The organism is Acutalibacter muris, assembly GCF_002201475.1.
In the GTDB taxonomy this organism is placed as follows: domain Bacteria; phylum Bacillota; class Clostridia; order Oscillospirales; family Acutalibacteraceae; genus Acutalibacter; species Acutalibacter muris.
Genome location: NZ_CP021422.1, coordinates 2,944,965 through 3,057,079, shown reverse-complemented (window position 1 = coordinate 3,057,079; position 112,115 = coordinate 2,944,965). Strand labels below are relative to the sequence as shown.

Genomic DNA, 112,115 nt, shown 5'->3' with positions numbered 1-112,115 from the left:
ATCCGGGCGCATGACGGAGCTTATGCTCACCGCCGTGGACGAGCTGAAAATGTGCGGCATCACCCCGGAGGACCTGACCGGCGCGGCCATGGGCCTTAAAAGTCGGGGGCTCGCCCAAAAGCTCCGGGAGCTCTCGGCTGTCTATGCCGCCTATGACGCGCTGGTGGCCGCCTCTTACCTGGACAGCCGGGACGACCTGACGAGGCTCTATGAGGCCCTCGAGGGCGCGGACAGCTTCTCCGGGTGCACCGTTGCCGTGGACTCCTTCGAGGGGTTTACACAGCAGGAACTGAAGGTGCTCTCAAGGCTCATGACCCAGGCGGACAGGGTGCTGGTCTCCCTCTGCACCGACGGGCTCTCAAAGGAGGACGCGGGTCTGTTCGCCCTGGTGGACCGCACCCGACGCCAGCTTACCGCCATAGCCGGGGAGCAGGGGGTGGAGGTTCTGCCCCCGGTGACCCTCATAAGGTCCCCGCGCTTTCACAACGAGAACCTGAAGCTTTTAGAGGCCCAGATCTTCTGCCCCGAGGAGGTCCTGACCTCCCCCGACCACGAGGGCCTGACCCTGTACCGGGCCCGGGACGTGTTCGACGAGAGCGAGTTCGTAGCCGCAAGCATACGGCGGCTGGTAATGGAGGGGCTTCGCTATAAGGATATCACCATCATCTGCCGCAATCCTTCGCAGTATTACGGCAGCCTGGACGTGGCCTTGAAAAAGCGGGATATCCCCTGCTTCATGTCCCAGCCGGTGCGGGTGGACGCGGAGCCGGTTACACGGTTCCTGCTGGGGGCCTTCGAGGCGGTGCAGAGCGGGCTTGCCACCGAGGAGCTGCTGGAGCTTTTAAAGACCGGGGTGTCGGGCTTTACGGCGGCGGAGATTTCGGACCTTGAGAACTATGCCTACCTGTGGAGGCTATCCGGCCCCGCCTGGAGGGAGAGCTTTGCGCGCCACCCCAGGGGCTTTGGCTGGGAGATGACAGAGGAGGACGGGTTGGAGCTTTCCCGGCTGAACGCCCTGCGCGCCCGGCTTGTCCCGCCACTGGAGGCCTTTGCCGCCGCCACTGCGGACTGCTCCGGGGCAGAGATGAGTCAGGCCTGCTATGACCTGCTTATAAGCTTCGGACTTGAGGAAACGCTCCCGGAATACTGCCGGCAGTTAGAGCTTGCCGGGGAGGACGCCATAGCCGCCCGGCAGCTCAGGGTATGGGACCTGTTGATGGAGACCCTGGACCAGCTGCACAGCATTTTGGGGGACAGGAGGACCACCCGGGAGCGGTACTACCGGCTTTTAAAGGAGGTGCTCTCGGCGGAGGACGTGTCCGATATCCCCGAGACCGCCGACCAGGTGATCTTCGGCACCGCCGAGCAGGTGCGGCAGACCGCGCCCCGGGTGGTGTTCCTGATGGGGGTCACCCAGGGGGATTTCCCCCAGAACCCCAAGGCTGCCGGGGTGTTTTCCGACGCGGAGCGCCGGGAACTGATAGAGCTTCGGCTGCCCCTGGGGGACCCCCTGGAGCAGAGGGCCATTGAGGAACGCTACCTTGCATATTCCGTGGCGTGCCTTGCAAGTGAAGGGCTTATACTGTCCTGGCCCATGAGCGCCGGGGGAGAGGACAAGGAGCCCAGCGAGCTTATCGTCGGGGTGCGGGGGGTGTTCCCCACCCTCCGGCCGGAGCAGGAGCTTCCGGAGAGTTTCTTCGCGAATTCCCGGGAGGCGGCCTTCTCCCGGATGGCTGCCCGCTGGCGGGAGCGGACCCCGGCGGCGGAGGCCCTGCGCAGGTTTGTCCGGGAGGACCCGGGCCAGGCCGGGCGGCTGGAGGCCCTGGAGCGGGCGGCGGGGCAGCGTCCCCAGCGGCTTCGGGACCCGGCTTTGGCTAAGAGGGTATACGGCGAGCGTATTTTTCTCTCGCCCACCCAGATAGAGACCTTCCATAGCTGTCCCTTCAAATACTTCTGCCGCTACGGCCTGAACGCCAGGGAGCGCCGCCCGGCGGAGGTGGACGTGCTGCAATACGGCACCCTTATGCACTACCTGCTGGAAAAGGTGTTTTCACAGCCCCGGGAGGTGCGCGGGGGCTGGACGGAGGACGAACTCCGGGATTTTATCGACCGGCGGATAGAGGAGTATGCCGGGGAGAACCTGGGCGGCATGGAGCAGCTCTCAAGCCGCCAGCGGTACAGGCTGGGGCGCATGGGGGCCTCTGCCCATAAGCTCATACGCCACTTAGAGCTGGAGCTGGCCCAGAGCCAATTTGTCCCGGAGCACACGGAGATGAAGCTGGGCCGGGACGCGCCCACCCTCAGGGTGGAGACCGGGGACGGAGATGTAGTCACCGTGGGCGGCACCATCGACCGGGTGGACGTCCTGCACTACCCCGGGGGGAGAAGCTATGTGAGGGTGATAGATTATAAGACCGGGGGCAAGGACTTTAGGCTTGGGGACGTGCTGTATGGGCTCAATATGCAGATGCTGATATACCTGGCGGCGCTGGTACAGGACGGGCGGCGTTTCCCGGCGGGCATACTTTATGTCCCGGCGGCGGAACCCAACGTAAGCGCCCAGCGGGGCGCGGCCCCCGAGGAGATAGAGAAGGCGGAGCTCAGGCAGCTGCGCATGAGCGGCCTGGTGCTCTCCGACAGCGAGATAATAACCGCAATGGAGGCGGGGGCCAAGGGGGTGTTCATACCGGCGGCGCTGAAAAAGGACGGCACGCCGGACAGCCACAGCTCAGTGCTCTCAGAGGGGGAGCTTATTAGGGTACTGGAGTATTCCAGGCGCTTGATAGCCACCATGGGCCGGGAGCTGCTCCGGGGGCAGGCCGCCGCAAAGCCCAACATGAAGAACCGCAGCGCCTGTGAGTATTGCCCCTATGCCGCCGTCTGCGGCCGGGAGCTCTCCGACAGGGACATAGAGAACGAACGCCTTAGTCAAAAGGAGGCCATGGCGGAGATAGAAAAGAGAATGGACAATAAGGAGGAGCCCATATGAAAAAGCGGAGGGGGGCCGGGCGCGGAAAGCCGGGAACCGGCCCAAAGCTGCTGCTGGCCATAGTGACCTGCGTAAATCTAATACTCACCCTTTTACTGGCGGTAATGCGCCGCCAGGACACTCTCAGGGCCATACAAGGGGAGGACAGGCTGAAGCTGCTTCTTGAGCGTACAGGCAAAAAGGAATAAAGAAACAGGCCCGGGAGGCGTTAACGCCGCCTGGGCCTGTGAACCTTTCGTGGGCTTATTCCCCGATGTCCTTCCCGGGTTCCTCCTCGGGCTCGGTCTCTTCCTCGTCCTCGTCGAAGTCAAATTCCAGAGTCTCGCCGCAGTTGGGGCAGACCATGCTGTCCTCGTCCAGCATCTCCTCGGTGAGCCCGATGGTCTCACCGCAGCTGGGGCAGATAACCTCGAACTCGGCGTGGTGGTGGCCGCAGCCGCAGCCCCCCTGGTGATGATGGCCGCCGCACCCGCAGCTGTCCTTGTCAATGCCGTAATACTCGCTCTCAAGGGTCCCCAGGTCCTCGTCCACCTCGTCCAGCTGATCGGCGATGCCGTCCACCTCGTCCTCAAGCTCGTCCACAGAGGTGCAGAGCTCCGAGAGCAGCTCCATGATGGCGTTAAATATTTTGGTCTCCTTGGCGTTCGGGTCCAGCTCCATGCCGTCCATAAGGCCGCGGATATACGATGCGCGTTCTGAATTACTCATGATTTTTCCTTTCTTGGGGCTCTGCCCCAAACCCTGCCACTTTTGAAAAAGTGGACAAAACTTTTTTCCTATCCTTCGGGGTTAGGCTCTTTCCATGTACTCGCCGGTGCGGGTGTCTATTCTTATCATCTCGCCCTCGTTTATAAATAAGGGCACACGGACCTCTGCCCCGGTCTCTACCGTGGCGGGCTTTAAGGTGTTGGTGGCCGTGTCGCCCTTCACGCCGGGCTCGGTCTTGGTGACCTCCAGCTCCACGAAGTTAGGGGGCTCCACGCCGAAAACGCTGCCCTTATAGGAGAGCACCTTGCACTCCATGTTCTCCTTGACAAACTTGAAGTTGTCCGTCAGCACAGAGCCGTTGATGGGCTCCTGCTCATAGGTCTCCGTGTCCATGAAGTAGTAGAGGTCCCCGTCGCTGTAGAGGTACTGCATGTCCTTCCTCTCGATGAAAGCGGTGGGGTACTTGTCGTTAGGGTTAAAGGTGCGCTCGGTTACCGCCCCGGAAATCACGTTGCGTATCTTGGTGCGCACAAAGGCCGCGCCCTTGCCGGGCTTCACGTGCTGGAACTCAATGATGGAGTACACGTTCCCGTCCATCTCAAAGGTCACGCCGTTTCTGAAATCGCCTGCCGTTACCATAGTTAAAAACCTCCCGGAATATTCTTGACAGTTTCTTATGCTCTTATTCTAATATATTTCGCCGTGAATTGCAAGAGTTTTTAAAAGATAAGCTTTGAAAAGGCGGCTCTCAAGAAGTTTACCTTCTGAAAGCTGCCTATCAAGGAGGGGTAATGTGAACTCTTCCGGAAAGGGAAGGAGCGCAGCCCAGAGAGAGGCTGGGCAATCCGCACAACTAAAAGACTACACTTTTGTAATTTTTTGCAATTTTTACTTGACAAGTCCTGGAGGGCGTGTTATAATCCTTGTCATAAGACACATCCCGTTCACATTTTAGGGCCTGTGTCAGTTATAAGGAGGGATTGCCCGATGGCTGCCAAACAAAACACCGCACCGGCGGTGGCGCTGGAGCTGACTGACAAGCAGAAAAAGCGCAAGGTCCGTATCAAGCTCATAAAGCAGAATTACCAGCTCTATTTCTTCCTGATACCTGCCGTGGTATTTATAGCGCTGTTCATGTACGGGCCTCTGTACGGCCTGGTGATAGCCTTTAAGAACTACAGGCCCGCTGAAGGTATCTGGGGCAGCCGCTGGGTGGGCTTCGACTGGTTCATAAGGTTCTTTTCCACCCCAAGGTGCTGGGACATAGTCAGGAACACCCTCACGGTGTCCATATACAGCCTTATCGCCGGGTTCCCCTTCCCCATCTGCCTTGCGATAATCCTGAACTATGTAAAAAACCTGCGCTTTAAGAAGTTCGCGCAGACCGTTACGTACATGCCCTACTTCATCTCCACCGTTGTTCTGGTGGCCATGATGAACCTGTTCTTCTCCCCCACTTCGGGCTTTGTGAACACGATAATCAAGTTCTTCGGGGGCGAGCCCGTCTACTTCATGGGCGTTTCCAGCCTGTTCCCCCATATGTACGTGTGGTCGGGCATATGGCAGAGCATGGGCTACAGCTCCATAATCTACATCGCGGCCCTTTCCGGGGTCAGCCCGGAGCTGCACGAGTCGGCGGTTATAGACGGGGCAAATATCCTTCAGAGGATATGGCATATAGACATACCCACCATAATGCCCACCATGGTGATACTGCTTATCATGAGCTGCGGCAACATCATGAACGTAGGCTATGAAAAAGTCTATCTTATGCAGAACGACCTTGTCATAGACACTGCGGAGGTCATCTCCACGTATGTGTACAAGATTGGCCTTATCAACAACCAGTTCAGCTTCTCCACGGCCATAGGGCTTATGAACAACGTGATAAACTTCATCGTCCTGGTGGCCGCAAACAAGCTGTCCAACAAGATCTTCGGCTCCGGCCTGTGGTAAGAGGGGGGTAATGAAAAATGGCTAAGAATCCCAATGTCATAAAGGAACCCGTTTTTGATCGTGTTTTCTATGCGGTGACCTTTGTAATCCTGCTGCTGCTGCTGGTAGTCATCATGTACCCGCTGTGGTTTGTGGTGATGGCCTCCCTGTCGGACGCCCAGTACGTCAATAACGGCACTATCCTGCTTTACCCCAAGGGCCTTACATGGCTGGGGTACGAGAGGACGTTCGCCAATACAAAGATCTGGACCGGCTATGGCAACACCATACTCTACACCGTGGGCGGCACCGTTATCGGCACCTTCTGCACGGTGGTGGCGGGATATGTGCTCAGCAGAGACGACCTGCCCGGCACCGGGTTCATCATGAAGGCTTTCGTATTCACCATGTACTTCCAGGGCGGCACGATACCCTTCTACATCCTGATAAACAACCTGGGGCTGATGAACACCAGGTTCCTGATGATAATCGTCAGCTGCATCACGGTCTACAACATCATTCTGGTGCGCTCCTTCTGCGCCAGCTCCCTGCCCAGAGACCTCTGGGAGGCGGCGTCCATAGACGGCTGCTCCAACATACGCTATGTTTTCCAGATGGTGTTCCCGCTGTCAAAGGCCATTATCGCCGTCATCGCGCTGTATATCGCCGTAGGCTACTGGAACAGCTACTTCTGGCCCATGATATTCCTGTCGGACACCAGCAAGCTGCCGCTGCAGAACGTGCTGCGTGAGATACTGCTGGTGGCAAACATGAACACCCAAGACACCGGCACCGACCCCGTGGCCGCTCAGAGGCTGCAGCAGATGGCCAGCGTCATTAAGTATTCAGCCATAGTCGTGTCCACCGTGCCCATCATCTGCGTGTACCCCTTCATCCAGAAGTATTTCGTACAGGGCGTTATGATCGGTTCACTCAAGGGATAAACCGGATTTTCCGGAGAATCCATATAAATTTCCATAATCCCATAAGGAGGAAAACCATGAAAAGAATTTTAGCACTGCTGCTGTGCCTGGCTATGATAGTTGGTATCATGGCCGCCTGCGGCGACAGCGGCAACAGCAGCTCCGCACCTGAGAGCAGCAGCCAGGAGAGCTCTGGCGGCGACTCCTCTGCGGCGGACGACAGCTCCAGCGAGGCCGGCGAGCCCAGCGGCGAGGTGGTAAACAGCACCAACCCGGGCACCGAGCTGCCCATCGTGACCGAGCCTGTGACCCTTAAGATCTGCAAGGAGCGCCACATGCTGGACACCACCCAGAGCTACAACGAGAAGGCTTCCTTTAAGAACATCACCGAGGAGACCGGCCTGACCCTGGAGTTCCAGGAGCTGGCGGCAGGCACTGCCGGCGAGCAGGTGCCCCTGCTGCTGGCGGGCGGCAATATGCCCGACGTGTTCTGGGCACTTCTCTCCGACACACAGATCCTGCAGAACGAGGGTTCCTTTGTGCCCCTTGAGGATATGCTGGAGACCTATGCCCCCAACAGCCTGAAGACCTATGACGAACTGACCTCCGTTGACTGGCGGCAGATCGCCACCACCCCCTCCGGCCACATCTACGGTATGCTGGGCCGCTATGAGGCTCTCTTCGAGAACTCCGGCGACGGCATCCAGATCATCAACAAGACTTGGCTGGACAAGGTGAAGAAGGACATCCCCACCACCCTTGAGGAGTACAAGGACGTTCTGATAGCCTTCCGCGACGGCGACCCCAACGGCAACGGCGAGAAGGATGAGATCCCCTACGGCTTCTGCGAGGACATGTGGTGCGCGTCCCTGACCAACGACATGGGCCAGTTCGGCATCGGCCACGGCGGAGCCACCGGCAACGCCGCCAGCACCATGTACACCATTATCGACGGCAAGGTGCAGGGCGCTGTTAACACCCCCGAGTACAGGGAGTATCTGGAGTTCTATCATGACCTGTACACCGAGGGCCTGATCGATCAGGAGGGCTTCTCCATGAAGAACGACGTTTTCGCCAACAAGGTCCGTAACTATCAGGTCGGCACCTACTATAGCTGGACTGCCCTTGAGTACCTCTCCACCGAGCAGGAGAAGGACTGGGTGGTTCTGCCCACCATGAAGGCCCACGAGGACACCGTGCCCGTGGCCAACGGCGAGATCGACCGCTCCACCGTTCAGAAGAACAAGTGGGTCATCACCAACACCTGCGAGCATCCCGAGGCCGCTCTGAGGCTGTGGGACTACCTGGCCCGCGACACCGAGAGCAAGCTGACGGTTGCTCTGGGCGAGAAGGGCAAACTGTGGGACGAGTACGAGGATCAGCCCGGCGTCTACTACTTCCTGGTCCCCGAAGGCGATCCCGAGTTCACCTTCGAGCACATGAAGTATACCTACGGCACCGTTAACGATCCTCCGCTGATGACCATCGCCGAGACTCCCAAGAACGACGGCGACGTGAGCCCTGCTGCCGCCCTGCGCGACAACATGGTCAAGGAAGTCAACAAGGACTTCGTCAAGAAGGAGAACCAGCTGCCCGCCATCTACGTGACCCCCGAGGCCACCGACGAGCGCAGCTTCCTGGACACCGACCTGTTTGCCGAGGTCAAGAAGTTCCGCTCCCAGGCTGTTATGGACGGCTTCAGCGACTCCGACTGGGAGGCTTACTGCAAGCGCCTGGAGGACCTGCGGTATGCCGACTGGCTGCAGTGGTACCAGGACTATATGGACGGCAACCTGTAAGATACCCCTTCAGTGTGAATTTTAAATCAAGCTGAAACGGCCCCCGCTGCCCTGACGGGCAAGCGGGGGCTTTGCAATTACTAACCCAAAAAACCATAGAAAGGTGAAATTACCATGAAAACCCCCTTCAGCCGCATACTGTACGGCGGCGACTACAACCCGAACCAGTGGCCCCGGGAAATATGGGCCCAGGACATGGAACTGTTTAAAAAGGCGGATATCAACTCCGCCACGGTCAATGTGTTCTCCTGGGCGAAGCTGCAGCCAGACGAGAACACCTACGACTTCTCGGAGCTGGACGATATAATCGCCCTGCTCAGCGAGAACGGTATAGACATCGTGCTGGCCACGGCCACCGGAGCCATGCCCGCCTGGATGGCGAAGAAATATCCCGAGGTGACCCGGGTGGACTTTGAGGGCCGCAGGCATAAGTTTGGCCAGCGGCACAACCACTGCCCCAACAGCCTTGTATGGCAGAAGTACGCCGCAAAACTTGCCGGGGAGCTGGCCAAAAGGTACGGCAGCAACCCCCATGTGGTGTGCTGGCACATAAATAACGAGTACAATACCGGCTGCTACTGCGAGAACTGCGAAAAGGCTTTCCGGGTTTGGCTGCGGAGGAAGTACGGCACCCTGGAGGCGGTGAACGCCGCCTGGAACACGGAGTTCTGGGGGCACACCTTCTACGACTGGGACGAGATAGTGGCCCCCAATGACCTCTCCGACGGCATGGGCTTCGGCTTCACCCGCAAGACCGCCTTCGCGGGCATCTCCATCGACTATGACAGGTTCCTCTCCGACTCCCTTCTGGAGAATTACAAAATGGAGCGGGACGCCATCAGGGAGTACGACAAGGAGACCCCCATTACCACCAACCTGATGGGCACCTATAAGGGCCTGGACTACTTCAAGTGGGCCAAGGAAATGGACATAGTCAGCTGGGACAACTACCCGGCCTATAATACCCCCTGGAGTCTCACCGCCATGAAGCACGACCTTATGCGGGGCCTTAAGGATGCGCCCTTTATGCTTATGGAGCAGACCCCCAGCCAGCAGAACTGGCAGCCCTATAACTCCTTGAAAAAACCCGGCCAAATGCGGGCCCAGTCCTACCAGACCGTGGCCCACGGGGCGGACACCATACAGTTCTTCCAGCTCAGACGCTCCAAAGGGGCCTGCGAGAAGTTCCACGGGGCAGTGATAGCCCACAGCGGCAGCGGGGACACCAGGGTATTCAAGGAGTGCGCCCAGCTGGGAACGGAGCTGAAGGGCCTTGGCGACGAGCTGCTGGGGGCCAAAAACCCGGCAGAGGTGGGCATCATCTTTGACTGGGACAACTACTGGGCGCTTGAGTACACCAGCGGGCCCAATATAGACCTGAAATACGTGGACCAGATACACCAGTATTACCGATATTTTTATGAGCGGCACCTCCCCGTGGACATGATACCCATAGACGGCGATTTCAGCCGATATAAGGTCATCTGCGCACCGGTGCTGTATATGGTCAAGGAGGGGGTCGCGGAGGCCTTGGAGCGCTTTGTGGAGGCCGGTGGGACCCTTGTAACGGGCATGATGAGCGGAATAGTGGACCAGAGCGACAATGTGCACCTGGGCGGCTATCCCGGGCCCCTGCGTAAAATGTGCGGCATATGGGCCGAGGAGATAGACGCTCTGGCCCCCGAACAGAGCAACACCCTGGTGTTTGGGGACGGCTCCCGGAGCAAATGCAGCCTTCTGTGCGACCTTATACGCCTGGAGGGCGCGGAGGTGGTCGCCTCCTATGGCGAGGACTTCTATAAGGGCACGCCGGCGGTAACGAGGAACAGCTTCGGCAGCGGAACAGTTTACTATGTGGGCACCCAGCCGGACAGCGAGGGGCTTGCAAGAATACTGGACGAGCTGAAGGTGGAGCCGCTGGTGCGGGACGAAACTCCGCTGGAGATAGACAAGCGCGTTATAGACGGCAGGGAGTACTGGTTCATCATCAACCTGACCGGGACCCCCCAGGCTATGCCCGAGAGCTTTAAGGGCGAAACGGATATGCTCACCGGCAGAGAGGTCGAGGAACTATCAGGCTTTGATACTGTGATAGTCAAAAGATAAGAAGACGGCAAAAAGGCAGCGTGTGAAAGCGCTGCCTTTTTGTCAGTTATAGCGGCCGTATGTCCTTACGGAATATCAGCATTTCTTGAACGCAGCCCGGATAAAAGCATCGGCCGTTTCCGGTGGAGTATAATTGTCACGATTATCCACATACCACTGATAAATGTCCAGACCACAACCATTACAGATTGACATTGGCCTTATATCTTTCACAAGAACCCAATCTTCTACATCTTCAGAAAAAACGTTAACCCGCTTAGTCTCCGTCGTCTCCCATACATGGTCACAGTCCAAGGGTCCATCAGGCTTATTGGCCTCCAGGTCGTCTTTAATCTCGATAAAGCGCTTGAAAATAGTAGCAATCTCGGCGCGGGTGGCGGAGTATCTGGGGCGCAGGGTGCCGTTTGCGTCGCCGCGCATCAGGGCCGCGCCGGTGGCCCACTTCATAGCCTCGAGGGCCCAGGAGCTGATGCTGGCCTTGTCAGGGGCCTTGTTCAAAAACTCGTCGCTTACCGTCAGCGTGTAGTCCCTCTTGAGATAGTTGAACAGAATAAGAGCGGCCTGCTCGCGGGTGACGTAGTTGTTGGGGCCGAATTTGTTGTCGCCAAGGCCGTTGACAAGCTTGTTCTCCGCGGCCCAGGCAATGTAAGGCTCGGCCCAGTCCTTCTTCACGTCGCGGAAGGTGCAGGTGTTCTTGTACTGGTTCTGGTCGACGCCCGCGATACGGCCCAGGACCGTGACGAACATGGCGCGGGTAGTGGTCTGGTGGGGGCTGAACTTACTGCCGCTGGTGCCGGACATGTAGCCGTTTTCGGCCATGTAGGTGATGGGCTTGTAGAACCAGGCGTTCTCAGGCACATCGGTGAAGCTGGAGTTTGCCGCGAGCGCGGACATAGGGAGGACGGACAGGACAGTGATGAGGGCTAAGAGAATAGCCATCAGGCGAAGGGATTTTTAATGGGGTAGTACCATTTCCCTTCATAAAATGATTTATTTTGTCAGCTTAATTGTAGCACTTTCGCGGCGGGAATGCAAGAGAGAAATGGGAAAAGGAGGGTCTGCGTTTGGCAAGGCCCAGAGTTCCTTGGTTTGGGATATGGCAAGCTTGCTGACATGGAGGCCATACCGCTCCTTGACCCATGCCTGGAGGTCCTTATAGGTGGCGCGTTTTGTCTGTAAACGCGTTTCGCCCTCATAGCCGTCTATCTCGACTATAAGGGCGAACACGTTACGATACACCGCCAACCTGATTCTTGACGTGGTGTTCGTATACTTGACGGTTGTGCGGTGGATACGAAAAAGATATTTTCGTCAAATCTGTGTGCGTATCCGAACTCTCACGCTTTTTCAATAGCCTGTTCAACCTCCAACCCTCCCGCAAAAATCACCTTAATTCTTTCTTTGGACTCCACTACCACACACTCCAGCACCTGCCGTACCAGTCTGTCATCATATTCCATGGGGTGGTTTTCCAGCCCATCCAGGATAGTAAAAATCTCGTCCAGCCGGGACTCTTCATTCTCCTTTTCCTGCTGGGCATTGTCAAGTTGAGCCAGCTGTTGCTCCAAGCTGTTTTTCTCAGACATAAGTGCTGTAGCCCTCTGCTCATCAAAATCTTCAACCGTATCGGTAGCTATGGCCTGCAGCATAGCCTTGAACTGGGCATCGATTTCTGCTATCCTGATTTGGATATCCAAGCTGTTGTCCTCACCACTATCATTTTTCAGGCCCATGCCGATGTGAAGTTTCAAGGTGCCCAGCACATCGGCACTCTGTTTAGCTGTGCGCATGATTGCCGCCATGACAGCCTCCTGCAGCACACTTTCTTCCATTGTGGGCGAATGGTGGCAGTATCTTTTGCCAAAATCCAGCCGGTTGATGCACCGCCAGACCGGTTTCTTTTCACCCTTGACCGTCCAGGTGCATCGGCGATATGGGGTACCGCATTCCCCACAGACAAGTAGTTCCGTCAGTGCATACTTGCTGGAGTACCGGCCCTGCTCGGTTTTCGTACCCTTTTGCTTAACCTTACGCTTACCGGTGCGCCGTGCCAGTTCCTCTTGCGCTCGACCAAAGGTGGCGGGGTCGATGATGGCGGGGTGATTGTTCTCCACAAAGTACATGGGCCGGGCCTTGCCGTCGTTGCGCCTGACTTTTTTACTGATACAGTCAACTACATAAGTTTTGTTGAGAACCGCATTTCCAGCATATTTTTCATTTGAGATAATTGACTGTATTGTCCCAGGCACCCATTTGCCGGAGCCGGTGGGGGTTGGGATGCCGTCAGCGGTCAAGTCATTCGCAATGGTGGTCATGCTGTCCCCGGCCAGGAACCGCTCATAAATTCGTTTTACCACTTCGGCCTGCTCCGGATCGATTTCCGGCTTTCCGTCTGGCCCGCGCCGATAACCCAGGAAACGTTTGTACTGGAACGGAACCTTGCCCTCTTTAGCACTCTGATTTTTGCCCCATATGACGTTGGCGCTGATATTCTCAGACTCGCTCTGAGCGATGGAGCCGTAAATAGTGATATAAAACTCGGCCCCAGGCTGGGTGCTGTGGATGTTCTGTTCCTCGAAGAAGATGTCCACACCTATTTCCTTAAGCATACGCACATATTTTAACACATCAGCAGTGTTCCTGGCAAACCGGCTGATGGATTTCGTAATAATCATATCGATTTTGCCGCGCCGACACATCTTGATCATCTTGTTGAACTCGTCTCGCTTTTTGGTGCTGGTGCCGGAAAGTCCTCTGTCCGCAAAGATGCCCACAAAGGCCCATTTTGGCTCACTGCGTATCTTTTCGGTGTAGTACCTTACCTGCACGTCATAGATGTTCAGTTGCTCCTCCTGGGCCGTTGAAACGCGGCAGTAAGCGGCTACCCGAAGTTGCCGGTGAGCTTGCTTGATCTCTTCAGCGATGTCAATCTTGGCGGGAATTTTTCGAACCACTTTTTGCGGAGCGGTCATTGTCGGCTGCATATTTTTCATCCTTTCTGATGGTCTGATTATTTATTAAAGTGATGGTCACTGTGCCATCCTTTTCGAGGTGGATGGTCTGAACCGTCCTTTTAAAAAGTGTCAGAGAAAAAGCTAAAAGCGGCTCTGCATTTGCAAAAGCCGCTTTCAACCTATGTGCTGTATATGGAGCGGAGTCAATGTCTGCATATTTCATGGAAACACATTCCAGCATTTTCTTTCTCAGGACGTTTTTATCATTATCGAGGGTATCCAATGTCCGGGCAATTTCGTTCTCTGTTTTTCGAAGCAGCACACTGGAACCGGAGTCTATCTCGGCAGGAATTTGCACCATTTCGGGATTGACAATTGCCTGATTCAGTAGTACAGTTATATCATTGAGCAGGTCGCCGTCTGCTTTATGAATCACTGTGCGGCAGTCCGCGTTGGAGCATATCCATCGCTGCTGGCACTTCTTGAACCTGCTATCGTGCCTGCGGCTCATTTCAGAACCGCACGCCGGGCATATTACCGGTGCGCCGATATGGAAAATTTCAGCGTTACGGTCAGTGGTGCATTGAGTATTCTTTCCAGCCTTGATTTGACACAGAGTATGATGTGTTTCTTTTTCAATGATGGCAGGAAAATCACCCATACCAGCATACCGCTCATCCTCAATCAGGCGCATAATGCGGGATTTATTCCAGCCGGTAACGCCGGGCTGATACTCCACATCTTCATCGTTCAGTCGGTTGGCGATGTCCAGCAAAGACACACCGTTTTGATATTCGCTGAAAATACGCTTTATTACAGCAACTTCCTGCGGATGGATGACTATCACGCCGTCCTGGTACTGATACCCGAACAGGATGTTTCTCTTTTTCATGCTGTCCTACACCTCGCATTCTCCGGGATCTGCTCGGTGAGGGCCAGCCCACCAATGAGGTGGAAGGTCAGTCGAGCATTGTCCACAACCGTGATACTCTGGACGATCTGCTCGAAGAGGTGTTGGTCAAACGATGCTCCTGACACATATTCTGCAAAGGTATCATCCAGCGATTTCAGCGTGTCTATCAGTTCATCGTCCTTATCCTCTGCCAGGGTCTTTTTGCGGTCCAGTCGCAGGGCGTTGATCTTATTGCTTATCACCGAGGACTGAGCGGCGAAGTCAGTGGCATTGAGAACGCCGTTGGTGTGGAGCCGGGCGATTACCAAATTTTGCGCACTCAGGTCGGCTATCTGCTTATCTATCTGCCGTATCTTTTCCTGGCTTTCGCCGCCACGATTCTGCATCATCTCTAGCTGGTGGATAAGGGTAACGAGTAGGTCTTGCCGATGGGCAGACAGCTTGTCGACCATCAAGCAAAAAGTGTCGTAGACAGCATTTTCTCGCACACGCCTGCTCTTGCAATCTGTTGCCCCAGCAGCCCCGCCGCTGCATAGCCAGTAGGCAGTACTGTTCAGGAGCAGCCTACGGAACGAGCGGCCACACTCTGGACAGCGGAGAATACCCGTCAGCGGATATCCACCCGCGCACTTATAGCTGATATTCCGTAATTTTTGCAGTTCTTGTGCAGCCATATAGACTTCTCGGCTGACGATGGGTGGGTTGCTGTTCTCCACATAAAACTGCGGCTTTTCACCACGATTCTTTTTCTTTCTGAAGGGCAGGGTGTCCGTGGTAAACTTCTTTTGCAGGAGCGCATCGCCCATATAGCGTTCGTTGTTTATCACATAGTTCACTGTGGAGTGGTACCACTTTTTTTGAGCATATCTGCGGGGAACTCTCTCTGCATTGAGGATATTGGCAATATTTTGCTTGCCAGTTCCTTGCAGGTATAGGTCAAAAATGCGGCGTATCACTGCGGCTTCGTCCACTTTGACCACAAGCTGGCCATCGACTAAATCGTACCCATACGCCGGAGCGCAGCAGTTGAACTCGCCGGACTCCATACGCATTTGATAACTCCTTCGAAGGTGGTCGGAAATATTCACGCTCTCCTGCTGGGCGGCCATACCGGGGAAGGTCACCAGCATTTCCATGTTCATTTTATCGCTGTCAATGCCTTGTTCCTCAAAGTAGATGCTCACGCCCATCTCTTTGAGGCTGCGCAGAGCCACCAGCAGTTCCTGGGTGTTCCGGGCGAACCGTGACACCGACTTAGTGATGATACGGTCGATTTTGCCCAGCTTGCAGTCACGGATCAACCGGTTCTGCTCGTCGCGTTTCTTCATATCCGTGCCGCTCAGTCCTTCATCGGCGTACACATCCACCAGCTTGTATTGTGGATTTTTACGCTCATAATCCTTATAGTAGCGAATCTGGGCGGCAAAAGAGTGTAGCTGGTCGGCGGACTTGCTGGACACCCGGTAGTAAGCCGCCAGCCGGATAATTGTGGGCTTTTGAGGCTCCCGGCTAATGTCTGTTACAGTCATTTTGACTCTCTCCTTTCCTTTGAAATATGCCTTTTGGCACTACCAACAATACCACAAGAGTTCAGATACATCCAGCGCAAACGGCCAGAGTTTTCATTTCAGACATATATTTTTTCGGTGCCATAGTGGGCAGCGCTTATCTGCAAAATGCGCTCGTATTCTTCCTGCGTGATGAGCTGCATTTTCAACAGCAATCTGAGCATATTCACGCTATAAACGAAAGCTGTATTGTTGATGTCAGTGTTCAAAGCAACCCCTCCATATATTTGATTCCAAAGCTGACGATGATGGCGTGGTCGACCCGGCCCATGGCGGTCTTATCGAGCCTGCCGCTATACCGAATCAGCCTGCGTTTATCAATCGTTCGAATCTGCTCCAGCAGGACAACAGACTCCGTGGCAAGCCCATCCGCGTGAACAATAACGTGGGTTGGTAACTTGGCCTTGTCCGGTTTGCTGGTGATAGCTGCCACGATAGTGGTGGGGCTAAATTTGTTGCCAGTGTCGTTCTGAATGACGAGAACAGGACGGGTACCATCCTGCTCACTGCCGACAACCGGTGATAGGTCGGCATAGTAAATTTCGCCGCGCTTAACTTTCTTCATGTTTTCCTTCCGTAAGTAATGGCGGCAGCCAAAGAACAGACCACCGCCTTGTATCAATCGTTTTGCTTGTCCATATTTGTTCTCAACATCCCTGGACAAGGGAACGCACCTTCCGGCCTATGCCTATGAGATGCTTCGCATCTCGGCCTCATTGGAATCTCACCACCCCCAGGATCTCTGGGGGGGCGCCCTCCTTTGCTGCGACGGGTCACGCTCGGCTTTAGGACTGGACGCAAGTATCATTATCCCTTCTGCCGGTCATCGCCGTCGGCAGGTGTGCATCCTGCCGTCTGAGCCTGGAGGCGTATAGCTAACGCTATTGCGTTAGCTAGTGGCGTCCGCTCATGTAGCTTGCCGCTCCCCACGGCGGCAGAAGGAAAGTAAAAGGCGCGCTGTATCTTCAGTTTTCAAAGAGCAAGGAGGGGAATAAGAAAGACCCCTCACTTTCTAAGCCGAAAAGTGAGGGGGTCTACAACCAACTTTTTTAAATTCTCATGAGATTTTTCAGCTTTGCAAGGATTTTACGGACTCGCTTGCTGACGGCCTGCTGGGAAATCTCATAAATATCGGACAATTCACACTCGGACATTCTCTCAGAATAATACTGCACAAGCAGTGTGCGTTCTTCTTCCGTAAGTTCAACCAGGGCGGTACACAGCTTGTCCAGCAGGAGATTCCTTTCTGCCTCTCCTGCCGTATCAGCTACTTCATCTACCAAGATATCCTCGCCGTTGAACTCATCTGTCGTGAGCATATCATAAGAGAAGTCGCCGTTGTCATCTGAACGCTCGTTCAAATATTTCTGACGGCGCTTGTCCTTATAGAACGCCTTATATGCATCCTCGGACACTTCCATAAGCATACCGTGCAGGAACAGGAAACGCCTGCCTTGGTATGTATCTTTCTGCTGGTGGAACTGAGCATAGCTGAGTTCCAGGTACGTTCCGTTTTCCAATACGAACACTTTCTTTGGTGCATATTTCACCATCTATTCCTCCAATCAATCTGTTTTGGGTTGCAAAACGATTGATTGGGGTGGACCGCGGCACCTTAAATTGTCAGGTGGTCCAATAGAATAATGGTTTCTTTTTTCTGGTAAGGTGTATTGGGATACATTTCCAGAAGTACACCACTCTATCTCTGAACATTGAAATACACTTTTGCAGTTCGCTCAGTATCAAGCAGCAGAGGGGTCATAAAGGCTATTTCACTCCTGATAGGTATTTCAATACACTGAATTGAGGAACTTCCGTGAATTTTGTCGAAACGGCGTGTATTGTAAAATACTCTTGAGGTGAAGCAGAATGCCAGAATATACACGCCCACTGGGAGATGCTGTAAAACGAGCCAGAGGTGAACTTGGAATCACACAGCGGCAGGTTGCGGAGGCTGCCGACGTGGATGTACGGACCGTGCTGAACATAGAGAACTATAAGGGAAATCCAAAACTAGAAGTTCTTTATCCCTTGATCCGTTCTCTCAAAATTGATTCACGGGAAGTTTTCTATCCCGAACTTCTCCGGGACAGCCCTGGCCTTCGCCGGATGCGGCTTTTGGTGGAGGACTGTAGTGAAGAGGAGGCGCTTTCATTGGCCCCCATCATTGAGTCCATTATCAAAGCCATCCGAACGAACTCCGCTATCAAAATTGAGTAGAACGGAAAAGAGCCTGTATCCTCAATAGAGGACGCAGGCTCTCCGCATAATACGACCGGCTCATCTTTTAACGATCATCTTGAATTGTACAACATCAATCAGTATTTCTTTTCTGCATTTTGGACAGAACAGTGGGAAGTTGACAAGGACAGTATCCTCATACACTTTGTTGCGTGTCTTACCGCCACAGGAAGGACAATGTATCCATCTCGATTTTTGCTGTTTCTTTTGCAAGTGTACATCCCCACTTTCTTTTTTGCGCAGCTCTGCGGCTCAGCGGCTGGCTTTTGCGCGGTTTTTATTGTGCGTTTGTTTGTATAGCTGCGGCAGATTTTGCCAGTTCTCGATGGAGTTGAGCAGCCATTAACACGGTGATTATGGCAGAAATCGCATCCGCAATGGGCTGTGCATAGAGTATCCCATTTAATCCCCATAATGCGGGGAGCAGCAGGATGACCGGTACAAAGCAGATTCCCTGCCTGCAAGCGCCCAGGAAAAATCCAGCACTTCCTTTCCCCAGGGCCAGGAAAAGAGATGAGTATACTGTGTAGAATCCGAATAGGATAAAAGACAGCCCATTGGCCCTTAAGGATTTTACACCTACGGAAATCATTTCGGTGTTTCCATCTGTAAAGGCCGAGATGATCTGCGTAGAGAAAATTGCCATAAGCAATCCCACAGCTACACAGAAAACGGTTGACCACATAGTGGATGTTCGGATTGCCTCTTTCAGCCGGTCAAACTTTTTTGCTCCGTAGCTGAATCCAGCGATAGGCTGGAACCCTTTTAGGAATCCGAACACCACAAGCGTCCCCATGGAGGTGACTCTCGTGACAGCCCCCATCCCGGCGATAACCGCATCGCCGTAACCGTTGGCGGCTCGATTGATGAGCGCAATGGAAAGGCTGGTAAGGAGTTGGAAGGTCAGGGTGGGGACACCGATTTTAAGGATCTCGGACATCATCTGTTTTGTGGGTGCAAATTCTCTGATACTGAATGTGAAGGCAGATTTCTTTCTGAACACATAGATCAAGTACACCAGTGTGGACACAAATTGGGATATTGCTGTGGCAATGGCTGCTCCGGCAACTCCCATGTCAAGAGCATAGATGAACATAGGATCGAGACCGATGTTAAGGACTGCCCCCAGGAGTAGGGCGCACATGGTAGTTTTCGCGGCCCCTTCGCTGGACACGATATTATTCATCGTGACGTTGAACACATTGAAAATCGAGGATAGCACATAAATCCGGGCGTATGTTACAGCATAGGACATGATGGTGTCGGTAGCTCCCAACATAGTCAGGATCGGTTCCAGGAAGATACTTGCTCCGATGATAACAACGGCCCCGATAAAAACGCTGCTATACAGGGCGGTGCTGGCGACTTTATTGGCGGTGTCTTTGGCTCCACTCCCCAGCAGGCGGGAGAGGTATGAGGCTGCGCCGTTGCCAAACATCAGGCCAAGTCCTACCACCACCTGTCCCAGGGGGAACACGATAGAAATCGCACCCATCTGGCTTTCGCCCAACCCACCTACAAAGTAGGCGTCTACCAGGTTGTATAGGGCGTTGATGAGCATCCCAATCATGATGGGGATACCCAAGGCCAGGAGCGCTTGAGGGATAGGTGCGCTGCCCAGCAGTTCCATTTTCTTGTTGCGTTCGTTCATTGTTTTACTCCTTTCAGGCAACCAGTGAGTTTGAGAGTGATAGAAATTAGAGTAGTTGCCGCGAAAGGGATTATACTACAATTTAGAGTAGTTGTCAAGATATCAATTCCCGCTCTAATCTTTTCTTGACACCTGCTCTAAAATAGAGTATCATAATTGCATAATGGTGAATTTGATTTGCAGAAAGGCGGCAGGCAATGGCTACGATCGATCTGATTGTCTTAGGGATGCTGAAAAAAGGCCCGATGGGTGCGTATGATATTCAAAAGCTGGTGGAGTATCGGAACATATCGAAGTGGGTAAAAATCAGCACCCAGTCGATTTATAAAAAGGCACTCCAGTTAGAGGAAAAAGGACTTATAACGGCTGAGATCGTGAAAGAGGGGAAGATGCCGGAGAAAGCTGTCTACACTCTGACTGAAAAAGGTGAGCAGGAGTTTGAACGGCTGATGATGGACATTTCCGCACAGCCGATCCGCTTGTTCTTGGATTTTAACGCTGTGATCGTAAATCTGGATAGCCTGCCGCCAGAAACACAGGTGACTTGCATTGCAGAGATAGAGAAAAACATTAACGAACTTACTAAAAATTTGAATGAGAATTACCGCCAGAAGGAGGATGCGCTTGAAGTCCCGGAGACCGGAATGGCTGTGCTGCGGCAGCAGATGGTACTGGCCCAGGCACTGGAGGGGTGGATCGCCGCTTTGAAGGAACATCTTTCTTCTCTGTAGTGTACCTTTTATATTGGTAGGTTCACTACACCTTCCATCATGACAGGTACCACCTTCCATCGAGAGCGTATAGTCTTCTCTTGGCGGAAAGTGTGCTTTATCAAAGCGACCCCAAATTTTGCCGATACTCCAACATCTCATCTTCATCGGTACTGTTGAGAATATCCTGCAACTCACCGATGACCTTATCTCGTTCATATGGCAGTCGAGCCACAAACGGAAAATAGTTAGACACCGAGTTGGCAAAGAGATGGGTACGGATATGCAAATTTTCTATCAGAGTTTGCAGTTCTTCAATGCGCTCTTTTTCATCAGCAGGTGTGAATATGCTCTGCTTTGCCATTTGGTATAATTGTGTGTCGGGGAAGAGAGTCAAAGAATTCACTGAGATAAAATAGGGATTAAGCTGGCTGAAAATCTTTGCGGAGTTGATGGCGTTGCGCTGCCCATTTCCCTTCCCAGCCAGTCCGGTCATGTAGACAAAGTAGTATTCGATACCGGCTTCATCCAGCTTGCGGCATTGCTCTAAAATATCAGCGGACGTATAGCCCTTATTTGCCAGCGCAAGGGTGGCGTCATCGCCGCTTTCTGTACCAATACTCAGGCCATTGATACCCATGGCCCGGAGCTTTTTGAGCTGCCAGACCTCTTTGTTCCTGATGTCCCGGATACTGGCAAACATGGCGATAGACTGGCATTTGATAAGGTATTCACGGACGGTGAGGGCGCGCAGCTTAAGGTTCTCATAACTCATGGAGAAAGGGTTTGCGCCTGTCAAGAAAATGCGTCGAGCATTGGGCTGGTAGCTTTTGATTTCCGCCAGATCTTCCTCAAATTCATCCATGGGAGACATACGGAATTTCTCGTCTTTGTAAAGACTGCAAAAGGTGCATTGGTTATGGGTGCAGCCGGAAGTGGCCTGTAAAATGACAGACTGTGACTCATACGGTGGCCGCCAGGTTCTTCCTGTAAAATGCATGAGAATCCCTCCTTTACAGGTGGCGAAGATTCATGCGGTAATCCCGCAGCTTTTCTTCGCCAACAGTCTCAATGATTTTGTCAATCGTGGCAGTCAGCGCATTCTTATCCTTTGGCAGAGAACCGTGGAGCTGGAATGCGTTGGAGGCTCCAAGAGCTGCAAACTGTGTGGGAATTTCCAAATTCTCTATCAGCACACGGATTTCACGGTACTTCTCAACCTCGCTTTCCTCCTGCCAGTTGCCACGCTGGATTTCCTGGTAAAGTTCGGAATCCGGGTAGATCGTCAGCATATTGGCACCAATAAGCTGTGGGTGGAGCTGATTACATACGGCAGCAGTAGCTTTCGCGCCAATTTCGCCACGGCTTGCGCCTGAAATACTGACCAGATAGAAGAAATTATAGCTAATACCAACCTTATCCAGTCTGCTGCACTGCTCCACAATATCAGCAGAAGTGTAGCCCTTATTCATAAAGTGCAAGGCTTCATCGTCACCAGTTTCCATGCCGATAGTCAAGCCATCATATCCAGCCTGGGCCAGTGCGCTCAATTCACTGTCTGGCTTCAGCGTAATGTCCGTCACACGAGCAAAGCAGCCTATGGTCTGGACAGTAGGGACATACTTGCGGATCAGGTCAGCGATAGCTAGTAGACGTTCTGCTTTCAGCACGAATGGATTCGCCCCTGTAAGAAAGGCGCGGTCAAATTGAAATCCATCCCATTGCTTCATTGTGTTTGCCACTTCCTGCAAATCGCATTCGATATCCTCCATCGGTGACATCTTGAACTTGAACGGCAGGTCATTGTAGAGCGTGCAAAATTTGCATTTGTGATGGGTGCAGCCTGCGGTGACTTCCAATAGCAGGGAAGAAGCCTCATAAGGTGGGCGCCAGATAGTTCCGGTAAATTTCATAGTAAAAACCTCCTTCGTTTGCACTAATTATAACTTAACGCGGCACAAATTCAAGTACTGTACTTTTTTGTAGTACCTTGATTCTCACGGCGCTTGGAGTTATAATACCGGCAAGGAGGTTTTGACCTATGCGAAAAACAGAACTGGCAGTGGAACGGTGCAAGACCATGTCCACGCTGCAAAAAATCCTGGGCGGTAAGTGGAAACTCGAAATTCTTTACTATATTTCTTTCCATGATATCCATCGCTTTGGCGCGCTGCGGCGGCAGTTGGGAGAGATCACGGAATCATCCCTGACGAAGCAGCTACGCGAGTTAGTAGCGGACGGATTTCTGATCCGTCATGACTTCCATGAAGTACCGCCGAGGGTGGAATACACATTGACCGATTTAGGTAAGAGTTTCATGGATGTCATCGACTATATGAAAACCTGGGGGGACAACCATTTATCAAATATGGAGTGACTCTATGGGTCTTGTGTCTACGTTAGCGTTACATACTTAGCCCTCTGAACGAGGCTTATTAGATAGTAAAATAAATTTGGACTATCTATTGGAGGAGAAATATGGTAAAATATAATTGACAGCTTTTGAGAACGATCCAAACATCTCATCTAAAAAGCGTGCTGATAGGAAGAAGTGATAAAGTGGTTAGATGGCTGCATATTTCCGATTTGCACATTGTGAAGAGAGCAGATTGGTGCAATTTTGAAAAGGAACTAATTCATAAGTGTCAAGATTATGACAGAATTGATTTAGTCATTGTTACAGGAGATTTTCATGATTTTGGCGATGAAAGCCATTTCCATCCGGCAATTGACTTTTTGCGAAGATTACTGGAAAGTCTGAATTTAGATGTTGAAAAGGATTTGTTCGTTATTCCAGGAAATCATGATACTGTAAGTGGCGGTCCAGAGAAGGAAATCTTTATAACGGCTGCGAAAACCAGGCCTTTTGATAACACAAAAAAATGGATAGATATCTTGCAAAACACTTTTCAAGAGTATGAGACATTTGTTAAGGAGTTGATTACTTCTTACGCTGTGGAACACCCTGCCAGCATACATAGTCGAAAATGGAGGAATACAATTAATTTTATACACTGCAATACTGCTCTAGCAGCAGATGGAAAGGAGAAAACGAACCAATTATTAGATGTGGATACCTTAGCTTCGATAGAATATGTACCCAATATGCCCAATATCATTTTGGCTCATAATAATTTTTTTGATTTACACCCGGAGCATCAGAAACGAGTGCAGGATGTCATTCGAGTTAATTCTATATGTGCTTATTTTTGCGGAGACCGGCATAGACAAAGTGTTGATGATATCCCTTTGGAAAAGGGGCAGGTGCCTTGCATCGTGAGTTATAAGACGGCACCTGATCCCAAGGATTGTTATTCATCTTTTGGAATCATTTTTGGAGAGTGGGAAGACGATTGGGCTGAGTTAACAGGTTGGTGTTGGGAAAGCGGAAAGGGCTTCTCCGAGGATCGCTCGATTACAGGAAAAAAATTCTCTATGCACATAAATCAACCTGCATTGTCTGTAGCTTCTCCAAATAAGCCCGATTGTAAGGGAAATATCGAGGAAGCTGATACTGGCAAGCAGTGTGTCAAGCAACAGATTGAAGAATATTCATTTGTTCGTCGTTTCATTTCTGCCTGCTACTCATTGTCATATCAGCAACGAGAGCAATTTAATCGAGAACATGTGGACATGCCATTACCATTAAACCTAAGCAATATAGAATTGAGCGATTATACAAAAAAAGCATTGGAAAAAGGTGTTCTTCCCGAGCTAATGATAGATCTAGAAATGATTCTTGGAAATGCATAATCAGATGAACCTCCAAAGTTAAATTATTATGAATAGGAGTGCTTTTATGAAGACTTTATTAAGGAAATGCTATCAAGAAGTAGGGATTGCAGGAGCAAATGCTACTACATTTGAGAATAGAATATCTGCTATAGAACACCTGTTGAGCGTAGATGATTTTTTTACAAATTATGAGTGGATGTCATTAACGAAATGGGCTATGGGCGTTGTGGAAGATGAGAATACAGAATCACTGCTTGTCAGATTAGAAGAGGAGTTCTGTCGAACAGATAATTCTTTTTCTTTAGCCAACACAAAAGAAATGCATATACTAGTTGAATTTCTTATTTTTCAATATTGTCAGAACTCAGAGAATACTCTTTTACTTTCAATGGTGATTTGTGGGCATTGCGTTGGTTGGAAAACAAGAAGCAAACTTCTATATCAAAAAATGATTGATTACATTAATAATGTGAGATTGAGTTTGCGCCAATTCAATTCTGATTTGTCTATCCGAACAATTGATATACAAATTCCGATTCAAACAATTATAACGTTATTGGAGCCAGAAAATGAGGATGATGAAGCTAGGGAAGAACAAATTGCTCAGTTAACTGGAGAACTAGAGAAGGATAATGTGCAACTCCATAAGCTCACAGAACAGATCCATGAATTAAATTCGGCTTTGCTTGTGCAACGAGAAGAGTCCGACATCTTATGGTGGATGCTCACAGAGTGGAGTGAAACTTGCCAAAAGTCTTATCGAGATATGAACCAAGTTGAAGCTGCTTTGTTCTCGGTTTATGAATTAAATTATCATGTTAAATTTGCTTTGGGGCCGTATGCAGCAAAGCAAATCTTAATAAAAATGGTCTCTCTTGCCAAGCCAGGAGGATCAGAGTCGCCCACTGTAGCATCCTTAATTGATAGTTTAGATGGTAGTACGCTGCCTGAATTTGAAGAATGTAATATTACAGAGTTCCAACCAATTCTCTCTGCTTTAAAAGCCAAAAAGGAGGTTTTCCATAAAGAAAGAAACTCTGAATGGATGAAACACTATGAAATGAGATGTAAAAAAGAGTTGGACAATCTTTCAATGACAGCAGTAGAATTCGGTCAACAGCTATATAGAGAAATAGAACTTGGAAGACAGCTTTTTACAGAAAACGGTGGTGAATAAAGTGAATGAAGAAAAGGAAACTGGCAAACCTAAGAATATTTTATCTGAAGGGTTAAGTAGCATTCTAGAAGAAGATGTTACTTTTTATGCTCCGGAAGAATCGCCAGTGCAAAAAGCGGAAGATTACGTCTGTGTATACCGTGGCGAGGCATTAAACGACGAAGAATTGTTTCAGCTCTCTGCACGAGAAAATATTAGGCAGGTATTAATAGCGGGGCCTTATTCCAGTGGTAAAACGACATTAATTGTTATGATGTACTTTCTCTTTTTGGAAGGACGCAACCGTGTACTTAAGTTTGGCGGTTCATTAACCATTAATGGATTTAAGCAGCGTTTACAAAATTTACTTTTATCTTCTGGGGAGGAAAAACCTATTGTTGAGAGAACACCTCGAACAGAACTAAACCGATATCTTCATTTAAATTTGGAAGATCATGATGGTAGAAAAGACAATTTAATCCTAACAGATGTTTCAGGAGAATTATTTTGTGCGGAGGATATGGAAAGTCTCAGTGATTTATATCTTGCTTGTGAGAATGTCATTTTGATTTTAGATGGAGAGAAAATTGCCCACCCAAGGCAACGTCAGAGGGAACGAATGACGTTCACAATGATGTTAAGAAATCTTTTGAAAAATGGAATAATTACTAAAAATTCCAAAGTGCAAATTGTTTGTACCAAAAAAGATCTTATTGATAAGGGAGATGATTCAAAAGAAACTTATGCTTTTTTAGAGGACAGTTGGAATTTTATACAATCAAACTACGAGGCGCTGGTTGATTCATTGGAGTTTTACACGGTTTCGGCTCTCACTATAGAAGATGAGGAAACGCAAAATGATTTTGAAACTATTATCTTGAGATGTTTAGAAATCGATCACTGCGAAGTCACCGTTCCACATAAGAAACCAAAACTACAACGCTTTTTTGACAAATATGAAGTAAGGGAGTGAAATGTGTGGAAGATTGTACTTGCTTAATGATTGGAATGCCAGCAAGCGGGAAAACTACTTATTTAGCATCCTTGGTACATATGCTCACTATGAATAAAACGAAAACAGCATTGCATCTTGATAATGCAGATCTTCCAACTGGAATAGAAAAAATACAGCAAGCGATTGACAATTTTACTTGTTTTCAACCTGTAGGTAGAACTATTGAAACGGCAGAAGATTGGCTAGAAATACGGCTATATAATAATTATGAACAGTCAATTAAATTGCACATACCAGATTTATCGGGAGAGATCTTTCGTGATCTCGTAAAGCAACGGCAGATTAAAAAAGATTTTGCAGATTCCATACAATTGGCAGATATGTTTTTGTTTTTTATAAATTGTGATACTATTTCCGAGGAACGTCGGATCTCATTAAAAGAAGAAAGTGCCCTCCAGATGATTGCTAAAGGGTATAGTAAGGAGATTATTCAAGAAAGCAAGGCATATTCAATCGAAGGGACGTTGGAGAAACAGGCACAGATAACTCAATCAGATTTGGTAGAGCTATTGCAATGTGTGATGTTTCTTGCTAAAAAACGAAGTAGGATCAATTTTGTTGTTTCAGCATGGGATTCTGTTGAAAAACGTTTGAGTCCGAGTGATCGAACACCAGTTAAGTGTTTGGAAAAAATTCTTCCATTATTCTCTCAGTTTCTTCAAACCAATTATGATAAAATTGATGGTAAAATCTGGGGAGTGAGCGCTCAAGGATTTGATTTCACAAACGAAGATGAATTAAAAAGATGGGAAAGAGACGATATTGGAAGTCGCGTAAGAGTAATAACTCCGGACAATAAAGAAATTCGAGACCTTTCATGCTTACTATTACTTAATTGATGATAGGATGACAATATGGGAAAGACTATCTATGCAGAACAAACCCTACACGGATATGCCAATGGGCACCAATTACTTGCTTCATCATGTGCTTTAGAATTACCAGATCGCAAGAGGATGGATGAATTAAGTGATCTCAGTGGACGACACAGCGGCGAGGGATTTGTTAATTATTATACAGGATATCCTATAGAAAATGGAAACAAATATGTGATTTCTAAGACTTGGTATGCTAGTGAAATGATACGGCCTGGGTGTGTCTGGACACATTCTTTGATTTTTAATACGAAAGATTTGGGCCAGATATCTGATCTTTCAAGATTAATATCTAGTTTTCAGCGTCCTGTAAGTTCGAGTTTCCAAGACTACTTATGTCGGATTTTATTGCCTGCTGAGGGCGTGAAACTGTTTCCTTCTTTTGACTTTCAGCGACTCCAGTATGCAATTTTCACGATATGTGCTTCAGCAACATCAAAATGTGTGATAGCGAATTCAAATTCTACTTGCTTTGAGAGTGAACTATTTATGGTGCTGTGTAGTTTGCCTCAGGAAATTTTGAGCACTTTTACATTTTGTACCATGTCTTATGATGTCAGAAAGTACGGAGACTCACTTTTTCAATATCAAATCATACCAAATGCAGTTAGGAATATACCGACAAGGAACTACTCCAATATAATGGTATGTGAAGAGTTTTCTTCTATCGAGAAATATCCATACTGGATTCAGTGTTATATGCAGGCACTATTGCAAGATACTCTGCAAGACTTATATTGCTTTATCCGTCAGTATGGAACAGAGTACATGACATTTACTTGCTATAATCATTTCGCTAGGCTCTATTTTGCACTGATTGGTGAGATGGAGATTTCCCTGACTGAATACATTGAATCTATCAGCATGTTGTTTAAATCAAGTCAACCGCTTTCGCAAAAAACTATGGAACTGTTGCTGGATAATACGTTCTTTCCAGAGGTCTTTATCAATCAGGAATATCAACTTTTGGAGATTATTGAAATGAAACATCTATGGCCTCAAAAGGATTGGATAAAAAAGCTAAAATGCAAAATCATACATAATACTCCCGAAAAATTATATCCGTATATGCAGCGATATATTGTCGGTTCACTTCCAGTACAGATTTGTGAATTAGTAGAGGATATTATTCATGAGCTTTCCCCCAACCATCTTCGAGTTGTGAGTCATATGGATAGCAATATATGTTTTGTATTAATCCGTAAGAATTATAACATGCTACTTTGTCCAGATATCTGGAAACAACCAAGAGATTTTCAGCAAGAAATTCTTTGCGCCATTGGTCGAACTTTAGAACCGGAGCTCATTAAGAAATTGCTAGTTCTTATCCTGCAGACAGATGTCGAGAATATTGCAGAAGATATGTACAGAGTTTTGGGCAATCCGTTGTTACCATTGCTATACGATGCCATATGTTTTGCCAGATTAATCGGCGAAGACCAACTGAGAAATTGGACACCAATTCTTCTTAAAGATCCAAATCTGCTGCTAGATAGAATTCTGAGTCTTCCGGAGTCAAACTGGCGACAGGAATTGTTCTTACAAATTGACATGAACGGTGAAGGGTTTGCGCAATGTGTAAAGAAAGAAAGATGGATAAGCTTATACCAAGAGTTTTTCAAGAAAGAAACTTCAATCTGTAGGCAAGTAGATATTGCAATTCAGTTTTTTCCAGCAGTTTTTTGTACAACTTACCATTTTGATGATGACTTTGTACGAGATGTTGTCGGGACTGTATATCGAGAGGCAAAGAATAATACTATGAATTCAGGTGTTTGGAGTCGTTTTCAGCATATTCTTCCTCAGGTTGAAGATTATCAAGCCTGGGATAGATGTTTGCGTATCCGCAGAGCATTAGATGAAAAAGGATATATAGTGGCGCTAATAGAGTCGGTCACTTAATTGAAAAACTAATTGTGATTTTAGCACTTTTGAATTTGCTTATTCCAATGTACTGTTGAGATAAACGAATTGATTCCCAATGCAGTAATAAAGTTATGACATTACGCAACGGCTGAATTAGCGATAGAGGTTTCCACATTTATTCTCTTATTCTAAATCGTGAATCTTCAATACCGTTTGACATAACGGATGGCATCTGCTTGCAAGAAAGCACGATTGTCCCTTGACGGCAGGTGCTTTCTATCATTTTTTTAGACGGAAAGGAGACTGCTCTTATCGCCCGTAGCGCGATACCGTTGCTTTGTTTCCAGCAACTCAGCTTTGCGCAAATCTTTTAGATAAGGTACAATAAGTTGCGCAAAAAATAGAGCAAAAAAAGAGACAGGGTTTGCAGGAGTTCTGGTAGAATGAAGTTACCACCCAGCATTCTGAAAGGAGACTACAAACCATGTCTGAGAAAATTGTACAGCTAAACGAGGAAGTAATCAAGGGCCAATTAAAGGAAATGGTTCGAGGCAGCGTGGAAGAAACGCTGAATGAGCTGTTGGAGCAGGAGGCGGAGAAACTGACCCAGGCAGCCCGCTACGAGCGAAACGAGGTCTGCCAGGGGTACCGTAGCGGGCACTTCGACCGAAACCTTACTACCCACATCCGGCAATGTCACACTCCATGTGCCCCGTCTCAAGGGCGTCTCTTTTGAAACTGCCATCATAGAGCAGTACCGCCGACGGGAGAGCAGCGTGGAAGAGGCCCTCATCGAGATGTACCTGGCAGGCGTCTCTGTGCGCCGTGTGGAGGATATTACCGAGGCTCTGTGGGGCAGCAAGGTATCTCCGGCCACCATCAGCGAGCTGAACAAGAAGGCTTACGTTCACATCGAAGATTGGCGGAACCGGCCTTTGCAGGGCGGCAAATATCCATATGTTTATGTGGACGGCATCTACCTGCGGCGCAATTGGGGCTGAGAGTATGAAAATGTGGCGATTTTGGTGGCGATTGCTGTGAATGAGGACGGATATCGGGAGGTTTCAGGCGCTGCAGAGGGCATGAAGGAGGACAAGGCCAGTTGGGTCAGTTTCTTTCAGTGGCTCCGTGGTCGTGGTCTGGGTGGCGTAAAGCTGGTGGTTGGAGACAAATGCCTTGGGATGCTGGGGGCCGTGGGAGAGGTGTTCCCTCAGGCCAAATACCAGCGCTGTACCGTCCATTTCTACCGCAATGTGTTCTCTGTAACGCCTCGTTCCAAGGTGAAACTGGTGGCGAAGATGTTGAAAGCTATCCACGCTCAGGAGAGCAAAAAAGCAGCTCGCGAGAAGGCCAAAGCAGTCGTGGAGGAGCTTCGTGCCATGAAACTGAAAGAGGCCGCAAGGAAAGTGGAGGATGGCATTGAGGAGACTCTGGCTTACTACGACTTTCCCAGCGAACACTGGACTCGTATCCGCACGAACAATGTCATTGAGCGGCTCAACCGGGAGATCCGCCGCCGCACCAGGGTGGTGGGCGCTTTTCCGGATGGCAATTCTGCTCTCATGCTCGTCTGCGCCAGACTCCGCCACGTGGCTGGTACTCAGTGGGGCAACAAGAAGTACATGAATATGAATCACTTAGAGACCGTTCTTGAAGACACCTCTATTGCGGACTGACTTCATTTTGTCCAGACTCTGCTAAACTTTTTGCGCATAACTCTTGACATTACCCCCGGATTTACGCTTCAAGCGTATTTTTGTGCCAGTTTTGGATCAAGTTTTTAAATGTTGTAGTTTATATAATCTAAAATCCATAGTTTTTCTCCACGATTGCCTGTAGCTTGAACTCGCTTGTTAAATGTAAGATATACCCAAAGAACATAGAAAAAAACAACGAGAAAAAATATTATAGTAAATGCTATGTTCTGGCAAAAAACGTACTTTGAACGCAAAAAAGTAAAGTACATTGCAAATGGTGCTAATGATAATATTGTGCAGCCCCAAATCATTTTATTAGTTAGTGCAGCAAACAAGCTATGCTTAGTTTTACTTCGACATTCAAACGAATCAATAAATTGATTAAACGATGAAAAGCTATCAATCAGAATATCCGATATAAACATACTGCCAACAAGCTGAATTGCGGTTGCATATTTAAGTTGCCATATGCGAAGCTGGATCATATTCAGAATCACAATTCATCCAACTACTATCACAAATATGTATATGAAATTAACAATTATGTCATCAAATATGGAAAGTGAATCTCTAAAACCAATAAAAAAGCTTATGAAAACAATGTAAAATGTAATAGTCTGGTTGTTCTGTTGGGTTTGGAATCTATGATGTTCGTTAATCTGCTGATACGCGCTAAGTAGATACGGCTCATATTTTTTTGAAACCATCTTGATTTTCCTTTCCCCACATCGATATTAGAAGATACCTAATGCTGAATAGTACAACTCAAATTTGCAGTTTTTGTCTGAACCTATAGTTCCTAAATAAGGACTTATTCTGGTCATTCTGCTAGTTTGAAATTGTTCTGTCATATAAAATTTTCCATTCTGTGACTCATGTGCCTGCAAAGCTTTTATTTTTTCTTTATAATACAAGTCAATATCTACTATGTAATTCCACTTAAAGGACGAGAAAAAAGGATACATTGGTTCAGCGTACAGAAACATTTCTAAATTAGTTGAATATCTTACAACTGCATTTGTCACAGCTTTACCTATTGCCGTATGATCTTGATGTTCGCATCCAAACGAATCCGGAAAATGGGTAATAACGACATTAGGCCTAATTTCGCAAATAATGTTACTCACTTTTTTTACTAAATTCAAATCAAATGATATAAACCCATCCATACAATCTAAAGTAACAAAGTGAACCGGAAGTGAAAAAAAGCTCTGCTTTGATTCTGATATCCTATCACAATTTTGGGAGCTACTATTTCCATTTATACCATTACTAGCAATTGATATATAACATTCATAGCCTTCATCAATATACTTTCTAATGGTTCCGTAACAAGACAATTCAGCATCGTCAGGATGTGCCATAATAACTAACAATTTTTTATTATTCATATGCAAATTCTTCATATTAGGTTGTATATACATTGGGAGTGTTGTCTTTAACAATCCTAGCAGGAACTCCGAAAACAGCCTTTCCTTCAGGAACATTTTTTGTCACAACACTTGCAATCCCGACAAAACTATTTCTTCCAATTATTAATCCATTATTAATTGTGCTATTTGGACCAATCCATGCATCTTCTTCAACAGTTACACTACCCGCTATCCCAACGCCACCTGTTATCATAACGCCCCGTTTTATTATGTCATTGTGAGCAATATGACATCTAGCATCTATTTTAACATGATCTTCAATAATGGTATTTGCAATTGTTCCTCTGGCTACTGTTGAATTGGCCCCAATATAGACGTCCTCACCTATTATAACCCCCCCTAAATGAGGGATTCTTCTGAAGACATTATTTGTATCTTTATAATGACCAAAGCCACACAGCCCAATAACAACACCACTTTCTATGGTACTTCTCGCGCCAATTTCTACTGAACCCTCCAAAATAACATTGTGTTCAATGACTACATCATCTCCTAATATCACATCTTTGCCGGTATAACAATGATGTCCAACGCTAACATTTTTACCTATACAGGATGATAATACCACGCTATCATTTTCTATATACTGACCCTTTTCTTGCCTTTTTGCGAAAAAACTATTAACTATTTCAAAAAAAGCAGAATGAGGATTTTCAACAAAAATGTATATATTGTGAATTGTATTCGGCAATTTTGTCCCTGGCAATATAACACACATATTATGGTATTGTTCTATTCCTGTAATTTTTTCCATATCTGGATTTCTAATCCATGTCAAGGATTCATTATGTAACTGATTAAGTGCGCATACACCATTAAGTGCGAAATTTCCCTTTCCCACTACTCTATATTCTAGGTGCAGCGATTTTAAAAAGTCAAAAATATCTTTTACATCCATATTTACTCTCCCTTAATTTCCGAAATCAATTTTCGCATTACTTGAATGTTCCTATATGTATATCTTGAAACCTGCCCCAGAATTTTTTCTCTAAGAAAATTTTCAGGTTCATTATATCCGGCCAAAGCTCTTATGGAGACACTTCCAGTAATTGTAGGATGAGCATCAAAGAGCAATAATTGTCGATTAACAACCATTCCTTGTATATTCAATGGACCACATGAATTTAAACATTGCGCAATGTTCTGTGCTTGAAGAGCAATATTTTCATCTTGCACTACTTCTCCTTGAGTAATGCCAGAAGATATGGCATAACTTTTATCGCCTATTCTAAATTTATTTTTGTACGAAATGGCCGAATAATATAGTCTGTGTATAACTATTGTACCTAAAATATTACTAGCATTATCGCTGGTAACACCTATAGTATATTCAGAATTCATGTCACCAACATATTCTTGAACGACTATATCCAACCCTCGTTTTAACATTACTGTGGTATAGCAAATTGCGTCTTCTACGTCAAAAGCAATATATACATGTTCAGAAGCACTAGCTAAAATGTTTGGCTTAATAACCACAGGAAAAAAAGAGATTTTATAGCAATCTTCAATTTTGTTTATTTTGAGAAATCTAGGAACAGAAATACCTTTTTCAGACAAATAAGAAAATAGATGATATTTGTTTTCACAAATCTCCTGTATATTTTCACTATTTAGAGGTATGCCTATTCCCCTATTTTCATATTTTTGTCGATTGCAAAGAAAAAACTTAATTTCTGCCCTCGAATTCGGGAAAATAGCGTGTATAGAATTTTCCGAAATAATTCTGTCTATGACCATTGAATAATCGGGATCAGTTGCTTTGGGGACTTTATAAAATTTATTCAGTTGCGGTATGCAAAAATTGGATATATCTGTTCCAACTATATTTAGTTCCAGATTTGAAAGTTTAAGCGCTTCTACTATTTGACTTCCAACTCCAGCATTGCCTACTGCAGTAACTAAAACATTTATTTTCACAATCGTATGCGACCTTTATTTTTGACTATTTTGATGTTATTTCAATTCTATTATACAACTTCTCGACATAAAAATCAATACATTTGCCAGATTTATTCCTTATTTTTTTGTAAATTCCAAATTATAATATCTCTACAACACACTACTCATAATCCCAATGATTTCTCAGCGATTCCAGTGACAGGTTCACCGAGAAACATGGTTGTAGCAACGCAACCGTGGATATTCTGATTCGCATTGTGGGTTCACTCTAAATCTATTTACGAGTATTCTGAGTCTTTTCCCAAATAGACGGAGATATTCTGTGAGAATTCCATCGGACACCGGGACTGCCTATACAGGGAGGTAGACCGTTACAGTTTTTCGAGAACATCGTCCATCTATGCAGGGTAATGGGCTGGAATCAAATGCTAGTAGACCCATCTCATATAAACATCGCATGTCTTCAAGATATTGAATACATCTGTGCAAACATGGCTGTCGGCACTCCACAGCGTGTTTCGGAAGCCTTTGGCTTGTCATTGATAGATTTCAATAACAGAGAAGGAAATACTGAGCACGGTGGGACGGCACAATGTCACAAACCACATTGACAGTAATGCCCCAAAAGGTGATTTAGATGAATTATGAGCCCTGTGGTCAAGTGAGTTTTTGGGTGAAAATAGTGAAAATCGGCCTGCATAACGTGGATAACAAGAGCACGGAATTCATTCTGAACGGCAGAGCCCTGGAAATCCCCGTGGGCAATGTGAAACCCAGGCAGTCCAAGGAAGTCACCTTTGAAGTGCGGGTGCTGGATATGGCCACAGGCACGACTGTGTATAACACGGTGATTGCGAACAGACCCGACGGCAACCCCACCGCCGCCGACCCCGGCGTGGAGATTCTGAATCCAGAAACCCCGCCCGGGCTGGATGTGTTCGGCGTGGTGACCGGCAAAAGACGGTGGACAAAACGTTCGTGTCCCCTGGTGAATCCGTGACCTATACCATCACGGCAACCAACAACACCTAGAAAACCTGGACGGGTGTGAAGTCCGTCGACACCCTGAGCGACTATGACGACCTCATGGTGCTACTGGACGATACCGTTTATATCAACAGCGTAAACTGCCCCCTGGGGAGCGCCAAGTGGGGTTTTAACGGAATGACCCTGACTATGGACATTGGTGATATTCGGCCCGGGACCTCTGCTACGGTTCAGTTCAAGGTGCAGTTCAAGAACGATGCAGGCGGCGGGACATTCACAAACTACGCCAACCTCAAGGGCGGCAACCTCAGTACCGTCAGGGGCCAGGTGCCCGAGGTGAAAGTGGAGGTACCAGATAAGCCTAACACTGAGATAGCCCACCCATTTTTCAGAGGAATGACAAAGGCCAATGGCTGCCCAACGAAGAGCTGACCATTGCCCAGGTGTGCGCGGTCAGTTACCGGCTGCTTTCGGATGAAATCAAAAATTACCCGGTAAAAGTTGGCAAAACGTTTGCTTCTTACACCTTTGCTGATGGCCACACGCTGTGCAAGAGCGATTCTGATACGGGCCTGTCCGTCCTGTTCCTGCTGGGCAATGGCTATGTAAGCGCGAATGAAATCAACGCACTGTATGATCTCGACGCCACGCATACGTCCGGACTTGAATGGTCGGTGCCGCAAGAGTTGGCCTTCCGTATCCTGGCGAACTGTACCGACTCCCCCAATGCCATTAAGTTAAGCATTTTGTAAAAAGATAAAGAAATCGGCAAAAAGCCCTTGACAAAATAAGAAAAATATGCGGCGAAGCCCCTTGAAAAATAAAAACTTCAAGGGGCTTATAAAATGAAACAAACCGCAAAAAACTTACGAAAAAAGCTGCTGTCTCAGGTAAGGAAAATGGGAAAGAATCCCCAAATTTACGCCAGCCGGCCAGGACGGGATTTCACCCGCCGCAGGGCGCTGGATTTTGAAAAAATCCTTCTCCTGCTGCTTACCATGAGCTGTGAAAGCGTGGGCAAAAATCTCATGAAAGCTTTCCGTTTTCAAGAAAAAACACCCTCTGCCTCCGCTTTTGTGCAGCAGCGGAAAAAGCTTTTGCCTAAAGCCTTGGAGGACTTATTTCACAGCTTTTCAAATTCACTTACCCCCGAAAAGAAGTACCGGGGATATCGGCTGCTGGCAGTGGATGGAATGTCCTTGAAATCATCAGCATACCCTGCAGATTTGCTTTCTTATCTGCCCGGAACAGACCGCCAGCACGGTTGGAACAAGCACCTGATAAACGCTCTTTTTGACTTGGAAAACGGCATTTATACAGACTTAATTGTCCAAAAGGAACACGAGAAAAATGAAGGCAAAGCTCTGTGTGAAATGACAGACCGTTCGCGGATTTCAGAGCCGGTTATCCTTTTAGCCGACCGGAACTATGCGTCCCTGAACAACTTGGCGCATCTGGAAAACCGGGGCTGGAAATATGTCCTCCGCCTGAAGGAAAGGGATTCGGTTTTTGGTGTAAAGCTTCCTTGTTTTCCCGAATTTGATATACCCGCAAGCCTCACTTTGGGGCGCCTCACAAAACGAAAACTGGAAACAAGAAATATCCCTGTTCCGGCAGATTTTTATAAGCTTACAAGTCAGCGTGTTTTCGATTTCCTGCCTGCAGAAAGCGTTGGCTTTTACCGGCTTTCTTTCCGTATCGTACGCGTAAATTTCTGCAATGGAAAAACGGAAACCTTCCTGACAAATCTGAATAAAAATCAATTTCCGCCCGAAACTTTGAAAGCTCTTTACGCCAAACGCTGGGGCATCGAAACATCTTTCCGCAGCCTGAAATATTCAGTGGCGCTCATTCATCTCCACTCCAAAATTCCAGAACTTATTTTACAGGAGGTTTTTGCTGCTTTCCTGATTTTTAACTTTGCACAGGCAGCAGCCTGGAACGTGGAGCTTTCCTGCCACAAGACAAAACAAAAGCAGCGCCTCAATTTTTCCGATGCTGTCTTTGCCTGCTGTGCTTTCTTACGGAAACCTTTTCGAGAACTGGAAGGGTTGCTTTACAGGAAACGCTTTCCAGTAAGGCGGGGACGGGCTTTCCAGAGACCTGTTTCCTCGGGTAATCGGATTTCTTGGTTTTATCTCCCGGCACGATAGCCGGGATCTTTGGCGGCGCTTAACTTAATGGCATTGACCGACTCCCCTGAATTCAATAATTGGGTAACCAGTCCCAGTGCCTTTGTTCAGCGGATTGATGTGGTCCGCGCAATTTGTGCTGTCCTGGACTGACAGGCCGACGCCGAACACAATGGGGTTTCCGTAAAATCCTGGCCTGATACAAGGATAGAAGTCAAGCGATGTAATAGGAGGGGCCATATCATTCTTCTCTGTTGTTCGCTCTTATAAAGTGGGTAGTTCCTTGCACCTGTCACCATGATAGGAGACACCTGCCACCATAAGTGCGCAAAGGCTCCTTGGCGGCAGGTGCTTTTCTATCACATCTTCTTGAGACGAAAAAGCAAACTGCTTTTCCCGCCTTTTGTCCTATAGCGCTGTTCAGTTTCTACCAACTCCACCTTGCGTAAATCCTTCAAGGCCCTACGAACCGTAGACTGTGATAGTTTCAACTCCCTACCAATAGTAGGGATGGCTGGCCAGCATTCGCCGTTCTTATTTGACCGATCCGCAAGGTAAATATAAACTGCCATGGCCCGGTGCTGCAAATCCATTTTGTATAGAAAATCATACCGTCCCATCTTGGATATCCTCTGTTTCTATATCCCGGTTATGGGGTGCAATTGTCTTGAAGGGTTTTCCCTTACCGGCATCGGGTTTCTTCTTTCGTGAAGGGTGCTTGTGTTGGTTTTCCGTGGATGATTTTTCTTCCTGGCCACTAGAAGAGGTATCTTCTGGAGACATATTATCGTCCTCTTTTAGCCAGTCGGGATGATACTTAAGGACAATGGCCTGGAGCAGTTCATTCTTCTCTGCATAAGCAACTTTGCGGTTGCCATTCTCGGGAACAGAGTAATCCTCGTTGAACTGAATGCCCCATTCAAAATATAATTTGAGTTTTACCTTCATAGGATGGAATCCGGTTTTCATTACCACAAACTGTCCCTTGGGCATGGACTTCAACTCATCTGCCGTCATGAGCGGGCGTTCAATCATTTGCAGAGATTGGCTGGGACCATTTTTGCTCCTGGACACTGAGCCGGACATGACCGTTCTGCTGCCCAGCGCCTTGGACAGCACCTCGGCAGAGCTGCTGTTGGGTGCAAAACCGCCGAAGATGATATCCTGCAAATTATCTACGATAATCTCTGCGCCCTCCTTGCCGTAGTTCTTCTCTAGCTGGGCGAAGGACTGGATGATGGGTACAATCTGCAAGCGGCGGGAGCGGGAGGCTGAGAACATCATTTCTGCTGATTCAATCTTTGGAAATAGCGATAGGTAATCATTTGAAATCATCTCCAGATTTTCCCCCGCTTCACACCGGACATGAGAGTTTCCGCTCATCCGGCGTTCCATCGTATTATGGAATTTCCATAAAGTATCGATTTTTCAACAACCAAGTTTTTAGATTGGGTCAAGATTCAGGCGCTTCCTTAATCGGTTCAGTTTGTCCTTTTGCTTAGCGTTCGGAGCCAACTTTTCCACATAGTGTTCTATGGTAGATTCCCACATTGCATGAAGCAGGATGTGCGCATCCCTGCAAATTAAAATGAGATTTGAGTAACTGTCATTGCCGCCTTCAGCCCTGCGGACTTTATGGTAGCAGTGAATATCGCCAATTTCAAGGGGCCTGCCCGTTATCGCGCACTTTCCTTGCTGGGCGCAATAGAGCGCCAGACGGTTATCATTGTACTCAATGCTCTCGTTCCTTATAGGATGTTCCATCAAATAATGCAAAATGGGAGTGTTTACTTTCTCCAACGCTTTATGGACTGCCGCCCGGCCCTCAGGCGTGTATACACACCAATCGCGAGATCTGTGTTTCGGCGGCCTTGTCTGGACATAGGATATCGGCAGGACGAATAGCCCCCTGATATAGCGGAGCTGCCTGCTCTTACCATACATTTGCTGACCAAACGAGGGCAAAGGATTTCCCTCACGCTTTAATCTCTGGCCTAATCTGCATTTCATAGTCCGTTTGACCGAAAAGCCAATTTCCGCAAAATCTTGACTTACATAGGTCGCTATGCGATAATAATTATGGACTCCCATCACATAGGAATTATAGTCCATAATGAATTTGTGTTCTTCAAACTTATCCGCAGGGAACTTGATTTTTTCCACCATCTCAGCGGCGCGCTTTTTGATTTTCTCTTTACGCTTGTCTGAAACATGAGAGACCACCGTATACTTGGGCTTACCGTTCTTTTCGCCTTTAACGCAGACCTTAATTTTGAAGCCGAGAAACTCCGAATAACGCCGTTTTAAGTTGACGATTTGGGATTTCTCCGGGCTGATATCCAGCCCCAGCCTCTCTTTAAGCCATTTCTGCGTGGCTATAAACAGCTTTTCCGCGTCCTGCCTTTTCCGGCAAAAGATACGGAAATCATCTGCATAGCGCAAGCCATAGCACTCCTTTAAATTTGACTTTTCCCGAAGGACTTTGTAGGCATACGTCTTTTCTTCTACGCCATTATCATTGCGGATACGGATATAGTTCTTGCGCATAGGTATGGTTTCCCACTGGCTGGAAATCCACCAATCCAATTCGTTTAGGACGATATTGGATAATAGCGGGGAAATGACTCCGCCTCGCGGTTCTGCCGGTCCGCTTGGCCAGGGGACGGCGCACCCGCAGCCTTCAGCCAGCTGCGCAGGGTATCGACGCAGATCCCCAGTTCAGACGCCACCTCCCGGCTGGGGCGGCCCTGCTCTGTTACCAGGCGGACAGCACCCTCTTTGAATTTTTCATCGTATCGCGGCGGCGCGTTCCCTTTTTTGTTTCCCATCTTTTTTCTCTCCTTTTCTTTCCATTATACCAATTGTTTTTCTGTCTTTCAAGATGGGAAGGGGGCACTTTTACATCGACTTTCAAATACCCATATACTTTCTTGCCCTTGGTACGGAACAGCCGCCGGGCAAGCTGCAACAATAATTCTTCAAGCTGCGGATTGGAATATCTTCCGGCTTTTATCTGCGAAACGATTTCGGCAAGCACATCTCTACTCTCAGAGCGCAGCCGGTTCCTATGCTCCGTCTGCTTTTCATAGATGCAGAGCAAATCCTGCGCAAAAATATCTTTCGCCAATGAGGAACGCAACTTCTGCACACCCTGCTTGGTGAGGTATCCCTTACTTTCAACTGTGGAGTACGCAATCAGATGCACATGAGGGTGGTGCGATTCATTGTGGAAAGCCGCGAACCACTTCAGGTGTCCCATAGGGATGCGCAGGTTTTCCGAAAGCGCCTGGGTCTGGGTACGGAGCATATCCCGCCAGCGGGAACCATTGTCAAAGCCGAGCCGCTCTGCATCTTCACGTCGGAGAGAAATAATTACCGTCCACACGTTGCCGCCGTATTCGTTGAGCTCCTGCGACACCTTTGCGAGATTCACTTGTACACCGTCATCCGTGAACAGCCCATGAGAACCGAACCGTTCGGCGCGAGGGCGGGTAGCGATATAATCCGCATAGGTTTTAGCGTTCAGCGCAGCAGCGGCGTTGTCCTCGATGGCACGGGAGATAAATTCCGAGGCGGATTCTATCGTCTGCTTCTGCTGGTAGTCCTCGTACTCGAGCATATCTCGAGTGTCAGGAAAATTGCGGAGAATTTTATTGATCAACTGCTTCTGATTCCAACTGACAGGGGCGAACCTTTTGGAGTCATCAATTTTCTCCACACCATCACGGGTAGCGATATACTTTGCGTACCCTCCACGCCCCTGCCGAGCGCCCGGCTTCAAGAACTTAAACTTCGTAACTAACTTTGCCATTCGACGGCGTCCTCAAAACTGAAATTACCATTAAGCCTCTTGACCTCCTGGACGCACTCTCCGCGCAGCCGAGCAAGAGATATCTCGTCGATCTCACTGCTGGCAGCGACCACATTCATAAGCATGGCCAGCTCCACTGCCAATTTGAAAAGCATCTTGCTCTGGCGGTTGTCGCTCTCAGCCACAATGCTTTTCATATTAGAGAGAAGTGCATTGGGCAGGTACGAGGTGTCTTCATCCGCTGTAACATGACCAGCATAGTATCGGATGGCACGGTCGATGAACTCCGACTGGCTCTTGCTTTTATCTTTACGGTAGTTGTTTTTGACAAGTTCCAGCGTACTTGGGTACGCCCATAGCAAAAACTTCTTCTTCCCTTTCGGCGCTGGCATGACTTCACTTCCTTTCTCATGCAACCTATCTGAAAATGGCGTAATTCCGGGCTTTATCCGCATCGCAACCCACCCTATGCCGTTGATACCTCCGACAGCAACCCACCCTAAAATTTGCATGACCGAAAGCCCGAAAACTCCCGAAGCGACCGGCATTGCCGGGCGCAGTGAGCCGTAGGATGGGTGCAGCGCAACCCATCCTACTTTCTCCCGCTTGCTTTTCGACCTTGCCAAACCCGCCCCATAACCCGTGATTCTGAGGCTTTCCCAAACCAGCCCCACGCTGGCCCAACACGGCCCTCTCCGGTGCAGGGCCGTGTGTTTTCCCGACCCAGCCTCGCAAGTCCCGACACGGGGCCACACAGGGGCCAACACAGGCCAACAGCAATGGCAGGCCCTATCCGATTTTCTTGTCCGGCGGCATAATGCCCTCCACCCGCTCGAAGCAGCACTCCGTGTAGGAGAGTCCGTTCTCGCTGACGATCCTGTCCAGCATGGCCAGCATATCGGACTCTTTCAGGCTGGCGCGGTCGCTGGGGCAGTCAAAGCAAATCCACTCTGAGGAGTCGGGGGAGTCCTTGACGTACACATCGTACCCCAGTCGCAGGGAGCCGTCCTCTTGAAACAGCACCGCATTTATCTTCATACAGCCCACGGTCAGGCTGGCGGCGATGGTGTCCTCAAACTGCAAAGACACCTGCCGCCGTAGCCGTGACACCTCCCGGTCGCTCATAAACCGCTGATACACATACTCGGCACCCAGCGCTTTTTTCACTTCCTTGACGCGATTCATCATCGTGCCCCCTCACATATGAAAGTGAAAATCGTAGCCCTCACTCTCGTCCTCATCATCGTCCACGTCCTCCCACTCATCTTCTTTGTCCTCCAAATCCTCATCTTCCTCCGGCTCATCCTCGTCATAATCGAACAGGGACTGCTGGTACATCATAGCAACGTTGTAATAATGCTGGGTGCTGCTCTGCAAAGCCTGTTCCAGCGCAGCGGTATCCAGTCCGCAGTCCCGGTAGCCCTGATGCACCGTAGCGTAGTAGCTGGGGGACGGCAGGTTGAAATTCATGCGTGGGTTCATGATATACACCATGGTGCCGACCTCCTGGCCATCCCTCTGCACCTGCACATCCCGCTTGAAATAATGGCTGGGAAAGCCCTCATACATATCAAGCGCACGTTCATCTCGGGCCTGAATCTCCCAGAGGCCTACGGGAACGGAGGCCCCATCCTTGCGGCCAATGGTGGCAAAGGCCGAACGCTCCCGGCCCTTGAACTGCAATTCATAGCCTTGCAGCCCGCCAGAGCCAACGTATTTTGCCGTGGGGCAGCGGTACTTCATCTGCCCCTTGTTGAGGTTACTGCCGTAGGCAACATACAATTTTTTAGCCAATTATCTCATCTTTTCATATAGACATTCGAGGTTCTTCTGATTCTTCCTGTTCCATTTCTTCTGCTGAATCAGGCGGCGCAGGAGCCTGTTCCATGGCCTGGGCAACAGACTCTGCCAGCCTCTTTTCAGCCAGCCGCTGCTTCTGAGCCTCGGCCTGGTCAGGGTCTTTCCAGGCAATATTTCCGTCCAGATTCTTCAGCAGATGGTGGCGGGCCGTCTTGAACTCGTCACCAATCAGCCCCAGACGTAGCAGCCACACCCGGAAGGTGTATTTTTCATTACTGCTCTGTGTCTTGATGCGTGATGCAGACTTCTGCACCAGCGCCTGGTGGCTTATCGCCATGCACAGCTGGATATACGATTTTATCTCCCCGGCATGGAGCGTAGAGTTAAATAATCTGAATTCGATGGTACCCTTGGAGAACACGGAGTGCAAATTCAGACCATGGTACCGGCTTTCATCATAATGATAATTTCTGCCCGACCGTCCATTGTACCAGATTGACTCCAGGGTATCCATAGACGTGGGGCGCTTTGCGTTGAGCTCATCCAGGAAGCGGGTATCAGCCTTGGCGCAGTAATGCTCCCGATGAACGTCCACCTTGAGGGATTTGTAGAGCAGATCCTCTTTCGCCGCCATGATATTGACGATGTTGCGGAGGGTTTTCACGTCGTGGGGACTGGCGTCAATGTGAATATGAATTCCACATGAGCTGTTGACCTTGGCCCCGGCAGAGCGCAATTTTCGTATCAATTCCTGAATGGTTTCGATGTCCTCGTACTTGCAGATAGGAGACACAAACTCTACGGCGTAGGCGCTATTTCGGGATTCACCACGCCGGGACTCCCTGCGAATAGAAGCATCACTGACCACTTTCCATTGCCGGTTATCGTTGTCGCGCACCGTGTAGGTGTCGTAACTGCCTCCCACATGGATGGCGTTGGTACCAAAATGACCGGCGATCACCTGGGCGGCTGCGGCCCTGGTGATGCCGGTCATTTCTATCTCAATACCGAATTTTTGTGTCCTCAAAAGCTATCACGGCTTTCCGGGAGGGGAGCGGGGGCAGGCTCATCGGACGCAGGCGGCCTGGGACGCTTGCGTTTCTCCGCAGCTTTCGGCTCCATGCCGGAGCGCAGATCCAGGAACTCACGCACGTTGCTGGGCACGGCTTTGGCGTAGAGGGCATCTACGGCAGAGACCATTTCCTGCTCAACAGATTGGTTTTTCTGTCCCAGATAGAGCCGTAGGGCCGCCAGTTTTTCCTCATCGTAGGGGATTGTAATAGAATCCTTCTTCATGACAAATCAACTCCTTCTGCTGAGATATCTTCAAAAGTTATTTGATTTTCAGGTACTGATTGGCCGCTCTCTCTGAGCCACCAATCCATAACATCCTGCCCGCAGTGCCACTTCAAATAGGGCTTGCCGTTATCGATCCTGGCCTGGAGCATACGGTCAAAGGCGCGGAGATATGCCTGCTCATACTTCGGGTACCGGGCGAACTCCCGGCGCATCTGCTTGGCCCCAGCAAGGGGACACCCGATGCAGCCGATCCGAGAGTACCCATCATCATAAAGAGAACAATGTGGAATGCCACGCAAGTCCAAATACTCCCACACATCATCTTCCAGCCAGTCAATGATGGGATTGAGCGTGTGCATACTTTTCATCACGCAGGATTCCAACATCTGCCGGGCCTCGTCGTTGTCGTTCATGAGCTTGACCCGTCCGCTGCTGTGACTGTTAAGCTCCAGCACACCCCAGCCGTTTTTACGCCGAGAGCTCTCTGCCCAGCGAACACCTGTCACCACAATGCGCCCCCGGCCTGCCCTCTCTTTGAAGTAGTCGCAACAATAGCGGGCCATGCGGGTCGGCGGCATACCTTTTTTCACAATCAAATCCCACATGGTGATGCCAGGATGCTCCACGGCAACATCAGGGTAATGCTCCCGCATGAAATAGATCACCTCCGGTGGGTCAACGATAGTCAAGCTGTAGTGAGCGTCGAATTTCACCCTAGCCTCCCGGCATAGATGATAAACGGCTTGGCTGTCCTTGCCGCCGCTGAATGCCAGATAGTAACCCTCGGTTGGCTCAAAGGTACGGAGCCGGTCGATGGCGATCTGTACCTTGTCATGGGTGCCGAAGAGCGTTTCCTCTACCAGCATGGTGACATCACATAGATATCCCCGGAGTCTGTTCCTCCACAAACTCCGGGGCGATGGTGAAATATATTTCGTTGGGAGTATTCTCCACCTCGTCAAACTCCGGGCGCTCCGAGAGCATATCCAGAAACAGCCGCCAGTCGAAGGCGCTCAAATCCTCATTAAATATGCCTTTCTCAACTTCCACGTCGATGTCGCTATAGGAGATACAAAACTTCCCATCTTCCTGCCCGGCCAATGCCTGCTGGACGTATTTCTCCACTAAGCCATCCATCTGCACACAGAAATCTCGCAGGGAAGGATAGCGGTTCATAAGGGATAATGTCCGGGTGCCCGACAGGTAGGCGGAGTACCGAGCGTAGGCAAAGCCCTCGGAATTCACAAGGATGCCATCATCAATCCCCTCACAAAGCACCAGCATCCCATGGGTGATACCATGACTATCCATATACATTTCATTGGCGTGTTCCATAATAAAGGGCTGGGGCTGCAGCAGATCCTCCTTAAATTTGCGGAATTCTCCTGGCGGCAGCTCCACCGTGTGGACGATCTCCCAGGGTGGGGCAAGGATCTCAGGTTCCCTCCACTGGGGCGTTACTTTCACTATCATTTTCCGTACCTCCTGATTCATATTTTGGCGTACCATACCCCAGGATTTCAAAGTACCCTATGGGGTAGCTGTTCTGCTGACAAGCGTCGCCAGAGTTGCCCTCTATGGTGTACACCCTGCCGTTTTCTACCTTTTCCACAATGCCGACGTGGTCGGAGCTGCCGTCCTGGGTACCGTCGTCCTCCACCCAATCGAAGAATATGATGGCTCCCGATGTGGGCGTAGCAGAGCCGTCCTGCCATAGATTTCTGGCCTGAAACCAGCTGACGCCTTGTTCGCAACCGGAAAACCGTGGTATAATGCCGCTGTCGATATAGCCGCACTGATCGGCACACCAGGAAACAAAACAGGCACACCATTCCACGCGAGAGGGGAAACCGTACCAGCTCCAATAGGGTTCGCCGCCCACATTACCTAGCTGCGACCGGGCCACGTCCACGATCTGCCGGTTCACAAAAGACATGATTTTCTCAAAATCGTCCGGGTCGATGTCCGTACCGAAGGCTGCGTTGACAGCGACAATGAGTTCCGCATGGGTCTGATCGTTAGTGAAACACCCAGCCAGCTTTGCAGCAAAGCCAGGCTCATGGGCGAAATCCCCCAGAGCAAAAAGAAATAGTACCAGCGCCTCTTTGAGCCTCTTTTCCTGCCCTCTGGCAGTCAGCTCCGCTTGGATTTCCTTGCCGGTGTCCTCAATAAATTGCAGGTCGGCCTGCTGCTCTGGGGTCAGATTCTGGATGGCCAGCCGCTGGAATTCCGGCACGTCTATCTCAAAATCCGTACTGAAAATGGCAATCACAGCCGCGATGGGCATGATGACCGCCACCAGCAACGTCAGCACAATACCGACAACTTTCTTCAGTGTTTTCGGGTCTGACAGCAGAGCAACAGCGATCTTTTTCAGGGCTGCGCCGAGAGCCGCACTCATCGCCCTCCTGCCTTTCCGAACAGGGCGGACTTATAATCGGGAGCAATCACCTGCAACAGATACCGCTCATTGCCGCAGCGGTACAGACAGGTGCCCCGCTCCGGGTATTTTATCAGCTCAAATTCGCTGGGTTCAACCTGCAAGGCGTCCATAAAATCTTTGGGGTTGATCTGCCCGGCGTTGAACAAAAACTGGTGTGTCGGGATAGAGAACAGCGGTTTCGTGAACTCCCGGATGCTGGGAATGAGAAAATCCTCGATATTCTGGCTGGCCAAAATAATGGAGGAATCCTTTTTCCGCACACGCTTCATGGCATTGCGGATATACTCAATGGCGGTCATATTGGTGAGGAACAGATAGAGTTCGTCGATGGACACAGCCGTGTTGCCCTTGCCCAGCAGCTCGTTGGACATATACGACAGGATGTTGAACAGCATGGCGTCCTTCAGGCGCTTGTTGGTGTCCATCAGCCCTTTCACACCAAAGCACAAGAACCTATCGTCCACGATATTGGTGTGTCCATTGAAATATTTTGATTCAGCACCCACGCACATGGAGTGGATGCCCAGGCACACCTCCTGGAGCATTTCTTCGGTGTAGAGATATTTTCTTTCTCTGTCGTAGGTGTGGAATTCCTCCTGGCAGAGCTTGTAAAAGTCGGACATGATGGGGAAGTCGCAGGGCTTTTTGGTGGTGTAGTCGGTACTGTCGGTGATGCCGAACCGGGCATACAGTTTCATGAGCAGGATTTCAATGGTGTCAATCTGAGCGTCGGTAAAATCTTTATAGGCCCGGAAGAAGTCTTTCAAAAAAGCAATGTGCTGGCTCAATCGAGTCACTCTTTTGAACGCATCTGGGGTAGTAACGTCCACCTCGCCGGAACCATCCGTCCAGGCTTTCGGCTCCAAAGGATTGATGGTGTACTCCCCGGACATAAAGTCGATATAGCAGCCGCCCAGGGCGCGGGTGAGCTCCTCATACTCCGATTCCGCGTCCAGGCAGATGCAGGTCTTCCCGGACTCCCGCAGATTTGTTAAAATGAGCTTCAGCAAGTAGGATTTGCCCTGCCCGGAGTTGCCGAGAATCAGGATGTTACTGGTAGTCTTATCCTCGGCCCTGCGGTCAAAATCGACAAGCACATTGGAGCCATACTTGTCCCGCCCGATATAAAGGCCGTGTGGGTCGGTCTTACCAGAGAAGTTGAAGGGATACAGGTTGGCAACACTGGAGGCAGGCAGCACCCGCTCATACTGCGCCCCGAACTGATTCGCGCCCACTGGCAGAACAGAGAGGAAGCCCTCTTTCTGGCGCAGGGTCAGGCGGTCGACGGAAATCTTTGAGCGGGTCAGCTCCATGCTGATTTCGCTCTGGAGCTCCTTCAGCTTGTCAAGATTCCGTGCCTTGAGCTCGATGAACACCGAGCAGTGGAGCAGAGGTTCCTTGTTCTTCCGCAGGTTGGCGAGGAGCTCCACCACATCCTGGAGGTTTCCCTGAGCCTCAATTGTTTCATTGACATCATTGCCCCCGGACATGAGCTTGTTCTTACGGGTGGCATTCTGTAAAATCTTCCTCTGCTCCATAGGCTCCACCAGCCTGTGGTAAATGCGCAAAGTCACCCCGCTGCGGTCGGCAAGCGGGGAGAGGATCGCCTGTTCCTCGGTGCTGGGTGGGTACTCACGGACTACCCACACCGAACGGTACGAGTCGCCCACGATATAATAATCGCTCATGAAGCGCACGGAGCCCGGCAGGATGCAGTCGAAGAAATCTTTTGTACGCACAGCTTCAAGCTGGGCCGGATTCATCTTTTTGTTCTTGGACATAGTCACACAACCTTTCTATAATTTTGCCGCCAGCACCAGCAATCTGCCGTTGTGGGCGGAGTCGTAGCAGGTGGATAAAGTTAAAATCTGAACACCATATTCAGGTGCAGAGTTGATGGTAAACAGCGCCTTGCTCATAACTTTATCAACAGCACTGTTGAAATCTTCCGCGCTGCTGAGATCAACAGCCTTATACCAATCATCATTACTTTTGACCCAGGCCACAGCAAACACCCGATATTCCGCGCAGCCGTCCGCCGTCTGAAATTCTACAATGGGGTGGGCCTTGCAAAAGTCCTCCTGTACATACCCCTGCAATGCGGCGAACATGGTTCCGTTCATCATGTTATGACCGTAAATGATGAGATTGCCGCTGTCCAATGCACACCGAGAATCCAAAAAAGGAACACCCGACTCGCTGTACTCGCCCTGAAAATTCCGGCGCAGATACTTTTCAGGATCGTCCGGCGTGTGCATGACAGGGTAGTTAATGTCGGTTTCAGGAATACACAGCCAGCCCACGAAGTCCTCATTCATGGTGAATAGTTCTGACAGGTCGCGGGCCAGTACAGGCTCATCCTCGGCAGGTATTTCTTCTGAAATTTCCGAATTACCTGGCGGGGTACTGGCAGGTAGATAGGCAGATGGTGCTGGCGAGGTTGACGGCTTTTTTACTGTCACCAGCTTGGCAAGCTGCTCAAAATCCTCTTTTTCTTTCTGCCGTGAGAGCAGTTCCCTGCCAATCATCACCCCACAGGTGACGAGGACAGCCGACAGCAGAAAGGCGAACACGCCGAATTTAATCCTCCGGCTCATAGGACTGCACCTCAAAAAACTGCCCGCCATCCGTGTCGGGCATCTGGTCACCGTTCATGCTGGCATCAAAATAAATCGCTAAGAATCGCTTGATATCGCTTTTTCTCATGCGCCGCACTTCAAAGCCCTGCTCCGAGATTACTTTCTCAATGCGGTTCACAGCCTGGAACACCTGATCGGCTTTCATGCCTTTACACCTGCTGACGAACAGAAACTGCCGGGCTGTAGCCATCTCCGCCTGCGCCCGGTCGAGCATCTCCCTGTCCTGCTCCAAGAGCTGCCGCACCAGCGGGTTCCCTTCTTCCTGGAGCCGTCCCCGCAGGTACGCCTGGTTATCATCGAAACACTCACAGGAGTCCGTGCAGGTGATCTCAATATCCGGGATGGCAGACAGTACCATCATGAGATGGCGAATCTTTATCTCGATATTGGTATGGGACAGCACCGAGATATTGGTGGGGGACACCAGAAAAAATAAGAGCTCGCCACGGTTGGTGGCAAGCCCGTATCTGGTGAAATTCTGAATCCCCATGAGTTCTTGGGTCGAGCGGCCTTTCTTCTTTTTGCCCATGTCGTTACCTCCAATCGTAGATTTGCTGGCTGGAAATGAAATAGCGGACGGCATACTTCAAGAAGTCCAGCACTGTGGTTTCTTCCATGCGGATGGTGAGAAAGCCGAAACACAGGGTCACCGCCGCAGGCACCATAAAATGAAGCTGCACCAGCGCCAGCACCGAGAGCAGCGCCGCCACGCACAGGATGGCGAAGTCACGCAGGCTCCACAGCCAGAGGTTTGCTGTCGCTTTCAGGTTTTGCGGATATAAATAGGTCGTCATTACATACCTCCCATGACCGGCCCTTCGGTAATTTCTTCACATAACTCCTGGGGCGTTTGGTCATATTCTTCCTTGATTTTCTCCGTGATCATGTCCTTGATGAGCTGGGATTCAGCGCTGGTCGGCTCGTAGTCAAAGTATGAGGAGCCGTTCTCCCGGCTGATCTCACACTCAATACGGAGCATATCCTCGAAGGGGTTGAACTTGCCGTACATATTGAGCCAGGCGTTCTCATCATCGCTGGTGTGGACGCCGAATTTCTTGTCCACATCGAACCAGGTTTCGATATAAACCGTGATCTCCTGCCCGATGTCACAGTCCACGTCCATCTCCCGGTCGATGGCGATGTCGCCACGCTCCAGTTCCAGATTATCTTTCATAGGCACCTCACGCTATGGCCTTCGCCACAGACCTGGTCATATTGACCGCCGTACTGGTGGCATGAACCACGCTCATCATATTCACCTTGACGCTGGAATCCAGCCCGAACTGCTGGGCAATCCTCGGTACTTCGCCTGCCGCCAGCATGATTCCCAGAGCCAGCAGCATATTGTCCGAGAACGTCAGCAGGCCCAGAAACAGCAAAGTTGTCTGCAAAAATGCAGTTAAACACAACGCTATAATTTGCTTGACCCACTGGTTGAATCCGTCCGTGTAGCCCCTGGGAACTGAGAACATATAGAGTGCTCCCACTGCCATTTGGATTAACAGAATACCTCCGCGCTTGATATTTGCGAAGAAAATCTTCATCACGCAGTAGGCGAAAGCCACCAACGCCAGCAACTCGAACAGCCCTATCACCGTATTCTGCGGTACCACAAAGTTTGCCGTCAGGATGGCAATGCTTTGCTCGGAAAGCCCCTGCGCCTGCTGCCCGGAGAATATTCGGGTCAAATCCCCGGCAAAAGTGTTTTGCAAACTGATGCAGAACTTATAAAGTTCCACCGGCAAAATACCAATGAGCGAACAGGCGAAAAAGCCTTTCAGCACATTTATTGCCGTAGTCTTGACGCTGGCCCGTCCGGTCTGGTATTCTATAGCCACGTCGAACACAGCTACCACCGTCCCAGCAATGAACAGCGACCAGCCGAACATCGTGAATAATGAGATCGTGGCGCTGACCCAGTTCAGGTCGAAAATATCCGCGCCCATGTTTCCCATCATGGTGAAGAAATCGCTGGCCGCGTCAAAAATCGTGTTGTAAAACCATCGTATCATGGCGTCCCAGATGGCCGCCGAGACCTGCTCTCCAATCGTGTCGAACACTCCGCCGACAGCACTTCCGATGCCGCCGAGGATGTCGCCTAACCAATCAAAAATAGAAATCACCACCTAAAAATGTAAGCAGGAGGGGCGCATTGCCCTTCCCACTCCTTGCATATTTTTACAGAATTGTCCAGATATAGAGCGGGGCCGTGAGCGTAAAAATCAGGCAGGCAAACAGGATCGCCGGAGCAGTAAACTCCAGCTGGCCATGTTTGCGATAATCAAAATATGCGCCCCCGACTTTAACAAAGAAAAGCACTGCCAGGATCATGTCGATGATAGGGAACACCACGTTGTCCACCACCGCCCGGATCTGAGTCTGTGCCGTTGTCCAGGTACTCTGGATGGCCCCTGCCACGTCGCCGGTTGCCATGGCGGGAACCGCCAGAACCGGCACCAGCACCGCCGCGAACACAGTGCAGAAAAGGATTTTTATCCACTTCTTTTTCATTGCAAATTTTCCTTTCTTGACTTGATAAAAATATGGTTTTGGGCTTGCCAATTCAAATCGCAGCAAGCCCAAAACAGCAGATAGTTTATCGAGCGAGAATCTTCTCAATCTCGTGGGGCTTAATGATTTTGACCTTGATATTGAGATTGTGCGCCAACTTGATTTCAGCCCTCATGCCGTCTGTAGTCTGGTCGCCGAACACCCAAACCTCGTCACAGAACCAGAGGAGGGACAGCCCGGCAGCCATGCCCATTTCACGTTCCTCCGGGATGCTGTTGTTCAAACAGAGCGCATAAAAATGCGGGGTGACCGGGGCCGCCCCACACCTCAGTGCGAATTCGCTATAACGCTTTGCTTTTTCCAGATTGCCCTCCACGTCCCCCGCCAGGGGCGCGCAAATATACACTTTCTTCATCGCTCACCATCCTGTTCCTTTTTCTTTCTGGTGTACATGAAAATGCCAGCGGTCAGCCCGCCCAGAGCAATAGCACCCAGGCCGATCCAGAAACCCATAATGGAGCGGTCGCCAGTCTGGGGATTGCCGGGGTTAGGCGTGGTGGGCTTGCCGGGAGTGACCGGCACGATCTTCACGGTCTGGCCCTCATCGTTGATGTCCTCATGAGCCGCAATCTTTACCTCGCCCTGGTAGAGCGTTTCGAACACCACGATTTCCGCGGCCTGGGTGATGCCGCTGCCGTCGAAGGTGAACTTCACTACAGTTTCGCCATCTGCTTTTTCGGGGGTAAAGGTGGCCTCTGCCCGGACTTCCTTGTCGCCCACCTTGAACGGATTGCCAGTCACCTTGTCCATGAGGACACCCACCAGCTTATACTCCGTGCCGGGGGTCAGGTTCTTATAGGACACCACATCCTCAATGGTGAGCTCCTTGCTGGGCGCAGCCTCCTTTTTGCCGCCGATGGTGGCCTTTGTGCCTATCTCCGGCCTGGTGACGATAAAATCATTTCCAGCGAACAGCCGCTGTCCATGCAGACGAAGCCTCCTTCCACAAACTGCCCCTCTCGATCCTCACTGATCTGATTGCCCAGGGCGTCAAAGTCGATATAGTCTGCCAACTCCGGCGAAACGCGATACTCGCTGTCAAAACTGACAAAGTGATGGCCTACATCTTCGTCTGTTTCCGCGTCTTTGATGAACACAAAATCCTCCAGATGCCGGGCCACACGCATAATGTCCCCGCTGCCGGAAACATCGGCGTATTCCACAACCGCAGCCAGCTTCTCCATACCTTCCGTGGTTTTCGGAAATGCGTCAGCCAGTTCGTTTGCCACCCCGAGGCCATGATCCCGCAGCATGGTTTCCAAGTGCTGTATCCACATGGAATTGTCCAGCATGAAATCCGTGAACGCCACCTTGCACATATCCGGGGAGGGCGCACCCATCCGCCTGGCCGCTTTGATGACAGCGAGTTCATCTTCCGGCAGGTACAGGTACTCGGTTTTGGGGCCGTACTCCATCTGCGCGACGGCAATAATGTCCCGGCGGGGTTCGCAGTAGGGGAACGTGGTACTGTGATAGACTTCACGGTACGGCACATCTTTGCTTGCAAAAAGCAGACCGTAGGTGGTGGGAGTCCCATTTCCGCTGGTCAGCAGGTCACGGCCTGCCTGTTCGAAGTCGAGTTTATCAATTTCGGAAGCGGGCAGAGCCCCCATCTTATTGAGCAAGTATTTCCTGCCCACAGCAGCCAGGTCAGTGACATTTTGCACCAGCGTGTACCTTTCCATATTAAAGGCGAGGTTAATAAGCGCTTTGAGGTCTGACGGCTGCTCCACCTGTACAGCCGCCCAAAACTGGTCTTGCTCATACGGGGTAAACCGGTCGAGGTTTTTGGCAAGAAAGTTCAGTTCGTCCAGATCAATTTCTTTCCCATTCAGCATGGCCAGGGCCTCTGGAGACACATCGTCGGCGGTGACCTTGAAGGGCGCAGTGCGGAACGCCTTGACAAGCGTCTTTTGAATTTCTGCTTCGCGCAGGGGGAGGGTCAGCGTGGTCCGCATGGGGCCGTGCCACTTTTTTAGGGTTATCATAGATTCAGCTCCTTCCTGAAATAAAAAAAGCCGGTCGCTTGTTCTCGGAGAAATTCTCCAGCGACCGGCTATGTATTTTTGTAGCAAGAGGGCCAGCAGTTTTTCTCCTGCTGGCCCTCTCTTTTCTCTTTATTCTGTTGTTGTGAGGGTTCACTTCCTGCCGGAAAGCCAAAAGGCCAAATTTTCATCTGTAAGCGAAAAATAGATACGAACCCTCGTAAAAAAGGAAAAAAGCAAGAGCGGTTCCCATAAGGAGCCACTCTTTGAAATAATTAATGCATTAAATTGGCCAACTGGTTATCGGCACAAGTCTTGTGCCGCATCATTCCAAGGCGCGCAATCGTCAGCAGAGGTTCCTACCGGCAGCCGTTCCAATAAGAACTGGAAGTACCGGAAAGGCCGCAGGCCGTTGGCTTTAGCAGTCTCCACAATAGAATAAGCGACTGCACTGGCGCTGGCTCCTCTGGGCGTGTTGGAAAACAGCCAGTTCTTCCGGCCCACGGCAAAGGGCCGATAGTAACCGCAAGGTTACTATTCAGCCCGCTCCGCACGGTTGTTGGACAGTTCCAAGCGCCCATCCAGGAACACGTGCATCAACCACTCTTTTTGCTTTACGGCATAAGTCAGCGCCGCGCCATAGGCAGACTTTGGCACGGGGTTGCGGTCATATTCATTTTTGGCCCAGGCAAAGAATTCCTCTGCTATGGGGAAAGAATACTCTTTCCTTGCCTGGAACCGCTCCTGGAAAGAGAGCCTTTTCTCCGTGTATCCAGCTTCCAGCTCAAACAATTTGTTGCAGTAACGCAATCCAGTCTGTGCCGGATGCTTTTCCCTCGCGTCTTTGGGCAGAGTTTTGAGAGTATCTGTGAATTTTCTCCTCATGTGGGCCCAACACCCAACCGCGGTTATGTCCGGCGGCAGCTTACAATGGTAGGCCTCATACCCATCGGTGTGGAGAAATCCTGAGAAACCCGTCAAGAAAGCCTTGGCGTGTTCCCCGGTCCGGCTGGGCTGGTAGTCATACAACACCACCGGCCTTTCACTGTCCCCAGAGGTCTGGTAGACCCACACATAGCTTTTTTGTGTGGCTTTCCTGCCATCCTCCCGCAGCACGGTCAGTGTGGTCTCGTCCGCGTGGAGTATCTCGTTAGAGAGCAGTTCACTGCGCAAACGCTGGAAGAAATCCTCAAACCATCTCTCGTGGGTGGCGATCACCCAGTTTGCCATTGTCTGCCGGCACACCGATCCGCTGAAATTCCTGTTCCTGCCGGTACAACGGCAATGCCAGCGCATATTTGTTGTTCAAAATGTGCGCAAGCAGGCTGGGCGAAACGATCCCGCTGCCAGGGAGGAGCCCCGCTGGGACTTCGCTCTTTTTCATGGGCGTGGCTAACGCGTTTTTCTCGCAATTCCGGCAGCTGTAGGCCGTCTGGACGTGCTCCACTACCTTATACTGCGCCGGGACATACCGCAGTTCCCTCCGAACAACCTCGTGGCCGCAGGCATGCATCTTCCCGCCGCATACCGGACAAACCTGTTCTCCCTCTGGCAGCTCGTGAACAATTTGCTCTGTTGGCAGCTTAGAAAAGTCCAGTTCCCGTTTCCCAGCCTGCTTTTTCCTCTTGTATACGATCTGCTCTAAATCAGGCTCTGCTGCCTTAGGGTCTGCCAGCGTTTCCGGCTCATTGAACAGCGAGGTCTGTTCCTCCAACTCTACGCTCTTTTCGCTGGACGGCCCAAATTGTTTGGAGCTGCAAATGACGTTGGGCCTGTCGTCCCAAGTCACTTGAACTGCCCTTTGAACCAATCCACCTGCTTGCGCAACTCCGCTATTTCTTTGTCCTTCTCGCTGACGATTTCCTGCCACTGCGCGGCGCTTTTCCCTGTGTTTTCCATAACTTAATTATACCAAAAACAAGAAAAACTGCAATAGAAAAAGCCCATTTTACCTGGGCTTTTTCTCCTTGCATGGCACAATTGACCGGCTTTTTAAATACTCAAATTCTTTCTCCGTTATTTCCAATACCTTTCCTGCTTCAGCTGGCGGCCAAGGGTAGCTCCCGCTCTGGGCACGGCGCTTGCTCAGGCAGAAACCCGCCCCGTCCCACTCTAAATATTTTATCATGGTGCCACTCAAATCACGAAAAACGTACAGATTTCCGTCATAGGGGCTGTGGTTCAGTTGATACCGGATGATCCCCAGCAGCCCGTCCAGCCCCGTATACATGCTGGTTTCCCCGCACACCAGCCATACCCTTTTCCCCCGTCTTGGGGGTGGGGATTTTTTGCTGGCCTCATGCAGCTGTTCCTTCCAATCCTCCGCGTTGGTGTACCGGATGCGCCTCATGCCCCGTTTGTGGCCAGGGTCATGCCGGGCTGCTGCCGCGCATTCCCGGCTGCAGTATTTCTGCTCTGACTTGACAAACGTGCTGAATCCCTCTCCGCACCAGCCGCAGACCCTATCCTCCCTCGTCTGTGCCATGGCCTGCAAATAACACTCCCGGCTGCAGTACTCCCCGCCATGCCACCTTTCGCTGGTGAACTCTTTTCCGCAAAACGCGCAGTTGCGCATTCCCGGCTCCCTGGACGGATTTGCCTTGCGGTATTCCTTCCACCACTCTTTCCGGCACTCGTCGCTGCAAAAGCGCCGGGTCTTGCAGTTCCAGTCCAGTTCAAATTCTACCCCGCAATTGGGGCAGACCTGTTTCCCTCGTCCCTGCTCATGCTGCTTTTCCTGCCTCTGCTTTCTATGGTACTCCTGGCGGCAGCGGTCGCTGCAAAAACGCCTCCAACGGCCGCGCTCTCCGCTCTGCTCCACGGGGGCTCCGCATTCCGGACAGACGTCCACTTTGCCCCCATAATACCTCTTGGCGTTATGGTATTTTATTCTGCACTCCGCGCTACAGAACTTCTGGCGGCTCTTGTGGCAGGTCGGCTCAAACTCTTTCCCACACCACTGGCATTTGTGCTCTGTTCCCATTCCTTATATCCTTCGTTTTTCTTCATCCCTCCTTCATTATACCGCCTTCTTCTTTTCTTGCGTAGGTTCGTATCTATTTTTCGCTTACTTTCATCTACGTTTTTGACTTTTCAAATCCAGGCTTCCAGGCATCAAAAAACCGCGCCATGGCGCGGTTTTTTGAGCGAATATCTTTTTTATATCCACAGGATGGTGGAGATGGCGGAGTCGTACTCGAACTTTTGAGCCCTTTGTCGTTGACGGGTACATCGTTCTCCCGATTGCCATATAAACGAAAAAAGCCCCCGGCAGCTGCCGGGGGCTCTCGTCTTATGCCAGGATCTCGCTGACTCGTTTCAGCACGGCTGCAGCATCGCAGCCGGAGCTCTTCAGCTGGGCCGCGATGTCCCGGGCCAGTTTTTCCGCTGCCTTCTGGGCCTCGGTCTGGCCGTCGTCCAGGATGGTGCAGTAGGCAGGGTTTTCGAGGTAGATCCAGCCTGCGCCGCTTTTCAGCTTGCCCCAGCCATCTTGCACCTCTGTGATGGTGAAGATGCCCTTGCCAGTCTGGCCCTTGACGGCGTAGCTCATGCCCGGGCCCTCGCGATAGTTCAGGTCGTTGATGATGATCCGGACCGTAAAGGGCACGGCCGGGAAGCTGCTGACGATCTGCTCGGTGCCGGTACCCAGCTTGGCATTGACCGCTTCCGCGATGGCACCGTGGCGCTGGTAGAGATAGTCGCCCGGGCAGGCCTTATTGGCAAACCAGCGGTGGACGGTCATGTTCTGCTTGTCCACCTGGCCGATCAGGCTCTTGTCTGCCTTCCAGAGCAGCTTCTTGATGCCGTTGCGCTTGCAGATGTCCGCCACCAGCTCAATGAGGGCCGCGTAGGCCGCGTCGGTCACTGCATACGGGTGACTGGTATCACTGGCGACTTCGATGGTGATGGCCCGGTTGTCATTGTCGCGGTTGGAGCTGCACCAGGAGCGATCTGCTTCCGGCACGCTCAGGCCGATGCTGCCATCCTTGCCCACGACATAGTTGGCGGAGCACTCGCGGTCTGTGGTCGCGAAGTAGTCGCAGCCCTGCTTTGCTGTCCACTGGCCTACAATACAATGGATCGTGATGGTGTCAATGGCGTGATTGCGCGGGCTGGTGCGGTTTTTGGTGATGTTGGTGTATGTCACCAGCGGGCTGTTGCCCATGATGTTGTCCTCCTTTTCGGTGCTTTTATTTGCGTAGGCGTCAAAATAAGCCTGGCCGAAGCTGGCCCGCTTGGCCTTGACGCTGCTGCTCATATTTGCCGGGCGTTCGTACCTGGTCAGCACGATGTCCGACGCTTCCCTCACTGTTCTGGCCGTCCGGAGAACTTCCCAAACGGCCGCGTAGCCCTTCAGCTCCCGGATCATAAAGTCCAGCTGCATCTCCAGGCTGCCGATGGACGCGCCGATCTTCCGGGCAAAGTTCAGCAGGGACTCCTTGCGGCTCCAGTAGGTCCACTGTGCCAGGCCGTAGCCAGCACTGTCATGGACAAAATTAGAATAAGCGCCGGAGTCCACGGCGGCCGTGTAGGCCGTATCCGTGAAGCCCAGGCGCTTCTCGTAGCTGTTCTGGAGGTTCTGAGGGTTGAGCCCGCTCTCAGCGTAAAGGTTGCCCATGAGCCCTGCCGCACCGGCAGGGCTCAGGCCTTTACATCTGAGAAAGTTCCAGATCGTCCTCTCCGTGGAGGACCCGGTCGCCTTCATGTCTTACTCCTTGGGCACCGGCGTTTCGCCGTCTGCCTTTTGCTTCAGGACCTCGATGGCCTTGACCAGTACGCCAGGAATAGGCGCGCCCATCAGTCCCGCGTTTTCAATGATCGAGATCGTCTCGTTCGCGATGAAGGCGATGATCGTCGCATCCCGGATGAAGTTAGACCCCATGATCAGATCCAGGCGGCAGGCTACCAGCACGACCAGGAGGGTCATGCCTTTGCGGCAGAGGCCCTTCCACCCGGCCCGGCTCTCCAGCGTGCCGCCGTCAGTCTTCGGGGATTTATGGAACACGCCAGCGACGACGAGGCCGGTGATGTAGTCCACGGCCATGAAGATCATCAGCGTGACCAGGGCCGTGTCCCAGCCGCCGAAGAGGGAGGCGATAAAGCTGCCCACCACTCCCACGATTGTGCAAATTCCGTTTTTCATACTTGTGTACCTCCTTTTTATTTACTCGGCATAGACTTCCCAGCCTGCCGGGTATGTCTCAGGGCTCCAGACGTTCCCGTCCATGGTGGAGATGTAGAGGGTGCCGTTGTGGCTCACGATGTCCCCGGTGTTGTAGGCGTCAGAAGCGCCCAGAGGCTGTACCCAGACCGGGTAGCCGCCCTCGGTCACGCCGATGGCCTTGTAGAGGCTCGTGGCGGTGTCAGGCGTCCACTCAGCAGCGCTGGTGTGGTCCTGCAATACCTGATAGAGCTGGGGATCGCCCACGGAGTTCACGCCGTAGGAGATGACGTCCTTGACCTTGTAGGCTTTGCCCACCTCATAGGCCGGGAACATGGAGGGGATCTCCAGCATCTTGTCCAGCTGGGTCTCCGCGTCCAAAGTGGTGACAAAATACTGCAAAGCGGTCCGCATTTCAGCGGCTAATTTTATCATGTCCATAGCTTATACCTCCCCCGTGAGCAGCACCTTCATGGCCTGCTTCATCTCGTTCATCTTGGCCTCCATCGCTTCCTTGGCCACTTCGTCGGCGGTCTTGTCAGCCAGGATAAACCAGTATTTTGTGCCGACCTTGCAGATCTGCACCAGTTTCATGTTTTCGTGCTCCTGGGCGCCATCCGGGCCCTCAATGGTCACTTTGCTGAGGTTGTCCCGGAAGACGTCCTCGGTGACTTTCTTGTCGCTGATGTAGTTGTTGCCGTTGAGGGTGAGTCCCTCCAGGGCTGTCCCATCAGCCAGCGTAATCTTGAATGTCCTTTTTTCCATGTTGGTCTCCTTCCGAAAAGTTGATAATATAGCAGGCTCATGTTGCTGATCTGCTGCCTTGACATGCGTTTCCAGTTGCCGCCCAGCCATGACTTGAAAGAGTTTTCCACGTCAAAATAGCTCATTTCCCCCGGCGTCCAGCTTCCGCTTGTAGGCCTTCAGCTTGCGGCGCTCCCGGGTGACTGCCTTCGGGTGGATCTTCCGGATCACGCGCCCCGTGTCAGTCAGAGAGTAGCCGATCTGCAGGTAGCGGTAAAAGCTGGACAGCTTGCAGATCCTCGTCTTTTTCTCGTTGATAATGATGCCGTATTCTTCAGCGATCTGCCTCACGCCCTCCAGCACGGTCAAAAGAAAATCTTTGCTGTCGCTGATGATGTGCGTGTCGTCGGTATATCTGCCGAAGAGCTTGCAGCCCATCACGATCGAGATGTAGTTGTCTATCCGGTACGGATGAACGATCCCGACGTCCTGAGAGACCTGGTTGCCGATGTCAACGCCTTTCTTTAGCGTCTTTTCACCGGTCAGCAGTTTCGGATCTGTGAAGCGGTTCATCATCGGGTCGACTTTGCTGTGGTACATTTCCGCGATCTCTTCATCGGAGAAGCGGGAGACGTCCAGCTCGAAGGTCCTGAAGATGTCCCGGATCAGTGTCATAGCCACCTGAGCGACGTCCGGCTCCTGCTCTCGCCGGATGAAATAGTCGAGCGTGGCCAGGATCGGCTCATGCTGGAGATTGCCATAATAACCGGAGAAATCAATGAAGAGCACCCAGCCCTCGTTGCTGCCGGTCATCATGTAATAGTGATGCAGATCCTCCTCGAAGTGCTTCCGATGAAAGCTGACGCCTTTGCCCTTCTGGCTCGCGCTGTTGGTATAGGCCAGGTATTTCTGGATCGACGGAGTGATCACCTCGTCGCAGAGGAGGTGATTGACTGTTTTGTCTCTCATGATGTTACTGGTGATGTACCGGCTGTGGCCCCGTTCATTGATAGGGAACTTCTGGCCGGGTCCTGGTCGGTACGCGCCGTGCATGAGCTCGTCCTGGAGTTTTGCAGTCTGGAGCAGCTGGGTCATCTCATACAGTTGGGTCTTGTACTTGAAGCGGCTGCCGGTCATTGCCGTAGATCCGGTTTGCATCATACAATTTGTTATCCATAAAAATAAACCACGCAATAGTGACAGCGATCGTAACCGGCCACGTCGCGGTTGGCATTTATCGGCTTAGCGGCCGAAGGGATGACTCTTCCTTTCCCATTGCCGTGCGCGGGATCTAGCCCGATAGGATGCACGGTTGTGAAATCCGGGCGGACGCCGATGGAGTTCGAGGCGTTCCAGTTGTTGGCATTGCCATTGTTGTTGACGTTGCAGAAGTTCGTCGCCGACTGAACAATATCAAGAGTCACCCGCTGCTTTGCGCTTTGGTCCTTTCAAGTGTTTTTTGAAACGGTTGTCAGACTGCCGGAGGCTCTTGATCGTGTTGAACAGGTGCTCGATCTCCAGCACGATGCCGGTGTACTTGTTTTTGTCTGCCGGAAGGGCTTCCGCGATATATTGGAGCTCGTCCTGGAGCATATTGCAGCACTCCATCGCCTTGTCCCATTGCAGCCGCCTCTCCTCATATTCCGACCAGTAGTCCGGCCAGATGGTATTGGCTGCCCGCATGTGGACGCTGATGTCCTGGCAGAACGTGAGCACCCTGGCCCGCTCCTGCTGGATAAACCAGAGGTTGAAATCTTCCTCCTGCTCGCGGATCTTTGCCGCCAGCTCCTCGCGCTCTTCTTCGTTGACCACATAGGCAGTCACGGCCTTGATGTGCTTTTCAAAGCGCTTTTGACTGTAGCCGAAGGTCGCCATCAGCTCGGCGGTGATCCGCTTCCTGATGTTGTAGATCATGTGTTGAGCGCGGAGAGGTGACTCAGAGCGCTCGCTTTTTGGGATGTCTGACATGCTTCGTTATCTCCTTATCATCCCGGGCCGCAAGGGCCCGGGGATTGTCGATCAGTAGATCAGGAAAGCCGGGCGGACGCCGAGGAAGCCCGAGGCGCTCCCGTAGTTGGCACCGCCATAGTCGTCGACGCGGCAGAAGGCCGCCGCCGAGTGAACATCCCGCAGCCACCAGTTTTCCCTATTCGTGATCAGATCCGGATGGGCCTGGAAGAGCGCCAGCTGGCTCTTGTCGATGCCAGTGTCGTAGCCGTTCTGTGAGCCACCGCCCCAGGCATAAGAGCCGTAGACCATGTGCTCATTCATGAGGTCGATCTGTGTGTCATACCAGGCCCAGCCGGAGCTCATGCCGTTGCTGACAGCATTGGTCAGGAGCTGGCGGTGGGTCAGGATGTGATCCGCGCCGAAGTCCTGCTTGATAGTCGCCAGAGCCGCAGCCAGGCCGGAGGTCTTCATCTTGCTGCCGTAGTAGGCGCCGGTCGTGACGTTGGTGTCGTTCATGACGCCGTTATAAAACGACTTGTCCGGAAATACCAGCATGTGGTGCTGGGTGAGTTCAGTGTCCCCGCAGTGGAGCCGGTAGTCGGCATGGGCCGCCCAGTATTTCCGGCCGTTGATGGTCCAGTAGCCCCCGGCGCGGACCTTGCTGAAGGTCCCCGAGCGGATGTCCTGGGACTGTTCCGCCGTGAAGCTGGTGCCCAGGTCGTACTCCACGAGGATGTCGGTCAGCGTTTCCAGGTCCTCGATCGCCTGGGCGTTTGTCTTGGTGTCTCCCAGCACCTCATTGAGGGCAGCGACCAGACTGGTCTTATCCGTTGTCTCCAGTGTGCTCAGGTCGCCAGTGATGAAGGCGCCCAGCGCGGACAGCTTCAGGGCCTTGACGCCGGTGCCGTCTGCCAGACGGACCAGAACGATGTCGTTGCCGCTGGAGACTGCCGCGATCGCGGGCTCCTCATTGAAGCGCTTGCCGTTTTCGATGTTGATCTGCATGTTGTTTTCTCCCTTCTTATGCGTACATATATTTCCAGTCGACCATGACAGCATTGTCATCGTCGTCCAGGATCACGTTGCCATCGTCATCCAGCAGCGGCGCGAAGAAGTCGTTGTGGATGTTCATGTATTCGAGCAGGCTGAGACGCTCGCCTTGCTCGTTCGTGATGTTGATCAGACGCCCGGCGACGTCCTCGTCGAGGAGCCCCTGCACTTCTGCAAACCAGGCGTTGAAAGCGTTCTGACTGTTCCGCTGGAACTCTTTCAGGGCCTCGGTGGTCGCGGTGAGATCCGCGTTGCCCTTTGCCTCCAGCTGCTCGATGTACTCGTCGATCGCCGCCGTGTAGCCGTTATAGGCTTGTGTGGCCATGTTCTGAAACATCTCGTAACTGGCGTCCGACTTCTCCACGAACTCCGTATAAAAAGCATTGAACTGATCATAGAAGACCTCCGTGTCGAGGTGGTCGATCAGCTGGGTGATGAAGCCGCAGACAGAGCTGTCCGCCCGGGTGTCCGTGATGGAGCTCTGGGTGATGACGCCCTGATTGGTGCCGATGCTGACCAGAGCCAGGCCCAGCTCATAATAGTCGCCGCTGGACGGTTGGAGAAGCTCAGGCGGGGCGGGGTTGGCCGCAGGTGTGCCGGTTTTGACGATGATCTCGCAGAGGCGCTCCAGGTAGTTGCAGCGGAGCACGACGCGGTCGATCCGGCTGTATTGTGTGGGCGCTGTCGCGAGCGCGTAGGTCTCCTCTGCCCCGTCATAGGCAAAGGCCCCGTTGATCAGGCCGAAGCCTGGGCGGATCTTTACGGTCAAGCCAGAACTGCCCGCGACGACCTGAAAACAGTCCCCGGGCAGAGCCAGCACCCCGTTGGTGAGCAGCTTCGCAAACAAGAGCCGAAAGAGCTCTGACGTTTCTGCTCGGTCAAAAATAGGCATACCCTCGGAGTCGACCCCGGTGATCTCTGAGTCAAAATATCCGTATCTCATAGCCATAATTTACGATGCCTCCCTCTTTATGATTTTTGTGATAGACGTCGCCATGTCATTGCCGAAGACCACGCTGAGCGTCTGCTTGCTGCCCTCGTAGACCTCCTGGATCTCGGTGATCCGCTTGGTCGTCTCAATGCCGACGTCGGTATAGCGGTAGGTGCAGAGGTCGCCCAGGTCGAAGTCTGTCATATAGACCAGATTGGCGTCCGGATCCACGTCGCTGTTGACCGTCTCCACTTTTTCGTATTCCGCCAGCTTTTCCAGGCCGCGCTGCCGGAGCAGCTGCCGGTATTGTGCCTGGGTGTAGGTGTGCTCGCTGCCGTTGTCGTCCGTGTAGGTGCTCTGCAGGTCTCTTGCGTCCACATAGAGCTCCCGGCGTTCCTCGTTCGGATTGCTCCGGATGTCCACCTCCACGATGACCCGGGCGGCCCCTTCACCTTCCCCGGCCACATAAGCGAAGTTTTTGCACTCCGACTCGTCCCGGTCATAAACCGCATTTTTGACATTGTAGAAGCTGTCGGAGAAGATGGCCCAGCTGTTGACCTCTTGCGCGTCGGTTCGATCCTTGCCCTGCCACACCACAAAGGAGAGGGTGTTGGCCTGATAGTCATAGGCGAGCCGGTGGCTGAGCTCCTGGGTCTTTTCGACCTCGTAGAGCTTGTCGCCCAGCCGGTCGCCGGTGGCCATGACGGTGATGCTGCTGCCGACGCCGGAAAGCGCTCCGAGCTGTAGGTGCGCGATCTTGCGGCCAGCGTCGGTCGGGTTGATGGCGAACTTCTGGACCAGCTGGCGGCCGATAGCTTCCGGAGTGCCGGTGATGTTGATCTGGGTGTTCAGGACCCGATCGTTCAGCAGCTCCTCCGAAAAATAGCCCTTGCAGTAGGCCGTCCGTGCGCCCTTGGCGTCCCGGGCAAAGTTGACTTCCCGGATGACGCCGAGATCAGTCCGGTCGCTCCGGTAGAGGTAGCGGCCGGTGTTCATAAGCTCAAAAAACTCGGCGGGAGTGTAGAGCTCAAAGAGGCCGGAGTCATAATAACGCCGATCCCATATCAGAGTATTGAAAACGCTCACCACGCCGAGCGTGTCCATGTTTTTGTCGAGAATGATCAGCTGCATAGGCTATACCCCCAGATACTTCGGAGTATAAAAAAGGTTGACGTCCAGGTTGGTGTAGTTCCCATCCGCGTCATACTCCAGATAGTTGTCACCCACGGCGAGCTGGAAGGGCTCGCTCTGGCGGTCAATGCGCTGGTAGCAGTTGACGCCGTTCAGCGTGATGACCTGGTGCCGGTCGTTTGTGTCGATCAGCAGGATGTCACCCTGCTGCATGACCACCTTGACCCTCATAAACTGGCCGGTGCCGGTGTTGGTGATCTTCGGGTTGGTAACGCTGCCTCGGGTAGCGATGAACTGGATCTGGACGCCGGTCGGGACGTCTCCATCGTTGGAAAGAACGACCTCCTTGTGCAGTGTCCGGTAGCCCATTGTCATGCCGCCCAGCATCAGCCCCCGGGCCTTCGGTGGATAGTCCAGCTTGCCCGTGGCTCTGGTCACCAGCACCCTCCAGGGGAAGGCGAAGAGCGGGGAGATATTGGCCATGTTTTTGCCGAAGTTGTCGACGTTCAGCATGTACGGATCCGGGCAGATCAGGTCAACCAGGATCCGGAGCTTGTTGTCCATGTTTTGAGCCGTGCCAAAAGTCCAGCCCTCCAGCTCGTACTCGATGTTCCGGCTCACGCCCATGTTGATGATCAGGGCGCGGCCGGTGTACTTTGGATTGAAGAACTGGATCACGCGGGCCCGGTTCTCGGGGTTGTTTTTGTTGCTCTTGAAGCTGGCCTCGATGTGGATCGGGCGCGGTTTGATCTTTTTGCCATCCACCGACGCCCCGTCCACCAGGGCGTTGTCCGACGTGCTGAGCTCCAGCTCAGAGGACTCCAGGCCCGTCACTTTGGTGATGTCGATGTCCTCGTTCGGGCCCATGCGGAGCGTCTTGCCGTTGCAGGTCAGCTCTATGGTGATTGTGTTTCGTGTCATTTCACACCTCCCACTATGTTCCGCAGCGCCTCGCGCTGGGCCTTGCTCACTTCGGAAGGCGTTGCCACGGGCACGTTGTAGGTGTTCTGCTGTTCCATGCGCTGGTCATAGTAAACACTGGTGCCGGTCGTGGTCAGCGCTCTCGCACTCGCCGCGCCGGAGGCGTTCAGGTTCAGAGATCCAGCGGAAGCTGAGACAGCGGTCTGCATCTTCGCGACCATTTTCTTCGCCTGGAGCTGCATGTCTTTGACAGCGTCAGGCATGGCTTTCTCAAAGCCCTCACCGATGCCAGGAGGGAGCCAGCGGCCAACCTCGTCCCGGAACTCCGTCGACGGCGAGTTGATGCCCAGGGCGTCCTTGGCTGCATCCAGAAGACTTGAAGCCAGATTGGAGACCTTATTCTTCAGCCAGTCCCAGCCGGAGCTGATGCCGTTCCAGAGCCCGCTGACGATGTTGCTGCCGACCTCTTTGATCTTATCGGGCAGAGACTTCAGCCCATTGACGACGGAGTCGAAGAGCTGCTTCGCCGCTGCAGCGCCCTTGCTGGCCAGCTCAGTGCCCCAGGAAACGACTTTTGAAGCCGCCTGGCTGAGATAGGTCCATACCTTCCCAGGGAGCTGCTGGAGCGTGCTGGACACCTTGCTGAGCATGTTGCTCATGGCCGTCGAGGCGTTGCTGAGCATCTGCTGACCCCATTGGATCAGCTTGTTCACCGTGTTGACCAGGTGCGTCCAGACCTTCCCAGGGAGCTGCTGCACGATGCTGGTGATCTTGCTGAGCATGTTGCTCATGGCCGACGAGGCATTGCTGAGCATCTGCTGGCCCCACTGGACCAGCCGGGTGACGGTATTGACGAGGAAGGTCCACACCTTCCCCGGAAGCTGCTGCACGACGGTGACGACCGCGTTCAGCATGTTGCTCATGGCCTGCTGGGCCTGGGCAATCATATTGCTGCCCCATGCCAGCAGGTTGTCGAGGACCATCTGGAAGATCTCGGCCGCCTTGTCCTTCAGCGTGGCCAGCCCGTCAATGATCGCGGTAACGATCCGGGGGATGGCTTCACCGAGTTTGGACAGCAGCTCCGGCACGGCAGCGGTGATCTGCCCCCAGAGGTTTTTCGCACATTCGAGGACCTGAGGAGCCGCCGCGACGAGCGCGTCAACGATGGCCACGATGATGTCAGGGATGGCCGCAGCCAGCTCGACGATGATGTCAGGGATGGCCTCGACCAGAGCCATCAGGAGGTCGATCCCAGCCGCCAGAATATCCGGGGCGGAAGCGGCCAGCGTGGTCACGATAGAGGTCACGATCTCGGGCAGAGCAGCGACCAGCGACTTGATGACCACGGGCAGCGCGTCGACCAGAGCCATCAGAAGCTCAACCCCAGCCTCCAGGATCTTCGGGATGGAAGAGACCAGGAACTTGACGATCGAGTCGATGATCTTAGGCAGAGCAGCGACCAAAACCGGCAGAGCGTCGAGGATCCCCTGAGCCAGACCGAGGATCAGATCCAGAGCGCAGTCGAGGATCGCGGGCAGCTGGTCCAGGAGCGAGGTCGTGACATAGCTGATCAGCTCAACCAGAGCGGGCAGAAGCGACGGCAGCATGGAGCTGATGCCGCTCACAATCCCCGTAAAGATCGAGGTGAGCGTGTCCAGGAGCGAGCCCAGCCCGTCCCCTTCGATGAAGCCCGTGATCGTCTGGACGATCTTGTCAGCGGTTCCGACAAAGTCAAAGCTCAGGACCGTCTCCTGGAGCTGCTTCAGAACACTCTGGCCAGCTGAAAGCACGGCAGGGACGATGGCCGCCACCAGCCCGGGGATCTGTGCAATAATGGCGCCGCCGAGGGCGGGAAGCGTTTCGGCAAAGCGCGGGATGATCTCGGCAAGGTTTTTGACGATATTGTCCGCCGCTGTGGCGAAAGCATCCGCCAGCTGGTCCGCGTCACCGGATCCGTTCATGAAGTTGTCCCAGGCGGCCTTGGCCGAAGCCATTGAGCCCTCCAGTGTGCTCGCAGCCTCTTTTGCCGTGGTGCCGGTGATCCCCATTTCTTCCTGGACGGCGTGGATCGCCTGGTAGACGTCGTTCAGGTTGTTGATGTCATACTTGACGCCGGTCAGCTTTTCCGCATCGGCCAGGAGGCGCTCCATCTCTGTCTTGGTGCCACCGTAGCCGAGCTTCAGGTTGTCCAGCATCGTGTAATTTTGCTTTGCGAAGCCCTGATAGGCGTTCTGGATCATGTCCATGGACGTGCCCATCTTGTTCGCATTGTCGGCCATGTCTATGATGGCCATGTCGGCCACTTTGGCCGCTTCCTCAGTGTTTCCACCGAGGGACTGGAGCAGAGACGCCGAGAAGCTCGTGACCGTGCTCATGTAGTCGTTGGCGGACATGCCCGCCGTCTGGTAGGCGCGATCCGCCGCCGCGATGACCGCGTCAGCTGCATCGCCGAAGAGCGTCTCCACGCCCCCGACGTTCTGCTCCAGCTGCCCCACACTGTCGAGGGCAGACTTTCCGAGGTTGGCCAGAGCATCAACCGCTCTGGTCATCATCTGGCCGGTAAACACGCCCAGCGCTTGCTGGGCGACGCTTGCGACCTTGCCCATACCTGACTGTAGACCGCCAGTGTCCAGGCTTGTATCAAATTTCAGAGTCCCGTCTGATGCCATGACCTTCTCCTCCTGCTAAAAAGGCGGCAGGGTTGCCGCCGTTCATGAGTAGAGAGTTCAGGTCACTTTCGAGCTGCTGCCGGTCAGCCGACTGAGGGAGCGCATAGACGCGCTTCAGGTGCTCATAATGCTGCCGTTGCTCCTTGGACGCTTTTGCCGGGATCTTCATCGTGCGGTAGCCGATGATCTTGACCAGCTGAGTCTCTTCAGGGAGTGATCGAAAAAGCGCTCGAAACTGCCACCAGTGGAGGGGGTGCCGCGCCAGGTCCAGACCGTAGGCCTGCATAAACGCGGAGTAAATATAGTCGGCGTCATACTCGTAAGAAAAGGGCGGGTCTTTGTCGCTGTCCGTGGCGTCAGCCTCCGTCGTCTCAGCGGGATCCGCGCCGCAGCGATAAAACCAGATCATTTGATTGATCGCCTCGTCGAGTACGCTGCCATCAAAAACGGTGCCCGGAAAATAGAGGTCCAGCGCGGTCCGGAGCTTTTCCAGATCGTCGAGCTGACCGTCTTGCAGGACTTCCTCGAAAAGGATCCCCGTGCGAAAGTCAGTAGTGATCGGGACCATCTGACCCGCGATCTCGACCTCTTCGGGCAGGCCGTCGATCAGAAGGTTCAGTGCCTTTTACCCTTGCCGTGACCGTGCTGCTGGGAGACGAACTGCGCGGTCTGCATCTGCCGGGTGGCGGCCTGCTGGCGCTGGGTGTAGCGGTTGGTGAAGTCGTTGAGAGTCTTCCTCTCGCTGGCAGCCCACTCGCTGACCTTCTCGATGGCCTTCAGGTGCTCCATGACGTTCATCTTGCCGTGGAAGAGCCTGTCGGCCGTTCCGGATCCGAAGATCTCGTCGAAGCACACATTGACCACTTCACACTGGGCGCGGTAATTGGCCGCAGCGGTCGGGAAGTTCTCGCGCTTTTTGGCCTGAGCCGTGTCGCGCATTTTGATCATGGACTGCTCAAACTTCTCCATGAAGTCCGCATCCATCAGATCGCCTTCGAGTTTCACGTCGTTGATAATCAATTCCATTATTCTGTTTTCCTCCTCTGGTCGGTGCTATAAAAAGAGCACCAGCAGGCTGCACCGTTGCGCCTGCTGGTGCCTGGTCGCTCACTGCCCCATCGGGCCAGTAGTACGGAGCCAGTGTTTACTTGTTTAGTCGCCGGAAACGACGGGAGCGTCGTATTTGCCAGCGAAAGTGCCAGCCGTGAACTTTTTGCTCACGGTGTCAAATTTGCCCTGGATGGGATCGCCGACCGCGTGAAGCGTGCCGGAGACGCTGATCTTCTCGCCGCCTGCTCCGGAGTTATCGCTGACCTCATTGGCCACGGTAAACTGGCGGGCGGTGTATTCGGCCGATGTCTCGCTCGGGGTCCCGATCGGGTTGAAGAGCTCCACCCGGACATATTTTAGCTGAGCCTCGTCGCCGGTGGCGTGGTCGCGCCCCATCTTCCAGAGCTTGTAAATCGCTTTCTGGGAAGGGATCAGGCGGGACTCGTAAGAGAACTCGGTCTCGTAGCCGGTGATGTCAGTCGAGGCTGTGACCTCGTTGACATAGGTCTCGCTGTCGGTCTGGGCCCCGGGACTCTCGTCCAGGGTAGTGAAGCCGGTGCCCATGAGCTCGTAGGTGCCATCGATCTCGGCGTAGTCCGCGATGGCGTTCCGGAGCAGGGCAGCGCGGCTCTCGTCAAAGAGCTGAAGATCAAAAATTTTCTTTTTCATGCGCTTATGCCTCCTTGTGATAAATGAGTTCGATCTGTATCTGGTATCTGGCGTTCTGCATCGACTCGTCGAACATGTAGCCAGACGACAAAACAGCGAGCTGCTCCGGGTGCATCCCCTCAGGGAGCTCCGGGAAGTTGCCCGCTGTGCTCTGGGCCTCCACCCATGCCGCGAAGTCCTCATAGAAGGAACTGTTCGCGATATTCTGGAGGCGGTCCATTCCGTAATACTCGCGGCTGCCAAAGTTGAACTGGTAGCGCCGGTCTGAGCTGCCGTCGATGTAGGTCTCGATCACGGGGTTGAAGATGCCGGTCTCGATGGTGTACTCTTGCGGCTGGTCGCCCAGGGCGTCCACGCGGAACACTCCGTCAGCCAGCAGAGGGCAGTCCAGGAAGAAGGCAGTCACGCCCTCAATAATTGACTTGACCATGCTTGGCCTCCTTTATTTGCTGTTGATCAATCGCAAGAGCGCCGCCCGGTTGGCCGTCTTCATGCGCTCAAACCACATGCCGCCGCGCCTTGGATCATAAGACCGGGTCTGGCTGGTGTTGTAATACTGGGCCCTGGCGTATGGCGCGATATACTGCACCTCGCCGGAACCGATGACAGTGCCCAGAGTGCCGGAGCGTTCCAGGGCGCCGGTCCGTTTCGGGACCAGTGGAGCGCAGCGCCGGAGCACCTCGCTGTCAATGATCTCCTGTTTTTTGCTGAGGACGGCGTTCATCTTTGGCGCGCAGCCGTTGTTCCAGATCAGCTGGACCCTGCCATTGCTTCCCTGGATGATGGCCCCTCTGGGGCTCCTGATCGGCTTAAATGCCATATTATTCGCCCCCTATCCGCCAGTGCTTGACCGCTGCTGAGCCGCGGATCGTGTTGTCGGCGTATTCTTTCACCGTGATGACGTCCACGAACTCAGTGGCGGCCAGCTGCTTGACAGCAGCCTCGTCGATCGGATCCGTTAGGGAGGTTTCACATGCCAGGACAATGTCGCCTTTCTGAAGCGTCCAGTGTTGCCTGGCTTCCTCCTCTGTCATGGCCTTGAAGGCCCTCTCGTTTGCATGGATCCGGTCGTTCTGGACCTTTGCGTCAATCGGGATCCGGAGCTTATAGGTCAGACTTTCAGCGTGGGCACCATCCGTGGAGTGGCCGGAGCTTTTCGACTCATAGTAAGAGGCGCCGGAGATGCAGGTCGGAAAATAAACCTCACGCCGGTCAGCGCTCAGCCGCTTATTGAAGACTGTGATCGTAACCTGCACATACATGACAGCACCCCACCTTTCTGCTGAGCCAGCCGGTCGGCAGCAGGTAAAGCCTGACCGCCTCGGCGATCTTCTTCCGAAGAGCCGCCTCAGCGGTCTGACCGTCCTGGGCCTCAGTCACATAGGTGACAGAGTAGCCGTCATTGCTCTCGCTTTTTACACCAGCGGACCCGCTGGCGCCGTTGCTTTGTTTGCTGTTGTAGACGACCTCCGCCGCAGCGCACACCGCGAGCTTCACGCGGCTGTCCTCTTTGGCAAAGATGTCGCCGTTGACATAGGTGAGGTAGCTGATGACCGCCTCAGCCTCCGCCTCGACCCTGGGGAAGTCCTTCTCCGGGATCAGGGTCCCGAAGGTCTCAGTGTAAAACTCATAAGAAACGTACATCAGCCATCACCCCCTCTTAGGCCTTGGCCGTGACGGTCGCGTCGCCGGTCTTCTCGCACTTGCTGGTGCTGTCAACCTCCACGATCACGATCTTGTCGCCGGTCTTTGCGGCGATGTCAGCGGAGCCGTCCCATGCCGTGTAGCCGCTCTTGCAGATCGCACCGATGGCGGGCTTGGTGACGCTGGGGCCGGTCTTGTACTTGTAGCTGTTGCCGTCAGAGAGCGCCGGGCTCACGGTGATCTTGGTGTCGCCGCTGTTAGTGCCTGCGGCAGACGTAACGGTCAGCGTGGTGCCCGTAGTAGCGGGAGCCAGGACCGCAAACGGGAAGCGTTTGGTCTTGTCCTGCTCCAGGGAGTTGATCGGGTTCGGGATCTCCCAGCCCAGACGCATGACAGCCCGCAGCGCGACCATGTCATTCTGCATCAGGTTGTAGGCGATGGTGCCGTCCGTGTTCTGGACCACGCCCTCGGTGAAGAGCTTGAAGGTGATGTCCTTGCGGATAGAGTAGACCAGCTGGGAGAAGTCACCAGAGATCAGCATCGCCTCAGTCTTGTCGAAGGCCCCGTTACGCGGGAAGTAGATGGCAGAGCCGTCCAGGCTGTAATTGCCGGACTGCTGCATGGAGTTCAGGAAGAGCGGGCGATCGTTCTGGTCCTTCAGTCCACGCAGCTTGGCCCTCAGGGAGATGTCAGCGACGTGGCCGTTCACGAAGAAGCCGGACTCCTCCACCTTGGAGATGACGCCACCCTCGCCGAGCAGGTCGGTGAAAAGGTCGTTGCCCATGACCACGGAAGCGCCCGCAGTCTTCGCAGAGGGCACCAGGCCGTCGCGCCAGTTGGTCGGCTTGCCGTCTCCGAAGAGGATGGCCGCGTCGATGACCTTGCCGAAGGCCTCCTGCACCCTGGGCTTCACCTCGCCCCAGATGTCGTAGTCAGCGTCGTCCAGGACCGCCTCGGGAATGGGCACGATGACCGCGATCTCCTCGGCGTAGATGACCTTCTTGTCCCATGCCTGCTTGGTGGTCTTCTTCGCGCCGGTGTCGCCGTTCACAAAGTAGGCGATCGGCAGGGAGTCCAGGACGGGGAGCTTGTTCTGGGCGGTGGTCATGTCTGCCAGACGACGACCGACCGAGAGGACAGCAGACTGCTCGATGGCTCCCTGGATGATCTCTTTGGCCCTGTCCTCGGGGATCAGAGCCTCCGCGCCCGAGCGGTCGATGATCTGGGCGTCGGTGTCAAAAAGCTGAAGATTGAAAAATCTCTTTTTCATAGTTTTACCTCCATAAAGTGTTGATGTTAGCGTCGCGCTGCTCGACGGATGGCGTCATTGATGGCGTCGTTGGCGCCCTGGCCAGAGCTTCCGCCCTGCCCGGAGCCGTCCGTTCCGGTCTTCACCTTGTAGGTGCCGCCCCCGGTCGTGAAGCGCGGGTTTTCTTTCAGGTACTTGGCGACGGCCTTCTCGAAGTCCAGCTTGTCATCCGCCTGCATGAGGGCGCTGACCTTGAACATGACATAGTCAAGATCCTCCTCGCGGACGCCCTTGGCGCGGAGCGCGTTGCTGTTCTTCAGGGCCGCCAGCTCAGCGAGCGCGTCGTCGCGCTCTTTTGTGATGCTGTCGACGTTGGGCCTGCTTGCCGCCTGCTGGGCCTTATAGGTCGCGATGGCCTTGGACACTTCTTCCTCGCTCATGCCCTGCTGCTTGAAGTAGGACGCGAGAGCGGCCTTCTCGGCGCGTTGTGCCCTGGCGTTTGCAATCTCCTCGGCCTGCTGGAAGCTGTAAGAGCCGCCCCCACCGTTGTTCCCGGCGCTTGCTGCCTGGCCGCCGTCACCAGTCCCGGCTGCTCCGCCCTGGCTGCCGCCAGCGCCGCTCTGACCGCCGTCGTCAAAGAGCTGAAGGTTGAAGTGTTTTTTCATGGTTTATTCCTCCGTTTTTATAGTGTGCGTGAACACGTTCCAGCTCATTGAGGCAGAGCCGTCCGGCCATAAAAAGAGCGCCCTGGCTGGGCGCTCAAATTATCAGTATCGTGTTGTCGTAGCTGTCCCGGATCCGGATGATCCCGATGTACCAGGTGTCGATCAGGGCCTTGCCGATGGCGTTCACTTCCTCCCACTCGATCCGGACGTCGCCAGGATCATCGAGGGCCTTGATCGTCATGCCTGCAATAGCCTCCAGCCCTTCGATCAGGGTGAGGGTGAGGGCGGAGACCGCAGCGCAGACGATGTTCTGGCCCGGCGCTTCGCCGTTGGCCCTGGGCGCGTGGCCCTGGACAGTTATGTGATGAAGATCGAGGTGTACTTTGATCATAGGCTCACACCTCGATCGGCTTCATAAGCGGCAGCTCCGCCAGATGCTCCGGGGGAAAGAACTCAGCCGCGATGCCGTTCTCTTTGCTGACAGATACGGGCGCGACGTCCGGCTCTTCTTTTGTCTCAGCGTTGCGAAAGCTAAAGACCCACTTGTCCGGGAGTTCACTCGCCTCCGATATTTCAAGCCCGGCGCCCATAAAATCAAGCGCCGCCTTCTTTGCCTGCTCTATTGTGACCATGTTATTCCTCCTTTTGCTTAGCACATAGCTCTATACGATCAGTAAAGTCCAGATTGTCGATCCGGACGAGTTCCGTCATGCCTGGCTTTATCATGCCCGCCGCAAAATAGCCCGAACAGTCCATGCTTCCGGATTGTGGATCCACGAAAACAGTCTGCCCATCCACTTGCAGCGCGTTGAATACATGGCCGCCGCCAGACTTCCAGCGCACCCGGACGATGGCCCGGGCTCCGTCGCCCCAGTTTTGCATCTCTGACTCAATCGTGGCCCGACATGCCTTCCCGGTGCTCTTGTGTACGCTCGTAACCGTGGCGCCGTTATAGACAGAGAGCCAGCCGGTCCTCGCGTTCATATAGGGGAGCTCGTCGACGCCGGTCAGTATGCGGGCCCTGGCTTCCACATTGTAGCCGCGCATCCTCGCCTCGAAGGCGGAGACGCAGCGCTGGCAGTTTAGGGTCCATTCCTTCGTGTAGAGCTTGAAGTTCGGGTTTGTCCCGGTCACGGCCTGCTGGGCCGTCATCGGCTCGCCCTTCTTCCAGCTCGCGGGCACGCCCGGGTCTCTCTTTATTGTACCAGATGCCGGAGCATTTTGTGAAGCCGCTCTTTGTGCGGCCCTTATATCGGCCTGGCGCTTTTTCTCCTGGCGCTCCTTCGCTCTGTTGATCTGCTCCGCTTGCCACTTTGCGTAGGTCTGAGGGCTGGGGGCGATCCGTCCCTGGGTGCGCCCGGTGTAGACCCGCTCCATCTGCTCCGGCAGTCCCATCGCTTTGCTGAAGCGCTTGTACTCGTCCAGCTGGGCCTGGTATTTGCACTGGGCCGTCGTGATGTCCTCCGGATCAGCCCCTCCGTCCCGGAGAAGCTGCACCTGCTCACGCCTTGCCCTCATGGCGGTCTCCATTTGCCGCTGCTTCTGGGTGGCCTCATAGGTCGTATATTCCCGGCCCCGGAAGCGCTTCGGCGTAGCTTCGCGGGCGTTCTGCTCTGCAAGCCATTCGTCCGTATAAAGCCGCTCACTGATGCCGGGGATGAAGGGGTAGTAGGTGTGGCGGCAGTTCCAGCCCAGCAGCCCCGGGCCGGTGCCCAGGCCGCACTTGGTCGTCAGCTGCTCCTTGGTGTAGACCTTGCCCTGCCAGACCGCGTGATCCGGTCGAGCGCCCGCGTGCCATGTGACCTCGAAGTATTGAGTCCCGAGGCGCTGGGCGTTCATGTCCGTGACCCGGCCGGTCAGCTGGCCGAAGCCGGTCAGCAGCGCTCGCCTGGCAGCGACGTCGATCCGGTTATGCCAGCCGCTCGCGTAGTCGATGCCGTAGGCGTTGCCCCCATCGCTGAAGGCGTGGTCTGTCCGCAGCCCGGAGGCCGTCATCTGGCCGACCATCCTCCGGATCAGTGTGTTGTAGTCATAGGCTCCGTTGGCCATGCCCGTGATCGCCTGGTCGAGATAGCCGTTGTAAACGTCAGCCAGCGGCGTGAACACTTTGCCGCCGTGTCCGTTGTCTATCATGAAGCCCATCGACTTCGTGATGTTGTAAAGCTCCTCGCTGGACTGATCAACGAGGGCGTTGGTGATCTGCTGGAGCTCGGGGTTCTGCTCATAGGGGATGAACTCCTTGCCCACCTGCTCGTAGAGGCCCCGGTCCCGGGTGTATTCCCGATCAATAACCTCAGCGTAAAGCCTCCGGACCTCTGCCTCGTTTCCGTCCACTGCCTTCCGGATCAGGTTCTCGATGTCCTGGGTGCTGTTGCCCAGAATAATGAGGCGCTGGATCTGCCAGTCGGCCGAGTCTGTGATCGTCCCAGCTTTCCGGATCCTCCGGACGATGTCGTCCATGATGTCCTGCTCCAGCTGCCGGTATTTCTTTTCTATGCCTGCCGCCAGTAGGCTGTGGTAGCTCTCGTCCATAATATCACATCAGGATCCCGCCAGACTGGTCCGGGAGCTTCTGCTCGGCGACCTCTTCGGTCTCGCCGTACCACTTGGCGCGGTATTCTTGCAGGCTCATGGCCCCCATCGCGACGTCTTGGCGGTCTTCCTGCCTCTCTGTCTGCTTGTCTTCGATGATCGAGTCATCAAAATCTATCCTGATGTCAGTCTCCAGCACCAGCCCGGGGACGTTTGCCGTCTGGCCCAGGCGTATGATGCAGCGGATCAGATCTGTCAGAGCGTCGCCCAGGATGATCTCATGCTTCCGGATCGTCCGGTACATGTCGGAGTTTTCACTGATGACCTGGGTGGCCGTTACGACTGACCCACGCTCAAAGCGGTAATACTGGGTGCCGAAGCCGCACTTGAAGCTCAGCAGGTTCAGGTCGTTGTTGATGGCCTGCTCATGCTCCTGGATCCTGAGGGTCGGGTTGACTTCGTGCATGGCCTCCTTGGTGTCTTTGAAGTAGTCCTCCGGCAGTTGGTAGAAGACAGAGTCGTGAGGATCAAAGACCGGGGCGCCGTCCACATTGGTCAGCATCTCCGGCGAGACAAAGATCCGCTTCCGGCCCAGGGAGAACTCATTGGCATAGCTGTCATACTCCAGGTCGAGCTTGGCCAGAACGTCGACGCTATTGGCAAAGAGCGAGATCCCCATCGGGTTCGAGTCGTCCTCGTCGACATTGTTGGCGATGTTCAGCTTGTCGATGACAAACTGGGGTTGATCGGATCCAGTCTCCACACGGGCCGCCAGGCCCTCAAAGTGAGGGATCTGGTTCCACTCCTCAGGCGTCAGCTCACGCCCGGCCCCGGACGTGCAGAGGACCACGCTGTTCTCGATGACGTACTGGAAGCCCAGAGACTCGCCGGTCGTTTCATCCTTCCGGGGTTCGAGCTTGTGGTGCTGGAACTGGGCGTACTTTTTCCGCTTGTATGTCTTCTCAAAGACGAAGATGACCTCCGTGATCCGGGAGTTCTCCCAGGCAGTCGGGAAGATGTTCTTCGCCACTACATAGTCCAGTTTTACCTCAGCATTGACCACACGGCCCTGGTCGTCGATCTCCATGTTGGTCAGATACGGAACATAGGCCACGGTGCCGCAGGCCGCTTTCCGCTCCTGGTATTCGTTGCCCTGCACGGTGAAGTTGGCAGCGTTCAGCACGCTCTCGACAAAGGCCGCCGTGGTCTCGTCTGCTATATTAAATTTGACGCGCTCATTCAGCAGCAGGTCGCTGATGTCCTCGCAGAGCTTCTTCGCCATGCTGAGGCTCTTCCGCTGGCAGCGCTCGTAGTTGCTGGCGCCATGATAGACCCGGTACTGGTGGAAGTTCCGCACGTTGGATCTGTACCAGCTGTCCCATGCTGCAATCTTTGTGTAGAAGGAGCTGTCGATGGTGTCGATCCCCTTCTTTTTGAAATACTCGAAAATGTTCATTTAATGACTCCTTCCGGCTCCTCGTCTTCTTTATCCTGCACGGGGAGGAAGTGCTTCAGCTTTGACCAGAGGCCCATCACCAGGTAGCGGATGGCGTCCATGCAATGATCGGACAGCTTGACCGGCTTCTCCAGGCCCCGCTCAATACTCTTTTTGTCGTACTCGTACAGACCAAACTCTTCCCGGGCGTGTTTCTGCCCAGGGTCTATGCTGAGCATGTCAAAGGTGAGGAGCTTCTGCACCCTGGAGATGCCCAGAGCGACGTCGTTCTCAGCGTCCCGGATCAGGACCGTGTAAGACGTCCCTCTGGCGGCTCTCTTGATCTCCTCCATCAGGCCCCCGGCTGAGGGGTCAATGTAGACATAGAAGAGGCCGCAGCTGTATCGCTCATGAAGGTCATCCAGGAAGCCCACAAAGTCCCCAGCGTAGTCGCTCGGGCTTTTCTGGGCTCCCGTTTCCCGGCCGCTGTAGTAATACTCGGCCAGGCCCTCCAGCTTGTGCTTGGCCACGTTCAGCCCGGCCGCCTGGTAGGTGGTCGCGTTCTGCTGGCCATAGTCGACGCCCACGCCGATGATCTGAAAAGCGTCCTCTTTGGTCCGCCCGACGTGCCGGTCGCTGAACATGTAATAGATCAGCTCGTCGACGCCGATGGACTGGCCCAGCCAGAGCCAGCGCCACTGGCGTTCGTCCACCTGGCGGAGGATCTCCGCCGACTCCAGCAGCTTCCGGCCGATCCACTCAGGGGGCACGTCTCTGTAGTCCACATGAACGTGGACGCAGTCGGGGCGCTGCTCCATCTTGCGGGTCCATACGACGACGGGAGCGTTGGGGTTCTTCGGCGGGTTGTAAAGGTAGAGCATCTGGAAGCCCTCGTCGTTGCCTCTGATGAAGGTCGCCTCAATGTTCTGAAGCTCGTCCTCGCCTTCGCCCTGCTCAAAGAACTCGTTCACCTCGTCGATCAGCACCAGCTTGATCGGCTTGCTCTCGTCGATGATGCCCTTGGTGTCGTCGATGTTGTCGGAGCCGGTGAAGTATATCGTGTTCCCGTTCTCCAGAAACGTGATCTCCATCGGGCTCACGGTGATCTTGAAGAGCCGCTCGTCCAGGCCCAGCCGCTTGATGGCCCTCTTTATTTCCTTGTAGACCGTCTTCCGGAGCTTGTTGTGGCGCTTCCGGATGACGACGGCGCTGCCGTCGATGTCCTGCACAATCTTAAAGACAGTCTCGATGGCCGCCTCGCTGGACTTGGTCCCAGCTCTTCCTGATGTCAGGATCTTGTGAGTGTGCTCGTCATCGTTGAACACGTCCCAGAACTTCTCAATAATCAGATCACTGATCCGGATCTGGCTGTCGCTTTGTGTCATTGATGATCGTCACCTTCTTCACCTCTCCAGAGCCGCTCCCGAGTTTTGCCCGCAGCAGCTCCAGGCGAAGCCGTTGCTCCTCCGTGGCAGCCTCACCGGCAGCTCTCAGCATATCGTCGTATTGTTTGATCAGCCCCCGGAGGGAGTCCATCGCCCGGGCCTGGGCCTTCATGAAGTTGGCCTGCTTATCCCATGCCTCCTGGACCTCCCAGCGCTCGCCGATGACGTTGCCGTCTTTCTCCTCAACCTTCTCGACCGTCTTGTCGTTCTGATCTTTGACATAGGCGATCTTCTGGGCCCTCACGATGGCCGCAAAGGCCAGCTGTATCTGAGCCCAGAGAAGATCCAGGGGAGAGGAGTCAGCGGTCAGGCCGACCAGCTCCAGCGTCTCCTCCGGCAGATAGCGAGAGAAGAAGCCGAACTTCTCCGCGTGCTTATTCCCAGGGGGCCCGGTGGCGTTTTTGTTCCCGGGCTGGCCGCCGCGTTTCCGAGCGTTCGGTTTTTTCTTTCCCGAACGCTCGCTTTTTTCTCCGTCCCATTTATAGGTACACTTCCAGCGGCGGACGGTTCCCTCTGGAAGATCCAGCTTTTTCGCGATGTCGACGAGTTTGAGGCCCTGCCGGTAGAGCGCCAGGGCTTCGTCCGCCTTCGCGTTCTTCGCCTTGGGCACGACCTCACCACCTCCGCTATTCGTCGTTTTGGTGGCCATGAAAAAGAGCAGGCGGTCCTTCGCCTGCTCTCATCATTCCACGCTATCATAATAGCACATTTATTTTTGCAATGTTCGCCGACTTTTCAAAAGTCCTCCAGCGCTCGCTCGTTTTCTTCCCGGATCCGGCTGCTGGCGATCTCAAAATACTGATCAGACAGCTCCATCCCGATAAAAGACCTCCCGGTCCTGACAGCCGCGACGCCGGTGCTGCCGGATCCCATGAAGGCGTCCAGGACAGTGCCTCCCGGGGGACAGATGGCCAGAAGCCTCTCCAGGAGCTCGACCGGCTTCTCCGTCTGATGGAAGCGCTGCTTCGGATTCACCATCGGGACATGATAGACGCCCGGCATGGCCTTGATGCCTTTGGCAGCCTTCCAGTCGATAGGGAGGTCGCCGTTGGAGCACCAGACCACATATTCGCAATCGTTCCGGAAGCGCCCCGGCTGGTTTCTGCTGGTGCCTTTGTCCCACACAATGACGCCCCGCCATACCCAGCCCGCCATCTGGACGGCGTCGGTCATTGCTGGGAGGTTCCTCCAGTCCACGAAGATCTCCAGGATCCCACCCTCCCGGGTTTTCTGCCTCAGCTCGCTGCACACCCATCGCATGAAGGCCGTGAAGCTCCGCTGGTCCATGTTGTCACCGGAGAACGCTGGCAGCCTTGCGGCGCCGTCAAAGTCCCGGTCGGTGTACTTGGCGGTAGTGTTGGCTTTTCGGTCGCCTGCATGAGTACCGCCGCTGGAGTAGGGAGGGTCGCAAAGCACCAGGTCGACGCTGCCAGGCTCCACCTCCTTCATAAGCGTGAGACAGTCCCCATGTAAAAGCTGGATCACGATAACACCTCCCCCAGATGGATGACGCCCTGCTTCCTGAAATAGTAAGCCCTCCGTGGGCTGTAATTGATCAGCGCCGCCACCTTCTTCATAGACACTCGGCCTATGTAGAACTCCGTGAGGACGGTCTTCTCATTATCGTCAGGAAGCTGCTCGATCGCCTCGCCGATCTCGATGATCAGCATGGCCTTCTCCTGCATCAGCACCTCGATCTGGTGCTCCAGCTCGTCTACTTTGGCCATGATCTCCGGGAGCTTGTCCCTCGGTGAGGTCTGGACCTTGTCGAGGTCGTACCGGATCGCGCCCGGCAGCAGGCAGCTCCTCAGCTCTTCACACCGGAGCTGCTTCCGCTTGATGGCGTACTCCGTTTTCCGGATCCGCATAAGATAATCATAAGTCGCCTGCAGGTCCATGGTCATCACCTCCTCCCAGAAGACTGTCCAGGGAGACGACGATCTTGTCGGTCCCCAGGGCGAAGCCCAGCTCTCTGTTAGCGCCCCGGGAGCCCTCCCAGTCGGGAAGCTGCACCAGGACGTCAGCCTTGGCCAGCAGCGCCAGATCTATGTCCAGGAAGTCCTCATAACTGGCGCCCTCGTGTAGCACCCCGATCATCTCAGCGGGATTGATGACCTTGTAGCCCATCGCTGCCAGTCTGCCCCTGGCCGTTCTGAAGATCTCCTGATAGTTGTCCACGCCCGTGATCGGGCCGCTTAGATATAAAATCATGCTTCTTTCCATTCCTTCGCTCCTTTCTCATTATTCGCCCGATCGCCAGATCAGCGGTCGGGTCGCTGTAGCCCTCCCTGTTCATCTCTGGCGCCTCTCTTTCAGTGCTGCCAGGAGTGCGGCCTGGCTCGTGTCTTTATGCTGTAGGGCCTGCATGGCCTCTTCGTCGACCGTGCCCTCGGCGATCAGGTGGTGGATGATGACCGGCTTCTCCTGGCCCTGCCGGTAAAGGCGGGCGTTGGCCTGCTGGTAGAGCTCCAGGCTCCAGGTCAGGCCATACCAAACGATCACATGGCCTCCCTCCTGGAGGTTCAGCCCATAGCCGACGCTGGCCGGATGCGCCAGGAGCACCTGGACCTTCCCGGCGTTCCAGTCCGCTATGTCCTGGGCCGTATTCAGGACCCTGGCGTCTTTGATCTTGCCCTGGATGGCCGCGAGGTCGTGTTTGTAGCTGTAGAAGACCAGGACCGGCCCATCCGTTGTGTCGATGATCTCGGCCAGGGCCTCCAGCTTTGCGTCATGGATCCGGACGATGCTGCCGTCGACGGAGTAGACGCTGCCGTTGGCTATCTGGAGGAGCTTGGTCATGACCGCCGCCGCGTTCAGGGCCGCGATGTCCTCGTCCTCGATCTGGAGGAGCTGCTCGGACTCCATCGTTTTGTAGGCCTGCATCTCGGCGGGAGAGAGCTGCACCGGGATGACGTTGTCGATCCGCTCCGGCAGTTTCAGGTAGTCCGCCGCGCTCATGCTGATGCAGATGTCGCTGATCTTGGCCTCGATCTCTTTCTGTGCGTTCCGGTAGGGCTCCCACTTGTAAACGACGTAACCGTTCCGGGCTCCCGGCCGGAAATACTTTTCCCGATAGGCCCCCAGCGTCTTCCCCAGGCGCTCGCCCTGGTCCAGAAGATACACCTCAGCCCATAGGTCCATCATGCCGTTGGGGCTTGGTGTGCCGGTCAGCCCGACGACCCGCTTCACCAGCGGGATGACCTTCCGGAGGGCCCGGAAGCGCTTGGCCTGGGGGTTCTTGAAGCTGGAGAGCTCGTCGATCACGATCATATCAAAGGGCCATCCCTTCCGGAGTCCTTGATAATACTCAGTCAGCCAGATCACGTTGTCACGGCCGATCACATAGATGTCGGCCTCTGCCTTCAGCGCCCGGACCCGCTGCTGTTCATTTCCCAAAACCTTCGAGATCCTCAGGTCTTTGAGGTGGTCCCACTTTGCGTGCTCCCTGGTCCAGGTATCTTCGGCCACACGCTTCGGCGCTATGACCAGGACGCGGGAGACCTCGAAGCGGTCAAACATGAGTTCCTGGATCGCGGTCATCGTGATGACCGTCTTGCCCAGACCCATGTCCAGGAAAAGGCCGATCCTCGGGATGTCGATCACCAGCTGGGTCGCTCGTTTTTGATAATCATGTGCTTGATACTGCATTTTGCACCTCCATCCTATAGCAGACCGTCCTGCTCGTCTCTCAGAGTTTCGATGAAGACCCTGGCGCCTATCATACCTTTGACCACTATGGCCGGGACGTCTCTCTTTTTGAGCTGCTCAATTTGCCACTCCTGGATGGCCGTCGTCCGTCCCTTGCTGGTCTTCAGCTCCACAAACCAGACGTGGCCCCCTGGCATGATAGCGATCCGGTCAGGCACTCCATCGTTGCCGGGGCTCACGAACTTCATAAATAAACCGCCCATTTCCTCGACTTGGGCCTTCAGATATTTTTCAATGTCGCGTTCTCTTTCCATGTTTTTCCTCCTTTGGTGCTCTGGTAACAAGAGCCCGAAACTTTTCTATATACGCCTATACGCGGGGGCGCTTTTCGCGGGTTTTATGCGGTGTTTACCGTAAATATAAAAACTCATAAGGTTTTAGTCGTTACCTCGTTACCACTTACCATGAAAACCTTGTGTTTACTGGCTTTTTGCTGGTAACGGCGCTGGTAACAATCGCCGTTTTTGTCGTTCCGGTCGTTACCGTTTGGGTGCTTTACCCGGTAACGATGATTTTGATCTCGTTACCGCTCAGGGCGCTATCGTTACCGCTTGCACCTTGTAAAAACTCTTTGCTTGCCGTATTCGTTGATCCTTGCAGTCGCGCCAGTTCTTTCCCAGCCCGGGATCCTTGCCATTATGCTGACGATCTCGTCGCCGTCCCTCCGGGTCCATTGCTGCTTAGGCCGTCCGAAGCACTCACAGAAGACTTCCAGAGCGCAGACTCTCGCCCGCTGCATGGTCCCTTTCTGCTGTTCAGGCGCCAGGACATCCCTCTGGCGAAAATAGTCCAGACGCTTGTCCAGCTCCCAGCTGTACCAGTCATCCGGCAGCAGCGTCTCCAGGTAGTCGATCACTTGGCCCTCGCGTTCGTCGTACATGAGCGCTGCCTGCTGGGCTTTCGCCGCCTCTTTTTCCATTTCAGCGTCCAGGAAGCTGTCCTCGCCCTCCGCCGTGTAGGCCATCGCCTCGGCCCAGATCTGGGCGCGGGTCTCCTCGGTCATGTCCCAGACGCTCAGACGGCTGCCGCCGTTCACGGTCACGGGCCAGAAGCGCCGGTTGCCGGTGGTGTCCCGGAGGAAACCGGTGGTGCTGTTGGTGGTGCCGCAGATGATCGCGGTCCTCGGGTGGCGCTCCACCACCCGGCCGTAGGCCGCCCGGTATTCATCCACCTGGCGGCTAAGGAAGCCCTTCATCACGTCGACGTCGGCCTTCCGGGTGCCTTGCATCTCGCCGATCTCCATGATCCAGACGCCCTGGAGCTTCTCGGCGGCAGTCTTGTCCCGGGTGTCGGCCAGGCTGAGGGAGTCACTAAACCACACCCCGCCCAGCTTCCGGAGCAGGGTGCTCTTGCCGATGCCAGGCTTCCCGTCCAGGACCAGGACCGTGTCGAACTTGCAGCCGGGCTCCAGCACGCGCTGGATGGCCCCGATCAGGGTCTTCCTGGTGACGGCCCGGGTGTAGGGTGAGTCCTCTGCACCCAGATAGTCCACCAGCAGCGTGTCGACTCTGGGGACGCCGTCCCAGTCAGGCAGTCCCCTGATGTAGTCCCGCAGCGGATTGAAGCGGCGGCTGTCCGCGACCTGGGTGAGCGCTTTTGTGAACTTGTTCTCGGGGAACTGGACCTTGTACTTGTCGGCCACCCAGATGTAGAGCTGGGCGTCGTCAGCATCGCGCCAGTATTTACTCGGGCGGCTCCATGGAAGCCTGCCCTTGACCTCGATCGCCCCAGACAGCTCATTGAAGCGGATGCCCTGGAGAGCCGGGTCGTTCTGGAGTATCAGCACGGCGTTGGTGATCACTGTCCGGATGTCGCCGTTCTCGTTCCGGAGGAGGCTGGTCTTCCATGTTTCGTCCGTGTCATCATCCGGCAGCTCGTTCTCGAAGTCGAGGACGGCACTGTCTTTGTGGTCTTTGTCGATCGTGCGGATGGTGGCGGGATCCTCAGAGGCGAGGGTGGCCATCGCCTTGTAGCTCGGCCGTTCCGCGCCGCTCTTGTCCTCCTTGCCGTCATCCAGGTCGCCGAACTTGTGGATCCGGACGAGGTCGAAGGCGTTGCAGAGCTGCCCGCCTGCCGGATCCGTGCTGTGGTTTGAGTAGGCGAAGAGCTCACCATCATAGACGACGAGGCCCGCAGCCGTGGAGCCCGCCGCGTAGGTGTAGCGGTCGGGCTTCGCCGTCTGGGTGTAGATGTCCGGCAGGAACTTGGCGATCGCCTCGGTGATGTTGTATGTCCGGCAGAACGCGCCGACGATGCCCTTCTTCTCCAGAGGATCCCCCTGCTTGTCTGCCTGGCGCTTCCGGATCCCGGTCATCCTGGAGGACTCCGGCCAGTAGCTCGTGTCAGTCCAGTCCGGGTATTCTGCCAGGACAGCGTCGGCCGATAAAAACGGCGCGTCGTAGTAGTTGAAGAAGGGCTCGACGCCGGTGCTGTTGCTTGGCCAGTACATGAGGCGCGTCGGCTGGAAGGTGGAGTCGTCAAAGAGGTCGATGCCGACCTTCTCGGCGATCTTCCTGGCGATGGCCTCGTATTCGTCCGGCGTGACTTCCCGATCCAGAGGCATGATCAGCCGGAAGCGTGGTGTCCCTGCTGAGTGCTTGTGCGTCGAGTAGACTGCCAGGGCGCTGTTGATCTCCAGGTTGTTCATGAGCGTGTCCCAGAAGTCAGCAGGAGGGAAGTCCAGGTCGAGGGTGAGGATCTGGCGGGCCAGGACGCTGCCGGTCTTTCTCCGGCCGTTTTCCAGATGCCCGCCGACGAAGCCGCCGATGTCCTTGATCCGGTCCTGCTGCTCCTTTGACATTTTCATGTATTCGGCGTGGGTCTCCGGTGTCTCCACGGACTTCGAGAGCCGGGCCAGAAGGGAGGACCAGAGGATCCGCTTGTTCTTCCATGCCGTCTCGAAGCGGCTCTTGCCGAGGGAGATCAGGAGCTCGCCGTTGTGCTTTATTCCGATGTTGTAGTCGGCCAGGTTCATGATCCGGGCCGTGTTGTCTTTATCGTTCATGCTTTGCGACCTCCACGTTCTTCTTCAGCTTCTCGGCCTCTTTCTCGGCGCCGACGAACCGCCTCTGATAGTCGCGGTAGAGAGTGAGCGCGTGCCGCTGCTGTTCCTTGATCTCTTTCAGCTGAGCCTTCAGCTCTTTGAGCTGCTGGCGGTAGCCCTGGCCGCCCCGCTTGCAGTAGGTCTTTACATACCGCTGGAGAGTGTCAACCTGCCGGGCCATCTTGTCGATCTCAGGCTGCAGCTCCGTTGCCTTTGTGTGGTAGTTTATGGCCTGGTTGGCCAGATCGCTCCGGCCGTCCATGAGGGCCTGGGCGCGTTGACCGCAGTGCTGGACGACGACGGCCCGAAGCTCGTCCCGGTGCTCGTAGTCCTCGTCGATGATGCTGAGCAGTTTCCGGAGTCGGGCTGCATCGGTCGGGAAGAACGCGTCCAGCATGACGGTCATGTGCCCCATTCCTTGGTGGAAAGTGATATTGATAATTTTCTGATCCATCGGTTCCTCTTTGCTGGTTTATTGCCAGATGTCCGGGGCCGCGGGGGCCCCGGGATTGTATGATCAAACGATAAGGAAAGCCGGGCGGACGCCGACGGAGTTCGAGGCGAACCAGTAGTAGGCACTGCCACCGTCGAGGACGCTGCAGAAGCCCGTCGCCGACCCTTTCCTCTTGTTCTGGAGCCAGCCCCATTCCCAGGAGTTGTCTCGGAAGGCGATCCGGTTTTTCCGGTCCTTCATGAGCGGCCACTGCTCGCAGCCGTCCGGCTCGAAGTAGTTGGCGTCCTCTTTCCCGAAGATCTCACCGAAGAAGGGGATCCGCAGCAGGTCGCCGTTGTCGAAGGGCTGCATCCGGTCGCGATATTCCGCGAAGATCTTCAGCACCTCCTCGCTCTGGAGCGTCTTCCTGAGGTCGCTGGCCTCGTAGCCGCCCCGGTTGCTGTCTTCCGCGTTCATCGGGTAGGCCTGGTCGAGATACTGGTCCAGAAGGAAGAGGGCGCCCGCCTGGGTGATTTTTTGGCAGGTTGCGGTGTACTTGCTGACATGGATCTGGTCCCCGACCATGATCTCCAGGCCCTTCGTGCTGGCCTTTCTGATGACTTCGATCGGTTGATTGCTCTTGTAGATAGGCATTTGTGTGTCCTCCTTAATCTTTCTTGTAGAAGGGCGTCTCATAGGTGTCGCCCTTTAGTGGAAGCCCCTCGGCCCAGTCAATCGGCTGGGCCATGATGGCATTGATCCTGCCGGGGGCCTCGGTGTCTGTGTTCGGCACGTCGACGATCATCTCGTCGTGGACGTGCATCACGATCTTGTAGCCCAGGGCGCTGACCCTGGTCATGGCCACGGCCAGGCAGTCCCTCGCGGTTGCCTGGACGATGTTCTCGACCAGCTTCCCGCCATAGGTTTCGGTCTCTCCCCACTGCTTTGTCTCCTGGTTCACGCCCATGTAGGTGATGGAGAGCCGGCCGGTGTAGTCGTCCTGCTTCAGCCTGGTGTCCCAGTAACAGAGCTTCCGGCCGCTTGGCAGCTGGATGAAGAGGTTCCGGTTGATGTAGCTGAAGGCGATGCCGTGGGCCAGGCGGACGGTCCGGTGCTCCTGGATCGCCGTCTTTGCTGCCAGCTCGCAGGTCCTCCAGAGCTTCACGACTTTGGGATTGGCTTCGCGCCATTGATCCACGACGCTCTGAAGCTCGTCCTCCGGGATGCTGCCGCCTTTGTCCATGCGTTTCATGGCGCCGACGCCTCCCTGGTAGCCGCAGGCCAGCACGGCGACCTTGCCCTTCTGACGGAGGTGGCTGTTCTGTCCGTGCTTCTCGACCGGGACGCGGTACATCATAGACGCGGTCTCGCAGTAGATGTCCTTGCCCTGCCGGAAGGCCTCCAGGGTCCATTCCTCGCCAGCGATCCACGCCAGGACGCGGGCCTCGATGGCCGCGAAGTCGCTCACAACGAAGCGGCAGCCGTCCGAAGGGATGAAAGCCGTCCGGATCAGCTCGGAGAAGACGAAGGCCGTCTCTCCGAAGAGCGTGGCCAGCGTGTCAAAATCTCCGGCAGCAGCCAGCTCACGGGCCAGATCCAAGTCTGGCAGGCTGTTTTTGGCGAGGTTGTGCGTCTGCACCAGGCGCCCGGCCCATCGCCCTGACCGGTTGGCCCCGTAGAACTGGAGGATCCCCCGGAGGCGGTGATCTTGGCAGACCGCCGTCAGCATTGTGCTGTACTTGGCCACGGAGGTCTTGCCGAGGGCGGTCCGGATCTCCAGCATCCTCCGGACATTGTCCGGGATGTCTGTCTGGAGCGTGGCCGCGATGGTGTCCTTTGTGACGCTGGTCATCGTGACGCCCTGCTTGGACAGCCATTTTTTAAGCTGGGCCAGGCTGTTCGGATTGGCCAGCCCCGTGAGCACCTTGGCTTCTTCCTGAAGCTCTTGGCGCCGCTGGGTGTCATACTCGACGATCTTCTCGACCATCGGGATGTCCAGCTTCACGCCGTTGTCGTTCATGTGTTGATCCAGAGCCCAGAGCTGCTGCTCTGACTCCGGCGTCTTGTATATGTCCAGCTGCCTGAGGATTTCCTGCTCGGTGACGACGTCCTGCCGGTTGTATTCGATGAAGAGCTTCCACTTCGCGGGGTCGTGCGCCGGAAGATTGCGCGTCCTCTGCCCGTTCGTCCGTGTTGGCTTGCAGGGCTTTGAGAAGAACTGGATCAGGGCCTTGCCCTGGGGGTCCTTCAGCTTTTCCTCCGGTAGTCCCATAGCGATGCCGACGTCTGCCAGGTTGCCCGGCAGGCCCAGGGTGAGGGCCTTGATCATCGTGCAGCGCCATTCTTCCGGAGGCATTGCCGCGCCGGTCCACTTGGCCAGGCACGTCCGCTCGAAGTCCGCATTGAAGGCGGTCTTGATGATGCCCGGGTCGGTGAGAGCTTCGCGGAACTCGTAGAGCTCCGGGTCGAAGTCCCGGTCGACCGCGAGCGTGTCGATCACATGGACCTCCGCCTCGTCGTCGAATTTATAGCCGATCAGCAGGATGTCGAAGTCGGGCGCCTCCGTGTAGGCGTAGACGCCCGACCCGGCCAGATCCACGGAGCTGTAGGTTTCAATGTCCACACCCATGACTCTGTGCATCTGTTTTCTCCTCTCTTAGAAATCGTCCTCGTCGTCCTCGTAGCCGTCGCCGAAGTCGGTCTCGGCGGAAGCACGGGCAGCGCCCAGCCGCTCGTCGTCCTTGAGCTTCTGGATGTTGTTCAGCCCGACGCCGACGCCCTTGTTGCCGTTGGTGTTGAACGGGTAGAAGTTGATCGAGGCCCGGCCCCAGCTGCCGCTGTAGACTTCGTCCGGGTCGAGGATCTCGTTCAGATCCTTGTCCACGATGCCGGGCTTCTGGGTGCTGTTGGCGTTCAGGAAGAACATGCCCTCATACTCCGGAGCCTCGTCGGCCCGCTCGTCGTCGCCGTCACGCAGCGGGAGCTTCAGGTTGCCGGGCTTCTTGCCGCCCCACTTGGAAGCGATGCCCTCCTGGATGGCCTCCTCGATCGCGGCGCGGATCTTCTTGACGGTGGCCTTGTCTTCCTTGGGGATCAGAAGGCAGACGCTGTACTTCGCGTCCTGGCCGCTCTGGAAGGCGCGGCTCTTGAAGATGTTGACGTAGGAAAAACGGACCTTACCGGTAATGACTTTAGTGCTCATGATGTTATCCTCCTTAAAATTGCGGGACGTTCTCGGCGTCCTCGGTGTTGTCAAAGTCAGCCTTTGCTGCTTCGGTCGTGTTGATTGCTTCGCGCTTGTCGCTCTCCGGGACCAGGACAGGCTTGCCTGCCGGTTTGATGATCAGGTCGCCCAGGGTCGTCGTGAGCTTTTTCTTGCCGACGAGCTTCTCCATCGCGGTGATGCCGTAGAGCTTGCGCTCGTAGAGCATGGCCTCGTCATAACCGGCAGCCACCAGGGTCTCGGCCACCTTGACGTCGTCGGCATACTTCCGGTTGCTCCGGCCCTCGACGAGCTTCCAGCCGTCGAACTGTTTGCCTGCCAGAGCTTCCTCCAGGGCGTAGGCCTGGATGTCGCTGGTCCACTTCTGGATCTCCTCGGCGCGCCTCAGGACCTCGCCGATCTCTTCGTCCGTGAGGAGCGGGGGAGCCTTGAACTCGTCCTTTGCCAGCTCCAGATTGTACTCGGCCCGCTTCCGGCAGACCGCCTTCGCCGGGCACCAGCGGCACCAGTCGCCGCAGGCGGTGTAGTCTGTGCCATCCATCGCCATCCGGGCTTTCGGTGCAACTTCTTCCTCGGCCCAGAGCAGCAGCTCCTTCAGAGGGATCTCCTCGCCGCTCACATGGTCCAGCCGGGGCTGGATGATGGTCGTCCGGACAGTCTCAAAGTCATAGAGATCCCCGAAGAGGGCGGAAGCGCCCAGGCCGTAGAGCCTCAGCTGGGGGTTGTTCTTGGCTTCCACTTTGACCCCCTTGCCGTACTTCAGGTCGATGACTTCGATCGTGCTGCCGCCGATGATGACGGCGTCAGAGGTCCCGAAGCCCTCCGGCACCCAGTTGTCCAGACTGAACTGCTGCTCGATCATGAGCTCCGCGTCCTCGCCTGCCGCTGCCAGATGCTCCTGGACGGTTTCAGCGTAGAAGTCGGTGGCTTCGTCCATCTCGCCGCAGTAGTATTCACTGGCCTGGATCTGGGCCAGCTCCTTGTCGTAGTTGCCCGCGTCGCCGAGGAACTTCCGGAGCTTCAGCTCGGCGAGTGCGTGGGCCAGGGTTCCTTCGTCCGCGTAGGCGCTCGACCCGGGGGCCGGGAGCTGGTCGGCCAGTACAACGGATCCGGGGCAGTTGATCCACCGGAAAGCGCTCGATGCGGACAGTTTTGCATGTTTACTCGGCATTGAGGGCCTCCTTTGCTTTGCTCATGAGAGCGGGGAGATCAGCCAGAGCGACCTCGGTCAGCTTGTCCACACCGAAGCCCTTGATCAGCTCGCTGGCGATGTTCTTCCCGACCTTTTTGTTCAGCTGGGCCAGGGTCTTCCGGACCTCCACGCGGAAGTCTTCGGTTACTTCGGGAGCCGTGGGCGTTCCGGGTGCGGGAGTGTCTTCCATCAGATCGTCCTCAGCGGGCGCCTGGGCGGCCTCCTGAGGCTTTGCGGCCTTCTTCGTGTCCTTCTTTGCCCCGGTGCCCTTCGGCGCTTCCTGGGCCGGTTTGCTCGGGGACTGGATCCCCATGTAGGTCTGGAACTCTTCCAGAGTGTCAAAAGTAACTGTGATTTTCATTGAAAAATGTCCTCCTTTTTGCTATAATTGATGTGTGTCTTCCTGGGCTCCGGAAATTTCTCCGGGGCCTATTTTATTGAGTCCAAAGGCCTCACCTCCTCCGCGTTGTCATGCTCCTGCCGGAGCTGCTCAGCCATCTCGATGACGCTGCTGGCGTACCAGCTCAGCTCGCCGCGCTCCAGATAGGCAGCCATGTGATCGCCTCCGCCGTTGTAGTACATCAGAGCCGTGCCCAGATCGTCATAGCGCCGGATCAGCTCGTCCAGGAAGTCCGCCGCGACCATCATGCTCGGCCCGGCCTTCCAGAGGTCTGCCTCGGTCACTCCCAGGCGCTCCATCCGGTCTTCGTGCCAGTAGGTCGCGATCTGCATCAGGCCGATGCAGTCACCGTTGACTGCGTCCAGGCTGTAACGGCTCTCATGAAATGCAACGGCTTCCAGAAGCTCAGGAGATAGGTCATAAGCCGCTCCAGCGGCTCGTGCAGCCGCTTCCACGTTGTCCGGGATGTTCGGGTCGTTGTAGGGCTCAGGAGGCGCTGTGGGCGTCTCTGGGGCTTCCTGGGTGGCCGTTATGGCCGGGGGTTCAGATGGCAATGAGACGATAGCCTGCCTGTGCTGCTGGACGCTGTTCGCGTGTGCCAGCCCCGCCAGGAGCCCGATCATGATGCCGATCGCCAGGCTGAGCAGCTGCTCCCGCAGCGTGTACCTCCGCCGCCTTCTTTTCTTCTCCATCATTTTCCTCCATGTTCCTCCGGATCGCGTCATAGGCGGCCAGCGCCAGCATTGTCAGATCCGGATTGTTGTTTTTTCGTGACATGTGTGTCCTCCTTGTAGAAAAATTTTCTACTTTCAGCTTAAAAAAATTTGTTCCCGTTCTTCCGCTGTTTCAATTCCGAGGATCTCGCTGAGTCGTTTGATCTCGGCAGCTTTGAACTGGGTCTGGTTTTCTATCTTCATGGTCAGTGCTTTGGGCGAGATCCAGAGCTGACTGGCAATGTAGGCGAGCTTCAGCCCGCTGGCTTCAATTTTTTCGCGGAGTAGCTTTGTGTTGGTCATGACTTTCCTCCTTTTCTTCGTCTCTTTTTCTGTGACACGGCGATCTTGATGTCGGCGATCTGATTGGCGGTCAGAGCGCTCTCCTGATCGTAGCCGTGGATGTGATGCCGGTTTTTGACCGCGTGCTGGGCCCTCGTCTCCAGGATCAGATTGTCGATCCGCCAGTCAAGCGTGTCACCGTTTGCAAAAGTCACCATGCTGCCTTCAGGGACCGGACCGTTGTGTTCCTCCCATTCAATGACGTGCTTCATCCGCCAGACGTTCGGCTCTGCGACTTTTTGCCAGTAATAGGGGTGGGAGCCTGGCCGGTTTCTGTGGCCGTGCCTCAGTCGGATGGTGCCGACCGGGGTGCCTCCATTGTGGGGCAGGTGTCCAGGCTTGAAGGTGGTCCTCCGGCTGGCGGCCTGGCTTTCCGGGCTCATGAACTCGTCCCAGGTCTTCCCCTTATTGGCCGGGACGGAGCCTTTTTCAAAGCGCCCCGTGAGGCCGCTGTCCAGCTTGTTCCGGTTGTAGTAGTTCTTCATCTGATCCTTGGTGAAGCTGGTGCCAAAGCGGACATTGAGCAGATCGGCCATTGACTGGTAGCCGGTCCCTTCGAGATGTTCCCGGATGAAGGCGTCCATCTCTGGCGTGGTGATCCGCTTGTCGGGGTATTTGCGCCCCAGTCGAGGCGCTGCATGGATCTTGTGGCGGGAGAACATGCTCTTCATCTGGTCGTAGGTGAAAGAGGTCCCGAAGCGGCTGTTGACCCGCTCCTGCATCTCCCGGACGCTTCCCTCGTGCCCATGCTCTCGGACAAAGTCCGTTATTTCATCCGGATACTTCCACACCTTCTTCATTCAGTCCCCCCCCTTTGTGTGGGCCTCCAGCATGACGGGGATCTGCTGGCGGCCGTTGTTATAGCCGTACTCGTCCATGTGGACCATGGTCTTGAAGGCGAGCTCGCCGTTCTCGATGATCTGGGTGGCGATCTTTGTCATGCCCTCCGCCCGCCTCAGCTCTCTGTCAAGCTGTTCGTCTGTCAGGTCTTCGTCGTTCAGCCGTTCCAGCTGCTCAAAGAGGTGGTTGTTCAGGTCTTGCAGTGTGTTCTTCATGTTATCCCTCCTCTCTATGCGCTGAGCTTACAGTGGCAGAAAGCTCCCCGATTGCCAGTGATCGGCATGTCCGACTCATTGAATTGCTGTTCTGTGTAGTAGTCGGAGCAGTTCAGGATCCCCGGGGTTCTATCAGGATAGTGCTTCCGGAATATTGCATGTGCGTCTCTCATGCTGGGCGCGACTATCTCCACCCAGCCGCCGCGGAAGGGAAAACGCTCGTCAGAGCCGAAAGTGTAAATGACTTTTATGGCTTGTGTGTTGTCTTCTTCCGGAAGAGCAGTCGAGTTGCTTAGGCGGTTGTAACCGTTCTCATAGTGCCAGCGGATCCCGGCCGCCAGCTCGTTCACGTTCATGTCTTCGCCGAGGTGTCCACAGTAATAGCCGTTTATCATGACGGCGTTGGGGTCCTGCTCCAGGATCTTGCGGACTTCCGGAAGGTCATCATCCTCAAAAACGTCAGTGTCGCAGCTCAGCCAGAACGCTGAGGCGTTCCAGCCTCGCCCGGTTTTCCATACCACGACCCAGGCGATCCCCTCGCGGATCTCATTGGCGTAACTGCTCGCGGTTTCTCTCAATGTTGCCATGTAGGTGTGTCCTCCTCTCGTTTGTTGAGTAGAATATTTTTCTACCCATGGATAGTGTACCTCCGGGCAGAAAGAAAGTCAACTATTTTTTCCGAAAAAGTAGAAATTTTTTGCCTCTCATGGTATAATGGTTTCTCCGAGGAGGTTGTGATCAATGGATAATTTAGGGCAAAAAATTAAGAAAAGACGGGAAGAGCTTGGCCTCAGTCAGGAAGACCTGGCGAAGATACTGGGCTATAAGCATAAGAGTTCGATCAACAAGATCGAGCTCGGCGCGGCGGATGTTCCACGGGCAAAAGTTCCGGCCTTTGCTAAAGCGTTAGGGATGACCGCCATCGAGTTCTCCGGCTGGACAGAAGACCGGAAGACGGTCAGCTTCTCTTATTGTCTGGAGCAGCAGATGAAGCTCCTGGGCTGGGTTGTGCTGTATGATGCAGACGGAAACGCGATCCTCACCCATGACGGAGTTGAGTATGAGGTCACTGAGGAGAAGATCAAAGAACTGGAGAGTCGGGTGGCTCTGTATATGGACTTTTTGCTGAATGATCTGGCAAAGAACTCTCGGAAGATAGGAGGGTGACGGTGATGTTTGGACACAAAGAGAAAAAGAAAAACGCGGAGCTCCTCGCTCCCATCTGGCTGGACGATATGCGAAAAGCCCGGGACGTAGTAAACAATACCACGGATCCAGACTCGTTCTTTACTGATTACGCGAGTTTGAAAGACTTGGCCGGAAAGCTGACTGAGCTCTCGAAGTATGTCAAGTTTAAGGGTACGAAGCCCGCAGAGGTGCTGAGAATGGCCCAGGAGCAGGAGGAAGCTGCCACCCGTGATTTCATTCTGAGATACTTCCAGAAGACTCTGCTGAACGCTGAGAAAGTCAAAACTGTTAGAGGGAAGCGCTCCCAGTTTGAGAAGTTTCAGACGGCGCTGGAGCCGTACTACTACCAGATGTCGGCGGCCAATGTTGCATTGGTGCAGCAGCTTCATGATGAAGCGCTTGCAAAGATAGGAGGTTGACGCTTATGCTGGGCGCTATTTATGCGAGATACTCTGCAGGACCAAACCAGACGGACCAGTCCATCGAGGGCCAGGTCGCTGACTGCCAGGCTTATGCAGAGAGAAACGGGATCCAGATCGTTGAAATATATGCCGACCGGCACATCTCAGGGAAGAGCATCGTCGGCCGGAATGAGTTCCAGAGGATGCTGCACGACGCGGAGCAGCATCGCTTCGAGTGCGTGATCGTCTGGAAGATCGACCGCTTCGGGCGGGACCGGCAGGACATCGCCCTCAGTAAAATGAAGCTGAAAAAGGCGGGCGTCCGTCTGCTGTATGCTGAGGAGTCTGTCCCGGAGGGCCCGGAGGGGATCATCCTGGAGAGCGTTCTGGAAGGCCTGGCCGAGTATTACTCCGCAGACCTCCGGCAGAAGATCGTCAGGGGCATGAGGGAGACCGCGAAAAAGGGACAGTATTGTGGGGCGCCGCTGCCGATCGGCTACACGGTGGACGACGAGAAGCACATCATCGTCGACGAGGAGAAGGCTGCCGTTGTCCGGGAAGCCTTCTGGATGCACAACGCCGGGGCCCAGACGAAGGAGCTGGTCGAGCTCTTCCGAAAGCACGGCGTCACTGGCCAGCGCGGGAAGCCGATCACCCAGGCCGTGATCTATCGGATGTTACGGAACGAAAAGTACCTCGGCCGCTTCGAGATCCAGGGGGTTGAGATCCTGACGGATCCCATCATCGACCTGGCCACCTTCGAGGAGGCGGCCAAACACTTCGGGACGCCGCGCAATAACGCGGCAGGGAGGGCAAAAGTGGACTATCTGCTGAGCTGTAAATGTTTTTGTTCATACTGTGGGGCGATGCTGAACGGGGAGTCCGGCACCAGTAAAACGGGGAAGGTGTACCACTATTACAAGTGTGGCGCGAAGAAGCGCGGCGAGAAGTGCGAGCTGAAGCCGATCCCCCGGGATCACTTCGAGGATCGGGTCATCGAGGCCACGGTCGAGGACATGCTGACCGAGGACATGATCGAGAAGCTCACGGTCCGGATCCTGGAGATCCAGGAGCAGGAGGACGCTCTGGATCCGGCCGCAGCATACCGGAAGCAGCTCGACTCAAACCGGAAGCGCCAGCGGAACATATTGGACGCCATCGAGGAGGGCACCGGGGCCCGGGGCCTTGCCGGTCGCCTGGCGGAGCTGGAAGCCGAAGAGGAGGAGCTGCTCGTGGAGATTGAGCGGGCAGAAATGAAAAAGCCCCGGCTCACCAGTGAGGCGGTCGGGGCTTGGCTTCGTTCGTTCAGAAATGGGGATACAAAAGACGCCGCCTTCCGGCAGCGTCTCGTTGACACGTTCATCGCCCGGATCGAGGTCAGAAACGGCCAGGCGATGATCTTCTACAACATACAAGAAAAAGGACCGCACTCAAAAGTTCGAGTACGGTCCGAATGGTGGAGATGGCGGGAGTCGAACCCGCGTCCGAAAGAGGGGCGCCGGGGCTTTCTACGGGCGTAGCTTTTGTTTTAAGATTCCCCCTGCCCGGCGCGCAAAAGCACGCTCCGGGCGTCGGTAGCCTTCTCCGTCATGGCAAGGGTCGAAGGCGGCCCCCTCGCTCACGTTCACCGCTAATCGACGCTCTTATCCCGGCCGCGGTGCTCCGGGTAAGAACGGCTGCTTATTTAAGCAGCAACAGCAACAAAGTCGTTGTCGTTTAATTTTAAGGTTTGCCGGTTTTAAAGTGGTCCGGCGCCACTGCCCGCTTACCAGGGTTTCCCTCCCCCGTCGAAACCTTTACATCCCCAGGGGAGAGGAATACTTTTATATTATACACTATGTTGGCCGGTTATTCAAGGGTTTTTTTGTCCAGTCCCCGTATCTCCTCCCTAAACCCCCGGACTCTCCTCCATTCCTTCGTCTCCGCCTCCCTCTCCACCTCGCTCTGGTGCCCCCGGAGCATACGGCATATCTGATACACATCCACCCAGATCTCACCGTTGCCCTCCTTCTGGCTCTCGTCAAATATCAGCTGTAAGCCATAGTGCAGATGGCTCTGCTCTATCCCGTTTGTATTCTCCGTGGCGCTGTACCCTGTGCGGCCCACATACCCTATCACGTCCCCGGCCATCACTGTGTCTCCCTGCTCCAGTCCCTGGGCATAGGGCCTGTTTTGCCTTAAATGCGCATAGTAATGGTAGCGGAGCCCGTCAAAGCTCCTGATACCAATACGCCAGCCGCCGTACTGGTTCCAGCCCAAAGCCTCCACCGTGCCGGACTCCACCGCTATCACCGGCGTGCCCACCGCCGCCATCATGTCGTGGCCCAGGTGCCGCCGCCTATAGCCGTAGTCCCGCCCCGCGCCGAAATCGTCATAGTCGCTGTAGGGGAAGGTCTTGGCAAGGGGGGAGTAGGCCTTCAGCCCATAGCAGCTCTCCCAGCCCTCGTCACCCTCCACCTGGAACTCCCCCACAAAGCCCCCCAGCACCGCCCCATAGGCCTCCCGATAGTAGGAATAGCTGGGTGTCTCCGAAAGGTCCTCCCCGGCCTTTAATCTCTCCACGGCGCTGTCAAAGTCCGCCTGCTTATACAGCTTAAAATCCCCGCCGTACTTGGCCGCAAGATATGCCAGCAGGTCTATCCAGTCCACCGGCTGCCCCTCCTCATGGGACTCCACGTCCACCTCCAGCGCCCTCTCCAGCACGGACTCGGGCGCCTCAAAGTCCACCCATTTGATAAAGTCCCTCCGGGCCTCCTCTCCCGCCGCCCAGACCCCTGAGAGCACCGGCACAAGCACCGCCAGCGCCAGCGCTCCCGCCAGCACAAGCCCCCTTGCCCGCCGCTTCACCCTGACCGTACAGAACACACGCCACATCTCCCCCCACGGTTTTGGTCTATCTTATGTCCCTGCCCCGTCTTTTAGAACCCGGCTTAGTACAGCGGCGGCCTGCTCCCTTGTCAGCGGCGCTTTTGGCGCGGAGCCGTCCAGCAGGCCATTCTCCTTGGCCCAGCCCCAGCTTTCTCCCGCCCAGCCTGAAACCTGGGCAGCCGCCAGCTCCCTGTTATACCTATCCATATACCTTTTAAACGTATTATAATCCACATTGTCCTCCTGCTCCAAATATTTTTTCACCATCTTCAAGAACCGCTCCCAGCCTAAATCCAGGGTCCTATGGGGGCAGTATTTGCCGTCATAGTCCTGGTGCTTCGTCACCCGGTCCAGACCCCAGCCACGCTCCTTCAACAGCTCCGCAAGGAGCCGCGCGGCGTTCTCCTCGGCCCTTTGAAACCGCTCCCCGCCGCTTTTTGAATAGCATATCTCCACATGGATTCCCCGCAGGTTCCCGGCCCCAAGGCCGTCCCCGCTGGCCCAGGCGTTGCGCTCCAAGGGCAGCCCCTGCACGACCTCAGTGTCGTCTGCCGCAAAGTGAAAGCTCACCTCCTCGGGCCTGTTTATCATATAGTTTATCTCGTTGGCCGCCGGCGCGTCGTTGGCGGTGTTATGGACCACTATCCTGTCCGGCTCCCGCAGATAGGGACACTTTATATTGTACCTCTCCTGCGGGCAAAGCTTTTTGACTATGTTCACCCCTCACCCTCCACATCATCATCGTTCTTCTTCCTCATGGCCTCCAGCATATCCCGCAGAAACCCGGGGTACGGCACCCCCATAAGCCCCAGGTTCTCCAGTATGGACAGCCCCTCGTTGGCGGTAAAGAACAGGCAGACCCCCGCTCGGATAATGCCGCTGCCCGTGGCCTCGTCCAGCAGCACCGCCAAGAGCACCAGCAGCAGTATGTCGCACTTCTTCACAAGCCCAAGAAACCCCGCCCGGCTGGAAAGGGCCCCCCGCTCCGTCTTTGGCGACCGCCTGAACACCGCCGCCACCACGAGCCCGGTCACATAGTCCGCCGCCATAAAGGCCAAAAGGGCCTTCAGCGTCCCATCCCAGCCCCCCAGGGCTTGGGCTATAACCGCCCCTGCCGCCGCCAGCGCTCCCAGGGCTATATTTTTGATTCCGTTAAAATTCTCCATTTATAACCTCCCTCTCTATTCGTCCCTTGTTCTGCTCACCGTAAAGCTCCACTGGGCCTCCGTCTCCTGCCGCTCCCGCCGCACCTGGTACGCTATGCACAGGGCCATCACACAGTCGTCATGGGCCCCGGCCTGGGCCTCGGCCCGGCCTCTCTGGTTTCGCACAAAGCTCAGCATCTCCCTTAAGGTTTCCCTGTGGTTTATCCACTCCACATGGTCCCTGGCCACCTCCACAAGCCCCGCTATTATCACCGGCCTTGTGCTGGACGTGGTGCGAAAGCCCAGCCTCCCGCCCTCCCGGACGTACAGGTTCATATACCCCAGCCGCTCCAGCTCCCGCAGCGGATAACTGGAAAAGTTACACTCCACCGCCAGCAAAGCCCGGTTGTACCAAAGCCCCAGGCAGTAGACCTGTCGGGCGAACACGTCCTCGTCCATGCGCCCCCTGAGGACGCAGACCTGCTCCCCGCTCTCCAGGTCCAGCACCTGGGCCACAAAATAGTCCGAGCCCTCCCCGGCGGTGTCCCCGCCGACAACATATTCCCGCCCGGGCTCCGGGGGACTGTATACGGACACACAGCCGCTCTCCTGCCGGGCGAAGCTCACGCTCTCCTCCCGCATCAGCACCCGGCCCACCGCCCCGTCGTACCCGGTCTCAAAGGCAAACTCGCCTCTCTCCGCCGGCTCCGGCGCGTCCCTCAGCCGCCCGGCCACCTTTCCCGGATGGAAGACGCCGCCGCCCAAAACGCCCCACTCTCCCAGGCAGTACACCTGATAGTAGTAGGGGTCGCTCTCCCTATACCCCTCTAAGGTCCGCCGGTAGTCCCCGTCCAGGAACAGGTTGTCCCTATAGGTAGTCTTCAGCACCCTGGCCCGCTGGTCCTCACGGTCGAAGAACCGCCTTTTAATCCAGTGCTCAGAGGACACCGGGTTAAAGGTCAGGGTCATCTGCTTTTTGAGTCCCCGCCCCCTCAGCCGCAGGTCCAGCTGGTTGAACTGCCCCTCGCCAAGCTCCGAGGCCTCCTCTATCCACACGTCCGTCAGCTCTCCCCCGGAAAAGGTGACGGACTTCAGCTTCTCCGGGTCCGTCAGGCCCTTGAAGATGATCTCGCCGCCGTTCACGCAGCAAATGCGCGGCTCTCCGTCCATGCACTGAAACACCTCCTCCAGCCCCCATCTCCCGATGACCTGCTTGAACAGCGCATAGGTGGAGTCCCTGTGCGCCGCCGCCACGGCCCTTGCCACCAGAAGATTCCTCCCCGGCTGCTCCAGCAGTCTTATCAGCAGCCGCTGGGCCGCGAACACGCTCTTGCCGCTGCCCGCCCCACCGTACAGCACCAGATACCGGCTCTCCTCCTCCCGCAGCAAGGGCAGGTACACCGGGTTAAACGCCCCCCTCGGTATCGTCACCCTCATTCCTCAATCTCCACCTTTATGTCCTCCCGGTCCTTTTTGCCCCGCTTCTCCCCATAACCGAAGCCGCACTGCAAAATAAACTTTGCGCTCTGGGCCGTGTCCTTCTGAAAGGCCGACTGGACGTTGAACTCCTCCACCCGGGTAATGGCCCGGCGCACCGCCGCCGCGCCGCCGCCCCGGCTCTCTGCCGCCAGCCGCTCCAGCTCCTCCCGGCTGTCCATGCCCAGGGCCAGGGCCAGCCCTGGCAGAGAGGGGTGCCGCCCCTCTCTGCCGCACTGGAGAAAGTAGCTCTCGCAAAGGTCCGAATACCTCTTCCCGCTAAGCTTCTTACGTCCCATTGGCGCCCCTCTCCCGGGCCCGGCGCTGAAACTCCATGGCGTTCCTGCGCTGCTCCAAGTACATGGTATAAAACCGCCGGTTCCCCTGGTCCCACTCCAGGGGGCTCTCCCGGCCCGCCGGCCCCCGGTCCCTTCTCCGCTTTATGATGGCCCTAAGCCTGTCCCGCTCGCTCTCCGCCTCCCGTGCCATCCTTCCATAGTCGAACCTCTCCCGGATACCCGTCTGCATCATTGTCATTTCCCCCTCGCACAATATAATTAGATTGACGTTTTGTCACCTATATATTATATTATAATGACGAATTGACATTTTGTCAAGAGGTTTTCTATTTTAATTGACAATACGCATACGCATGGGCTATACTAGTCATAAAGGAGTGAACAATATGAATTTCCCCGAACAGCTGAAAGCCGCCCGCGCCGCCTCCGGCAGGACCCAGGCCGAAATGGCCTCGGAGCTGGGCGTGGACAAGACCACCTACTGCGGATATGAGACCGGCCGCCGCCAGCCGGATATAAATAAGCTCCGCCAGCTGATAGCCCTGCTGGACGTGTCCGCGGACCAGCTTCTGGGCACAGAGGGCTCCGGCTCCGCCACCCCGGAGGAGCTGGAAAAGCTGCGACGCTACCGGCTTTTGGACGTGCACGGCCGGGACCTGGTGGATACCATACTCCAAAAGGAATATGAGCGCATGACCCGCCCCAAGCTTCTGGAAAAGGAGAAGCACGGCTGGGTGACCTATATCAACTGCTACGACCTGGCGGTAAGCGCCGGGTCCGGCGAGCCCTGGGTGGACGCCGCCTATACCACCCGGCTGGAGATACCCGGTGAGCTGGTGCCTGAACGAGCCCACTTCTGTGTGCGGGTAAACGGCGACAGCATGGAGCCCGCCTATAGGGACGGCGACATCGTGTTCGTGGAGCGGGTGGAGGGCTTCGTAAACGAGGGGGAGATCGGTATCTTCTTCCTAAACGGCGACGGCTATATCAAACGCCTGGGGCAGGGGGAGCTGCTGTCACTGAACCCGAAATACGGCCCCATACCCGTGCACGATTACGATGCCCTTTTCTGCCAGGGCCGGGCCCTTGGGAAGCTCTCCACCTTAGGGCGTCACATAAAAAGCCCCTTCGCATAAAATAGTACCGGGGACAATCCCCGAGCATTTTATGAGAGGAGCTCAAACTATGACAGATAAATTAGAGCACTGTGGCCCGGACCCCACGCCCCTTCCGACGGACCCGGTGCCCGCTATGGCCTACGTGCCCTACCAGCAGTGGAGCAGCACCCTGCACAGCGCCGAGCGGGCCCTGGACACCGGGACCCTTTTCCCTGTGCTGGATAAGCCCTTTTATGGCAGGAGAGGGGGCGAGCCCCGATGAGCGAAAACACCAGGCAGGCCCTGCGCCGCAAGATAAGCGCCATGCAGTTCGCCTGCTGGGAGCTGCACCTTTTCCTGGATACCCACCCCAATAACTGCGAAGCCGCCCGCCGGTTGGAGGAGTACCGCCAGCGTCTCAGCCAGCAGGTCCGGGAATACGAGGAGGCCTTCGGCCCTCTGAACGAGCTGAGCCGGGACACCAGCCGCTGGGATTGGATAAACGGCCCCTGGCCGTGGGAAAGGGAGGATAACGAGTAATGTTTGTATACGAAAAGCGTTTGCAGCACCCCGTGCGCATAAAGAACCCGAATCCGAAGCTGGCAAAGATCATTATGACACAGTATGGCGGACCATGGTGCGCAAGGTGATAATAGTAAACTTCGATAACTATAGTTAACGAAGTTTACTATTAGGGCCGGGTATGACGGTAAGCTCCCGGTTTCCCTAAATTTCTTCACAATTTGTTCATATCCCCATTGACAAACGCCTCCCACTCTGCTACAATTAGGCCGTTTAAGCTTTTATAAAAAGAATAGAGGAGGTCAAAAAATGGAATTACTTAAAAAGCTCAACCGCCTGTTGTTCCCCCGGTCGGAGGAATATGAGAAGCTGGGGGCGAAAAAGGCGCTGGCGCTGGGGTTCCAGCACGCCTTTGCCATGAGCTGCGCCACCATCCTGGTGCCCCTGCTGACGGGCCTGGACGTGGGCGTGGCTCTGTTCTGCGCGGGCTGCGGTACCCTTATCTTCCACCTGTGCACCGGCGGGCGTATGCCTACCTTCCTTGGCAGCTCCTTCGCCTTTATCTCGGCCCTCTGCGGGGTCATAGGCAACCAGAGCTTCGGGGCCACCTATGATGAACAGGTCTCCGCGGCCATGGGGGGCATTATCGCGGCGGGAGCCTTTTACCTCTTGCTGGCCCTTATCATCAGGCTCTTTGGCAGAGGGCTTATTGACAAGCTCTTCCCCCCGGTGGTCCGGGGTGTGGGTATAACCCTTATCGGCCTGAATCTGGCCTCCTCGGCCATCAACAACATCCAGACCCAGTACGGCCCCGACGGCAGCGCCCTTCCCATCTTCGGCGAAGGGTACGATATGCCCACATACGTCTGGGCGTGGATCCTGGCGGCTGTGGTCTGCCTGACGGCGGTGGTGCTGTCCAGCTGCGGCCGTGGCATGGTGAAGATGAGCTCCATCGTCATCGCCCTGGTGGGCGGCTATGTGCTGTCCCTTATCCTCACAAAGACCGGCATAGCCCCGGCGGCCCTGATGAACACCGGGGTCATCGCCGACTATGACTGGGTTCAGGTGCCCCACTTCGTCCTGCCCAGCTTCAACATCACTGCCATCGGCATGATAGCTCCCATCGCCATAGTCACCTGCGTGGAGCACGTGGGGGACGTGTACGCCAACGGCGCTGTGGTGGGCAAGGACTTCACCCAGGACCCGGGACTGCACCGCACCATGCTGGGCGACGGCCTTGCAACGGTCTTCGCGGGCTTGGTGGGTGGACCTCCCAACACCACTTACAGCGAGAACACCGCCGTGCTGGCCGCCACGGGCAACTATAACCCCGCGTCCCTGCGGATAGCGGCGCTTGTCGCCCTCGTTGTCAGCTTCTTCGGCAAAGCCATCGGGGTCATCCAGTCGGTGCCCAACTGCGTGCTGGGCGGGGCGTGCATAGTGCTGTACGGCATGATAGCGTCGGTGGGCCTTAGGACCCTGGTGGAAAACCACGTGGACTTCACCAAGAACCGCAACCTGTGCATAGCGGCTGTCATGCTGGTGCTGGCCATCGGCGGGGCGGTGATAGGCAACGCCACCTTTAACTTCACGAATATCGGTCTTGGGATAATCGTGGGCATTATCCTGAATCTGGCGATACCCGACAGGGAGCCCGCCGAGCCTGGGCTGGTGGCCCACTCGGTGGACAAGTCCGAGGTTGTGCCGGAGCGTAAGAGGAAGTAACGAGGCCGGTCAAGCTGGCCTTTAAGCTTGCGGGGGTTGGGGCCGCCGGGGTGATGGTCTGCGGCACGGCGGTAAAGTACGTATAAGTCCCCGTCCAAAAAGTAAAGCGGTGCAGGAGCTGTTCCCGCACCGCTTTTGCTTTATACTGTTTTACTCCGCCTCAAAATAGGCCTTGAACGCCTGATAGGCCGCGTACAGGTCCACCTTGGAGATGACCTCGAAGGGGGCGTGCATACTGAGCACCGGCACGCCGATGTCAATAACGTCGGCGTTAAGGCGGGAGATGTCCAGCGCCACGGTGCCGCCGCCGCCCTGGTCCACCTTGCCCAGCTCGCCTATCTGCCAGAGGACCCCGGCCTTGTCCAGCACCCGGCGCACCCAGCCCAAAAACTCCGCCGAAGCGTCGTTGCTGCCGCCCTTGCCCCTGGAGCCGGTGTACTTGGCAATGCCCACGCCCCGGTTAAGGTAGGTGGAGTTGCCCGGCTCATAGGCGGAGGCGTAGGTGGGGTCAAAGGCTGCGGTTACGTCGGCGGAAAGGCAGTTTGATCTGCTCCAAACGTGCTGGGGCTCAAGGCCCTCGGCCCTTGAGAGGTCGCAGACAAAGTAGTTGAGGTACTCGGAGCACAGCCCAGTGTTGCCCACGGAGCCAATCTCCTCCTTGTCCGCCAGGCACACGATAGAGGTCTTCTCCGGGGCCTCGCTGGCAAACAGGGCCTGCACGGCCGGGTATGCGCACACACGGTCGTCATGGCCGTAAGCCCCCACCATGCTGCGGTCGAAGCCGATATCCGTGGCGGGGAAGGCGGGCACAAACTCCAGCTCGGCGGAGATAAGGTCGCTCTCCACAAGGCCGTACTGCTCGTTCAGAAGCTTCATGACGTTCAGCTTGTAAAGCTGCTCCCCCTCCTCAGAGAGGGGCAGGCTGCCGATGAGCACGTTCAGATCCTCGCCGGTAAAGGCCTCGCCCAGCTTCTTCGCCGTCTGGTCCTTGCCCAGGTGGGGCAATATGTCGGTTATGCAGAACTGGGGGTCCCCGGGGTTCTCGCCCACGTTCAAGGTGACCTCGCTGCCGTCCTTCTTCACTATCTTGCCGTGCAGGGACAGGGGGATAGCCGTCCACTGGTACTTCTTTATGCCGCCGTAATAGTGGGTCTTGAGTAAGGCCAGCTCACCGCTCTCGTATAGGGGGAGGGGCTTTAAGTCAATCCGGGGGCTGTCGATATGGGCGGCGGCTATACGCACGCCGTCCTTTGCGCCGTTTTTGCCGATAACCGCCAGGCACATGGCCTTGCCCCGGTTATTATAGTACACCTTGTCTCCGGCGCTGTACTTCTTCATGGGGTCGAACTCTGTAAAGCCAGCCGCCTTTGCAGCGGTCACGGTCCAGTCCACAGCCTCGCGCTCGGTCTTGGCGGCGGTGATGAAGTCCTTATACCCCTCCGCAAAATCCATGGCCTTCGCCGCGTGCCGAAGGGCGGCCTCTCTTGCGGGCTTGGCCCGGTCCATCAGAAGCTTTTCACAGAGCTCCTGGACCTCTGTCTTTTTATTTTCTTCCATATTTTTACCTCTTTTCTTTGGATTCTCAAGACCTATTATACCACCCAAAACCCAAAAGTCAACACTGGAGCGGCCGCTGAGCGGGTTTCTATATATAAAAAGGTTTCCACTTCGGAGCTGAGTCCAGCAGGAGGCTCCCTTGATATTGTACTCCCCAAGGAGTAAAATCGTATTGAAGAGGTGACCTCATGGTTTGCAAGCTTATTTGGCGCGGCTTTCATACCGTCCCTCCTCTTTGAGCAGGCGATTTATGTAGTAAATGCAATTCTGGCTATTCTTGCACCGCGACTGTCCGCCTTTGAAATTATCAGGGAGCCGGAAACAGATATTTGTGGCAAAACAGAGAGGACTTGTCCTTTTCTGGTACGCTTATAGGTTGGGTGAAGTCTGCTAATGCCTCCTGGACGAGAACCGCCGGAGGATAGCGGACAAGATGGAGACGGGGTTATACGGCAAAAACCAAAAGAAAAGCGAACCCCCAAAAGGCTCGCTATCTGCTGTATTTATTGCTCCCCGTTAGGCTTCTCCAGCACCACAAAGGCCACAAACGTGGGATTTACCTGTTTCTCTAGCTTAGCCTAGTTGTGGATTATATTCGCGATCTTCCGGCCTTGCTCCAGCATCTTGTTCACAGGGGAGAAATACTTGTCCTCGTTGATATCCCCCGCTCGGTGAAGTCCCGGCTGTTGCTTACGTAAAGCAGTTTCTGCATTTTTTCGACCTTCTATATGTTCGTACCAGATGGAGCAAAATACACCAAAAGCTCCTGAGATTTAGAAATCTCAGGAGCTTTTGGCGATTTACCGTAAGGTAATGTCAGTGGCACCCCCTGGGGGAATCGAACCCTCAACTAGCCCTTAGGAGGGGCTTATTATATCCATTTAACTAAGGAGGCTTTTACTTTATTATTGTACCCTATTTGGGTGCGTTTGTCAAATGAAATTCTTAAAAATTCGGGAATTTTGAAAAAATTGGACTTTTTGCCAAAAAATTGCTTTCTTTCCGGGAGCATATGCGGTATAATGAATTTGAAGTCCGGGTGAACCCGGATAGGATCGGATTTTTATTTTAAGGAGTGATCTCTATGGCAAAGATCATCGGCAGGCCCGCCCTGCCAAATATGCCCTGGCAGGATAAGCCCGCGGGGTACGACAAGCCAGTTTGGCGTTATACGGAGAATCCTATCATCAAGCGCGACGCCATCCCCACCTCCAACAGCATCTTCAACTCCGCTGTGGTGCCCTTCGGGGACAGCTATGCCGGAGTGTTCCGCTGCGACAACAGGGGGGTGGAGATGGATATCTTCGCGGGCTTCTCCAAGGACGGCATACACTGGGACATCAATCATGACCCCATTGTGTTCGAGGGTGAGAAGGACGTTATCCGTAAGGAGTACCGCTATGACCCCAGGGTCTGCTTTATCGACGGCAAATACTATATTACCTGGTGCAACGGCTATCACGGCCCCACCATCGGCATCGGCTGGACCGAGAACTTCAAGACCTTCCACCAGCTGGAGAACGCCTTTTTGCCCTACAACCGCAACGGCGTGCTGTTCCCCAGAAGGATAAACGGCAACTATGCCATGGTCAGCCGCCCCAGCGACACCGGCCATACACCCTTCGGCGATATCTTCTACAGCGAATCCCCGGACCTCTGCTACTGGGGCAAGCACCGCTGGCTGTTCGGCACGGCCAACGGCTGGCAGTCAAAGAAGGTAGGTCCCGGGCCCACACCCATCGAGACCGACGAGGGCTGGCTGATGATCTACCACGGCGTTTTGAACTCCTGCAACGGCTTTGTGTACCGCTTCGGCACGGCCCTTCTGGACATTGACCGCCCCTGGATAGTGAAGGAGCGCGGCCGCTTCTATGTGTTCGGACCCGAGGTGGACTACGAGCTCACCGGGGACGTGCCCAACGTGACCTTCCCCTGCGCCACCCTGACGGACCCGGAGAACGGCCGTATCACCATCTACTACGGCGCGGCGGACACGGTGACCGGGCTGGCGTTCACCACTGTGGACGAGCTTATCTCCTATATGCGCAAGTACCCCATGGAGGTAGGCGATCAGGAGAACAAGTAAAACTTTGTTCGATAAAGCTTGACTTTTTTCGGCGCCTATGCTATGCTTGGACTAGAACACACGTTCTATACTTGAAGGGAGCATAGGCATATGAGAGACTACAGCTATGAGAGCGAAAATTTCCTTCTGCGGCAGGTGAAAAAGGAGGACGCGCCACAGCTTCTGCGGTGCTACTCCGATACCGCCGCCGTGGCGCTGATGAACGACGACAACTGTTCGCGGGGGTTCCTCTGCAATACCCTGGAGGATATGGAGTCCTATATCGATATCTGGCAGGGGGAGGACTACGCCCGCCCAGCCGTCATTGATAAGCGCACCGGCGAAGCCGTGGGCACTCTGGAGATCTTCGGCGGGGAGACCGGCGTGCTTCGGGTGGACCTGCGTACTGATTATGAGCGGCCGGAGGTCTTGAGGGAACTGTATGCTCTTGCAGTTGAGCGTTTTCCCAAGGACTTTCCCATGGGCGCCGTGGTCACCAAGGCCGTGACCGAAGCTTCGGCCCGGCGGGCGGTGCTTGCGGAACTGGGCTTCTCGGGACCGGAGAGGTTCCGGGAGTATGAGGGCTACTACAGGCTGAGCTTTAGTAAGATGAAGCGGGAGCTGGGGATAGCCTACTGCGGTTTGGCCTGCTGTCTTTGCAGCGAGAATGCGGACTGTAAGGGCTGTAAGCAGAACGGCTGCGCGACGTATGCCGAGTGCCAGAATTACGGCTGCGTTACGGAAAAGGGCCTTGGGGGCTGCTGGGAGTGTTCGGAGTTTCCCTGTGGCAAGGGTATGCTTGAGAAGCCGCGAATGCGGGCCTTTGTGCGCTTTGCGAAGGAGCACGGCGAACAGGGGCTTCTGGACCGCCTTGCGGAAAATGAGCGGGCGGGGATAGTCTACCACTACCCTGACGGGCTCACCGGGGACTATGACCTGGAGAACGAGCAGGAAATCTTAGACCTTTTAGAGTACGGTAGAAAAGAATAACGGCTGTTAAGAGGACGCGCGCGCGTCCTCTTTGGCCGCTTATAAAGGGGCGCTGCCGGTTTATAGGGATTTGAGTCACCCAAACCTTATCCGGCTCATTGAGGCCGGGGACATGGCCTTTGCGCTGCTGGGCAATTATAGCCGGGAACTGGAAAATTAAATTATAGAGAGGAAGTCTGATAATATGAGAGAAAAAGCCCTTGCGCTTTTGAAGGAGTATAACGAGAGCGAAGCGCTTATAAAGCACGGATTGCAGGTGGAGGCCATTATGCGGTACTATGCGAAGGAGGCCGGTGAGGAAAAGGCCCCCGAGGGCGTGGAGTATTGGGGCGCAGTGGGGCTGCTGCACGACGTGGACTATGAGAAGTACCCACAGGAGCACTGCAAGAAGGCCGTGGAGATACTTAAAGGGGCGGGGTATGACGAGGGCTTTATACACGCCGTCATAAGCCACGGTTACGGCATATGCAGCGACGCGGAGCCGGAGCGCTATATGGAGAAGGTGCTCTATACTATAGACGAATTGAGCGGCCTTATAAACGCCACAGCCCTTATGCGGCCCTCGAAGTCTGTCATGGACCTGGAGGTAAAGTCCGTTAAGAAGAAGTTTAAGGATAAGAGATTTGCCGCCGGGGTGGACAGGCAGATTATCCTTGACGGCTGCGAGAGACTCCATACGGACATCGACACGGTGATGGAAAAGTGCATTATGGGTATGCGCGAGAACCATGACGAGATAGGGCTTTAAGGGGGCTAATATGGCAAACAACGACAGCCGTTTTGCGGTGCTTATAGACGCGGACAATATTTCCAACAGGTATATAAAGCTTATAATGGACGAGATCTCCAAAGAGGGGATCGCCACCTATAAGCGTATCTACGGGGACTGGACCAATCCTTCGCTTATCTCCTGGAAGACCACCCTGGTGGAGAACTCCCTGCTGCCCATACAGCAGTACAGCTATACCACCGGGAAGAACTCCACGGACTCGGCCATGATAATCGACGCCATGGACATACTCTATTCCGGCAGTGTGGACGGCTTCTGCCTGGTGTCCTCGGACAGCGACTTTACACGGCTTGCGGCCCGGCTGCGGGAGTCCGGCATGACCGTGGTGGGCATGGGGGAGAGCAAGACCCCCAACTCCTTTATCGCCGCGTGCAGCTCCTTTAAGTATCTGGACCTCCTTTCCAACGCGGACGAGGAGGAGCTGGAGGAGCCGCAGAAGCCGGCGGCTAAGAAGAAGCCCGCGGCGCAGAAAAAGACTCCCCAGAAGCCCGCGAAGGCCAAGGAGGAGCCAAAAGAGGAGCCGAAGACCAGCCTCGGCACCATCCGCAACGCCCTTCGCAGTATTGTGCGGGAGAACTCTGACGAGGACGACTGGATATTCACCGGCAAGGTGGGGAACCTTCTCAGCAAGCGCTATCCCGATTTTGACGTGCGCAACTTCGGGTTTTCAAAGCTTACGCCGTTCCTGGATTCCCTGGATATGTTCGAGATAAGGACCGAGCGCAAGGATAATGCAGGTCCGTCGCTGGTGTATGTGCGGCTGAAATAATATACATTATTATTGCTTCAGGTCCTGCTTTATCTGGGTGGTGGATATCTCCGGCGTGCGGGGCAGATAGACCACGTTGCAGAAGTCCTTTAGAAAGTCGAACTTTCCCGCCCAGTCGTCGCCCATTACAAAGGTGTCCACCTTGTAGAGCTGCACGTCCGTGACCTTCTGTTCCCAGTTCTCCTCGGGTATCACCAGGTCCACGTAGCGGATGGCCTCTAAAAGCCGCTGGCGCTCCTCATAGCTGAAGTAGCATTTTTTCTGCTTCTCCCTCCAGTTGAATTCATCCGTCGACAGGGCGACTATCAGGTAGTCGCCCAATTCTTTTGCCCTCTTCAGAAGGTTGATATGGCCGTAATGTATCAGGTCAAAGGTGCCGTAGGTTATCACTCGTTTCATGCTTTTTCTCCCTTTCGTTCTTGTCCTTGCGGGTGTGGAGACGCGGTCCCCACAAAAATAACTGGTGCGGGTGGGCAAAATCATTACCCTTTTGCGTCATACCAGGTTTTACCGGCGTTGGCCTCGGCCACCATGGGCACGCTGAGGTTTACCGCCTGCTCCATCTCCTCGGTGAGAAGGGCCTTGACCTGCTCCTGCTCCTGCTGGGGGCACTCCACTATCAGCTCGTCGTGGACCTGAAGTATCATCCGGGCCTTTAGACCCTCGGCCTCCAGCCGCCTGCTTACCCTTATCATGGCAATCTTGATGATATCCGCCGCCGCCCCCTGTATGGGCATATTCCTGGCTACACGCTCCCCGAAGGAGCGCATATTGAAGTTACTGCTCTTGAGCTCCGGCAGGTATCTCCTGCGGCCGAACATATCCTCTACGTACCCTGTCTCCCGGGCGCTGTCCGCCACCTCCTTCATGTAGGCGTCCACCCCGGAGTAGTTGCGCAGGTACTCTTTAATATAAGCGTCCGCCTCCTTGACGCTGACCCCGATATCCTGGGACAGGGAGTAGGCCCCGATGCCGTAGACTATGCCGAAGTTCACCGCCTTTGCCCGGCTGCGAAGCTGCGAGGTGATGAGCTCCTGGGGCATATTGAAGACCCTGGCGGCAGTTGACGCGTGGATGTCGTGGCCCTGCAAAAAGTCCTCCCGCATGGCGGGGTCGTTGGCCACATGGGCCAGGACCCTAAGCTCTATCTGGCTGTAGTCCGCGTCCACAAGCACGCCGTGCTCGGCGGCGAAGAACTTGCGGAGCTCCCGGCCGATGGGGGTGCGCACGGGGATGTTCTGCATATTGGGCTCGGTGCTGGAGATGCGGCCGGTGCGGGTCTCGGTCTGGTTAAAGCTGGAGTGTATTCGGCCGTCGGGGCCGATCACCTTCAAGAGTCCGTCGCAGTAGGTGGACTTGAGCTTTGCCACCGTGCGGTAACGGAGTATCTCGTCCACCACCGGGTTCATGGGCCGCAGGGATTCCAGCACGTCCGCATTGGTGGACCAGCCGGACTTGGTCTTTTTTCCGTGGGGCAGGCCCAGCTTCTCGAAAAGGGCTTCGCCCAGCTGCTTGGGGGAGTTGATGTTGAAGTCGTACCCCACCTGCTCAATGATGGAGTCGTGCAGGCTCTCCACCTCTTTTTGGAGCTTCTCTCCGTACTCCTTTATGCTTTCGCTGTCCACATAGAAACCAATATGCTCCATCTGGGCCAGGACAAAGCTTAATGGTATCTCGATGTTTTCCAAAAGCTCCCGCTGGTTATTGCCGTCGATGGCCTTTTGAAGGGCTTGGCATAGGCCGGGCATAACTGCCGCGCAGTTATATTCCTCCTGCTCGAAGTCCGGCAGGGGCACGGAGTATTCCGCCGCCAGCCGCAGTACGTCGTAGCCGGTGGCCGAGGGGTTCAGAAGGTATGCCGCCAGGGCCGTGTCCAGAGAGACGGACTCGAGCTTGCAGCCCATACTGAGGGCCAGCCGGTGCAGGGGCTTTATGTCGTGGGTGTGCTTTTTTATGAGGGGGTTGGTGAAGAAGGCCAGTAAAAACGCACTGTCCGGGGTGACACGCCACAAAATGTCCTTGTGG

The 112,115-nt window shown here is 54.2% G+C and carries 123 protein-coding genes, 1 tRNA gene, 1 other RNA gene and 7 pseudogenes (2 of these 132 cut by a window edge); 33 read left to right on the top strand and 99 right to left on the bottom strand.

What is annotated here, in order from left to right:
* Positions 1–2,989: the 3' portion of a PD-(D/E)XK nuclease family protein gene (locus tag ADH66_RS15585; protein ID WP_066538923.1), read on the top strand. Its footprint begins 335 nt before the window's first position; 2,989 of the gene's 3,324 nt are visible here — the last part of the coding sequence; the start codon falls outside the window, past its left edge; it ends in the stop codon at positions 2,987–2,989.
* The gene (locus ADH66_RS15580; protein ID WP_066538925.1) at positions 2,986–3,177 is read left to right on the top strand and encodes a hypothetical protein; all 192 of its coding nucleotides are present in this window, start codon (positions 2,986–2,988) and stop codon (positions 3,175–3,177) included. The genes ADH66_RS15585 and ADH66_RS15580 overlap by 4 nt, the downstream gene beginning before the upstream one ends.
* Before the next feature lie 55 nt (positions 3,178–3,232).
* On the opposite strand, the gene ADH66_RS15575 is transcribed toward ADH66_RS15580, so the two are convergent.
* On the bottom strand, positions 3,233–3,697 hold the full coding sequence (locus ADH66_RS15575) for a CD1247 N-terminal domain-containing protein (RefSeq protein ID WP_066538927.1): 465 nt from the start codon (positions 3,695–3,697) through the stop codon (positions 3,233–3,235).
* An 81-nt stretch (positions 3,698–3,778) separates the two neighbouring features.
* Positions 3,779–4,336: an elongation factor P gene (efp, locus tag ADH66_RS15570; RefSeq protein WP_066538929.1), complete on the bottom strand. Its 558-nt coding sequence runs from the start codon at positions 4,334–4,336 to the stop codon at positions 3,779–3,781.
* 348 nt (positions 4,337–4,684) lie between these two features.
* Between efp and ADH66_RS15565 the strand changes: the two genes are divergently transcribed.
* The 4 genes from ADH66_RS15565 to ADH66_RS15550 all read left to right on the top strand — a co-directional run bounded on the left by ADH66_RS15565 (position 4,685) and on the right by ADH66_RS15550 (position 10,460).
* Positions 4,685–5,653, top strand: coding sequence for an ABC transporter permease (locus ADH66_RS15565; protein ID WP_066538931.1), 969 nt, complete (start codon positions 4,685–4,687; stop codon positions 5,651–5,653).
* Positions 5,654–5,670: 17 nt separating this feature from the next.
* The gene (locus ADH66_RS15560; RefSeq protein ID WP_066538933.1) at positions 5,671–6,576 is read left to right on the top strand and encodes a carbohydrate ABC transporter permease; all 906 of its coding nucleotides are present in this window, start codon (positions 5,671–5,673) and stop codon (positions 6,574–6,576) included.
* A gap of 56 nt (positions 6,577–6,632) precedes the next feature.
* On the top strand, positions 6,633–8,354 hold the full coding sequence (locus tag ADH66_RS15555; protein WP_066538934.1) for an extracellular solute-binding protein: 1,722 nt from the start codon (positions 6,633–6,635) through the stop codon (positions 8,352–8,354).
* Between the two features lie 114 nt (positions 8,355–8,468).
* Positions 8,469–10,460, top strand: coding sequence for a beta-galactosidase (locus ADH66_RS15550; protein ID WP_066538936.1), 1,992 nt, complete (start codon positions 8,469–8,471; stop codon positions 10,458–10,460).
* Between the two features lie 75 nt (positions 10,461–10,535).
* On the opposite strand, the gene ADH66_RS15545 is transcribed toward ADH66_RS15550, so the two are convergent.
* The 8 genes from ADH66_RS15545 to ADH66_RS15515 form a co-directional block, all read right to left on the bottom strand.
* Positions 10,536–11,399, bottom strand: coding sequence for an S-layer homology domain-containing protein (locus ADH66_RS15545; RefSeq protein WP_066538937.1), 864 nt, complete (start codon positions 11,397–11,399; stop codon positions 10,536–10,538).
* A 51-nt stretch (positions 11,400–11,450) separates the two neighbouring features.
* Positions 11,451–11,705, bottom strand: coding sequence for a hypothetical protein (locus ADH66_RS20705; protein ID WP_207653001.1), 255 nt, complete (start codon positions 11,703–11,705; stop codon positions 11,451–11,453).
* A 92-nt stretch (positions 11,706–11,797) separates the two neighbouring features.
* Positions 11,798–13,444, bottom strand: coding sequence for a recombinase family protein (locus ADH66_RS15535; RefSeq protein WP_066538939.1), 1,647 nt, complete (start codon positions 13,442–13,444; stop codon positions 11,798–11,800).
* On the bottom strand, positions 13,386–14,306 hold the full coding sequence (locus tag ADH66_RS15530; RefSeq protein WP_066538941.1) for a recombinase family protein: 921 nt from the start codon (positions 14,304–14,306) through the stop codon (positions 13,386–13,388). The genes ADH66_RS15535 and ADH66_RS15530 overlap by 59 nt, the downstream gene beginning before the upstream one ends.
* Positions 14,303–15,856, bottom strand: coding sequence for a recombinase family protein (locus ADH66_RS15525; protein WP_066538945.1), 1,554 nt, complete (start codon positions 15,854–15,856; stop codon positions 14,303–14,305). The genes ADH66_RS15530 and ADH66_RS15525 overlap by 4 nt, the downstream gene beginning before the upstream one ends.
* A 98-nt stretch (positions 15,857–15,954) precedes the next feature.
* Entirely contained in the window at positions 15,955–16,104 is a 150-nt protein-coding gene (locus tag ADH66_RS20185) for an SHOCT domain-containing protein (RefSeq protein ID WP_157130664.1), read from the bottom strand.
* The gene (locus ADH66_RS15520; protein WP_066541894.1) at positions 16,101–16,460 is read right to left on the bottom strand and encodes a type II toxin-antitoxin system PemK/MazF family toxin; all 360 of its coding nucleotides are present in this window, start codon (positions 16,458–16,460) and stop codon (positions 16,101–16,103) included. The genes ADH66_RS20185 and ADH66_RS15520 overlap by 4 nt, the downstream gene beginning before the upstream one ends.
* Before the next feature lie 484 nt (positions 16,461–16,944).
* Entirely contained in the window at positions 16,945–17,448 is a 504-nt protein-coding gene (locus ADH66_RS15515; RefSeq protein WP_066538946.1) for a sigma-70 family RNA polymerase sigma factor, read from the bottom strand.
* Between the two features lie 316 nt (positions 17,449–17,764).
* Here ADH66_RS15515 and ADH66_RS15510 point away from each other — a divergent pair, with 316 nt between their 5' ends.
* A complete protein-coding gene (locus tag ADH66_RS15510) occupies positions 17,765–18,115 on the top strand; it encodes a helix-turn-helix transcriptional regulator (protein ID WP_066538948.1) in 351 nt (116 codons plus the stop codon).
* 60 nt (positions 18,116–18,175) lie between these two features.
* Here the strand turns inward: ADH66_RS15510 and ADH66_RS21880 are convergent, their stop codons facing one another.
* Together ADH66_RS21880 and ADH66_RS15500 are read right to left on the bottom strand one after the other, a co-directional pair.
* Positions 18,176–18,349, bottom strand: coding sequence for a cysteine-rich KTR domain-containing protein (locus ADH66_RS21880; RefSeq protein WP_084384431.1), 174 nt, complete (start codon positions 18,347–18,349; stop codon positions 18,176–18,178).
* A gap of 64 nt (positions 18,350–18,413) precedes the next feature.
* Positions 18,414–19,787, bottom strand: coding sequence for an MATE family efflux transporter (locus ADH66_RS15500; RefSeq protein WP_066538952.1), 1,374 nt, complete (start codon positions 19,785–19,787; stop codon positions 18,414–18,416).
* Between the two features lie 197 nt (positions 19,788–19,984).
* Between ADH66_RS15500 and ADH66_RS15495 the strand changes: the two genes are divergently transcribed.
* Positions 19,985–20,518, top strand: a complete 534-nt coding sequence (locus ADH66_RS15495; RefSeq protein ID WP_066538954.1) for a PadR family transcriptional regulator — start codon at positions 19,985–19,987, stop codon at positions 20,516–20,518.
* A 100-nt stretch (positions 20,519–20,618) separates the two neighbouring features.
* Here ADH66_RS15495 and ADH66_RS15490 read toward each other — a convergent pair whose 3' ends face one another.
* Together ADH66_RS15490 and ADH66_RS15485 are read right to left on the bottom strand one after the other, a co-directional pair.
* Positions 20,619–21,497, bottom strand: a complete 879-nt coding sequence (locus ADH66_RS15490; RefSeq protein WP_066538956.1) for a radical SAM protein — start codon at positions 21,495–21,497, stop codon at positions 20,619–20,621.
* 13 nt (positions 21,498–21,510) lie between these two features.
* Positions 21,511–22,410, bottom strand: coding sequence for a radical SAM protein (locus ADH66_RS15485; RefSeq protein ID WP_066538958.1), 900 nt, complete (start codon positions 22,408–22,410; stop codon positions 21,511–21,513).
* 128 nt (positions 22,411–22,538) lie between these two features.
* Here ADH66_RS15485 and ADH66_RS15480 point away from each other — a divergent pair, with 128 nt between their 5' ends.
* The 7 genes and pseudogenes from ADH66_RS15480 to ADH66_RS15450 all read left to right on the top strand — a co-directional run bounded on the left by ADH66_RS15480 (position 22,539) and on the right by ADH66_RS15450 (position 30,820).
* Entirely contained in the window at positions 22,539–22,874 is a 336-nt protein-coding gene (locus ADH66_RS15480; RefSeq protein ID WP_066538960.1) for a winged helix-turn-helix transcriptional regulator, read from the top strand.
* Positions 22,875–23,032: 158 nt separating this feature from the next.
* On the top strand, positions 23,033–24,250 hold the full coding sequence (locus ADH66_RS15475) for a metallophosphoesterase (protein ID WP_207653000.1): 1,218 nt from the start codon (positions 23,033–23,035) through the stop codon (positions 24,248–24,250).
* Positions 24,251–24,296: 46 nt separating this feature from the next.
* Positions 24,297–25,409: a GTPase-associated system all-helical protein GASH gene (locus ADH66_RS15470; RefSeq protein WP_066538964.1), complete on the top strand. Its 1,113-nt coding sequence runs from the start codon at positions 24,297–24,299 to the stop codon at positions 25,407–25,409.
* The gene (locus ADH66_RS15465; RefSeq protein WP_157130665.1) at positions 25,372–26,361 is read left to right on the top strand and encodes a TRAFAC clade GTPase domain-containing protein; all 990 of its coding nucleotides are present in this window, start codon (positions 25,372–25,374) and stop codon (positions 26,359–26,361) included. Before ADH66_RS15470 ends, ADH66_RS15465 begins: the two co-directional genes overlap by 38 nt.
* A gap of 5 nt (positions 26,362–26,366) precedes the next feature.
* A complete protein-coding gene (locus tag ADH66_RS15460) occupies positions 26,367–27,242 on the top strand; it encodes a TRAFAC clade GTPase domain-containing protein (protein WP_157130666.1) in 876 nt (291 codons plus the stop codon).
* Between the two features lie 15 nt (positions 27,243–27,257).
* Entirely contained in the window at positions 27,258–29,180 is a 1,923-nt protein-coding gene (locus ADH66_RS15455) for a GAP1-N1 domain-containing protein (protein WP_157130667.1), read from the top strand.
* 448 nt (positions 29,181–29,628) lie between these two features.
* A pseudogene (locus ADH66_RS15450) lies at positions 29,629–30,820 on the top strand (IS256 family transposase).
* A gap of 755 nt (positions 30,821–31,575) precedes the next feature.
* Here the strand turns inward: ADH66_RS15450 and ADH66_RS15440 are convergent.
* Genes ADH66_RS15440 through ADH66_RS15430 form a run of 3 tightly spaced genes read right to left on the bottom strand, consistent with a single transcriptional unit; the run spans position 31,576 to position 34,194 of the window.
* The gene (locus ADH66_RS15440; RefSeq protein WP_157767222.1) at positions 31,576–32,232 is read right to left on the bottom strand and encodes a PIG-L deacetylase family protein; all 657 of its coding nucleotides are present in this window, start codon (positions 32,230–32,232) and stop codon (positions 31,576–31,578) included.
* Between the two features lie 16 nt (positions 32,233–32,248).
* On the bottom strand, positions 32,249–33,172 hold the full coding sequence (locus ADH66_RS15435) for a UDP-3-O-(3-hydroxymyristoyl)glucosamine N-acyltransferase (protein ID WP_066538976.1): 924 nt from the start codon (positions 33,170–33,172) through the stop codon (positions 32,249–32,251).
* Positions 33,173–33,174: 2 nt separating this feature from the next.
* On the bottom strand, positions 33,175–34,194 hold the full coding sequence (locus ADH66_RS15430) for an ATP-grasp domain-containing protein (protein WP_157767221.1): 1,020 nt from the start codon (positions 34,192–34,194) through the stop codon (positions 33,175–33,177).
* A 655-nt stretch (positions 34,195–34,849) separates the two neighbouring features.
* On the opposite strand from ADH66_RS15430, the gene ADH66_RS21160 reads away from it, so the two are divergent.
* From ADH66_RS21160 to ADH66_RS15410, 5 genes are all read left to right on the top strand, one after another.
* Entirely contained in the window at positions 34,850–35,176 is a 327-nt protein-coding gene (locus ADH66_RS21160) for a hypothetical protein (protein ID WP_236757079.1), read from the top strand.
* Positions 35,155–35,208, top strand: coding sequence for a hypothetical protein (locus ADH66_RS21875; protein ID WP_407922933.1), 54 nt, complete (start codon positions 35,155–35,157; stop codon positions 35,206–35,208). Before ADH66_RS21160 ends, ADH66_RS21875 begins: the two co-directional genes overlap by 22 nt.
* Before the next feature lie 15 nt (positions 35,209–35,223).
* Positions 35,224–35,595, top strand: a complete 372-nt coding sequence (locus ADH66_RS15420) for a hypothetical protein (RefSeq protein WP_066538982.1) — start codon at positions 35,224–35,226, stop codon at positions 35,593–35,595.
* 11 nt (positions 35,596–35,606) lie between these two features.
* Complete coding sequence (locus ADH66_RS15415; RefSeq protein ID WP_066538984.1) at positions 35,607–35,915, top strand: hypothetical protein; 309 nt, start codon at positions 35,607–35,609, stop codon at positions 35,913–35,915.
* A 93-nt stretch (positions 35,916–36,008) separates the two neighbouring features.
* Positions 36,009–37,316, top strand: coding sequence for an IS4 family transposase (locus tag ADH66_RS15410; protein ID WP_066533705.1), 1,308 nt, complete (start codon positions 36,009–36,011; stop codon positions 37,314–37,316).
* 338 nt (positions 37,317–37,654) lie between these two features.
* Here ADH66_RS15410 and ADH66_RS15405 read toward each other — a convergent pair whose 3' ends face one another.
* The 70 genes and pseudogenes from ADH66_RS15405 to ADH66_RS15060 all read right to left on the bottom strand — a co-directional run bounded on the left by ADH66_RS15405 (position 37,655) and on the right by ADH66_RS15060 (position 93,785).
* Positions 37,655–37,888 carry a helix-turn-helix domain-containing protein gene (locus ADH66_RS15405; RefSeq protein ID WP_330397591.1) on the bottom strand — a complete coding sequence of 78 codons (234 nt, stop codon included), beginning with the start codon at positions 37,886–37,888 and terminating at the stop codon, positions 37,655–37,657.
* A 13-nt stretch (positions 37,889–37,901) separates the two neighbouring features.
* A pseudogene (locus ADH66_RS21155) lies at positions 37,902–38,603 on the bottom strand (type IV secretory system conjugative DNA transfer family protein); the annotation flags it as partial.
* Between the two features lie 135 nt (positions 38,604–38,738).
* Positions 38,739–39,881 (bottom strand): group II intron reverse transcriptase, encoded by a 1,143-nt coding sequence (locus tag ADH66_RS15395; protein WP_236757077.1) that lies wholly within the window; start codon positions 39,879–39,881, stop codon positions 38,739–38,741.
* Positions 39,882–39,886: 5 nt separating this feature from the next.
* Positions 39,887–40,123 (bottom strand): transposase, encoded by a 237-nt coding sequence (locus ADH66_RS21870; protein ID WP_084384438.1) that lies wholly within the window; start codon positions 40,121–40,123, stop codon positions 39,887–39,889.
* Complete coding sequence (mobP3, locus tag ADH66_RS20180) at positions 40,051–41,106, bottom strand: MobP3 family relaxase (protein WP_066538994.1); 1,056 nt, start codon at positions 41,104–41,106, stop codon at positions 40,051–40,053. The genes ADH66_RS21870 and mobP3 overlap by 73 nt, the downstream gene beginning before the upstream one ends.
* Complete coding sequence (locus ADH66_RS21150) at positions 41,094–41,732, bottom strand: hypothetical protein (RefSeq protein ID WP_236757074.1); 639 nt, start codon at positions 41,730–41,732, stop codon at positions 41,094–41,096. The genes mobP3 and ADH66_RS21150 overlap by 13 nt, the downstream gene beginning before the upstream one ends.
* 163 nt (positions 41,733–41,895) lie before the next feature.
* Positions 41,896–42,291: a hypothetical protein gene (locus ADH66_RS15375; protein ID WP_066538997.1), complete on the bottom strand. Its 396-nt coding sequence runs from the start codon at positions 42,289–42,291 to the stop codon at positions 41,896–41,898.
* Between the two features lie 12 nt (positions 42,292–42,303).
* The gene (locus tag ADH66_RS15370) at positions 42,304–42,900 is read right to left on the bottom strand and encodes a gamma-glutamylcyclotransferase family protein (RefSeq protein WP_066538999.1); all 597 of its coding nucleotides are present in this window, start codon (positions 42,898–42,900) and stop codon (positions 42,304–42,306) included.
* A 13-nt stretch (positions 42,901–42,913) separates the two neighbouring features.
* The gene (locus ADH66_RS15365; protein WP_257789534.1) at positions 42,914–43,933 is read right to left on the bottom strand and encodes an amidoligase family protein; all 1,020 of its coding nucleotides are present in this window, start codon (positions 43,931–43,933) and stop codon (positions 42,914–42,916) included.
* Complete coding sequence (locus ADH66_RS15360; protein WP_066539001.1) at positions 43,930–44,202, bottom strand: DUF6103 family protein; 273 nt, start codon at positions 44,200–44,202, stop codon at positions 43,930–43,932. Before ADH66_RS15360 ends, ADH66_RS15365 begins: the two co-directional genes overlap by 4 nt.
* A complete protein-coding gene (locus tag ADH66_RS15355) occupies positions 44,199–45,113 on the bottom strand; it encodes a phosphoadenosine phosphosulfate reductase family protein (RefSeq protein ID WP_162288754.1) in 915 nt (304 codons plus the stop codon). The genes ADH66_RS15360 and ADH66_RS15355 overlap by 4 nt, the downstream gene beginning before the upstream one ends.
* Positions 45,079–45,678 carry a DUF6329 domain-containing protein gene (locus ADH66_RS15350; RefSeq protein WP_066539003.1) on the bottom strand — a complete coding sequence of 200 codons (600 nt, stop codon included), beginning with the start codon at positions 45,676–45,678 and terminating at the stop codon, positions 45,079–45,081. Before ADH66_RS15350 ends, ADH66_RS15355 begins: the two co-directional genes overlap by 35 nt.
* A pseudogene (locus tag ADH66_RS21865) lies at positions 45,641–46,123 on the bottom strand (CHAP domain-containing protein); the annotation flags it as partial. The pseudogene ADH66_RS21865 and the gene ADH66_RS15350, both read right to left, overlap by 38 nt.
* A 479-nt stretch (positions 46,124–46,602) precedes the next feature.
* Entirely contained in the window at positions 46,603–48,429 is a 1,827-nt protein-coding gene (locus tag ADH66_RS15340) for a VirB4 family type IV secretion system protein (RefSeq protein WP_066539007.1), read from the bottom strand.
* 15 nt (positions 48,430–48,444) lie between these two features.
* A complete protein-coding gene (locus ADH66_RS15335; protein WP_066539009.1) occupies positions 48,445–49,245 on the bottom strand; it encodes a class B sortase in 801 nt (266 codons plus the stop codon).
* Positions 49,229–49,816, bottom strand: coding sequence for a hypothetical protein (locus tag ADH66_RS15330; protein ID WP_066539011.1), 588 nt, complete (start codon positions 49,814–49,816; stop codon positions 49,229–49,231). The genes ADH66_RS15335 and ADH66_RS15330 overlap by 17 nt, the downstream gene beginning before the upstream one ends.
* Before the next feature lie 4 nt (positions 49,817–49,820).
* Complete coding sequence (locus ADH66_RS15325; RefSeq protein ID WP_066539013.1) at positions 49,821–50,081, bottom strand: hypothetical protein; 261 nt, start codon at positions 50,079–50,081, stop codon at positions 49,821–49,823.
* Positions 50,081–50,461 (bottom strand): hypothetical protein, encoded by a 381-nt coding sequence (locus ADH66_RS15320; protein WP_084384441.1) that lies wholly within the window; start codon positions 50,459–50,461, stop codon positions 50,081–50,083. The genes ADH66_RS15325 and ADH66_RS15320 overlap by 1 nt, the downstream gene beginning before the upstream one ends.
* A 7-nt stretch (positions 50,462–50,468) precedes the next feature.
* Positions 50,469–51,335: a conjugal transfer protein TrbL family protein gene (locus ADH66_RS15315; protein WP_456236495.1), complete on the bottom strand. Its 867-nt coding sequence runs from the start codon at positions 51,333–51,335 to the stop codon at positions 50,469–50,471.
* Positions 51,336–51,465: 130 nt separating this feature from the next.
* Complete coding sequence (locus tag ADH66_RS15310) at positions 51,466–51,798, bottom strand: DUF3852 domain-containing protein (RefSeq protein ID WP_066539017.1); 333 nt, start codon at positions 51,796–51,798, stop codon at positions 51,466–51,468.
* Between the two features lie 85 nt (positions 51,799–51,883).
* On the bottom strand, positions 51,884–52,213 hold the full coding sequence (locus ADH66_RS15305; protein WP_066539019.1) for a DUF7768 domain-containing protein: 330 nt from the start codon (positions 52,211–52,213) through the stop codon (positions 51,884–51,886).
* Positions 52,210–52,716, bottom strand: a complete 507-nt coding sequence (locus tag ADH66_RS15300) for a VaFE repeat-containing surface-anchored protein (RefSeq protein ID WP_236757253.1) — start codon at positions 52,714–52,716, stop codon at positions 52,210–52,212. The genes ADH66_RS15305 and ADH66_RS15300 overlap by 4 nt, the downstream gene beginning before the upstream one ends.
* A gap of 14 nt (positions 52,717–52,730) precedes the next feature.
* Positions 52,731–53,846: a hypothetical protein gene (locus ADH66_RS15295; RefSeq protein WP_066539023.1), complete on the bottom strand. Its 1,116-nt coding sequence runs from the start codon at positions 53,844–53,846 to the stop codon at positions 52,731–52,733.
* A gap of 297 nt (positions 53,847–54,143) precedes the next feature.
* Positions 54,144–54,359: pseudogene (locus tag ADH66_RS22020) on the bottom strand (transposase domain-containing protein); the annotation flags it as partial.
* Positions 54,360–54,377: 18 nt separating this feature from the next.
* A pseudogene (tnpC, locus tag ADH66_RS21145) lies at positions 54,378–55,632 on the bottom strand (IS66 family transposase).
* Between the two features lie 159 nt (positions 55,633–55,791).
* Complete coding sequence (tnpB, locus tag ADH66_RS15275) at positions 55,792–56,826, bottom strand: IS66 family insertion sequence element accessory protein TnpB (protein WP_084384443.1); 1,035 nt, start codon at positions 56,824–56,826, stop codon at positions 55,792–55,794.
* A gap of 309 nt (positions 56,827–57,135) precedes the next feature.
* The gene (locus ADH66_RS15270) at positions 57,136–58,548 is read right to left on the bottom strand and encodes a phage tail tip lysozyme (RefSeq protein ID WP_066539028.1); all 1,413 of its coding nucleotides are present in this window, start codon (positions 58,546–58,548) and stop codon (positions 57,136–57,138) included.
* A gap of 3 nt (positions 58,549–58,551) precedes the next feature.
* Positions 58,552–58,986: a phage holin family protein gene (locus ADH66_RS15265; RefSeq protein ID WP_066539029.1), complete on the bottom strand. Its 435-nt coding sequence runs from the start codon at positions 58,984–58,986 to the stop codon at positions 58,552–58,554.
* A gap of 21 nt (positions 58,987–59,007) precedes the next feature.
* Positions 59,008–59,445, bottom strand: a complete 438-nt coding sequence (locus ADH66_RS15260; protein WP_066539034.1) for a carbohydrate-binding protein — start codon at positions 59,443–59,445, stop codon at positions 59,008–59,010.
* A gap of 3 nt (positions 59,446–59,448) precedes the next feature.
* Positions 59,449–59,769: a hypothetical protein gene (locus ADH66_RS15255; protein WP_066539035.1), complete on the bottom strand. Its 321-nt coding sequence runs from the start codon at positions 59,767–59,769 to the stop codon at positions 59,449–59,451.
* Between the two features lie 111 nt (positions 59,770–59,880).
* The gene (locus ADH66_RS15250) at positions 59,881–60,885 is read right to left on the bottom strand and encodes a reverse transcriptase domain-containing protein (protein ID WP_066539036.1); all 1,005 of its coding nucleotides are present in this window, start codon (positions 60,883–60,885) and stop codon (positions 59,881–59,883) included.
* Between the two features lie 32 nt (positions 60,886–60,917).
* On the bottom strand, positions 60,918–61,172 hold the full coding sequence (locus ADH66_RS20695; RefSeq protein ID WP_207652999.1) for a hypothetical protein: 255 nt from the start codon (positions 61,170–61,172) through the stop codon (positions 60,918–60,920).
* Positions 61,162–61,716: a hypothetical protein gene (locus ADH66_RS15245; protein ID WP_066539037.1), complete on the bottom strand. Its 555-nt coding sequence runs from the start codon at positions 61,714–61,716 to the stop codon at positions 61,162–61,164. The genes ADH66_RS20695 and ADH66_RS15245 overlap by 11 nt, the downstream gene beginning before the upstream one ends.
* Before the next feature lie 51 nt (positions 61,717–61,767).
* A complete protein-coding gene (locus ADH66_RS15240) occupies positions 61,768–62,703 on the bottom strand; it encodes a hypothetical protein (RefSeq protein WP_066539038.1) in 936 nt (311 codons plus the stop codon).
* A gap of 16 nt (positions 62,704–62,719) precedes the next feature.
* Entirely contained in the window at positions 62,720–63,697 is a 978-nt protein-coding gene (locus tag ADH66_RS15235) for a hypothetical protein (RefSeq protein WP_066539040.1), read from the bottom strand.
* A 3-nt stretch (positions 63,698–63,700) separates the two neighbouring features.
* Positions 63,701–64,810 carry a siphovirus ReqiPepy6 Gp37-like family protein gene (locus ADH66_RS15230; RefSeq protein ID WP_066539042.1) on the bottom strand — a complete coding sequence of 370 codons (1,110 nt, stop codon included), beginning with the start codon at positions 64,808–64,810 and terminating at the stop codon, positions 63,701–63,703.
* Positions 64,811–64,813: 3 nt separating this feature from the next.
* Positions 64,814–65,731, bottom strand: coding sequence for a phage distal tail protein (locus ADH66_RS15225; RefSeq protein WP_066539044.1), 918 nt, complete (start codon positions 65,729–65,731; stop codon positions 64,814–64,816).
* Positions 65,728–68,400: a phage tail protein gene (locus ADH66_RS21140; protein ID WP_066539046.1), complete on the bottom strand. Its 2,673-nt coding sequence runs from the start codon at positions 68,398–68,400 to the stop codon at positions 65,728–65,730. Before ADH66_RS21140 ends, ADH66_RS15225 begins: the two co-directional genes overlap by 4 nt.
* Complete coding sequence (locus ADH66_RS15215) at positions 68,372–68,998, bottom strand: bacteriophage Gp15 family protein (protein ID WP_257789580.1); 627 nt, start codon at positions 68,996–68,998, stop codon at positions 68,372–68,374. The genes ADH66_RS21140 and ADH66_RS15215 overlap by 29 nt, the downstream gene beginning before the upstream one ends.
* Positions 68,999–69,015: 17 nt before the next feature.
* Entirely contained in the window at positions 69,016–69,426 is a 411-nt protein-coding gene (locus ADH66_RS15210; RefSeq protein ID WP_066539048.1) for a DUF6673 family protein, read from the bottom strand.
* A gap of 126 nt (positions 69,427–69,552) precedes the next feature.
* Complete coding sequence (locus ADH66_RS15205) at positions 69,553–70,119, bottom strand: hypothetical protein (RefSeq protein ID WP_079699433.1); 567 nt, start codon at positions 70,117–70,119, stop codon at positions 69,553–69,555.
* Between the two features lie 4 nt (positions 70,120–70,123).
* Entirely contained in the window at positions 70,124–70,549 is a 426-nt protein-coding gene (locus ADH66_RS15200; protein WP_066539050.1) for a hypothetical protein, read from the bottom strand.
* A gap of 12 nt (positions 70,550–70,561) precedes the next feature.
* On the bottom strand, positions 70,562–70,939 hold the full coding sequence (locus ADH66_RS15195) for a minor capsid protein (protein WP_066539051.1): 378 nt from the start codon (positions 70,937–70,939) through the stop codon (positions 70,562–70,564).
* Between the two features lies 1 nt (position 70,940).
* Positions 70,941–71,381: an SRPBCC family protein gene (locus ADH66_RS15190; RefSeq protein WP_066539052.1), complete on the bottom strand. Its 441-nt coding sequence runs from the start codon at positions 71,379–71,381 to the stop codon at positions 70,941–70,943.
* Positions 71,347–71,763, bottom strand: coding sequence for a head-tail connector protein (locus tag ADH66_RS15185; RefSeq protein WP_066539053.1), 417 nt, complete (start codon positions 71,761–71,763; stop codon positions 71,347–71,349). The genes ADH66_RS15190 and ADH66_RS15185 overlap by 35 nt, the downstream gene beginning before the upstream one ends.
* A 16-nt stretch (positions 71,764–71,779) precedes the next feature.
* Positions 71,780–73,033: a phage major capsid protein gene (locus tag ADH66_RS15180; protein WP_066539054.1), complete on the bottom strand. Its 1,254-nt coding sequence runs from the start codon at positions 73,031–73,033 to the stop codon at positions 71,780–71,782.
* 26 nt (positions 73,034–73,059) lie between these two features.
* The gene (locus tag ADH66_RS15175) at positions 73,060–73,677 is read right to left on the bottom strand and encodes a hypothetical protein (RefSeq protein ID WP_066539056.1); all 618 of its coding nucleotides are present in this window, start codon (positions 73,675–73,677) and stop codon (positions 73,060–73,062) included.
* Between the two features lie 94 nt (positions 73,678–73,771).
* Positions 73,772–74,068 (bottom strand): ribosomal-processing cysteine protease Prp, encoded by a 297-nt coding sequence (locus ADH66_RS15170; protein ID WP_066539057.1) that lies wholly within the window; start codon positions 74,066–74,068, stop codon positions 73,772–73,774.
* Positions 74,069–74,072: 4 nt separating this feature from the next.
* A complete protein-coding gene (locus ADH66_RS15165; protein WP_066539059.1) occupies positions 74,073–74,309 on the bottom strand; it encodes a hypothetical protein in 237 nt (78 codons plus the stop codon).
* 1 nt (position 74,310) lies between these two features.
* On the bottom strand, positions 74,311–76,209 hold the full coding sequence (locus ADH66_RS20170; RefSeq protein WP_066539061.1) for a phage minor capsid protein: 1,899 nt from the start codon (positions 76,207–76,209) through the stop codon (positions 74,311–74,313).
* Positions 76,210–76,213: 4 nt separating this feature from the next.
* Positions 76,214–77,665, bottom strand: a complete 1,452-nt coding sequence (locus tag ADH66_RS15155) for a phage portal protein (RefSeq protein ID WP_066539063.1) — start codon at positions 77,663–77,665, stop codon at positions 76,214–76,216.
* Positions 77,662–79,029, bottom strand: a complete 1,368-nt coding sequence (locus ADH66_RS15150) for a PBSX family phage terminase large subunit (RefSeq protein WP_066539065.1) — start codon at positions 79,027–79,029, stop codon at positions 77,662–77,664. Before ADH66_RS15150 ends, ADH66_RS15155 begins: the two co-directional genes overlap by 4 nt.
* Positions 78,995–79,738 carry a phage terminase small subunit gene (terS, locus tag ADH66_RS15145; protein WP_207652998.1) on the bottom strand — a complete coding sequence of 248 codons (744 nt, stop codon included), beginning with the start codon at positions 79,736–79,738 and terminating at the stop codon, positions 78,995–78,997. Before terS ends, ADH66_RS15150 begins: the two co-directional genes overlap by 35 nt.
* An 86-nt stretch (positions 79,739–79,824) precedes the next feature.
* A complete protein-coding gene (locus ADH66_RS15140) occupies positions 79,825–80,574 on the bottom strand; it encodes a DNA-methyltransferase (RefSeq protein WP_084384445.1) in 750 nt (249 codons plus the stop codon).
* Complete coding sequence (locus ADH66_RS15135) at positions 80,571–80,987, bottom strand: DUF1492 domain-containing protein (protein ID WP_066539069.1); 417 nt, start codon at positions 80,985–80,987, stop codon at positions 80,571–80,573. Before ADH66_RS15135 ends, ADH66_RS15140 begins: the two co-directional genes overlap by 4 nt.
* Entirely contained in the window at positions 80,965–81,312 is a 348-nt protein-coding gene (locus ADH66_RS15130) for a DUF4406 domain-containing protein (RefSeq protein ID WP_066539071.1), read from the bottom strand. Before ADH66_RS15130 ends, ADH66_RS15135 begins: the two co-directional genes overlap by 23 nt.
* 69 nt (positions 81,313–81,381) lie before the next feature.
* Positions 81,382–82,737 carry an SNF2-related protein gene (locus tag ADH66_RS15125; RefSeq protein ID WP_066539073.1) on the bottom strand — a complete coding sequence of 452 codons (1,356 nt, stop codon included), beginning with the start codon at positions 82,735–82,737 and terminating at the stop codon, positions 81,382–81,384.
* Positions 82,738–82,751: 14 nt separating this feature from the next.
* Positions 82,752–83,051: a PDDEXK family nuclease gene (locus tag ADH66_RS15120; RefSeq protein ID WP_066539075.1), complete on the bottom strand. Its 300-nt coding sequence runs from the start codon at positions 83,049–83,051 to the stop codon at positions 82,752–82,754.
* 290 nt (positions 83,052–83,341) lie between these two features.
* Entirely contained in the window at positions 83,342–85,801 is a 2,460-nt protein-coding gene (locus tag ADH66_RS15115; protein WP_201448081.1) for a virulence-associated E family protein, read from the bottom strand.
* Entirely contained in the window at positions 85,791–86,294 is a 504-nt protein-coding gene (locus ADH66_RS15110) for a hypothetical protein (RefSeq protein WP_066539076.1), read from the bottom strand. The genes ADH66_RS15115 and ADH66_RS15110 overlap by 11 nt, the downstream gene beginning before the upstream one ends.
* A gap of 63 nt (positions 86,295–86,357) precedes the next feature.
* A complete protein-coding gene (locus ADH66_RS15105) occupies positions 86,358–86,927 on the bottom strand; it encodes a hypothetical protein (protein ID WP_066539077.1) in 570 nt (189 codons plus the stop codon).
* A 13-nt stretch (positions 86,928–86,940) separates the two neighbouring features.
* Positions 86,941–88,914: a DNA polymerase gene (locus tag ADH66_RS15100; protein WP_066539079.1), complete on the bottom strand. Its 1,974-nt coding sequence runs from the start codon at positions 88,912–88,914 to the stop codon at positions 86,941–86,943.
* 15 nt (positions 88,915–88,929) lie between these two features.
* The gene (locus ADH66_RS15095) at positions 88,930–89,475 is read right to left on the bottom strand and encodes a DUF2815 family protein (RefSeq protein WP_066539083.1); all 546 of its coding nucleotides are present in this window, start codon (positions 89,473–89,475) and stop codon (positions 88,930–88,932) included.
* A 13-nt stretch (positions 89,476–89,488) separates the two neighbouring features.
* On the bottom strand, positions 89,489–90,667 hold the full coding sequence (locus tag ADH66_RS15090; protein WP_066539085.1) for a DUF2800 domain-containing protein: 1,179 nt from the start codon (positions 90,665–90,667) through the stop codon (positions 89,489–89,491).
* A complete protein-coding gene (locus tag ADH66_RS15085; RefSeq protein WP_066539087.1) occupies positions 90,657–91,049 on the bottom strand; it encodes a hypothetical protein in 393 nt (130 codons plus the stop codon). The genes ADH66_RS15090 and ADH66_RS15085 overlap by 11 nt, the downstream gene beginning before the upstream one ends.
* A 68-nt stretch (positions 91,050–91,117) precedes the next feature.
* Positions 91,118–91,783, bottom strand: coding sequence for a transglycosylase SLT domain-containing protein (locus ADH66_RS15080; RefSeq protein WP_157767220.1), 666 nt, complete (start codon positions 91,781–91,783; stop codon positions 91,118–91,120).
* Positions 91,784–91,897: 114 nt separating this feature from the next.
* Entirely contained in the window at positions 91,898–92,104 is a 207-nt protein-coding gene (locus ADH66_RS15075) for a hypothetical protein (protein ID WP_066539090.1), read from the bottom strand.
* Complete coding sequence (locus tag ADH66_RS15070) at positions 92,101–92,943, bottom strand: HNH endonuclease signature motif containing protein (RefSeq protein WP_066539091.1); 843 nt, start codon at positions 92,941–92,943, stop codon at positions 92,101–92,103. The genes ADH66_RS15075 and ADH66_RS15070 overlap by 4 nt, the downstream gene beginning before the upstream one ends.
* The gene (locus tag ADH66_RS15065) at positions 92,944–93,198 is read right to left on the bottom strand and encodes a hypothetical protein (RefSeq protein WP_066539092.1); all 255 of its coding nucleotides are present in this window, start codon (positions 93,196–93,198) and stop codon (positions 92,944–92,946) included. It abuts the gene before it with no gap.
* A 14-nt stretch (positions 93,199–93,212) separates the two neighbouring features.
* Positions 93,213–93,785, bottom strand: coding sequence for a hypothetical protein (locus tag ADH66_RS15060; RefSeq protein WP_066539095.1), 573 nt, complete (start codon positions 93,783–93,785; stop codon positions 93,213–93,215).
* A 154-nt stretch (positions 93,786–93,939) separates the two neighbouring features.
* Here ADH66_RS15060 and ADH66_RS15055 point away from each other — a divergent pair, with 154 nt between their 5' ends.
* From ADH66_RS15055 to ADH66_RS21855, 3 genes and pseudogenes are all read left to right on the top strand, one after another.
* Entirely contained in the window at positions 93,940–94,365 is a 426-nt protein-coding gene (locus ADH66_RS15055; RefSeq protein ID WP_066539097.1) for a helix-turn-helix domain-containing protein, read from the top strand.
* Between the two features lie 5 nt (positions 94,366–94,370).
* On the top strand, positions 94,371–94,805 hold the full coding sequence (locus ADH66_RS15050; RefSeq protein ID WP_066539099.1) for a hypothetical protein: 435 nt from the start codon (positions 94,371–94,373) through the stop codon (positions 94,803–94,805).
* A gap of 5 nt (positions 94,806–94,810) precedes the next feature.
* Positions 94,811–95,779: pseudogene (locus ADH66_RS21855) on the top strand (recombinase family protein); the annotation flags it as partial.
* Between the two features lie 129 nt (positions 95,780–95,908).
* Here the strand turns inward: ADH66_RS21855 and ADH66_RS15035 are convergent.
* The 8 genes from ADH66_RS15035 to ADH66_RS15000 all read right to left on the bottom strand — a co-directional run bounded on the left by ADH66_RS15035 (position 95,909) and on the right by ADH66_RS15000 (position 100,807).
* Positions 95,909–96,202 carry a hypothetical protein gene (locus ADH66_RS15035; protein WP_088364458.1) on the bottom strand — a complete coding sequence of 98 codons (294 nt, stop codon included), beginning with the start codon at positions 96,200–96,202 and terminating at the stop codon, positions 95,909–95,911.
* Positions 96,203–96,241: 39 nt separating this feature from the next.
* Positions 96,242–96,593: a transfer-messenger RNA gene (gene ssrA / locus ADH66_RS15030) on the bottom strand.
* Between the two features lie 42 nt (positions 96,594–96,635).
* Complete coding sequence (locus ADH66_RS15025) at positions 96,636–97,652, bottom strand: peptidoglycan DD-metalloendopeptidase family protein (protein WP_236757069.1); 1,017 nt, start codon at positions 97,650–97,652, stop codon at positions 96,636–96,638.
* A 33-nt stretch (positions 97,653–97,685) separates the two neighbouring features.
* The gene (locus ADH66_RS15020; RefSeq protein ID WP_066539108.1) at positions 97,686–98,375 is read right to left on the bottom strand and encodes a peptidoglycan recognition protein family protein; all 690 of its coding nucleotides are present in this window, start codon (positions 98,373–98,375) and stop codon (positions 97,686–97,688) included.
* Positions 98,372–98,821, bottom strand: coding sequence for a phage holin family protein (locus ADH66_RS15015; RefSeq protein WP_066539110.1), 450 nt, complete (start codon positions 98,819–98,821; stop codon positions 98,372–98,374). Before ADH66_RS15015 ends, ADH66_RS15020 begins: the two co-directional genes overlap by 4 nt.
* A gap of 15 nt (positions 98,822–98,836) precedes the next feature.
* Positions 98,837–100,237: a PBSX family phage terminase large subunit gene (locus tag ADH66_RS15010; protein WP_066539112.1), complete on the bottom strand. Its 1,401-nt coding sequence runs from the start codon at positions 100,235–100,237 to the stop codon at positions 98,837–98,839.
* Complete coding sequence (locus ADH66_RS15005) at positions 100,234–100,575, bottom strand: terminase small subunit (protein ID WP_066539114.1); 342 nt, start codon at positions 100,573–100,575, stop codon at positions 100,234–100,236. The genes ADH66_RS15010 and ADH66_RS15005 overlap by 4 nt, the downstream gene beginning before the upstream one ends.
* Positions 100,565–100,807, bottom strand: a complete 243-nt coding sequence (locus ADH66_RS15000) for a hypothetical protein (protein ID WP_066539115.1) — start codon at positions 100,805–100,807, stop codon at positions 100,565–100,567. Before ADH66_RS15000 ends, ADH66_RS15005 begins: the two co-directional genes overlap by 11 nt.
* Positions 100,808–100,961: 154 nt before the next feature.
* Between ADH66_RS15000 and ADH66_RS14995 the strand changes: the two genes are divergently transcribed.
* From ADH66_RS14995 to ADH66_RS14975, 5 genes and pseudogenes are all read left to right on the top strand, one after another.
* A complete protein-coding gene (locus tag ADH66_RS14995; protein WP_066539116.1) occupies positions 100,962–101,711 on the top strand; it encodes an XRE family transcriptional regulator in 750 nt (249 codons plus the stop codon).
* Between the two features lie 49 nt (positions 101,712–101,760).
* Positions 101,761–101,955, top strand: a complete 195-nt coding sequence (locus ADH66_RS14990) for a spore coat associated protein CotJA (RefSeq protein ID WP_066539117.1) — start codon at positions 101,761–101,763, stop codon at positions 101,953–101,955.
* A complete protein-coding gene (locus ADH66_RS14985; RefSeq protein ID WP_066539118.1) occupies positions 101,952–102,212 on the top strand; it encodes a spore coat protein CotJB in 261 nt (86 codons plus the stop codon). Before ADH66_RS14990 ends, ADH66_RS14985 begins: the two co-directional genes overlap by 4 nt.
* Positions 102,212–102,307 (top strand): annotated as a pseudogene (locus ADH66_RS14980) (manganese catalase family protein); the annotation flags it as partial. The gene ADH66_RS14985 and the pseudogene ADH66_RS14980, both read left to right, overlap by 1 nt.
* 196 nt (positions 102,308–102,503) lie before the next feature.
* Positions 102,504–103,919: a uracil-xanthine permease family protein gene (locus ADH66_RS14975; protein WP_066539120.1), complete on the top strand. Its 1,416-nt coding sequence runs from the start codon at positions 102,504–102,506 to the stop codon at positions 103,917–103,919.
* A 150-nt stretch (positions 103,920–104,069) separates the two neighbouring features.
* Here the strand turns inward: ADH66_RS14975 and ADH66_RS14970 are convergent, their stop codons facing one another.
* A complete protein-coding gene (locus tag ADH66_RS14970; protein ID WP_066539121.1) occupies positions 104,070–105,476 on the bottom strand; it encodes an aminopeptidase in 1,407 nt (468 codons plus the stop codon).
* An 820-nt stretch (positions 105,477–106,296) separates the two neighbouring features.
* A tRNA-Arg gene (locus ADH66_RS14965) sits at positions 106,297–106,371 on the bottom strand.
* Positions 106,372–106,560: 189 nt separating this feature from the next.
* On the opposite strand from ADH66_RS14965, the gene ADH66_RS14960 reads away from it, so the two are divergent.
* The 5 genes from ADH66_RS14960 to ADH66_RS14945 all read left to right on the top strand — a co-directional run bounded on the left by ADH66_RS14960 (position 106,561) and on the right by ADH66_RS14945 (position 110,090).
* Complete coding sequence (locus tag ADH66_RS14960; RefSeq protein ID WP_066539125.1) at positions 106,561–107,562, top strand: glycoside hydrolase family 130 protein; 1,002 nt, start codon at positions 106,561–106,563, stop codon at positions 107,560–107,562.
* A 90-nt stretch (positions 107,563–107,652) separates the two neighbouring features.
* Positions 107,653–108,531 (top strand): DUF3795 domain-containing protein, encoded by an 879-nt coding sequence (locus ADH66_RS21130; protein WP_236757067.1) that lies wholly within the window; start codon positions 107,653–107,655, stop codon positions 108,529–108,531.
* A gap of 31 nt (positions 108,532–108,562) precedes the next feature.
* Positions 108,563–108,691 carry a hypothetical protein gene (locus ADH66_RS21370; protein ID WP_255202539.1) on the top strand — a complete coding sequence of 43 codons (129 nt, stop codon included), beginning with the start codon at positions 108,563–108,565 and terminating at the stop codon, positions 108,689–108,691.
* Between the two features lie 24 nt (positions 108,692–108,715).
* Positions 108,716–109,279, top strand: coding sequence for an HD domain-containing protein (locus tag ADH66_RS14950; RefSeq protein WP_236757064.1), 564 nt, complete (start codon positions 108,716–108,718; stop codon positions 109,277–109,279).
* A gap of 10 nt (positions 109,280–109,289) precedes the next feature.
* A complete protein-coding gene (locus ADH66_RS14945) occupies positions 109,290–110,090 on the top strand; it encodes an NYN domain-containing protein (RefSeq protein WP_066539132.1) in 801 nt (266 codons plus the stop codon).
* A gap of 9 nt (positions 110,091–110,099) precedes the next feature.
* Here ADH66_RS14945 and tagD read toward each other — a convergent pair whose 3' ends face one another.
* Positions 110,100–110,489 carry a glycerol-3-phosphate cytidylyltransferase gene (gene tagD / locus ADH66_RS14940; protein WP_066539133.1) on the bottom strand — a complete coding sequence of 130 codons (390 nt, stop codon included), beginning with the start codon at positions 110,487–110,489 and terminating at the stop codon, positions 110,100–110,102.
* Between the two features lie 83 nt (positions 110,490–110,572).
* On the bottom strand, positions 110,573–112,115 hold the 3' portion of the coding sequence (gene polA / locus ADH66_RS14935; RefSeq protein ID WP_066539134.1) for a DNA polymerase I. Its footprint extends 1,025 nt past the window's final position; the window shows 1,543 of its 2,568 coding nt (coding positions 1,026–2,568); its start codon lies off the right edge, out of view; it ends in the stop codon at positions 110,573–110,575.

Bases quoted from the DNA above. Each gene is read 5' to 3' on its own strand.
- mobP3 (WP_066538994.1), bottom strand. From the start codon at position 41,106: ATGGCAAAGTTAGTTACGAAGTTTAAGTTCTTGAAGCCGGGCGCTCGG.
- ADH66_RS15410 (WP_066533705.1), top strand. From the start codon at position 36,009: ATGAAACAAACCGCAAAAAACTTACGAAAAAAGCTGCTGTCTCAGGTA.
- ADH66_RS15490 (WP_066538956.1), bottom strand. From the start codon at position 21,497: ATGCATTTTACAGGAAGAACCTGGCGGCCACCGTATGAGTCACAGTCT.
- ADH66_RS15000 (WP_066539115.1), bottom strand. From the start codon at position 100,807: ATGATGCAGACGGGTATCCGGGAGAGGTTCGACTATGGAAGGATGGCA.
- ADH66_RS15515 (WP_066538946.1), bottom strand. From the start codon at position 17,448: ATGGTGAAATATGCACCAAAGAAAGTGTTCGTATTGGAAAACGGAACG.
- ADH66_RS15495 (WP_066538954.1), top strand. From the start codon at position 19,985: ATGGCTACGATCGATCTGATTGTCTTAGGGATGCTGAAAAAAGGCCCG.
- ADH66_RS15080 (WP_157767220.1), bottom strand. From the start codon at position 91,783: ATGATGGAGAAGAAAAGAAGGCGGCGGAGGTACACGCTGCGGGAGCAG.
- ADH66_RS14960 (WP_066539125.1), top strand. From the start codon at position 106,561: ATGGCAAAGATCATCGGCAGGCCCGCCCTGCCAAATATGCCCTGGCAG.
- ADH66_RS15095 (WP_066539083.1), bottom strand. From the start codon at position 89,475: ATGAGCACTAAAGTCATTACCGGTAAGGTCCGTTTTTCCTACGTCAAC.
- ADH66_RS15270 (WP_066539028.1), bottom strand. From the start codon at position 58,548: ATGAAGGCGACCGGGTCCTCCACGGAGAGGACGATCTGGAACTTTCTC.
- tagD (WP_066539133.1), bottom strand. From the start codon at position 110,489: ATGAAACGAGTGATAACCTACGGCACCTTTGACCTGATACATTACGGC.
- ADH66_RS15015 (WP_066539110.1), bottom strand. From the start codon at position 98,821: ATGGAGAATTTTAACGGAATCAAAAATATAGCCCTGGGAGCGCTGGCG.
- ADH66_RS15210 (WP_066539048.1), bottom strand. From the start codon at position 69,426: ATGGAATTGATTATCAACGACGTGAAACTCGAAGGCGATCTGATGGAT.
- ADH66_RS15115 (WP_201448081.1), bottom strand. From the start codon at position 85,801: ATGAACGATAAAGACAACACGGCCCGGATCATGAACCTGGCCGACTAC.
- ADH66_RS15060 (WP_066539095.1), bottom strand. From the start codon at position 93,785: ATGGCAACATTGAGAGAAACCGCGAGCAGTTACGCCAATGAGATCCGC.
- tnpB (WP_084384443.1), bottom strand. From the start codon at position 56,826: ATGGGAACAGAGCACAAATGCCAGTGGTGTGGGAAAGAGTTTGAGCCG.
- ADH66_RS15125 (WP_066539073.1), bottom strand. From the start codon at position 82,737: ATGCAGTATCAAGCACATGATTATCAAAAACGAGCGACCCAGCTGGTG.
- ADH66_RS15235 (WP_066539040.1), bottom strand. From the start codon at position 63,697: ATGGCTATGAGATACGGATATTTTGACTCAGAGATCACCGGGGTCGAC.
- ADH66_RS15200 (WP_066539050.1), bottom strand. From the start codon at position 70,549: ATGGTCAAGTCAATTATTGAGGGCGTGACTGCCTTCTTCCTGGACTGC.
- efp (WP_066538929.1), bottom strand. From the start codon at position 4,336: ATGGTAACGGCAGGCGATTTCAGAAACGGCGTGACCTTTGAGATGGAC.
- ADH66_RS14970 (WP_066539121.1), bottom strand. From the start codon at position 105,476: ATGGAAGAAAATAAAAAGACAGAGGTCCAGGAGCTCTGTGAAAAGCTT.
- ADH66_RS15320 (WP_084384441.1), bottom strand. From the start codon at position 50,461: ATGAAAGATAATCTGGAACTGGAGCGTGGCGACATCGCCATCGACCGG.
- ADH66_RS15230 (WP_066539042.1), bottom strand. From the start codon at position 64,810: ATGCAGCTGATCATTCTCGACAAAAACATGGACACGCTCGGCGTGGTG.
- ADH66_RS15360 (WP_066539001.1), bottom strand. From the start codon at position 44,202: ATGAAGAAGGATTCTATTACAATCCCCTACGATGAGGAAAAACTGGCG.
- ADH66_RS15560 (WP_066538933.1), top strand. From the start codon at position 5,671: ATGGCTAAGAATCCCAATGTCATAAAGGAACCCGTTTTTGATCGTGTT.
- ADH66_RS15055 (WP_066539097.1), top strand. From the start codon at position 93,940: ATGGATAATTTAGGGCAAAAAATTAAGAAAAGACGGGAAGAGCTTGGC.
- ADH66_RS15155 (WP_066539063.1), bottom strand. From the start codon at position 77,665: ATGAACATTTTCGAGTATTTCAAAAAGAAGGGGATCGACACCATCGAC.
- ADH66_RS15325 (WP_066539013.1), bottom strand. From the start codon at position 50,081: ATGACGACCTATTTATATCCGCAAAACCTGAAAGCGACAGCAAACCTC.
- ADH66_RS15120 (WP_066539075.1), bottom strand. From the start codon at position 83,051: ATGGAAAGAGAACGCGACATTGAAAAATATCTGAAGGCCCAAGTCGAG.
- ADH66_RS15510 (WP_066538948.1), top strand. From the start codon at position 17,765: ATGCCAGAATATACACGCCCACTGGGAGATGCTGTAAAACGAGCCAGA.
- ADH66_RS15240 (WP_066539038.1), bottom strand. From the start codon at position 62,703: ATGCAGATCAACATCGAAAACGGCAAGCGCTTCAATGAGGAGCCCGCG.
- ADH66_RS15435 (WP_066538976.1), bottom strand. From the start codon at position 33,172: ATGGATGTAAAAGATATTTTTGACTTTTTAAAATCGCTGCACCTAGAA.
- ADH66_RS15150 (WP_066539065.1), bottom strand. From the start codon at position 79,029: ATGACACAAAGCGACAGCCAGATCCGGATCAGTGATCTGATTATTGAG.
- ADH66_RS15565 (WP_066538931.1), top strand. From the start codon at position 4,685: ATGGCTGCCAAACAAAACACCGCACCGGCGGTGGCGCTGGAGCTGACT.
- ADH66_RS15165 (WP_066539059.1), bottom strand. From the start codon at position 74,309: ATGGTCACAATAGAGCAGGCAAAGAAGGCGGCGCTTGATTTTATGGGC.
- ADH66_RS14990 (WP_066539117.1), top strand. From the start codon at position 101,761: ATGACAGATAAATTAGAGCACTGTGGCCCGGACCCCACGCCCCTTCCG.
- ADH66_RS15530 (WP_066538941.1), bottom strand. From the start codon at position 14,306: ATGAAAAAGAGAAACATCCTGTTCGGGTATCAGTACCAGGACGGCGTG.
- ADH66_RS15195 (WP_066539051.1), bottom strand. From the start codon at position 70,939: ATGGCATTTAAGCCGATCAGGAGCCCCAGAGGGGCCATCATCCAGGGA.
- terS (WP_207652998.1), bottom strand. From the start codon at position 79,738: ATGGCCACCAAAACGACGAATAGCGGAGGTGGTGAGGTCGTGCCCAAG.
- ADH66_RS15295 (WP_066539023.1), bottom strand. From the start codon at position 53,846: ATGATAACCCTAAAAAAGTGGCACGGCCCCATGCGGACCACGCTGACC.
- ADH66_RS15130 (WP_066539071.1), bottom strand. From the start codon at position 81,312: ATGGAAAGAAGCATGATTTTATATCTAAGCGGCCCGATCACGGGCGTG.
- ADH66_RS15470 (WP_066538964.1), top strand. From the start codon at position 24,297: ATGAAGACTTTATTAAGGAAATGCTATCAAGAAGTAGGGATTGCAGGA.
- ADH66_RS15265 (WP_066539029.1), bottom strand. From the start codon at position 58,986: ATGAAAAACGGAATTTGCACAATCGTGGGAGTGGTGGGCAGCTTTATC.
- ADH66_RS15180 (WP_066539054.1), bottom strand. From the start codon at position 73,033: ATGAAAAAGAGATTTTTCAATCTTCAGCTTTTTGACACCGACGCCCAG.
- ADH66_RS15340 (WP_066539007.1), bottom strand. From the start codon at position 48,429: ATGTCCAAGAACAAAAAGATGAATCCGGCCCAGCTTGAAGCTGTGCGT.
- ADH66_RS15545 (WP_066538937.1), bottom strand. From the start codon at position 11,399: ATGGCTATTCTCTTAGCCCTCATCACTGTCCTGTCCGTCCTCCCTATG.
- ADH66_RS14995 (WP_066539116.1), top strand. From the start codon at position 100,962: ATGAATTTCCCCGAACAGCTGAAAGCCGCCCGCGCCGCCTCCGGCAGG.
- ADH66_RS15535 (WP_066538939.1), bottom strand. From the start codon at position 13,444: ATGCAGCCGACAATGACCGCTCCGCAAAAAGTGGTTCGAAAAATTCCC.
- ADH66_RS15440 (WP_157767222.1), bottom strand. From the start codon at position 32,232: ATGAATAATAAAAAATTGTTAGTTATTATGGCACATCCTGACGATGCT.
- ADH66_RS14975 (WP_066539120.1), top strand. From the start codon at position 102,504: ATGGAATTACTTAAAAAGCTCAACCGCCTGTTGTTCCCCCGGTCGGAG.
- ADH66_RS21870 (WP_084384438.1), bottom strand. From the start codon at position 40,123: ATGGGAAACAAAAAAGGGAACGCGCCGCCGCGATACGATGAAAAATTC.
- ADH66_RS15225 (WP_066539044.1), bottom strand. From the start codon at position 65,731: ATGACACGAAACACAATCACCATAGAGCTGACCTGCAACGGCAAGACG.
- ADH66_RS15010 (WP_066539112.1), bottom strand. From the start codon at position 100,237: ATGAGGGTGACGATACCGAGGGGGGCGTTTAACCCGGTGTACCTGCCC.
- ADH66_RS15005 (WP_066539114.1), bottom strand. From the start codon at position 100,575: ATGGGACGTAAGAAGCTTAGCGGGAAGAGGTATTCGGACCTTTGCGAG.
- ADH66_RS15135 (WP_066539069.1), bottom strand. From the start codon at position 80,987: ATGGACCTGCAGGCGACTTATGATTATCTTATGCGGATCCGGAAAACG.
- ADH66_RS15520 (WP_066541894.1), bottom strand. From the start codon at position 16,460: ATGAAGAAAGTTAAGCGCGGCGAAATTTACTATGCCGACCTATCACCG.
- ADH66_RS15075 (WP_066539090.1), bottom strand. From the start codon at position 92,104: ATGACCAACACAAAGCTACTCCGCGAAAAAATTGAAGCCAGCGGGCTG.
- ADH66_RS15550 (WP_066538936.1), top strand. From the start codon at position 8,469: ATGAAAACCCCCTTCAGCCGCATACTGTACGGCGGCGACTACAACCCG.
- ADH66_RS15070 (WP_066539091.1), bottom strand. From the start codon at position 92,943: ATGAAGAAGGTGTGGAAGTATCCGGATGAAATAACGGACTTTGTCCGA.
- ADH66_RS15405 (WP_330397591.1), bottom strand. From the start codon at position 37,888: ATGGATTTGCAGCACCGGGCCATGGCAGTTTATATTTACCTTGCGGAT.
- ADH66_RS15175 (WP_066539056.1), bottom strand. From the start codon at position 73,677: ATGAAAAAACACTTCAACCTTCAGCTCTTTGACGACGGCGGTCAGAGC.
- ADH66_RS15580 (WP_066538925.1), top strand. From the start codon at position 2,986: ATGAAAAAGCGGAGGGGGGCCGGGCGCGGAAAGCCGGGAACCGGCCCA.
- ADH66_RS15190 (WP_066539052.1), bottom strand. From the start codon at position 71,381: ATGTATGTGCAGGTTACGATCACAGTCTTCAATAAGCGGCTGAGCGCT.
- ADH66_RS15260 (WP_066539034.1), bottom strand. From the start codon at position 59,445: ATGGACATGATAAAATTAGCCGCTGAAATGCGGACCGCTTTGCAGTAT.
- ADH66_RS14985 (WP_066539118.1), top strand. From the start codon at position 101,952: ATGAGCGAAAACACCAGGCAGGCCCTGCGCCGCAAGATAAGCGCCATG.
- ADH66_RS20170 (WP_066539061.1), bottom strand. From the start codon at position 76,209: ATGGACGAGAGCTACCACAGCCTACTGGCGGCAGGCATAGAAAAGAAA.
- ADH66_RS15170 (WP_066539057.1), bottom strand. From the start codon at position 74,068: ATGATCAAAGTACACCTCGATCTTCATCACATAACTGTCCAGGGCCAC.
- ADH66_RS15310 (WP_066539017.1), bottom strand. From the start codon at position 51,798: ATGAAAAAGAAGTGGATAAAAATCCTTTTCTGCACTGTGTTCGCGGCG.
- ADH66_RS21140 (WP_066539046.1), bottom strand. From the start codon at position 68,400: ATGGCATCAGACGGGACTCTGAAATTTGATACAAGCCTGGACACTGGC.
- ADH66_RS15065 (WP_066539092.1), bottom strand. From the start codon at position 93,198: ATGAAGAACACACTGCAAGACCTGAACAACCACCTCTTTGAGCAGCTG.
- ADH66_RS15205 (WP_079699433.1), bottom strand. From the start codon at position 70,119: ATGAAAAAGAAAATTTTTGATCTTCAGCTCTTTGACGAGAGCCGCGCT.
- ADH66_RS15555 (WP_066538934.1), top strand. From the start codon at position 6,633: ATGAAAAGAATTTTAGCACTGCTGCTGTGCCTGGCTATGATAGTTGGT.
- ADH66_RS15110 (WP_066539076.1), bottom strand. From the start codon at position 86,294: ATGGATCAGAAAATTATCAATATCACTTTCCACCAAGGAATGGGGCAC.
- ADH66_RS15500 (WP_066538952.1), bottom strand. From the start codon at position 19,787: ATGAACGAACGCAACAAGAAAATGGAACTGCTGGGCAGCGCACCTATC.
- ADH66_RS15185 (WP_066539053.1), bottom strand. From the start codon at position 71,763: ATGTACGTTTCTTATGAGTTTTACACTGAGACCTTCGGGACCCTGATC.
- ADH66_RS21130 (WP_236757067.1), top strand. From the start codon at position 107,653: ATGAGAGACTACAGCTATGAGAGCGAAAATTTCCTTCTGCGGCAGGTG.
- ADH66_RS15335 (WP_066539009.1), bottom strand. From the start codon at position 49,245: ATGAGCCGGAGGATTAAATTCGGCGTGTTCGCCTTTCTGCTGTCGGCT.
- ADH66_RS15255 (WP_066539035.1), bottom strand. From the start codon at position 59,769: ATGGAAAAAAGGACATTCAAGATTACGCTGGCTGATGGGACAGCCCTG.
- ADH66_RS15090 (WP_066539085.1), bottom strand. From the start codon at position 90,667: ATGCCGAGTAAACATGCAAAACTGTCCGCATCGAGCGCTTTCCGGTGG.
- ADH66_RS15100 (WP_066539079.1), bottom strand. From the start codon at position 88,914: ATGCACAGAGTCATGGGTGTGGACATTGAAACCTACAGCTCCGTGGAT.
- ADH66_RS15250 (WP_066539036.1), bottom strand. From the start codon at position 60,885: ATGACCGGCAGCCGCTTCAAGTACAAGACCCAACTGTATGAGATGACC.
- ADH66_RS15330 (WP_066539011.1), bottom strand. From the start codon at position 49,816: ATGGGCAAAAAGAAGAAAGGCCGCTCGACCCAAGAACTCATGGGGATT.
- ADH66_RS15350 (WP_066539003.1), bottom strand. From the start codon at position 45,678: ATGATAGTGAAAGTAACGCCCCAGTGGAGGGAACCTGAGATCCTTGCC.
- ADH66_RS15480 (WP_066538960.1), top strand. From the start codon at position 22,539: ATGCGAAAAACAGAACTGGCAGTGGAACGGTGCAAGACCATGTCCACG.
- ADH66_RS15085 (WP_066539087.1), bottom strand. From the start codon at position 91,049: ATGAAAATCACAGTTACTTTTGACACTCTGGAAGAGTTCCAGACCTAC.
- ADH66_RS14945 (WP_066539132.1), top strand. From the start codon at position 109,290: ATGGCAAACAACGACAGCCGTTTTGCGGTGCTTATAGACGCGGACAAT.
- ADH66_RS15525 (WP_066538945.1), bottom strand. From the start codon at position 15,856: ATGACTGTAACAGACATTAGCCGGGAGCCTCAAAAGCCCACAATTATC.
- ADH66_RS15375 (WP_066538997.1), bottom strand. From the start codon at position 42,291: ATGAATCGCGTCAAGGAAGTGAAAAAAGCGCTGGGTGCCGAGTATGTG.
- ADH66_RS15455 (WP_157130667.1), top strand. From the start codon at position 27,258: ATGGGAAAGACTATCTATGCAGAACAAACCCTACACGGATATGCCAAT.
- ADH66_RS15050 (WP_066539099.1), top strand. From the start codon at position 94,371: ATGTTTGGACACAAAGAGAAAAAGAAAAACGCGGAGCTCCTCGCTCCC.
- ADH66_RS15245 (WP_066539037.1), bottom strand. From the start codon at position 61,716: ATGTCAGACATCCCAAAAAGCGAGCGCTCTGAGTCACCTCTCCGCGCT.
- ADH66_RS14950 (WP_236757064.1), top strand. From the start codon at position 108,716: ATGAGAGAAAAAGCCCTTGCGCTTTTGAAGGAGTATAACGAGAGCGAA.
- ADH66_RS15485 (WP_066538958.1), bottom strand. From the start codon at position 22,410: ATGAAATTTACCGGAACTATCTGGCGCCCACCTTATGAGGCTTCTTCC.
- ADH66_RS15575 (WP_066538927.1), bottom strand. From the start codon at position 3,697: ATGAGTAATTCAGAACGCGCATCGTATATCCGCGGCCTTATGGACGGC.
- ADH66_RS15305 (WP_066539019.1), bottom strand. From the start codon at position 52,213: ATGAAGAAAGTGTATATTTGCGCGCCCCTGGCGGGGGACGTGGAGGGC.
- ADH66_RS15105 (WP_066539077.1), bottom strand. From the start codon at position 86,927: ATGCCTATCTACAAGAGCAATCAACCGATCGAAGTCATCAGAAAGGCC.